112 protein-coding genes, 1 tRNA gene and 2 riboswitches (1 of these 115 cut by a window edge) are annotated in these 110,803 nt (G+C 71.1%); of the genes, 68 read left to right on the top strand and 45 right to left on the bottom strand.

Annotated features, from left to right (window positions below; all coding sequences use genetic code 11):
* The 3 genes in view from larB (CHF16_RS14880) to larE are tightly spaced (each overlapping or abutting the next) and all read right to left on the bottom strand, a layout consistent with a single transcriptional unit that may run on beyond the window.
* Positions 1 to 360: the 5' portion of a nickel pincer cofactor biosynthesis protein LarB gene (larB, locus tag CHF16_RS14880; RefSeq protein WP_089326610.1), read on the bottom strand. The gene continues 240 nt to the left of window position 1, outside the view; the window shows 360 of its 600 coding nt (coding positions 1–360); its start codon is at positions 358 to 360; the stop codon falls past the left edge of the window.
* A complete protein-coding gene (larB, locus tag CHF16_RS14875) occupies positions 357 to 1,028 on the bottom strand; it encodes a nickel pincer cofactor biosynthesis protein LarB (RefSeq protein ID WP_089326609.1) in 672 nt (223 codons plus the stop codon). The genes larB (CHF16_RS14880) and larB (CHF16_RS14875) overlap by 4 nt, the downstream gene beginning before the upstream one ends.
* A complete protein-coding gene (gene larE, locus CHF16_RS14870) occupies positions 1,025 to 1,843 on the bottom strand; it encodes an ATP-dependent sacrificial sulfur transferase LarE (protein WP_179271532.1) in 819 nt (272 codons plus the stop codon). The genes larB (CHF16_RS14875) and larE overlap by 4 nt, the downstream gene beginning before the upstream one ends.
* A 142-nt stretch (positions 1,844 to 1,985) precedes the next feature.
* On the opposite strand from larE, the gene CHF16_RS14865 reads away from it, so the two are divergent.
* A tRNA-Leu gene (locus CHF16_RS14865) sits at positions 1,986 to 2,073 on the top strand.
* A gap of 19 nt (positions 2,074 to 2,092) precedes the next feature.
* On the opposite strand, the gene bcp is transcribed toward CHF16_RS14865, so the two are convergent.
* The gene (bcp, locus tag CHF16_RS14860) at positions 2,093 to 2,560 is read right to left on the bottom strand and encodes a thioredoxin-dependent thiol peroxidase (protein WP_218826673.1); all 468 of its coding nucleotides are present in this window, start codon (positions 2,558 to 2,560) and stop codon (positions 2,093 to 2,095) included.
* Positions 2,561 to 2,739: 179 nt separating this feature from the next.
* On the opposite strand from bcp, the gene CHF16_RS14855 reads away from it, so the two are divergent.
* Complete coding sequence (locus tag CHF16_RS14855; protein WP_089326607.1) at positions 2,740 to 3,051, top strand: DUF3618 domain-containing protein; 312 nt, start codon at positions 2,740 to 2,742, stop codon at positions 3,049 to 3,051.
* Here the strand turns inward: CHF16_RS14855 and CHF16_RS14850 are convergent.
* From CHF16_RS14850 to CHF16_RS14830, 5 genes are all read right to left on the bottom strand, one after another.
* Positions 3,002 to 3,277: a zf-HC2 domain-containing protein gene (locus tag CHF16_RS14850; protein WP_143227990.1), complete on the bottom strand. Its 276-nt coding sequence runs from the start codon at positions 3,275 to 3,277 to the stop codon at positions 3,002 to 3,004. The two genes, CHF16_RS14855 and CHF16_RS14850, sit on opposite strands and share 50 nt — an antisense overlap.
* Positions 3,278 to 3,325: 48 nt before the next feature.
* On the bottom strand, positions 3,326 to 4,597 hold the full coding sequence (locus CHF16_RS14845; protein WP_089326606.1) for a family 4 glycosyl hydrolase: 1,272 nt from the start codon (positions 4,595 to 4,597) through the stop codon (positions 3,326 to 3,328).
* Entirely contained in the window at positions 4,594 to 5,268 is a 675-nt protein-coding gene (locus tag CHF16_RS14840) for an SIMPL domain-containing protein (RefSeq protein ID WP_089326605.1), read from the bottom strand. Before CHF16_RS14840 ends, CHF16_RS14845 begins: the two co-directional genes overlap by 4 nt.
* A gap of 70 nt (positions 5,269 to 5,338) precedes the next feature.
* Positions 5,339 to 6,523: an amino acid deaminase/aldolase gene (locus CHF16_RS14835; RefSeq protein ID WP_089326604.1), complete on the bottom strand. Its 1,185-nt coding sequence runs from the start codon at positions 6,521 to 6,523 to the stop codon at positions 5,339 to 5,341.
* Between the two features lie 59 nt (positions 6,524 to 6,582).
* On the bottom strand, positions 6,583 to 7,512 hold the full coding sequence (locus CHF16_RS14830) for a CE1 family esterase (protein WP_089326603.1): 930 nt from the start codon (positions 7,510 to 7,512) through the stop codon (positions 6,583 to 6,585).
* A gap of 179 nt (positions 7,513 to 7,691) precedes the next feature.
* Here CHF16_RS14830 and purU point away from each other — a divergent pair, with 179 nt between their 5' ends.
* The 8 genes from purU (at position 7,692) to CHF16_RS14795 (ending at position 14,688) form a co-directional block, all read left to right on the top strand.
* Positions 7,692 to 8,540, top strand: coding sequence for a formyltetrahydrofolate deformylase (gene purU, locus CHF16_RS14825; RefSeq protein WP_245868522.1), 849 nt, complete (start codon positions 7,692 to 7,694; stop codon positions 8,538 to 8,540).
* Between the two features lie 175 nt (positions 8,541 to 8,715).
* The gene (locus CHF16_RS14820) at positions 8,716 to 9,330 is read left to right on the top strand and encodes a DUF6286 domain-containing protein (RefSeq protein ID WP_143227989.1); all 615 of its coding nucleotides are present in this window, start codon (positions 8,716 to 8,718) and stop codon (positions 9,328 to 9,330) included.
* Between the two features lie 35 nt (positions 9,331 to 9,365).
* Complete coding sequence (locus CHF16_RS14815; RefSeq protein ID WP_089326600.1) at positions 9,366 to 9,929, top strand: hypothetical protein; 564 nt, start codon at positions 9,366 to 9,368, stop codon at positions 9,927 to 9,929.
* Positions 9,930 to 10,229: 300 nt separating this feature from the next.
* Positions 10,230 to 11,792: a sensor histidine kinase gene (locus CHF16_RS14810; protein WP_245868520.1), complete on the top strand. Its 1,563-nt coding sequence runs from the start codon at positions 10,230 to 10,232 to the stop codon at positions 11,790 to 11,792.
* Positions 11,789 to 12,460, top strand: coding sequence for a response regulator (locus CHF16_RS14805; RefSeq protein WP_089326598.1), 672 nt, complete (start codon positions 11,789 to 11,791; stop codon positions 12,458 to 12,460). The genes CHF16_RS14810 and CHF16_RS14805 overlap by 4 nt, the downstream gene beginning before the upstream one ends.
* 47 nt (positions 12,461 to 12,507) lie before the next feature.
* Entirely contained in the window at positions 12,508 to 12,660 is a 153-nt protein-coding gene (locus tag CHF16_RS40275; protein ID WP_179271531.1) for a hypothetical protein, read from the top strand.
* Positions 12,661 to 13,048: 388 nt separating this feature from the next.
* Positions 13,049 to 14,212, top strand: a complete 1,164-nt coding sequence (locus tag CHF16_RS14800; protein ID WP_089326597.1) for a thiolase family protein — start codon at positions 13,049 to 13,051, stop codon at positions 14,210 to 14,212.
* Between the two features lie 29 nt (positions 14,213 to 14,241).
* On the top strand, positions 14,242 to 14,688 hold the full coding sequence (locus CHF16_RS14795; protein ID WP_089326596.1) for a winged helix-turn-helix transcriptional regulator: 447 nt from the start codon (positions 14,242 to 14,244) through the stop codon (positions 14,686 to 14,688).
* Between the two features lie 16 nt (positions 14,689 to 14,704).
* On the opposite strand, the gene CHF16_RS14790 is transcribed toward CHF16_RS14795, so the two are convergent.
* Complete coding sequence (locus CHF16_RS14790; RefSeq protein WP_089326595.1) at positions 14,705 to 15,277, bottom strand: TetR/AcrR family transcriptional regulator; 573 nt, start codon at positions 15,275 to 15,277, stop codon at positions 14,705 to 14,707.
* An 88-nt stretch (positions 15,278 to 15,365) separates the two neighbouring features.
* Between CHF16_RS14790 and CHF16_RS14785 the strand changes: the two genes are divergently transcribed.
* The gene (locus CHF16_RS14785) at positions 15,366 to 15,827 is read left to right on the top strand and encodes a nuclear transport factor 2 family protein (protein ID WP_089326594.1); all 462 of its coding nucleotides are present in this window, start codon (positions 15,366 to 15,368) and stop codon (positions 15,825 to 15,827) included.
* 53 nt (positions 15,828 to 15,880) lie between these two features.
* Here the strand turns inward: CHF16_RS14785 and CHF16_RS14780 are convergent, their stop codons facing one another.
* The 7 genes from CHF16_RS14780 to CHF16_RS14750 form a co-directional block, all read right to left on the bottom strand.
* Positions 15,881 to 16,240, bottom strand: coding sequence for a MerR family transcriptional regulator (locus tag CHF16_RS14780; RefSeq protein ID WP_089326593.1), 360 nt, complete (start codon positions 16,238 to 16,240; stop codon positions 15,881 to 15,883).
* Between the two features lie 21 nt (positions 16,241 to 16,261).
* Positions 16,262 to 17,026, bottom strand: coding sequence for an SDR family NAD(P)-dependent oxidoreductase (locus CHF16_RS14775; RefSeq protein WP_089326592.1), 765 nt, complete (start codon positions 17,024 to 17,026; stop codon positions 16,262 to 16,264).
* Positions 17,027 to 17,079: 53 nt separating this feature from the next.
* The gene (locus CHF16_RS14770) at positions 17,080 to 18,450 is read right to left on the bottom strand and encodes an L-serine ammonia-lyase (protein ID WP_089326591.1); all 1,371 of its coding nucleotides are present in this window, start codon (positions 18,448 to 18,450) and stop codon (positions 17,080 to 17,082) included.
* Between the two features lie 54 nt (positions 18,451 to 18,504).
* Positions 18,505 to 19,761 carry a serine hydroxymethyltransferase gene (locus tag CHF16_RS14765; RefSeq protein ID WP_089326590.1) on the bottom strand — a complete coding sequence of 419 codons (1,257 nt, stop codon included), beginning with the start codon at positions 19,759 to 19,761 and terminating at the stop codon, positions 18,505 to 18,507.
* Positions 19,758 to 20,147 carry a glycine cleavage system protein GcvH gene (gene gcvH, locus CHF16_RS14760; RefSeq protein WP_089326589.1) on the bottom strand — a complete coding sequence of 130 codons (390 nt, stop codon included), beginning with the start codon at positions 20,145 to 20,147 and terminating at the stop codon, positions 19,758 to 19,760. Before gcvH ends, CHF16_RS14765 begins: the two co-directional genes overlap by 4 nt.
* 15 nt (positions 20,148 to 20,162) lie before the next feature.
* Complete coding sequence (gcvT, locus tag CHF16_RS14755; RefSeq protein WP_089326588.1) at positions 20,163 to 21,266, bottom strand: glycine cleavage system aminomethyltransferase GcvT; 1,104 nt, start codon at positions 21,264 to 21,266, stop codon at positions 20,163 to 20,165.
* A gap of 73 nt (positions 21,267 to 21,339) precedes the next feature.
* A riboswitch (glycine riboswitch) is annotated at positions 21,340 to 21,429 on the bottom strand.
* A gap of 4 nt (positions 21,430 to 21,433) precedes the next feature.
* A riboswitch (glycine riboswitch) is annotated at positions 21,434 to 21,529 on the bottom strand.
* Positions 21,530 to 21,623: 94 nt separating this feature from the next.
* Entirely contained in the window at positions 21,624 to 21,980 is a 357-nt protein-coding gene (locus tag CHF16_RS14750) for a hypothetical protein (RefSeq protein ID WP_143227988.1), read from the bottom strand.
* A 267-nt stretch (positions 21,981 to 22,247) separates the two neighbouring features.
* Between CHF16_RS14750 and CHF16_RS14745 the strand changes: the two genes are divergently transcribed.
* Positions 22,248 to 23,546 (top strand): M50 family metallopeptidase, encoded by a 1,299-nt coding sequence (locus CHF16_RS14745; RefSeq protein ID WP_089326586.1) that lies wholly within the window; start codon positions 22,248 to 22,250, stop codon positions 23,544 to 23,546.
* Positions 23,547 to 23,571: 25 nt separating this feature from the next.
* On the opposite strand, the gene cds1 is transcribed toward CHF16_RS14745, so the two are convergent.
* Positions 23,572 to 24,669: an L-cysteine desulfhydrase Cds1 gene (cds1, locus tag CHF16_RS14740; protein ID WP_089326585.1), complete on the bottom strand. Its 1,098-nt coding sequence runs from the start codon at positions 24,667 to 24,669 to the stop codon at positions 23,572 to 23,574.
* An 89-nt stretch (positions 24,670 to 24,758) separates the two neighbouring features.
* On the opposite strand from cds1, the gene CHF16_RS14735 reads away from it, so the two are divergent.
* Positions 24,759 to 25,892 (top strand): hypothetical protein, encoded by a 1,134-nt coding sequence (locus CHF16_RS14735; RefSeq protein ID WP_218826672.1) that lies wholly within the window; start codon positions 24,759 to 24,761, stop codon positions 25,890 to 25,892.
* A gap of 34 nt (positions 25,893 to 25,926) precedes the next feature.
* Here CHF16_RS14735 and CHF16_RS14725 read toward each other — a convergent pair whose 3' ends face one another.
* On the bottom strand, positions 25,927 to 27,453 hold the full coding sequence (locus CHF16_RS14725; protein ID WP_089326583.1) for an ATP-dependent DNA ligase: 1,527 nt from the start codon (positions 27,451 to 27,453) through the stop codon (positions 25,927 to 25,929).
* A gap of 122 nt (positions 27,454 to 27,575) precedes the next feature.
* Between CHF16_RS14725 and CHF16_RS14720 the strand changes: the two genes are divergently transcribed.
* Positions 27,576 to 28,364, top strand: a complete 789-nt coding sequence (locus CHF16_RS14720; protein WP_089326582.1) for a hypothetical protein — start codon at positions 27,576 to 27,578, stop codon at positions 28,362 to 28,364.
* A 324-nt stretch (positions 28,365 to 28,688) separates the two neighbouring features.
* On the opposite strand, the gene CHF16_RS14715 is transcribed toward CHF16_RS14720, so the two are convergent.
* From CHF16_RS14715 to CHF16_RS14705, 3 genes are read right to left on the bottom strand one after another with little or no spacing between them, the layout of a single operon-like run.
* Positions 28,689 to 29,660, bottom strand: a complete 972-nt coding sequence (locus tag CHF16_RS14715; protein WP_089326581.1) for an AurF N-oxygenase family protein — start codon at positions 29,658 to 29,660, stop codon at positions 28,689 to 28,691.
* Positions 29,661 to 29,715: 55 nt separating this feature from the next.
* Positions 29,716 to 30,570, bottom strand: a complete 855-nt coding sequence (locus CHF16_RS14710) for an SDR family NAD(P)-dependent oxidoreductase (RefSeq protein ID WP_089326580.1) — start codon at positions 30,568 to 30,570, stop codon at positions 29,716 to 29,718.
* 56 nt (positions 30,571 to 30,626) lie between these two features.
* Entirely contained in the window at positions 30,627 to 31,748 is a 1,122-nt protein-coding gene (locus tag CHF16_RS14705) for a ferritin-like domain-containing protein (RefSeq protein WP_089326579.1), read from the bottom strand.
* 104 nt (positions 31,749 to 31,852) lie between these two features.
* Between CHF16_RS14705 and CHF16_RS14700 the strand changes: the two genes are divergently transcribed.
* The gene (locus CHF16_RS14700) at positions 31,853 to 32,557 is read left to right on the top strand and encodes a TetR/AcrR family transcriptional regulator (RefSeq protein ID WP_089326578.1); all 705 of its coding nucleotides are present in this window, start codon (positions 31,853 to 31,855) and stop codon (positions 32,555 to 32,557) included.
* On the opposite strand, the gene CHF16_RS14695 is transcribed toward CHF16_RS14700, so the two are convergent.
* The gene (locus CHF16_RS14695) at positions 32,481 to 33,176 is read right to left on the bottom strand and encodes a TetR/AcrR family transcriptional regulator (protein WP_245868518.1); all 696 of its coding nucleotides are present in this window, start codon (positions 33,174 to 33,176) and stop codon (positions 32,481 to 32,483) included. The genes CHF16_RS14700 and CHF16_RS14695 overlap by 77 nt on opposite strands.
* An 83-nt stretch (positions 33,177 to 33,259) precedes the next feature.
* Between CHF16_RS14695 and CHF16_RS14690 the strand changes: the two genes are divergently transcribed.
* Complete coding sequence (locus CHF16_RS14690; protein ID WP_089326576.1) at positions 33,260 to 34,723, top strand: flavin-containing monooxygenase; 1,464 nt, start codon at positions 33,260 to 33,262, stop codon at positions 34,721 to 34,723.
* A 73-nt stretch (positions 34,724 to 34,796) separates the two neighbouring features.
* Positions 34,797 to 35,177, top strand: a complete 381-nt coding sequence (locus tag CHF16_RS14685) for a nitroreductase family deazaflavin-dependent oxidoreductase (protein WP_218826671.1) — start codon at positions 34,797 to 34,799, stop codon at positions 35,175 to 35,177.
* 73 nt (positions 35,178 to 35,250) lie between these two features.
* Here CHF16_RS14685 and CHF16_RS14680 read toward each other — a convergent pair whose 3' ends face one another.
* Both CHF16_RS14680 and CHF16_RS14675 read right to left on the bottom strand, forming a co-directional pair.
* Complete coding sequence (locus CHF16_RS14680) at positions 35,251 to 35,898, bottom strand: TetR/AcrR family transcriptional regulator (RefSeq protein ID WP_089326575.1); 648 nt, start codon at positions 35,896 to 35,898, stop codon at positions 35,251 to 35,253.
* A 170-nt stretch (positions 35,899 to 36,068) separates the two neighbouring features.
* Complete coding sequence (locus tag CHF16_RS14675; RefSeq protein WP_143227987.1) at positions 36,069 to 37,286, bottom strand: PucR-like N-terminal domain-containing protein; 1,218 nt, start codon at positions 37,284 to 37,286, stop codon at positions 36,069 to 36,071.
* A gap of 459 nt (positions 37,287 to 37,745) precedes the next feature.
* Between CHF16_RS14675 and CHF16_RS14670 the strand changes: the two genes are divergently transcribed.
* The 25 genes from CHF16_RS14670 to CHF16_RS14550 all read left to right on the top strand — a co-directional run bounded on the left by CHF16_RS14670 (position 37,746) and on the right by CHF16_RS14550 (position 64,891).
* Complete coding sequence (locus CHF16_RS14670) at positions 37,746 to 38,738, top strand: ABC transporter ATP-binding protein (RefSeq protein ID WP_089326573.1); 993 nt, start codon at positions 37,746 to 37,748, stop codon at positions 38,736 to 38,738.
* Between the two features lie 128 nt (positions 38,739 to 38,866).
* The gene (locus tag CHF16_RS14665) at positions 38,867 to 39,655 is read left to right on the top strand and encodes an MlaE family ABC transporter permease (RefSeq protein WP_089326572.1); all 789 of its coding nucleotides are present in this window, start codon (positions 38,867 to 38,869) and stop codon (positions 39,653 to 39,655) included.
* 1 nt (position 39,656) lies between these two features.
* The gene (locus CHF16_RS14660) at positions 39,657 to 40,493 is read left to right on the top strand and encodes an MlaE family ABC transporter permease (RefSeq protein ID WP_089326571.1); all 837 of its coding nucleotides are present in this window, start codon (positions 39,657 to 39,659) and stop codon (positions 40,491 to 40,493) included.
* Between the two features lies 1 nt (position 40,494).
* Positions 40,495 to 41,772, top strand: coding sequence for an MCE family protein (locus CHF16_RS14655; protein ID WP_089326570.1), 1,278 nt, complete (start codon positions 40,495 to 40,497; stop codon positions 41,770 to 41,772).
* Positions 41,769 to 42,833, top strand: a complete 1,065-nt coding sequence (locus CHF16_RS14650) for an MCE family protein (RefSeq protein ID WP_218826670.1) — start codon at positions 41,769 to 41,771, stop codon at positions 42,831 to 42,833. Before CHF16_RS14655 ends, CHF16_RS14650 begins: the two co-directional genes overlap by 4 nt.
* Entirely contained in the window at positions 42,830 to 44,029 is a 1,200-nt protein-coding gene (locus CHF16_RS14645; RefSeq protein ID WP_089326687.1) for an MCE family protein, read from the top strand. Before CHF16_RS14650 ends, CHF16_RS14645 begins: the two co-directional genes overlap by 4 nt.
* 1 nt (position 44,030) lies before the next feature.
* The gene (locus CHF16_RS14640) at positions 44,031 to 45,272 is read left to right on the top strand and encodes an MCE family protein (RefSeq protein WP_089326569.1); all 1,242 of its coding nucleotides are present in this window, start codon (positions 44,031 to 44,033) and stop codon (positions 45,270 to 45,272) included.
* Complete coding sequence (locus tag CHF16_RS14635; protein ID WP_089326568.1) at positions 45,272 to 46,570, top strand: MCE family protein; 1,299 nt, start codon at positions 45,272 to 45,274, stop codon at positions 46,568 to 46,570. The genes CHF16_RS14640 and CHF16_RS14635 overlap by 1 nt, the downstream gene beginning before the upstream one ends.
* 1 nt (position 46,571) lies before the next feature.
* Positions 46,572 to 47,822, top strand: coding sequence for an MCE family protein (locus CHF16_RS14630; protein ID WP_089326567.1), 1,251 nt, complete (start codon positions 46,572 to 46,574; stop codon positions 47,820 to 47,822).
* Positions 47,819 to 48,376, top strand: a complete 558-nt coding sequence (locus CHF16_RS14625) for a hypothetical protein (protein ID WP_089326566.1) — start codon at positions 47,819 to 47,821, stop codon at positions 48,374 to 48,376. Before CHF16_RS14630 ends, CHF16_RS14625 begins: the two co-directional genes overlap by 4 nt.
* Positions 48,373 to 48,972, top strand: a complete 600-nt coding sequence (locus CHF16_RS14620; protein WP_089326565.1) for a hypothetical protein — start codon at positions 48,373 to 48,375, stop codon at positions 48,970 to 48,972. Before CHF16_RS14625 ends, CHF16_RS14620 begins: the two co-directional genes overlap by 4 nt.
* A gap of 19 nt (positions 48,973 to 48,991) precedes the next feature.
* Entirely contained in the window at positions 48,992 to 49,720 is a 729-nt protein-coding gene (locus CHF16_RS14615) for a hypothetical protein (protein WP_218826669.1), read from the top strand.
* A gap of 18 nt (positions 49,721 to 49,738) precedes the next feature.
* Positions 49,739 to 50,290, top strand: coding sequence for a hypothetical protein (locus CHF16_RS14610; protein WP_089326564.1), 552 nt, complete (start codon positions 49,739 to 49,741; stop codon positions 50,288 to 50,290).
* Between the two features lie 37 nt (positions 50,291 to 50,327).
* The gene (locus CHF16_RS39460; protein ID WP_143227986.1) at positions 50,328 to 50,882 is read left to right on the top strand and encodes a hypothetical protein; all 555 of its coding nucleotides are present in this window, start codon (positions 50,328 to 50,330) and stop codon (positions 50,880 to 50,882) included.
* Between the two features lie 354 nt (positions 50,883 to 51,236).
* A complete protein-coding gene (locus CHF16_RS39455) occupies positions 51,237 to 51,944 on the top strand; it encodes a hypothetical protein (protein WP_143227985.1) in 708 nt (235 codons plus the stop codon).
* A gap of 80 nt (positions 51,945 to 52,024) precedes the next feature.
* The gene (locus CHF16_RS39450; RefSeq protein ID WP_143227984.1) at positions 52,025 to 54,121 is read left to right on the top strand and encodes a hypothetical protein; all 2,097 of its coding nucleotides are present in this window, start codon (positions 52,025 to 52,027) and stop codon (positions 54,119 to 54,121) included.
* A gap of 535 nt (positions 54,122 to 54,656) precedes the next feature.
* Positions 54,657 to 55,400 carry a hypothetical protein gene (locus tag CHF16_RS14590; RefSeq protein ID WP_089326560.1) on the top strand — a complete coding sequence of 248 codons (744 nt, stop codon included), beginning with the start codon at positions 54,657 to 54,659 and terminating at the stop codon, positions 55,398 to 55,400.
* Positions 55,401 to 55,587: 187 nt separating this feature from the next.
* On the top strand, positions 55,588 to 56,331 hold the full coding sequence (locus CHF16_RS14585; protein ID WP_089326559.1) for a hypothetical protein: 744 nt from the start codon (positions 55,588 to 55,590) through the stop codon (positions 56,329 to 56,331).
* A 244-nt stretch (positions 56,332 to 56,575) separates the two neighbouring features.
* A complete protein-coding gene (locus tag CHF16_RS14580) occupies positions 56,576 to 57,145 on the top strand; it encodes a hypothetical protein (protein WP_143227983.1) in 570 nt (189 codons plus the stop codon).
* Positions 57,142 to 58,692: a hypothetical protein gene (locus CHF16_RS14575; RefSeq protein ID WP_089326557.1), complete on the top strand. Its 1,551-nt coding sequence runs from the start codon at positions 57,142 to 57,144 to the stop codon at positions 58,690 to 58,692. The genes CHF16_RS14580 and CHF16_RS14575 overlap by 4 nt, the downstream gene beginning before the upstream one ends.
* Before the next feature lie 163 nt (positions 58,693 to 58,855).
* Positions 58,856 to 59,725, top strand: a complete 870-nt coding sequence (locus CHF16_RS14570; RefSeq protein WP_245868516.1) for a polyprenyl synthetase family protein — start codon at positions 58,856 to 58,858, stop codon at positions 59,723 to 59,725.
* 5 nt (positions 59,726 to 59,730) lie between these two features.
* The gene (locus tag CHF16_RS14565; protein ID WP_143227982.1) at positions 59,731 to 61,770 is read left to right on the top strand and encodes a hypothetical protein; all 2,040 of its coding nucleotides are present in this window, start codon (positions 59,731 to 59,733) and stop codon (positions 61,768 to 61,770) included.
* 41 nt (positions 61,771 to 61,811) lie between these two features.
* Complete coding sequence (locus CHF16_RS14560) at positions 61,812 to 62,459, top strand: hypothetical protein (protein ID WP_089326555.1); 648 nt, start codon at positions 61,812 to 61,814, stop codon at positions 62,457 to 62,459.
* A gap of 241 nt (positions 62,460 to 62,700) precedes the next feature.
* Entirely contained in the window at positions 62,701 to 63,441 is a 741-nt protein-coding gene (locus tag CHF16_RS14555; RefSeq protein WP_143227981.1) for a hypothetical protein, read from the top strand.
* Positions 63,442 to 63,505: 64 nt separating this feature from the next.
* A complete protein-coding gene (locus CHF16_RS14550) occupies positions 63,506 to 64,891 on the top strand; it encodes a hypothetical protein (protein ID WP_143227980.1) in 1,386 nt (461 codons plus the stop codon).
* Between the two features lie 13 nt (positions 64,892 to 64,904).
* On the opposite strand, the gene CHF16_RS14545 is transcribed toward CHF16_RS14550, so the two are convergent.
* The gene (locus CHF16_RS14545) at positions 64,905 to 65,423 is read right to left on the bottom strand and encodes an ATP-binding protein (protein ID WP_179271530.1); all 519 of its coding nucleotides are present in this window, start codon (positions 65,421 to 65,423) and stop codon (positions 64,905 to 64,907) included.
* Positions 65,420 to 65,701: a hypothetical protein gene (locus CHF16_RS39445; protein WP_143227979.1), complete on the bottom strand. Its 282-nt coding sequence runs from the start codon at positions 65,699 to 65,701 to the stop codon at positions 65,420 to 65,422. The genes CHF16_RS14545 and CHF16_RS39445 overlap by 4 nt, the downstream gene beginning before the upstream one ends.
* 207 nt (positions 65,702 to 65,908) lie before the next feature.
* Here CHF16_RS39445 and CHF16_RS14540 point away from each other — a divergent pair, with 207 nt between their 5' ends.
* The 3 genes from CHF16_RS14540 to CHF16_RS14530 all read left to right on the top strand — a co-directional run bounded on the left by CHF16_RS14540 (position 65,909) and on the right by CHF16_RS14530 (position 67,575).
* The gene (locus tag CHF16_RS14540; protein ID WP_089326551.1) at positions 65,909 to 66,769 is read left to right on the top strand and encodes a helix-turn-helix domain-containing protein; all 861 of its coding nucleotides are present in this window, start codon (positions 65,909 to 65,911) and stop codon (positions 66,767 to 66,769) included.
* 33 nt (positions 66,770 to 66,802) lie between these two features.
* Complete coding sequence (locus tag CHF16_RS14535; RefSeq protein WP_089326550.1) at positions 66,803 to 67,114, top strand: DUF397 domain-containing protein; 312 nt, start codon at positions 66,803 to 66,805, stop codon at positions 67,112 to 67,114.
* Between the two features lie 281 nt (positions 67,115 to 67,395).
* On the top strand, positions 67,396 to 67,575 hold the full coding sequence (locus CHF16_RS14530; protein WP_245868514.1) for a DUF397 domain-containing protein: 180 nt from the start codon (positions 67,396 to 67,398) through the stop codon (positions 67,573 to 67,575).
* 409 nt (positions 67,576 to 67,984) lie between these two features.
* Here CHF16_RS14530 and CHF16_RS14525 read toward each other — a convergent pair whose 3' ends face one another.
* Positions 67,985 to 68,140, bottom strand: a complete 156-nt coding sequence (locus CHF16_RS14525; RefSeq protein ID WP_089326548.1) for a phosphotransferase — start codon at positions 68,138 to 68,140, stop codon at positions 67,985 to 67,987.
* 792 nt (positions 68,141 to 68,932) lie between these two features.
* Between CHF16_RS14525 and CHF16_RS14520 the strand changes: the two genes are divergently transcribed.
* The 4 genes from CHF16_RS14520 (at position 68,933) to CHF16_RS14505 (ending at position 73,525) form a co-directional block, all read left to right on the top strand.
* Positions 68,933 to 70,123: a PucR-like N-terminal domain-containing protein gene (locus CHF16_RS14520; protein ID WP_089326547.1), complete on the top strand. Its 1,191-nt coding sequence runs from the start codon at positions 68,933 to 68,935 to the stop codon at positions 70,121 to 70,123.
* Between the two features lie 255 nt (positions 70,124 to 70,378).
* A complete protein-coding gene (locus CHF16_RS14515; protein WP_089326546.1) occupies positions 70,379 to 71,662 on the top strand; it encodes a PucR-like N-terminal domain-containing protein in 1,284 nt (427 codons plus the stop codon).
* 107 nt (positions 71,663 to 71,769) lie between these two features.
* Positions 71,770 to 72,966, top strand: coding sequence for a hypothetical protein (locus CHF16_RS14510; protein WP_143227978.1), 1,197 nt, complete (start codon positions 71,770 to 71,772; stop codon positions 72,964 to 72,966).
* Positions 72,950 to 73,525 (top strand): hypothetical protein, encoded by a 576-nt coding sequence (locus CHF16_RS14505; RefSeq protein ID WP_089326544.1) that lies wholly within the window; start codon positions 72,950 to 72,952, stop codon positions 73,523 to 73,525. Before CHF16_RS14510 ends, CHF16_RS14505 begins: the two co-directional genes overlap by 17 nt.
* On the opposite strand, the gene CHF16_RS14500 is transcribed toward CHF16_RS14505, so the two are convergent.
* The 3 genes from CHF16_RS14500 to CHF16_RS14490 all read right to left on the bottom strand — a co-directional run bounded on the left by CHF16_RS14500 (position 73,482) and on the right by CHF16_RS14490 (position 75,921).
* Positions 73,482 to 74,195: a TetR/AcrR family transcriptional regulator gene (locus CHF16_RS14500; RefSeq protein WP_089326543.1), complete on the bottom strand. Its 714-nt coding sequence runs from the start codon at positions 74,193 to 74,195 to the stop codon at positions 73,482 to 73,484. The genes CHF16_RS14505 and CHF16_RS14500 overlap by 44 nt on opposite strands.
* Positions 74,196 to 74,333: 138 nt before the next feature.
* A complete protein-coding gene (locus CHF16_RS14495) occupies positions 74,334 to 75,170 on the bottom strand; it encodes an aggregation-promoting factor C-terminal-like domain-containing protein (protein WP_089326542.1) in 837 nt (278 codons plus the stop codon).
* Positions 75,171 to 75,363: 193 nt separating this feature from the next.
* A complete protein-coding gene (locus CHF16_RS14490; protein WP_245868512.1) occupies positions 75,364 to 75,921 on the bottom strand; it encodes a MarR family winged helix-turn-helix transcriptional regulator in 558 nt (185 codons plus the stop codon).
* 286 nt (positions 75,922 to 76,207) lie between these two features.
* Between CHF16_RS14490 and CHF16_RS14485 the strand changes: the two genes are divergently transcribed.
* The 9 genes from CHF16_RS14485 to CHF16_RS14445 all read left to right on the top strand — a co-directional run bounded on the left by CHF16_RS14485 (position 76,208) and on the right by CHF16_RS14445 (position 85,606).
* Entirely contained in the window at positions 76,208 to 77,011 is an 804-nt protein-coding gene (locus CHF16_RS14485; RefSeq protein WP_089326541.1) for an MlaE family ABC transporter permease, read from the top strand.
* The gene (locus CHF16_RS14480; protein WP_089326540.1) at positions 77,011 to 77,865 is read left to right on the top strand and encodes an ABC transporter permease; all 855 of its coding nucleotides are present in this window, start codon (positions 77,011 to 77,013) and stop codon (positions 77,863 to 77,865) included. The genes CHF16_RS14485 and CHF16_RS14480 overlap by 1 nt, the downstream gene beginning before the upstream one ends.
* Positions 77,862 to 78,938, top strand: a complete 1,077-nt coding sequence (locus tag CHF16_RS14475; protein ID WP_089326539.1) for an MlaD family protein — start codon at positions 77,862 to 77,864, stop codon at positions 78,936 to 78,938. Before CHF16_RS14480 ends, CHF16_RS14475 begins: the two co-directional genes overlap by 4 nt.
* Positions 78,935 to 80,014 (top strand): MlaD family protein, encoded by a 1,080-nt coding sequence (locus CHF16_RS14470; protein ID WP_245868510.1) that lies wholly within the window; start codon positions 78,935 to 78,937, stop codon positions 80,012 to 80,014. Before CHF16_RS14475 ends, CHF16_RS14470 begins: the two co-directional genes overlap by 4 nt.
* The gene (locus CHF16_RS14465) at positions 80,014 to 81,033 is read left to right on the top strand and encodes an MCE family protein (protein ID WP_089326538.1); all 1,020 of its coding nucleotides are present in this window, start codon (positions 80,014 to 80,016) and stop codon (positions 81,031 to 81,033) included. Before CHF16_RS14470 ends, CHF16_RS14465 begins: the two co-directional genes overlap by 1 nt.
* A gap of 102 nt (positions 81,034 to 81,135) precedes the next feature.
* Positions 81,136 to 82,152 (top strand): MCE family protein, encoded by a 1,017-nt coding sequence (locus CHF16_RS14460; RefSeq protein ID WP_245868509.1) that lies wholly within the window; start codon positions 81,136 to 81,138, stop codon positions 82,150 to 82,152.
* The gene (locus CHF16_RS14455) at positions 82,152 to 83,255 is read left to right on the top strand and encodes an MlaD family protein (protein ID WP_245868508.1); all 1,104 of its coding nucleotides are present in this window, start codon (positions 82,152 to 82,154) and stop codon (positions 83,253 to 83,255) included. The genes CHF16_RS14460 and CHF16_RS14455 overlap by 1 nt, the downstream gene beginning before the upstream one ends.
* The gene (locus CHF16_RS14450; protein WP_089326535.1) at positions 83,252 to 84,547 is read left to right on the top strand and encodes an MCE family protein; all 1,296 of its coding nucleotides are present in this window, start codon (positions 83,252 to 83,254) and stop codon (positions 84,545 to 84,547) included. Before CHF16_RS14455 ends, CHF16_RS14450 begins: the two co-directional genes overlap by 4 nt.
* A gap of 24 nt (positions 84,548 to 84,571) precedes the next feature.
* A complete protein-coding gene (locus CHF16_RS14445; RefSeq protein WP_089326534.1) occupies positions 84,572 to 85,606 on the top strand; it encodes a hypothetical protein in 1,035 nt (344 codons plus the stop codon).
* 87 nt (positions 85,607 to 85,693) lie between these two features.
* Here CHF16_RS14445 and rpsD read toward each other — a convergent pair whose 3' ends face one another.
* The gene (gene rpsD / locus CHF16_RS14440) at positions 85,694 to 86,299 is read right to left on the bottom strand and encodes a 30S ribosomal protein S4 (RefSeq protein ID WP_089326533.1); all 606 of its coding nucleotides are present in this window, start codon (positions 86,297 to 86,299) and stop codon (positions 85,694 to 85,696) included.
* A gap of 67 nt (positions 86,300 to 86,366) precedes the next feature.
* On the opposite strand from rpsD, the gene CHF16_RS14435 reads away from it, so the two are divergent.
* Together CHF16_RS14435 and CHF16_RS14430 are read left to right on the top strand one after the other, a co-directional pair.
* Positions 86,367 to 87,179, top strand: a complete 813-nt coding sequence (locus CHF16_RS14435) for a DUF2470 domain-containing protein (protein ID WP_245868506.1) — start codon at positions 86,367 to 86,369, stop codon at positions 87,177 to 87,179.
* A gap of 316 nt (positions 87,180 to 87,495) precedes the next feature.
* Positions 87,496 to 88,680 (top strand): trans-sulfuration enzyme family protein, encoded by a 1,185-nt coding sequence (locus tag CHF16_RS14430; RefSeq protein ID WP_089326532.1) that lies wholly within the window; start codon positions 87,496 to 87,498, stop codon positions 88,678 to 88,680.
* 27 nt (positions 88,681 to 88,707) lie between these two features.
* On the opposite strand, the gene CHF16_RS14425 is transcribed toward CHF16_RS14430, so the two are convergent.
* Together CHF16_RS14425 and CHF16_RS14420 are read right to left on the bottom strand one after the other, a co-directional pair.
* Entirely contained in the window at positions 88,708 to 89,871 is a 1,164-nt protein-coding gene (locus CHF16_RS14425) for a DUF5925 domain-containing protein (protein ID WP_245868504.1), read from the bottom strand.
* A 72-nt stretch (positions 89,872 to 89,943) separates the two neighbouring features.
* The gene (locus CHF16_RS14420) at positions 89,944 to 90,720 is read right to left on the bottom strand and encodes a lysophospholipid acyltransferase family protein (RefSeq protein WP_089326680.1); all 777 of its coding nucleotides are present in this window, start codon (positions 90,718 to 90,720) and stop codon (positions 89,944 to 89,946) included.
* A 134-nt stretch (positions 90,721 to 90,854) separates the two neighbouring features.
* On the opposite strand from CHF16_RS14420, the gene CHF16_RS14415 reads away from it, so the two are divergent.
* Positions 90,855 to 91,712 carry a hypothetical protein gene (locus tag CHF16_RS14415; RefSeq protein ID WP_089326531.1) on the top strand — a complete coding sequence of 286 codons (858 nt, stop codon included), beginning with the start codon at positions 90,855 to 90,857 and terminating at the stop codon, positions 91,710 to 91,712.
* 181 nt (positions 91,713 to 91,893) lie between these two features.
* On the opposite strand, the gene CHF16_RS14410 is transcribed toward CHF16_RS14415, so the two are convergent.
* Positions 91,894 to 92,571, bottom strand: coding sequence for a uracil-DNA glycosylase (locus CHF16_RS14410; RefSeq protein WP_089326530.1), 678 nt, complete (start codon positions 92,569 to 92,571; stop codon positions 91,894 to 91,896).
* Between the two features lie 260 nt (positions 92,572 to 92,831).
* Between CHF16_RS14410 and CHF16_RS14405 the strand changes: the two genes are divergently transcribed.
* Entirely contained in the window at positions 92,832 to 94,277 is a 1,446-nt protein-coding gene (locus CHF16_RS14405; protein ID WP_089326529.1) for a WS/DGAT/MGAT family O-acyltransferase, read from the top strand.
* Here the strand turns inward: CHF16_RS14405 and CHF16_RS14400 are convergent.
* Both CHF16_RS14400 and CHF16_RS14395 read right to left on the bottom strand, forming a co-directional pair.
* Positions 94,264 to 95,334, bottom strand: a complete 1,071-nt coding sequence (locus CHF16_RS14400) for a hypothetical protein (protein WP_089326528.1) — start codon at positions 95,332 to 95,334, stop codon at positions 94,264 to 94,266. The two genes, CHF16_RS14405 and CHF16_RS14400, sit on opposite strands and share 14 nt — an antisense overlap.
* Positions 95,335 to 95,397: 63 nt before the next feature.
* The gene (locus CHF16_RS14395; protein ID WP_089326527.1) at positions 95,398 to 96,345 is read right to left on the bottom strand and encodes an NAD(P)/FAD-dependent oxidoreductase; all 948 of its coding nucleotides are present in this window, start codon (positions 96,343 to 96,345) and stop codon (positions 95,398 to 95,400) included.
* Between the two features lie 64 nt (positions 96,346 to 96,409).
* Between CHF16_RS14395 and CHF16_RS14390 the strand changes: the two genes are divergently transcribed.
* Positions 96,410 to 96,982, top strand: coding sequence for a helix-turn-helix domain-containing protein (locus CHF16_RS14390; protein ID WP_089326526.1), 573 nt, complete (start codon positions 96,410 to 96,412; stop codon positions 96,980 to 96,982).
* Between the two features lie 16 nt (positions 96,983 to 96,998).
* Positions 96,999 to 98,285, top strand: a complete 1,287-nt coding sequence (locus CHF16_RS14385; RefSeq protein WP_245868502.1) for an MFS transporter — start codon at positions 96,999 to 97,001, stop codon at positions 98,283 to 98,285.
* Between the two features lie 58 nt (positions 98,286 to 98,343).
* On the opposite strand, the gene ddaH is transcribed toward CHF16_RS14385, so the two are convergent.
* A complete protein-coding gene (gene ddaH / locus CHF16_RS14380; RefSeq protein WP_425427493.1) occupies positions 98,344 to 99,183 on the bottom strand; it encodes a dimethylargininase in 840 nt (279 codons plus the stop codon).
* 116 nt (positions 99,184 to 99,299) lie between these two features.
* Positions 99,300 to 99,788: an ATP-binding protein gene (locus CHF16_RS14375; RefSeq protein ID WP_089326525.1), complete on the bottom strand. Its 489-nt coding sequence runs from the start codon at positions 99,786 to 99,788 to the stop codon at positions 99,300 to 99,302.
* A 119-nt stretch (positions 99,789 to 99,907) separates the two neighbouring features.
* Between CHF16_RS14375 and CHF16_RS14370 the strand changes: the two genes are divergently transcribed.
* The 3 genes from CHF16_RS14370 to CHF16_RS14360 all read left to right on the top strand — a co-directional run bounded on the left by CHF16_RS14370 (position 99,908) and on the right by CHF16_RS14360 (position 103,453).
* The gene (locus CHF16_RS14370; RefSeq protein ID WP_089326524.1) at positions 99,908 to 101,203 is read left to right on the top strand and encodes a DNA-binding protein; all 1,296 of its coding nucleotides are present in this window, start codon (positions 99,908 to 99,910) and stop codon (positions 101,201 to 101,203) included.
* A 211-nt stretch (positions 101,204 to 101,414) separates the two neighbouring features.
* Positions 101,415 to 102,329, top strand: a complete 915-nt coding sequence (locus tag CHF16_RS14365) for an XRE family transcriptional regulator (protein ID WP_245868499.1) — start codon at positions 101,415 to 101,417, stop codon at positions 102,327 to 102,329.
* A 206-nt stretch (positions 102,330 to 102,535) separates the two neighbouring features.
* A complete protein-coding gene (locus CHF16_RS14360; RefSeq protein WP_245868498.1) occupies positions 102,536 to 103,453 on the top strand; it encodes an XRE family transcriptional regulator in 918 nt (305 codons plus the stop codon).
* Between the two features lie 105 nt (positions 103,454 to 103,558).
* Here the strand turns inward: CHF16_RS14360 and CHF16_RS14355 are convergent, their stop codons facing one another.
* The 5 genes from CHF16_RS14355 to CHF16_RS14335 all read right to left on the bottom strand — a co-directional run bounded on the left by CHF16_RS14355 (position 103,559) and on the right by CHF16_RS14335 (position 108,621).
* Positions 103,559 to 103,963 carry a hypothetical protein gene (locus tag CHF16_RS14355; RefSeq protein ID WP_089326521.1) on the bottom strand — a complete coding sequence of 135 codons (405 nt, stop codon included), beginning with the start codon at positions 103,961 to 103,963 and terminating at the stop codon, positions 103,559 to 103,561.
* 587 nt (positions 103,964 to 104,550) lie between these two features.
* Entirely contained in the window at positions 104,551 to 105,795 is a 1,245-nt protein-coding gene (locus tag CHF16_RS14350; protein WP_179271529.1) for an HNH endonuclease signature motif containing protein, read from the bottom strand.
* A 430-nt stretch (positions 105,796 to 106,225) separates the two neighbouring features.
* Positions 106,226 to 107,413, bottom strand: a complete 1,188-nt coding sequence (gene tgmC, locus CHF16_RS14345) for an ATP-grasp peptide maturase system methyltransferase (RefSeq protein ID WP_245868496.1) — start codon at positions 107,411 to 107,413, stop codon at positions 106,226 to 106,228.
* On the bottom strand, positions 107,406 to 108,350 hold the full coding sequence (tgmB, locus tag CHF16_RS14340) for an ATP-grasp ribosomal peptide maturase (RefSeq protein ID WP_089326519.1): 945 nt from the start codon (positions 108,348 to 108,350) through the stop codon (positions 107,406 to 107,408). Before tgmB ends, tgmC begins: the two co-directional genes overlap by 8 nt.
* Positions 108,351 to 108,354: 4 nt before the next feature.
* Positions 108,355 to 108,621 (bottom strand): putative ATP-grasp-modified RiPP, encoded by a 267-nt coding sequence (locus CHF16_RS14335; protein WP_089326518.1) that lies wholly within the window; start codon positions 108,619 to 108,621, stop codon positions 108,355 to 108,357.
* 148 nt (positions 108,622 to 108,769) lie between these two features.
* On the opposite strand from CHF16_RS14335, the gene CHF16_RS14330 reads away from it, so the two are divergent.
* Positions 108,770 to 108,976, top strand: a complete 207-nt coding sequence (locus CHF16_RS14330; RefSeq protein ID WP_089326517.1) for a hypothetical protein — start codon at positions 108,770 to 108,772, stop codon at positions 108,974 to 108,976.
* A 519-nt stretch (positions 108,977 to 109,495) separates the two neighbouring features.
* Here the strand turns inward: CHF16_RS14330 and CHF16_RS14325 are convergent.
* Positions 109,496 to 110,704, bottom strand: coding sequence for an HNH endonuclease signature motif containing protein (locus CHF16_RS14325; protein ID WP_089326516.1), 1,209 nt, complete (start codon positions 110,702 to 110,704; stop codon positions 109,496 to 109,498).
* Positions 110,705 to 110,803: the final 99 nt, after the last annotated feature.

The raw sequence follows: 110,803 nt of genomic DNA, 5'->3' as shown, positions 1-110,803 counted from the left end.
CTCGGCGCGCACGCCGAGCAGGCGGTGCAGTCCCGCGACGCCGACATCGGCGGTCAGCGCCGGGCTGAGCCCGAGGGCCTGGGCGGCGGTCAGCGCCTCCTCCGCGACGGGCAGGTCCGAGGTTCCCGCCGACACGACGGCCACCGGCAGCGGGCGGCGGGGGCGCGGCCGGGTGAGGACGACGAGCCCGGACCGCTCATTGCGGGACGCCTCCGGAGCCACATCGCGGGCCGCCGCGAACTGCTCCGGGGTGGCGCGCCGCAGGAACGCGGTCTCCGGGCCGCGGGCCAGGAGCTCCTTCACGCGCGCGCGGACCTCGTCGGGACGCAGGTCCCGCGCCTCGGCGACGGCGACCGTCATGCGCCCGCCCCCGCGTTGATCAGGTGGGCGGCGTATCCGGCGCCGAACCCGTTGTCGATGTTGACCGCGACGACGCCGGGCGAGCAGGAGTTCAGCGCCGACAACAGCGCCGCGTGACCGGCGAAGTCCCCGCCGGACGACGTCGGCAGCGCGACGACCATCTGCTCCACCAGGCCGGACACGAGCGTGGGGAGGGCACCGCCCGTCCCGTCCGCGACGACGAACACGCGCGGGCGCTCGCGCTCGTCCAGCCAGCCGGGGAGGGCGGCGGGGTCGTCCACGGGCGCCCCGTACCGGCGGGACGCGCGGCTACCCATCGCCTCCGCGACCAGCGTGGCCTCCTCGGCGGCGGGCTCGTCCTCCGGACGCCCGCACACCACCGCGATGTCGCCCGTCCGGGCCCGTCCGTCGGGGTTCAGCACGGCCAGCCGCGCCCGTTCGTGCACCACTGCGTCCGGGAACGCGTCGGCGAGCGCCGCCAGCGCCGCCGTAGATGCGCGCGTGGCGAGCACGTTCGCGGCGCCCGACTCGACCAGGTTCGCCGCGATCGCGACGACCTCCGGCACCGTCTTGCCCTCGCAGAACACCGCCTCCGGGTGCCCGCGCCGCCGCCCCCGGTCGACGTCCACCCGGGCGAAGCCCAAGTCGACGCCCGCGAGGTCGCTCACCGGTTCCGCTCCGGGGTGAGGCCGAGGTTGTGGCTGCCCTGCCGGTAGCCCTCCAGGTCGAGGGTCACGTACCGGAACCCGGCCTCCTTGACCAGCCCGGCCAGCTCCGGCCCCCGTGCGGCGGCGGCCATCACGTCCGCCGGTTCCACCTCGATCCGGGCGAGCCCGCCGCCCTGGTCGCGCACCCGGATCCGCCCGCCGAACCCGGCGCCGCGCAGCGCCTCTTCGGCGTCCTCCACCCGGCGCAGCGCGTCCCGCGTGACCGGCACCCCGTAGGCGAGTCGCGACGACAGGCACGCCGACGCCGGCTTGTCCCACGTGCGCAGCCCCAGCTCGCGCGCCGCCTCCCGCACCGCCGCCTTGCCCAGCCCGGCCTCCACCAGCGGGAACCGGGCACCCATCTCGCGGGCGGCGCGCTGCCCCGGCCGGTGGTCGTCCAGGTCGTCCAGGTTCACGCCGAGCAGCACCGGACGGCCCCCGGCGGCCTCCGCCACCGCGGACAGCACGTGCATCAGGGCCTCTTTGCAGAACCGGCACCGGTCGGCGCCGTTCGCGGCGTACCGGGCGTCCTCAAGCTCCCGCGTCGTCACCACCCGGTGCGGCATCCCGAGCCGCCGGGCCTCCGCCCGCGCCGCCGCCAGCTCCGACCGGGCCAGCGACGGCGAGTCCGCGGTCACCGCGAGCGCGGCGTCGCCGAGTTCCCGGTGCGCCGCGTACGCCAGCAGCGAGCTGTCCACCCCGCCCGAGTAGGCGACCACGGCGCCGGGCAGCTCGGCCAGCACCCCGCGCAGGCGCGAGAGAGCGTCGTCGGCCATGGGCATCTCCTTCCAGCGTCGTCTGCGCAGGACGCTAGAAGGCACGCACCGGCCGCGAATCCGTCAGATGACCGGCCGCGGTTTTCTCGTTGCCCCGCCGGGCGGGGAGGCCGCTAAGCTGAACGCGCCCCATCGGGGCCCGGCGGGCGTGGCGAAATTAGGTATACGCGGCAGGTTTAGGTCCTGTTGGTGGCAACACCGTGGGGGTTCGAATCCCCCCGCCCGCACCAGAGCGCCGCGCTTCCCGCGTCAGACGCCGAGGTCGCGGCGGAGGCGTTCTACGTGGCCCGTTGCCTTCACGTTGTAGTACGCCTTCTCGATCTTGCCCTCGGCGTCGATGACGAACGTCGACCGGATGACGCCGACGACGACCTTGCCGTACAGCTTCTTCTCGCCGTACGCGCCGTACGCCTTGAGGACCTCGGCGTCCGGGTCGGACAGGAGGGGGAACGTCAGCCCCTCCTTCTCGCGGAACTTCGCGAGCTTCGCCGGCTTGTCGGGGGAGATGCCGACCACGGTCACGCCCGCCGCCTCCAGCTCGGCCAGGCTGCCCTCGAAGTCGACCGACTCCTTGGTGCAGCCGGGCGTCATGGCGGCCGGGTAGAAGTAGAGGATCACGCGCTTGCCGCGCAGCGAGGCCAGCGGCACCGCGGTCCCGTCGGCGTCGGGAAGCTCGAAATCGGGGGCGACGTCGCCCGGCTGCAGCCGCTCGGACACCCTGTCCCGCCTTTCGCTCGGATGGTGGGAACCCACGGTACCGGCCGGGGTTGGCCGGACGCGCCCGGCCCGGACCTGCCACACTGTTCGGATCATGCTTCGCCCGCGGTCGCGCTCCGCCGCGCCCGCCGCGCGTTCGCTCGACAGGATGAGTTCGCCCGACATGATGAGGACACGGCATGGCTGACTGGAGCGGCGACGACCCGGAGGAGGTCGAACGCTACATCGAGCGCACCCGCCGGGAGCTGGCGCGCAACGTCGACGAGCTCGCCGACCGGGTCAATCCGCGGAACGTCGCGAACCGCGGCGTCGAGCGGCTGAAGCAGGAGGCCGACACGGTCGCGAAGGCGTTCGGCGCGATGGTGCGGCCGGCGTCCGGTGACGAGGATGGCGAGGGCGGGATCGACAAGCGGGTGCTGATCGCGGGCGTCGGCGCCGCGGTCACCGTGACCGCCCTGGTCCTCTGGCGCCGTAGGCGCAGGCGCCGCTGAGCCCCATCCGGAAGGCGCCGGTCCGCGGTCCGCGGCCGGCGCCTTCGGCTTTGCGGGCGGAGCGCGCGAGCAGCTCGGCGACGTCGCGCAGCTCGGCCAGCTCGGCGCGGCACGGCGGGCAGCCGCGCAGGTGCGCCGACAGCGCGGCGGCCTCGGCGCCGGCGAGCCGCCCGAGGGCGTAGACGCCGAGTCCGAGGCGGTAGGCCCCGCAGTCCGTTCCTCCCACGTCCAGCAGTACGGGACGGCGCCCCCGCACGTTCAGCGGAGCAGGCGCTCAGTGGAACTGCGGCAGGTGGTCGCGGTGGGCGGCGAGGCCCTCGTCCAGGATCTTCTCGGCGGTGTGCTTGCTCCGCACGAACGGGTGCGCCATCAGCGCCTGCAGGGCGGTGCGGCGGTCGCCGGTGACGGCGGCGTCGGCCGCGAGCCGCTCGTAGGCGTGGATCGCCTGGGTGAGGCCGCGCACCGGGCCGGGCAGCGGGCCCATCGTCAGCGGGACGGGCCCTGACCGCCCGACCAGCGCCGGGACCTCCACCACCGCGTCGTCGTCCAGCGAGGAGACGGCCCCGCCGTTGCGGGTGTTGACGATCATCCGGCGGCCCTCGTCGCGGTGCATGGCGCAGATGACGTCCACCGCGAACTCGCCGTGCTCGCCGCCGCCGCGCTCCCGGGACGGGTCGGGGTCCGGCTTGTGCGACTCGGCGGTGACCTGCTCGTAGTAGCCGGGCAGCATGGCGAGGATGTCCTGCGCGCGGGTGGTGCCCTTCGCGCGCAGCTCGTCCACGACCTGGTCGTGGAAGAAGTAGTACTTGGCGTAGGAGTTCGGCAGGAAGCCGAGCGCCTTGGCCAGCTCGGCCATGCGGGACGGGTCGCGCCAGGGCGTCGCGCCGCCGCCGGGGACCTCCAGGTCGTCCAGCAGGAGCGGCAGGTCCAGTTCGCGGCCGTCGAGCCGGAGCCGCTGCGCCCAGGTGGCGTGGTTCAGGCCGATCCAGTCGGCCTCCAAGCCGTCGAACGGCAGGCCCAGGAGCTCGGCCCACATCTCGGTGTCGCCGATGAACTGGTCGCACAGCCCGATGATGCGCGCGCCGGTGTGCCGGGCCACGGCGTCGGTGACGACGTTCGTCGGGTTGGTGTAGTTGACGATCCACGCGCCCGGGTCGGCCTCGGCCGCGATGTCCAGCAGGACGGGCACCGACCGCAGCGCCATCAGGAACCCGCCGGGGCCCGCGGTCTCCTGCCCGACGACGCCGTGCTTCAGCGGGATCGACTCGTCCAGGTGCCGGGCCGCGAGCCCGCCCGGACGGAACGTCGTGAACACGTAGGACGCGCCGTCCAGCGCCGGCTTGAGGTCGGTGTGCGACGACACCGTGAACGCGGCGCCCCGCGCGGCGAACATGGCGCGGGCCAGCCGCGTCATGACCTCCAGGTGCGCGGCGTCGATGTCGTAGCAGGCGAGTTCCGTCCCGGCGAGGTCGTCGGCGCGGTGCAGCAGCCCCCGGATGACGCCCGGCATGTAGCCGCTGCCGGCGCCGACGATCGCGACCTTCACCGCGGCTCCAGGTCGGGCTGCGTGACGGTGAACCGGGCCTCGACGGCGGCGCGGACGATCTGCGTCTCCGGCTCCAGGTCGAGCGGCTCGGGCTCCCCGGCCTCGGCCCCGCCCGCGCGCCCGTACGCGGCGGCGAGCGCGACCGGTGCCTCGTGGGACGTGCGGCCGAGCCCCTCGTCCGACAGCTCGACCAGCCCGGTGAGCCGCGCCCCGAGCGCCTCGGCGTAGCTGCGCGCGCGGGCCACGGCCTCGTGCGCCGCCAGCCGCGCGGCCCGCGGGTAGACCTCGCTGTCGCGCCGCAGCTCCCACTCGGGCCCGCTGACGTACGTCCGCTCCAGGTCGGCGAGCCGGGCGACCAGCTCGCCGAGCACCCCGAAGTCGACCACCGTGATCTTGATCCAGACGGTGCCGCGGTAGGCGCGGATGTCGCCCTCGCGCCGCTTGTACTTCAGCAGCGGCGCGATCGACAGCCCGCCCGTCTCGACCTTCTCCACCGCCTCGCCGTAGGAGGCGACCAGGTCGAGGCAGGCCCGGTTCCGCTCGTTGAGCCGGTCGAGCGCGGTGCGCCGGTCGGACTCCTGCGACTGGACGTGCACCGACAGCCGCGCGATCTCCGGCTCGGCCTCCACCACCGCCTCGCCGCGGACACTGATCAGGGGAGCGTCGCTCATCCCCCCAACCTACGCGCACCGAGGCGTGAGCCTCAGCCCGCCGGCCGCGGCGGGGGTGAAGGGGGCCCCTTCACAAGAACGTCTTGCCCTCGCCCCTATACGTCGGGACGGTACGGACGTACTGGCCGTTCTCGATCAGGTGCAGTGCGTCGAAGCGTTCGCAGAGTTCGCCGGCCTTGGTGTGGCGGAACCACACCCGGTCGCCGACGGACAGCAGGTCGGCGGAGGAGCCGAGCAGCGGGGTCTGGACCTCGCCCGCGCCCTCGTTCGGGTCGTAGGACAGCCCGGCCGGGAGGTACGGCTGCGGGAGCCGGACCGCGTCGGCGGGGCCGGACGCGAGGTAGCCGCCGCCGAGGCAGGTCGCGACGCCGCGTCCGGGGCGCCGCACCACGGGCAGCGCGAACAGCGCGGCGGGCCGCCCGGTGAAGTTGGAGTACTGGTCGAACAGGTGCGGCTGGTAGAGCCCGGAGCCCGCGGCGATCTCGGTGACGGCGCGCTCGGCGGCGGTCTTCTCGACGCTGCCGGTGCCGCCGCCGTTGACGAACTCCAGGTCGGTCAGTTCCCGGACGGCCCGGACGATCGCGGCGCGCCGCCGGGCGAGTTCCAGCCGGGACTGCCGCTGCATGGCGCGGATGACGCGGCCGCGCGCGGGGCGTCCGGGCGGGAGGTCGCCGACGCCGGCGATCTGGGACTCGTAGGCCATCAGCCCGACGAGGTGGAGCGAGGGCCGCTTGAGGATGCGCTCGGCGAACGCGCTCACCTCGCCGGGGGTGCGCAGCGGGGAGCGCAGCGCGCCGATCCGGACCCGGCCGCCGAGCGGCCGGTAGGAGGCGTCGATGTCGACGCAGACCCGGACGCGCCGGTCGCCGGCGGCGTCCTCGATCAGCGCGAGGTGCTCGGGGGAGTCGACCATCAGCGTGATCGCGCGGGCGGCGGCCTCGTCCTCGGCGAGCGCCGCGACGGCGGTGCGGTCGGCGGTCGGGTAGGCGACGAGGATGTCGTCGCTGACGCCCTCGGCCGCGAGCCACAGCGCCTCCGGCAGGGTGAACGCCATGATCCCGGCGAACCCGTCCATCGCGAGGACGTCCTCCAGGAGCGCCCGGCAGCGCACGGACTTGCTCGCCACCCGGATCGGCTTGCCGGCCGCGCGGCGCAGCAGGCCCTCGGCGTTGGCGCGGAAGGCCGCCAGGTCGACGGCGGCGAACGGCGCCTCGAGGCCGGCCGTCGCGGCGTCGTAGCGGTCCCGGAGGTTCATGCTCGTCACACTGCCACACTACCGGCTAATGTGAAAAGCTCTCACGTACCGCTTTCCGGTCAGCCCTCGCGCGGATGGTCGGCGAAGAAGTCCCAGAGCATCGGGCTCGCCCCCTTGGGCCAGCTGTGCGTGCCGCCCTGGATCTTGCAGAACGTCACCGCGACCCCCTTGTCGCCCTTACCGGTGCTCGTGCAGTCGGTGCCCGCACCGCTCGCCTCGACCCGCTCGCCGAGCCGGGGGAGCCCGGCCCGCTCGCGCCAGAAGTCGACCGCCTTGGAGACGGGCGGGAACGGGCGCTTGTCGTTGAAGTCGCGGTCGCCGCCGCCGTTGAACGGGACGTTCCGGTCGGCCGTCCCATGGAAGATCATCGCAGAGACCGGACGGCTCGGGTCGCACTTGGTCACCAGAGCGCCCTCGACCACCCCGATGGCCGCCACCTTGTCCGGCTTCTCGCAGGCCATCCGGTACGCCATGCCCGCGCCGTTGGAGAACCCGGTCACGTAGACGCGCTTCGAGTCGGCCAGCCCCGCGTCCGTCAGCTTGTCGATCATCTTGCTGAGGAACCCGACGTCGTCGATGTTCCCCACCTTCGCGGCGCCGCAGCAGTCGCCCGCGTTCCACGTCGTCATGAACCCGTCCGGGTACGCGACGAGGAAGCCGTGCTCGTCCGACAGCTTGTTGAAGCCGGTCAGGCTCTCCATCTTGTTCATGTTGGCGAGCCCGCCGTGCAGGGCGACGACGAGCGCGGGCGCGTCGGCGGGCTTGCCGTCCTCCCACTTGCCGCCCGCCACCTTGGACGGGACGTGCAGCAGGAACTCGCGGTGCCCGATCGTGCCCACGTCCATCTTCTGCTTGTGCGTGCCCGCCGAGGTGGGGATGCCGTCCACCTTCTGCGGGCGCCGGTCGTCCCCGCCCTTCTCACCGGTCTGCTCGGTGCAGCCGGCGACGACGAGGGCGGTGGCCAGGGCCAGGAGCGCGATGCGACGCATGGAGGTCAAGGTAACCCCAAGGAAGCACCTCAAACTACTCGCCGGTAGACGAGCCGCCGCGGACCGTTCGCGAATCGCCGATGTGCGTCGATGTGCAAGGACGGCGGTGCCGCGGCCGGGGGCCGCGTAAGCTCGTAGGGACCCGTCTGAACTGCCGCTTCGCGATAAGAGTGAGACCGTTGAACGAATTCGTCCTGACCCTCTCCTGCCCGGACCGGCCCGGCATCGTCGCGGCCGTCTCGGGGGTACTGGCCGAGCGCGGATGCAACATCGTGGAGAGCCAGCAGTTCGGTGACGGCGAGTCCGGCACCTTCTTCATGCGGGTCCAGTTCGCGGCCCTGGACGACACCGACCCCGACGAGCTGCGCGGCGCGTTCGGCTCGCTGGTGCCCGAGCTGGGCCTGGAGTGGCGGCTGCACGCCCTCGCCGAGCGCCCGCGCGTGCTGATCATGGTGTCGAAGGGCGGGCACTGCCTGAACGACCTGCTCTACCGGACGCGGTCCGGGCTGCTCGACATCGACATCGTCGCGGTCGCCTCCAACCACCCCGACCTGCGTCCCCTCACCCAGTCCTACGGGATCGACTACCACCACCTGCCCGCCGGGCCCGGCGGCAAGCCCGCGCAGGAGGCCGAGATCCTGACGCTGGTCGAGCACTACCGCGCCGACCTCGTCGTCCTCGCCCGGTACATGCAGATCCTGTCCGACGACTTCTGCGCGAAGCTGCCGGGGCAGATCATTAACATCCACCACTCGTTCCTGCCGAGCTTCAAGGGCGCCCGCCCCTACCACCAGGCGCACGCGCGCGGTGTGAAGCTGATCGGCGCCACCGCGCACTACGTCACCGCCGACCTGGACGAGGGGCCGATCATCGAGCAGGAGGTCGCCCGCGTCGACCACACCCACAGCCCCGAGGAGCTGGTCGCGGTCGGCCGCGACGTCGAGTGCCTCGCGCTGGCGCGGGCGGTCCGCTGGCACGCCGAGCACCGCGTCCTGCTCAACGGGGACCGGACGGTCGTCTTCCGCTGACCCCGCTCCCGCCGACCCCGCTTCCGGCGACCCCGTGCTGATCTTCTGACCTGCGCTTTTCCGTGAGATGTCGGCATGGCGCGTATCACTGCGCGTGATTACGCGTCACCATGGGTGACGTTGCCGGGCGTGCCGATGGCTCAGCCGGGCGTGCCGATGGCTCACGGGGGTGGCGATGGCCGAGGCGCTGGTCAAGGACGTGATCGATGAGGCGCGGGACAGGCGCGGCGCGCACCGGCTCGCCGTCCGCGAGTTCCGGCCCCGCCGCGCGCTCGCGGGGGCCCTCGCCGCGCTGCTGCTGACGGTGGGCGGCGGGGTCGCCGCGATCGAGCTGCTGGCCGCCGCGCTCGGCTCGACCGTCCATCCGGTGCCGGGCGTCGCCGCGCTCGCGGACGCCCTGCACGGCCGCACCTGGGACGACCCGGACGTCCTCGCGGCCGCCGGAGCCGTCGCCGTCCTCGGCGCCGCGTTCCTCGCCGCCGCGCTGCCCGGCCGGCTGCGCGGCATCCCGCTGGACGGCACCGACCCGCGCCAGGCGGGGCTCATCGGCCGGGCCGCGGTGCGCCGCGCGGTCGAGGAGGGGGTCCTGGAGGTCCCCGGCATCGAGCGGGCCCGCGTCCGCGGCCTCGGGATCGTCCGGCGCGGGCTGGTCGTGCGGGCCGCCACCCACTACCGGAACCCGGCGAACCTGCCGGAGCTGGTGCGGGCCGCCGCCGAGGAACGGCTCGACCGGATCGAGCCGATGCACCGGCCGCCGGTCGACGTCCGGCTCCGCTGGCGCAAGGACTGAGACACCGGACACCCAGATGCGGCGGAGGGACTGAGATGCGGATCGCGATCGCGATGACCGGGACGGTGCTGCTGCTGGCCGGCGTGTCGGCCGCCGCGCTCGGGCTGGGCGCGTTCGACGCGTTCGGGCCGGTGTCGGCGGAGCCGCTGCTCCCCGCGGGGGCGGGGCGCCTCGCCGGCGGCACCGGCTGGTTCCTGCCGTCCGCCGCGGCCGTCGCCGAGCTGGTGGCCCTCGCCGGTCAGCTCTGGCTCGTCCTCCAGTTGCGCACCCTCGTCCACCAGCGGTGGCCGGACCTCGACCGAGAGACCCGGGCGCGGGCCCGGGACGCCGCCGCCGAGCTGCGGCGCGCCGCGCGCGGCCTGCCCGGCGTCGCGGACGTCCGGATCCGCCTCACCGGCACGGCCGACCGGCCGCGCCTGCTGCTGGACGTCTCCTGCGGGGGCGACGCGCTCGTCGGCGAGGTGTACGGGGAGCTGGGGGCGGGTCCGGTCGAGCGGTACCGCAGCGCGGTCGGGATGCCGGAGCTGCCGGTGGTGATCCGCTTCCGCACGCCGACCGAGCGTTCCCGGCGCCGCCGAGCACAGCCCGAGCCCGCCTGAGCCAGGGGGCTGGAGCCGGGGGGAGCGGCGCCCGTCCCGATCGAACCGGGACGGGCGCCCGCTACCCGGCGGGGCGCCCATGCGCCTGGACGGTGGGCGCATGCACACGGCGGGCGCACCGCGGTGGGGATGGCCTTGCGGAAGCAGGGTCTGCGGGGGTCCGCGGCGTCGCATCCGTCACTATGCGCGGTCCCGTGGTAACGGTCACGCTTGTGTACATTTCGTTCACGGCGTGTTCCGCGAGGGAGGTGCGATCGTCCGATGCGGCGACCCCGCTGGGCGGCTCCCGGCACATGGAGCGTGGCCCGCCAGCTACTGGTGCTGCAAGCGGCGATCGTCGGGCTGCTCGTCGCGGCCGGGGCCGTGCTCGCCTACCTGGACGCGGGCCGCGCCGCCGACGACGCGGCCGAGCAGACCGTGGCGGCGGTCGCGGCGAGCATCGCCGACGCGCGCAACGTCCGGGAGGCGCTCGCCGCCCCCGACCCGAGCGCGCTGCTCCAGCCGTACGCCGAGCGCGTCCGGCGCGACACCGGTGTGGACTTCATCACGATCATGACTCCGGCGGGGATCCGCTACACGCACCCGAACCCGGCCCGGATCGGCGGGCACTTCGTCGGCAACACCGCGCCCGCCGTCGCGGGCCGCACGTTCACCGAGACCTACACCGGGACGCTCGGGCCGTCCGTGCGGACCGTCGCGCCCGTCTTCGACGACCGGCACCGGGTCGTGGCGCTGGTCGCGGTCGGCATCACCGTCAAGGTGATCAGCGCGGAGCTGCGCGAGCGGCTGCTCGCCCTCGGCGCCGTCGCGGGCATGGTGCTGGCCGCCGGGATGGCGGGCAGCTACCTCGTCTCCGCCCGGCTGCGCCGCCAGACCCGCGGGACCGCGCCCGGCGAGCTGCGCGAGATGTTCGAGTACTACGAGGCGATCCTGCACGCCGTCCGCGAGGGGCTGCTCATCCTCGACCGGTCGGGCCGGGTGGTGCTGTGCAATGACGCGGCCCTCGAACTGCTGGACCTGCCCGAGCACCCGCGCGGCCGGCCGGTCGCCGACCTCGGCCTGCCGGACGAGCTGGTCGCGACGCTGGAGTCCCCGAAGCCCCGCTCGGACGAGATCCACGTCGGCGACACCCGCGTCCTCGTCGTGAACACCTCGCCCGTCCGGTCCCGGGACAAGGCGATGGGCAACGTCGTCACCCTCCGCGACCACACCGAGCTCCAGAGCCTGACCGGTGAGCTCGACACCGTCCGCGGCTTCGCCGAGTCGCTGCGCTCGCAGGCGCACGAGGCCGCGAACCGCCTGCACACGGTGGTGTCGCTCGTCGAGCTGGGCCGTCCGGACCAGGCCGTCGCGTTCGCCACCGCCGAGCTCGCGACCGCGCAGCGCCTCACCGACCGGGTCGTGGGCTCGGTCACCGAGCCCGTGCTGGCGGCCCTGCTGCTCGGCAAGTCCGCCGAGGCCGCCGAGCGCGGCGTCGAGCTGGTCATCAGCGAGGACACCGCGATCGAGGGCACGGTGGAGGCCCGCGACCTCGTCACGATCCTCGGCAACCTGATCGACAACGCGGTGGACGCGGCGATCGAGAACGCGTCCGCCCGGCCGCCGCGCGTCACCGTCAGCGCCCGCGAGGACGACGGCACGCTCCTGCTGGAGGTGTCCGACAGCGGTCCGGGCGTCGACCCGGCGGCGGTGCCGGAGATGTTCCGGCGCGGCTGGACGACCAAGTCGTCCGGCGGGCCGGTCGGGCACGGGCTCGGCCTGGCGCTGGTCGGGCAGGCCGTCCGGCGGCACGGCGGCGACGTCCGGGTGGGGCGCGACGCCGGTGCCGTGTTCACCGTGCGGCTGCCCCTGGAGCCGCGATGATCGAGGTGCTCATCGTCGAGGACGACCCGGTCGCCGCCGAGGCGCACCGCATGTACGTCGAGCGCGTCGCCGGGTTCACCGTCGCCGGGGTCGTCCACTCGGGGGCCGAGGCCCTGCGCTTCTGCGAGCGCACGCGGGTGGACGTCGTCCTCCTCGACTTCTACCTGCCCGACACCCACGGCCTCACCGTCTGCCGCGCGCTGCGCGCCGGGGGCCACGACACCGACGTCATCGCGGTGACCTCCGCCCGGGACCTGGCGGTGATCCGCTCCGCGGTCTCGGTCGGGGTCGTCCAGTACCTGCTGAAGCCGTTCACGTTCGCGTCCCTGCGCGACAAGCTCGACCGGTACGCCCGCTTCCGCGCGCAGGCGGTCGGGACCGGCGAGGTCAGCGGCCAGGCCGACGTGGACGGCATGCTCGCCACCCTCCGCACGCCCGACCACCGGGCGCTGCCGAAGGGCATGAGCGGCGAGACGCTCCAGGCCGTCACCGAGGTGCTGTCCCAGGCGCCGGACGGGCTGTCCGCCGCCGCCGCGGCCGACCTGACCGGCGTCTCCCGCGTCACCGCGCGCCGCTATCTGGAGTATCTGGCGAAGAACGGCCTGGCCTACCGCAAACCCCACTACGGGCAGGTGGGGCGTCCCGAGGTGCGCTTCTACCCGGGGTAAGCGGGGTACCTATGGGACGACAGTGCAGCGACATCGGGGGAGTTGTCGTGACGGACAAGCCTGCCAAGCCCAAGGGCACGGAGAACGAGCGCGAGAGCGAGAAGGAGCCGCCTCGCTCGGAGGAGGCGAAGGCCGCGCCCCAGAAGAAGAAGCCGGGCGACGCGGCACGCAAGATGCGCGCCATGTTCAAGGGCGGCTAGCTTTGACGACACCTTTGAGCCTCATTGAAAGGCTATGTCGGGATATGGGGCTAATGTCCGTAGTGAACGTAAACGTCGAGGGGATGAAGGAGGAATGCTTGTCCGACCGTAATGTTTCGGGCGGCTCCACCACGGGGCCCTTCGACGCATGGAGGGAACGGACGTACCACGGCATGGGCCCCTCCCGCTGAGCGGCCCGACGGCCCGGGGACCGCGTTTCGCGGCCCCCGGGCTCGTTCGTGTGCGCCGGGCACCGTCCATCCGCGCGGGTCGCACCGGCTGAGGCGGCGGTGTGAGGCGCCGCACACGAGGTAGTGGGTTGTGTTTTCCAACTCGGTGCGCGGATACTACTTGTGAGTTGGAAAAGGTAACTGAGGAGGAGGTCGACGTGCGGGACGCGGTGATCGTGGAGGCGGTGCGGACTCCGGTCGGCAAGGGCAAGCCGAACGGGGCGCTGCACGGCGACCACCCGGCCGACCTGCTGGCGCGGACGCTCAAGGCGCTCGTCGAGCGGGCCGGGATCGACCCCGGCGAGGTGGACGACGTCATCGGCGGCGTCGTCTCGCAGGTCGGGGACCAGGCGCTCAACCTCACCCGGACGGCCGTGCTCGCCGCCGGGTTCCCCGAGAGCGTCCCGGCGATGACCGTCGACCGGCAGTGCGGGTCCTCGCAGCAGGCGCTGCACCTGGCGGCGCAGGGCGTGCAGAGCGGCGCCTACGACATCGCGATCGCGTGCGGTGTCGAGTCGATGTCGCGCGTCCCGATGGGGTCGAACGTGCTGCCCGGCAGCGACCCCTTCGGGCAGGGCATCCGCGAGCGGTACCCGGACGGGCTCGTCGGGCAGGGCATCAGCGCCGAGCTGATCGCCGCCCGGTGGGACCTGCCGCGGGAGGAGCTGGACGCCTTCGCCTACGAGTCGCACCGCCGCGCCGCCGAGGCGTGGAAGAACGGCGAGTTCGACCGCGAGGTGGTCTGGACGGGCCAGTGGGACGAGACCGTCCGCCCCGGCACGTCCCCGGAGATCCTCGCCGGGCTCAAGCCGGCCTACTACGACGAGCGGACCGCCGAGCGGTTCCCGCAGATCGGCTGGAAGGTCACCGCGGGCAACGCCTCGCCGGTCAACGACGGCGCAGCGGCCGTCCTGGTCATGGGGGCGGACGTCGCCGAGCGGCTCGGGCTGCGGCCCCGGGCGCGGTTCCACGCGCTCACGGTCACCGGCGACGACCCGCTGCTGATGCTCACGGCGATCATCCCGGCGACGGAGAAGGTGCTCGGGCGGGCCGGGCTGCGGCTGGACGACATCGACCTGTTCGAGGTGAACGAGGCGTTCGCGCCGGTCGTCCTCGCGTGGCAGCGGGAGACGGGCGCCGACCTGGCCAAGGTCAACGTGCGGGGCGGCGCGATCGCGATCGGGCACCCGCTGGGGGCCAGCGGCGCGCGGATCATGACGACCCTGCTGCACGCCCTGGAGGACCGCGGCGGGCGCTTCGGGTTGCAGACCATGTGCGAGGGCGGCGGGCAGGCCAACGCCGCCGTCATCGAGCGGCTCTGAGGGCCCGCGCCCTGGCATAGGCTGCGTCCATGCCGAAGGACGCCGCCCCGCGCGAGTGCTCGGTCGCCGACACCCTGGACCTGGTCGGCGAGCGCTGGAGCCTGCTGGTGATCAGGGAGCTGTCCTACGGGGTGCGGCGGTTCGACCAGATCGTCCGCAACACCGGGGCGCCCCGGGACATCCTGACCTCGCGGCTCCGCAAGCTGGAGGCGAACGGGATCGTCCGGCGCGAGCGCTACAGCGACCGCCCGGCCCGCTTCGAGTACCACCTGACGCCGGCGGGCTGGGAGCTGTGCGACGTCCTGCTCGTGCTCATGGCGTGGGGCGACCGGCACCTGAACCAGGACGACCCGCCCGTCCGGTGGCGGCACTCGTGCGGCGAGACGCTCAGCCCAATGGTCGTGTGCCGGCACTGCGGCGAGGAGGCCCGCCCCGGCGCGCACTCACCGACCGGCCGCGGCGCCCTGACGTCCTAGCACGTCCTAGCAGGTCCTAGCCGGGCCCGCGCCCTAGCAGCGCTTCGGCGCCGGCCCGCGCCCGCGCGGCGGCCGACGGGTCGCCCTGGACGCCCGCCACCACGATCGCGCCCTCGGCGAGCAGGTAGACCGCCTCGGCGACGGACGCGTCCACCGCCGAGACCAGCTCGACCACCTGGTCATGGAAGGCCCGCTTGTGTGCGCGCGCCACGGCCGTGATGGCGGGCGCGGCCGGGCCGAGTTCCCCATGGGCGTTCACCCACGCGCACCCGCGGAACCCCGGCTCGGCGAACCACGCGCCGAGCCAGTCGAACATCGCCAGGACGCGCTCGCGCGGGTCGGGCACCGCGTCCACATGGGCGGCCAGATTCCCGCGCCAGCGCCGGTCGCGGCGTTCCAGCATCGCGACGACCAGGGCCTCCTTGGTGGGGAACAGCCGGTACATGCGCTTGAGGGGAAGCGCGGAGGCGGCGCGCAGCTCGTCCATGCCGACCGCCTGGACGCCCCGCCGGTAGAAGAGGTCCTCGGCGACGTCCAGCAGCCGGCGGCGGTCGCGCTCCTGCTGCTCCTCGGTGATCGCGGCCGGCATCGGGGCTCCTGCCTTGACGTTGAGAACGGTCGTTCCCTAGGTTAGTGGACATCGCTAGAGAACGTGCGTTCTCAAACAGGAGGATCCGATGGCCGAAGACCGCCCGCCCTACCCGCCGTTCACAGAGGAGACCGCGCTGCAGAAGGTGCAGGCGGCGGAGGACGCCTGGAACACCCGCGACCCCCACCGGGTCGCCGCCGCCTACACGCCCGACTCGGTCTGGCGGAACCGGGACCGGTTCGTCACCGGCCGGGACGAGATCATCGCCTTCCTCACCGAGAAGTGGGAGCGCGAGCTCGACTACGCGCTCCGCAAGAGCCTGTGGGGGTTTCGCGGCAACCGGATCGCCGTCCGGTTCCAGTACGAGTGGCACGACGCCGCCGGGCAGTGGTGGCGCAGCTACGGCAACGAGCTGTGGGAGTTCGACGACCGCGGCCTGATGCGGCGCCGCGAGGCCAGCATCAACGACGTGGCGATCACCGAGGCCGACCGCCGCATCCGCGGCCCCCGCCCCGCCGCCGAGCACGGCCTGGACATCCCGCTCCGGTAGCGGTGCGGGGCCCGCGACCGGTGGCGGTGCGGGGCGACCCGCTCCGGTGGCGGTCAGACGCGCCGCCCGGTCGCCTCCCGCAGGACGGCGGCCAGGCGCTCGCGCACCTCGACCTGGGCGGCGATGCGCTCGTCCAGCGCCGCGAGCCGCTCGAACGCGATCCGCAGGTTCCTCTCCGCCGGGGGCGCGGCGGTCACGTCGCCGTCCAGGCACGCGGAGAACGCCCGGACGTCGTCGAGGGTGAGCCCCGCCGCCAGCAGGTGCCGGATGTTGCGCACCCGGACCACCGCGCCCTCGTCGTAGATCCGGTAGCCGTTGGACGCCCGCCGCGACGAGAGCAGCCCCGCCTCCTCGTAGTGCCGCAGGGCGCGCGGCGTGGTCCCCGACAACCGGGCCAGCTCACCGATGCGCATGCCACGATCATCACACGGCGGTCATGCCACGACGGCACCGCCGTCCACCGGGACCACGGCGCCCGTCACGAACGACGCGTCCGGCGCCGCCAGGCGCGTGATCGCCCACGCCACCTCCTCCGGACGGCCGATCCGGCCGAGCGGCGTGTGCTCGATCTGCCACTTTCGGAGGGCGGCGAGCCGCTCGTCCGACAGCCCCTGGTGCCTGCCGATCGGGGTGCCGATCGCGCCCGGCGCCACCGCCACCACGCGGACGCCGCGCGGCGCCAGCTCCACCGCCCAGCTCCGGGTGAGGGTCTCCAGGGCGGCCTTCGTCGCCGCGTAGAAGGCGTTCCCCGGCCACGCCCGCTGCCCGACGGACGTGCTGACGTTGACGATGACCCCGCCGTCGCCCAGCGCGGGCAGCGCCGCCTTCACCAGCAGGACGGGCGCGACGAGGTTCGTCGCGAGCTGCGCGTCCATCGCCTCGGGCGTGGTCGCGTCCAGCGTGGCGCTCTGCACGATCGCCGCGTTGTTGACCAGGACGTCCAGGCGCCCGTGGGTCTGCACGACGTGCCGCACGATCTCCTCGGCGGCGCCCTCCCCGGTGATGTCGGCGGGCAGCGGGTGGATGAGGTCGTGCCCCGCGGCCGTCTCCGCGAGCGGCTCGGCCCGCCGGCCGACGACCACCACCCGCGTCCCCTCGGCGGCGAACATGCGCGCCGTCGCGCGCCCGATGCCCGTCCCGGCTCCGGTGACGACGGCGACTCTCTCCTGTGCGGCTCTGTCCTGTGAACGCGTCTCCATGCGTCCAACCCTCGAACCCTGCCGCCTGCGTCAAGGTCAAGCCGGGGGCGGCGTCAGCATTCGATGACGTTGACGGCGAGGCCGCCGCGGCTCGTCTCCTTGTACTTGTCGAGCATGTCGCGGCCGGTGTCGCGCATCGTCTTGATGGCCTTGTCGAGGGAGACGAAGTGGCGGCCGTCCCCGCGCAGGGAGATGCGGGCGGCGCTGATCGCCTTGATCGCGCCGACCGCGTTGCGCTCGATGCACGGGACCTGGACGAGGCCGCCCACCGGGTCGCACGTCAGGCCCAGGTTGTGCTCGATGCCGATCTCGGCGGCGTTCTCCACCTGCTCCGGGGTGCCGCCGAGCACCTCGGTGAGGCCCGCCGCGGCCATCGAGCAGGCGGAGCCGACCTCGCCCTGGCAGCCGACCTCGGCGCCGGAGATGGACGCGTTCTGCTTGAACAGCACGCCGATCGCGCCCGCCGTCAGCAGGAACCGGACCACGCCCTCGCCGTCGCTCGGCAGGAACCGGTCGTAGTAGTGCAGGACGGCCGGGATGATGCCGGCGGCGCCGTTGGTCGGGGCGGTGACGATGCGGCCCCCGGCGGCGTTCTCCTCGTTGACGGCGAGGGCGAACAGCGTGACCCAGTCCATCGCGTGCAGGGGGTCGGCCGGTTCCTCGGTGGAGAGCTGCCGGTAGAGCTGGGGCGCGCGGCGCCGCACCTTCAGGCCGCCGGGCAGCAGGCCCTCGCGGGTGCGGCCGCGGTCGACGCAGGCCCGCATGACGTCCCACAGGTCGAGCAGGCCCGCCCGGATCTCGGCGGGCGTGCGGCCGAAGGCCGTCTCGTTCTCCAGCATCAGCGCGGAGATCGACAGGCCCGTCTCGCGGCACCGGTCGAGCAGCTCGGCGGCCGTGTCGAACGGGTGGGGCAGGACGGTGTCGTCCGGTTTGATGCGGTCGGCGCCGGCGGCGGTCTCGTCCAGGATGAACCCGCCGCCGACCGAGTAGTAGACCTTCGCGCGCAGTTCCCCGCCGGTCTCGTCGAAGGCCGTGAAGCGCATGCCGTTCGGGTGGCCGGGCAGCGACTCCTTGCGCTCGAAGTGCAGGTGCTCGTTGACGGCGAACGGGATGTCGTGGTCGCCGAACAGGCGCAGGGCGCCGCGCTCGCGGATGGACGCCAGGCGCCCGTCCACCGTGTCGACGTCCACCAGTTCCGGCTTGTCGCCCTCCAGGCCCAGGATGACGGCCTTGTCACTCCCGTGGCCCTTGCCGGTGAGGCCGAGCGAACCGTAGAGGACGACCTGGACGGACGCGGTCTTCTCCAGGAGCCCGTCGCGTTCCAGCCCGCGGGCGAAGCGGTGCGCGGCGGCCATCGGCCCGCCGGTGTGCGACGACGACGGGCCGATGCCGATTTTGAACAGGTCGAACACGCTGATGGCCATCGCTACCTCGTTGTAGCTGCCGCGCCCCCTCCCGGGGGAGGGGGCGCCGGTGCGTCACAGGTCCGGATACAGGGGGTGCTTCTCGGCGAGGGCCCGCACCCGCGCCGACAGGGCGTCCTTGTCGAAGGACGGCTGGAGGGCCAGCGCGATCACGTCGGCGACCTCGGCGAAGTCCGCCGCGGTGAAGCCGCGGGTGGCGAGCGCCGGGGTACCGATCCGCAGGCCGGAGGTGACCATCGGCGGGCGCGGGTCGTTCGGCACCGCGTTCCGGTTCACCGTGATGCCGATGTCGTGCAGCCGGTCCTCGGCGTCGCGCCCGGTGAGCTCGGAGTCGACCAGGTCGACCAGCACCAGGTGGACGTCCGTGCCGCCGGTCAGCACCTTCACGCCCGCCTTGGCGGAGTCCTCGGCGAGGAGGCGGTCGGCGAGCAGCTTCGCGCCCTCGACGGTGGCCGCCTGCCGGGCCCGGAACTCCTCCGACGCGGCGATCTTCAGCGCGACCGCCTTGGCGGCGATCACGTGCTCCAGCGGGCCGCCCTGCATGCCCGGGAACACCGCCGAGTTGATCTTCTTGCCGAACTCCTCGCGGGCGAGGATCAGCCCGCCGCGCGGCCCGCCGAGCGTCTTGTGCGTGGTCGTGGTGACGATGTCGGCGTGCGGGACGGGCGAGGGGTGCAGCCCCGCCGCCACCAGCCCCGCGAAGTGCGCCATGTCGACCATGAGCAGCGCGCCCACCGAGTCGGCGATCTTGCGGAACTCGGGGAAGTCGAGCTGCCGCGGGTACGCCGACCAGCCTGCGACGATCATCTTCGGCCGGTGCTCGGCGGCGAGCGCGGCGACCTCGTCCATGTCGACCAGGCCGTCCTCGGCGCGGACGTGGTACGGCACGACGTTCAGCGTCTTGCCGGAGTAGTTCAGCCGCATCCCGTGCGTGAGGTGGCCGCCGTGCGCGAGGTCCAGCCCGAGGATGGTGTCGCCGTGCTGGAGCAGCGCGAAGTACACCGCCGTGTTGGCCTGCGCCCCGCTGTGCGGCTGGACGTTCGCGTGCTCGGCGCCGAACAGCTCCTTCGCCCGGTCGATCGCGAGCTGCTCGGTGACGTCGACGAACTCGCAGCCGCCGTAGTAGCGGCGCCCGGGGTAGCCCTCGGCGTACTTGTTGGTCAGGACGGAGCCCTGCGCCTCCAGCACCGAGACGGGCGCGAAGTTCTCCGACGCGATCATCTCCAGGGTGGACTGCTGGCGGCGCAGCTCGGCGGCGACGGCCGCGGCGACCTCGGGGTCGGCTTCCGTCAGCGGTTCGTAGAGGCTCATGACTCCTCGATCAGCTTCGCGTAGGCGGCGGAGTCGAGCAGGTCGCCGGGCTCGTCGCTGATCCGGACCTTGAAGATCCAGCCCTCGCCGTACGGGTCGTCGTTGATGACCTTCGGCTCGTCCACCACGGCGGTGTTGACCGCGGTGATCTCGCCGCTGACCGGAGAGTAGATGTCGCTGACCGACTTGGTGGACTCGATCTCCCCGCAGGGCTCGCCCGCCTCGACGGTGTCGCCCTCGGACGGCTGCAGCTCGAGGTAGACGATCTCCCCGAGGGCGTCGGCGGCGTGCGCCGTGATGCCGACGGTGACGATGCCGTCCTCGCCGCCGAGGCCGGACACCCACTCGTGCTCTTCGCTGTAGCGGAGCTGCTCCGGAACGCTCACAGTCTCTTCTCTCTTTCAGGAACGCTTGTAGAAGGGCAAGGGAACCACGTCCACCGGCTCGGGCCGGCCGCGGACGTCCACGGCCAGGTCCGCCTCCTCGACGCCGCTGTCGAGGTACGCCATGGCGATCGGCTTGCCCAGTGTGGGGGACGGGGCCCCGCTCGTCACGACACCGCACGGCGTGCCGCCGGACGTGACGACCTGGTACCCCTTCCGTGGCGCGCGACGCCCGCGCGCGACCAGTCCCACGAGCCTACGGCCAGGAGGCGTCGCGGCCTGCGCCGCCAGGGTGGTCTTGCCCACGAAATCGACCGTCTTGTCCAGCTTCACGACGCGGCCGAGACCGGCCTCGAACGGCGTCGTCTCGGCGGTCAGCTCGTTGCCGTACAGCGGCATGCCCGCTTCGAGGCGCAGCGAGTCGCGCGCGGCGAGGCCCGCCGGGACGACCCCGTCGACGGCGGCGAGCGCCCGCCACAGCGCGACGGCGTCGGCGGCGTCCACGAACAGCTCGAACCCGTCCTCGCCGGTGTAGCCGGTGCGGGCGATCAGCGCGTCCACGCCCGCGACCCGGCCGGCGAGGACCGCGTAGTACTTGAGGTCGCCCACCGGCGCCTCGGTGAACCCTTCGAGGATCGCCTGCGAACGCGGGCCCTGCAGGGCGACCAGCGCGTACGCGTCGGAGCGGTCGTCGACGGCCGCCTCGAAACCGGCGGCGCGCTCGGCCAGGGCGTCCCGCACGACGTCGGCGTTCGCCGCGTTCGCGACGACCATCCAGGTGGTGTCGGCGAGCCGGTAGACGATCAGGTCGTCGAGGACGCCGCCGTCCGGCGCGCAGATCATCGTGTAGCGGGCCTTGCCGACCGGCATCGGCGACAGGTTCCCGACCAGCGCGTAGTCGAGCGCGGCGCCCGCGTCCGGCCCGGACAGGAAGATCTCTCCCATGTGCGACAGGTCGAACAGGCCGGCGCCGGTGCGGACGGCCTGGTGCTCGGCGGTCTCGCTCTTGTAGCGCAGCGGCATCAGGTAGCCGGCGAAGTCGACGAGGTTCGCGCCGAGGTCGCGGTGGACGTCGTGCAGCGGCGTGGTCTTCGGCTCGGCGGGCGTGGGCTCGGCGGGCATGGGTTCGGCTCCTTCGTCGCGGGCGCGCGTGGTCCATCGTCCCACTCGCGCACCGGGCGTCTCGGTGCCTCCCCCTCTGTCATCGGCGCCTGAGAGCTTCACCCGCCGCCGGACGGCGGGTTTTCACCTTCGGCGGGGGACCGGGGTCCCCGCTTTCCAGAGGTCGCCTGGCCCGTGCGGTCCGTGGGCCTGAGAGGTTCCGGGGAGGATTTGCTCCTTCGGCGTCCCACACCGGCTGCGTGGGACTCTCCCGCACGGGGTCAACGGCTCCGCCAAATCTAGCAGCGGCCCCGTCCCGCGACCACTCGGCGACCACCCGCCTCCGGCCGCGCCCTCACTCCGCCGGCGGCGGCGCCTTCACTCCGCCGGCGGCGGGGACGCCGACATCGACTTCACGCAGGTCCGCAGGGCCGCCTTGATCTTCTCCAGGTCCTTCTTCGCGGGGGTGGACGTGGGGTTCGGCGTCGGCAGCTCCACGCCCTGCTTGTGCATGCAGTCGTTGAACGCCTGCGTCGCCTTCGACACGCCGGGCGGGACCGGCGTGACCGTGGTGCCCGCAGGCGCGGACGCCGCTCCGGACGGCGCTGACGCGGGAGCGGAGGCGGCCGGGGCGGGCGGCGCCGACGCCCCGGCGTCCCCGCCGCCGTCGCCGGAACCCCCGCACCCGCTGAGCGCGAGACCCAGCACCAGCACCGCAACAAGACCGCGCTTCAAGGCGAACTACCTCCAACGACCGGGGTGGACCGCTCATCATGCGCGCGCCCGCCGTCGCGCCGCTACCAAGGCGGATGCCAATGCCGCCGCGCTTACTTAGCACCTCTCCTCAAATCCGGCCCGTGCCGCCCGCCGGACAAGGTGCCTGCGCACGAGTGCCGGTTCCCCGATTGACTTAAACCGGTACACGGCCGATCACGTACTCTGAGTTGGTTGCTGGAGATCACCCGCGGTGGGCGCGGGGGGACGAGCTGAGGGGCATGCCGGATGGTCTACCTGGCGGGGATGCTGATCCTGTTCTTCGGCCTGCTGGTGTCCATCGCGCTGCACGAGCTCGGGCACTTCTCGTTCGCCAAGCTGTTCCGGGTGCGGACCACCCAGTTCATGGTCGGGTTCGGCCCGACGATGTGGTCGAAGCGCAAGGGCGAGACCGAGTACGGGGTGAAGTGGATCCCGCTCGGCGGCTACATCCGCATGATCGGGATGCTGCCGCCGCGCAAGGGCGACGCCCCCGGGCAGGTGCGGCGGGTCAGCACCGGGCCGTGGCAGGGCCTCATCGAGTCGGCGCGCGGCGCCGCGCTGGAGGAGATCCGCCCCGGCGACGAGGACCGCGTGTTCTACGCCAAGAAGTGGTGGCAGAAGCTGCTCATCATGTTCGGCGGGCCCGCGATGAACCTGCTGCTGTCGGTGATGTTCTTCGCCATCCTGCTGATGGGCATCGGCACCAAGCAGGCGCAGCCGGTGATCGGCGAGGTCCTCGAGTGCATGGTGCCCGCCAGCCAGTCGCAGACGACGGAGTGCCCGGCGAACGCCGCGCCGACCCCGGCCGCGCAGGCGGGCCTGAAGCCCGGTGACCGGATCGTCGCGTTCGGCGGCAAGAAGATCGACGACTACGAGAAGCTGCGGGTGCTGATCCGCGACAGCGGCGGCAGGACGGTGCCGATGACCGTCGAGCGGGACGGGCGGGACGTCCAGCTGAGCGTGCCGGTCACCCGCAACCAGATGTACGACCTGGACGACCAGGACAAGATCGTCAACGTCGGGTTCCTCGGCATCACCCCGACCAGCGCGATCGAGCGGCAGGGCCCCGGCGCGGTCGCGAGCACGATGGGCGACCTCACCGCCCGCACCGCCGGAGCGCTGGTCCGGATGCCGGAGAAGATGGTGGGCGTCTGGAACGCCGCCTTCAGCGACGAGAAGCGCGACCCGAACGGCCCGGTCGGCGTCGTCGGCGTCAGCCGGATCGGCGGCGAGGTCGCCGCGTCCAGCGACTACACCAACGCCGAGAAGGTGTCGTTCTTCGTGATGCTGCTCGGCTCGCTGAACCTCGCGGTCGGGCTGTTCAACCTCGTCCCGCTGCTGCCGCTGGACGGCGGCCACATCGCCGGGGCGCTGCTGGAGGCCGTGAAGAAGGCGTTCGCGAAGATCTTCCGCCGCCCCGACCCCGGTTACGTGGACGTCGCCAAGGCGCTGCCGGTGACGTACGTGATGGCGGTCGTGCTGATCGTCATGGGCGGCCTGCTGATCTACGCCGACCTGGTGAACCCTGTCACCGTCACCGGATAGCGGGCCGTCGCGGGACGGCGCGCCGTCACGGGACGGCGGGCAGCTCGCCGGTCTTCAGGAACGCGTCCAGCGCGGCCAGGTAGGGCGCGATGTCGAGGCCCTGCTCGGCGAGCCACGCGTCCGAGCCGTAGGTGCCCGCGTAGCGCTCGCCGCCGTCGCAGATCAGCGTGACGACGCTGCCGCGCTCGCCGCGCGCCCGCATCTGCGCGATCAGCTCCGCCGCGCCCCACATGTTCGTGCCGGTCGAGCCGCCGACGCTGCGTCCGCTGACCTCGGCCGTCCAGCGCATCGCCGCGACGGACGCGGCGTCCGGCACCTGGATCATCCGGTCGATGACCGTCGGCAGGAACGACGGCTCGACGCGCGGCCGGCCGATGCCCTCGATCCGCGAGCCCGCCGCCGTCCGCTCCGGGTCGCCGTCGGCGAACGAGCCGTGGAACGCCGAGCCCTCCGGGTCGACGACCGCGAGCCGCGTCTGGAACATCCGGTACCGAGCGTAGCGGCCGATCGTCGCGGACGTCCCGCCGGTGCCCGCGCCGACCACGATCCAGGACGGCTCCGGGAACCGCTCCAGCCGCATCTGCTCGAAGATCGACTCGGCGATGTTGTTGTTGCCGCGCCAGTCCGTCGCGCGCTCGGCGTAGGTGAACTGGTCCATGAAGTGGCCGTTGCACTCGGCGGCGAGCCGCCGCGACTCGTCGTAGATGGCGGACGGGTCGTCCACCAGGTGGCAGCGGCCGCCCTGGAACTCGATCAGCTGGATCTTCTCCGGGCTGGTCGAGGCGGGCATCACCGCGATGAACGGCAGCCCGAGCAGCCGCGCGAAGTACGCCTCCGACACCGCGGTGGACCCGCTGGACGCCTCGATGATCGTCGTGTCCTGGCGGATCCAGCCGTTCGCGAGCCCGTACAGGAACAGCGAGCGGGCGAGCCGGTGCTTCAGCGAACCGGTCGGGTGGACGGACTCGTCCTTCAGGTAGAGGTCGATGCCCCACTCCGGCGGCAGCGGGAACACGTGCAGGTGCGTGTCGGCGCTGCGGTTGGCGTCGGCGTCGACGAGCCGGATCGCCTCGGCGATCCAGGCCCGGTACCCCGGATCGCAGCGGTCCACGGTGCGGCTCATGCCGGCCTTCCCCCTCGATCGTCGCTGATCGGCCGGGTCCCACGATATCCGCGCATGTCGCGGTGCATGATGGAGGCTGCGGGGGGCAGATGATCGAGATGTTCGACGAGCGGGTGATGGCGGCCGGGCGGCTTCCGCTGCTCGGCTTCTTCGTCGCGTTCCTCGTCACGTTCGTGCTGACGCGGGTGAACGTCCGGCTCATCCGCTCGGACGTGCGCTGGTGGTTCCGCAACGTGAAGGCGGGCGACCTCCACATCCACCATGTGGTGTTCGGCGTGGTGCTGATGCTGGCGGGCGGCGTGGGGAGCCTCGCCGTCCCGGACGCCTACACCGGCCTCAACGTGGCGGCCGCCGTGGTGTTCGGCATGGGGTCCGCCCTCGTGCTGGACGAGTTCGCGCTGATCCTGCACCTCAGCGACGTGTACTGGACGGAGAAGGGCCGCGCGTCCGTCGACGCCGTGTTCGTCGCGATCGCGGTGACGGGCCTGCTGCTGCTCGGCATCCGGCCGCTCGGCTACGAGGGCATCGCGCCCGACCCCGGCACCGGCATCCTCACCCGCGTCTACGTGGCGTCGCTGGTGGTGAACCTCGTGTTCGCGGTGATCACCCTGCTCAAGGGCAAGATCTGGACCGGGCTCATCGGCCTGTTCATGCCCGCCCTGCTGATCGTCGGCGCGATCCGGGTGGCGCGGCCGGGCTCGCCGTGGGCGCGCTGGCGGTACGCGCCCGACTCGCGCCGCTACCAGCGGGCCGTCCGGCGGGAGCGGCAGTTCCGCCAGCCGCTGATCCGCGGCAAGATCTGGGTGCAGGAGTTCATCGCGGGGCGGCACGACCTCATCCCGCCGGACCTGCGCCAGCGCGGCGCCGACGCCGCCGAGCGCGCCCGGCTGCGCCGTCTCGAACGGGCTGAGCGCCGCGCCGCCGCCCGCGTCCAGCGCAAGGCCAGGGCCCGCGCGGAACGCCGGGCCGAGCGCCGCGCCGCGCGCCGCGCGGCCCGCGGTGTGCGCCGCCGCCTGGCCCCGCGCGGCGGGGCCGCCTCCCGGGGCGAGACGACCCGCACCCTGCCCAGGGCGGCGTCCCGCATGCGCGCCCGCGCCGCCGCGCGCCGCCCGCGCCGCGCCCGCGACGACTTCGCGGGACGGCTGCGCCCCGGCGGCCGCGTCCGGCAACCCCCGGAAGAACCCGCCGCCCCGACCGCCGGGCAACGCGACGCGGGCCCGTGAGGCGCTAGTTCAGTACGGGCTAATCCAGCACGCGCTAGTCCATCACTGGGGCGACGGCGCGGACGGTGTCGATCGTGTCGGCCTCGGCGGCCGTCTTGTCGGGGCGGTAGCGCAGCACCCGCGCGAACCGCAGCGCGATGCCGCCCGGGTAGCGGGGGCTGTGCTGGACGCCGTCGAACGCGATCTCCACGACCAGTTCCGGCCGGACGTGCACGACCCAGCCGTCCTCGCGCACGGCCAGCTCGCGGAGCTTCTTCGTCTGCCAGGCCAGCAGCTCGTCGGTGAGGCCCTTGAACGTCTTGCCGAGCATGACGAACCCGCCGGTCTCGGGGTCGCGGGCGCCGAGGTGCAGGTTCGACAGCAGCCCCTCCCGCCGCCCGTGCCCCCACTCGACGGCGAGGACGACGAGGTCGAGCGTGTGCCGCGGCTTCACCTTGATCCACCCGGCGCCGCGCCGCCCGGCCGTGTAGGGCGTGTCGAGCGACTTGATGACGACGCCCTCGTGCCCCCGCGCGACGGCTTCGTCGAAGACGTCCTTGGCCCGCGCCGCGTCGCCGGTGACGACCCGGGGCATCCGCAGCTCGTCCGGCACGACGCGCGCCAGGGCGGCGTTCCGCTCGGCGCCGGGCGCGTCGAGCAGGTCGGCGCCGTCCAGGTGGAGGACGTCGAAGAGGAAGGCGCTCAGCGGCACCTGCTCGGTCGTCCTGGTGGTGCGGGTGGCGGTGCGCGCGGCGGTCACCTGGAAGGGATGCGGGTGGCCGTCCGGGCGCAGGGCGATCAGCTCGCCGTCGAAGACGGCCGTGCGGATGGGCAGCGCCCGCACCGCCTCGACCACCTCGGGGAGGCGGGAGGTGATCTCGTCGAGCGTCCGGGTGAAGACGCGGACGTCGCCGCCGGCGATGTGGATCTGCGCGCGGATGCCGTCGAGCTTCCATTCGACCGCCGCCTCGGCCTTGAGCTTGGCGAAGGCTTCGTCGGTGGACGGCGCGGACGCGGCCAGCATCGGCTTGACCGGGCGGCCCACCTCCAGGGTGAAGGCGCGCAGGGCGTCGACGCCGCCGGACAGGGCGGCGGTGGCGACCGGGCCGAGGGAGCCTCGCAGCATGACCGCGCGCCGCACCTCGGCGGACGGCACCTCGGCCGCCGCCGCGATCGCCTCGGCCATCACCCCGTCGAGCGCGCCCTGGCGCAGCTCGCCCGCCAGGAGGCGGACGAGGAAGCCCTGCTCGGCGCGGGTGGCGCGGGCGAACAGCGCGGCGACCAGGTCGCGGCGGCGGGCGACGGAGCCGGGGCCGGAGACGCCGCCGATCTCGGTGAAGGCCGCGTCGACCTCCGGGACGGTCAGCGACGGCCCGGCGGCGGGCGGCGGGAGATCCCGCAGGGCGGCGTAGCCGACGCCGATCTGGCGTTGCGGCAGCTCACCCGACAGGTAGGCGACCACGGTGGCGGCCTCGCCGGCGTCGGCCCGGCGCAGGCACCCGGCGAGCGCGGTTACCTTGGCCTTGCGGCCCGAGGTGCCCGCCACCGCCTCCGACGTCCGGGCGATCTCCGCTAGCAGCACCCCTCCAGTGTGACTCCGGGGTCTGACGTTCGGCACCGCCGGGGGGCCTGGTCAGCGGCGGCGCGCCTGACTACGTTGACGGGAGGCGGGCCATGACGCGACGGGGGAGTGAGGAGCGGGACGTGGGGCTGCACCCTCCGGCCGAGCCGTTCCACCGGCCGTACGCCGGGCCGGAGCCGCCGTCTCCGGACCGCCGGCCGAAGCGGCTGATCGTGCTGCTGGTCGCGGCGGTCGCGTTCGCGGGTGCGGCGGTGGCGGTGTTCCTGGTCGCGCCCGGCGGCGGCAAGGGGACGGACCGGGCCGCGGTGACGCCGAGCACCGCCGGGCCCACGCCCTCCGAACCCACGCCCTCCGGGCCCGCGCCTTCGGAACCCGCACCCTCCGAGCCCACGGCGTCCGAACCGGCGCAGCCGATCGTGCGGGCGCTGCCGCCGCCGTGCGGGACGGTGCGGGCGGGCACCGTGGCGAAGGCGGTCCCGAAGGCGTCCGAGAAGAAGAGCGCCAACTCGACGCTCACCACGTGCACGTACACCTCGAAGGAGTCGGCGTTCCGCTGGCTGCGGGTGGAGGCGCGGCTGTACGCGCCCGCGCACACCGCGACGCCCGTGCGGGACGCCGAGAGCTACTACGACGCGCAGTGGACGCAGGCGCACGACGCCCCGCTCGTCCGGACGATCGCGCTGGAGCGCGAGCACGGCGTCGGCGACGAGGCGTACCGCTGGTTCATGGCCGACCAGGGGCAGCCGACCCTCGTGGGGCTGGTGACGGCGAGGGTCGGCAACGCGGTCGTCACGGTGAGCTACAGCGAGGAGGCGCCGCGCGGCGGCGGCCAGGCGGCGCGGGAGCGGCCGATGCTCGGCACGGCCACGGCCGTCGCCCGCGAAGTGCTCACCGCGCTAAAGGATTTCTGACCTCATTTGGCCGATCATGCCATATTTACTGTCAGCACCTTCTAAGGTGATTCGGTAATGGGGAGGCAGTATGCCGATCATGCTCCCGCGCCAGGCATGTGATCGGGGTGCTGAGACGCCTGGGAGGAGGAGGTCGACGACGTGAACGCGCGATCGGACGGAGTGTCCTGGGTGAGATAACCCCAGGCAGATGGCCGTGTTCGTCGATGGGCCGCGGAGTGGACCCCGCTCCGCGGCCCTTTCTGTGCGGCAGCCCGGACCATTGGCCGACATTGGCGAACCGATTTCTAATAAGCGTTTCGACGTCAAGATAAATGCGCCGGGTCAGCCGTGCAGCAGGCCCGCCTTGATCCACACCTCGCGGGCCCGGCCGTCCAGGAACCCGACCTCGTCGAAGAAAGCGGTGCATTTCCGGAGCGACCACGCCAGCGTGGCCCGGCGGTGCGGGCTGCGCGCCGCCACCCGCCGCGCGAGCTTCGGGTCCAGTCCCACGGCGGTGTAGCAGGACGGGTGGATCATCTGCCCGGCGAGCAGCCGGGTCCCCTGCGCCAGCGAGAAGGCCGCCGCCCGCCGCTGGATCGCCGGGGCCCTGGCGACCAGCCGCTTCAGCTCCTCCCGCGCGTACTTGATGTGCCGCGCCTCCTCGATCACATGGATCCGGGTGACCTGCCGGACCAGCGGCTGCATGTCCTCGTCCGGGAACGTCAGCCGCTGGAACGCGTCGGTCAGCTCCTCCACGACGAGCGTCCCACCGAACATCGGCATCGGGTCGTACACGACCCCCAGCAGCTTCGCGGCGTGGTACTCGAAGGCGCGCGGGCGGTGCGTGCGCAGGCCGCAGGTGCGCACCATCCGGCCGAACATCTTCGAGTGCCGGCACTCGTCGGCGACCTCCGTCAGCGCGTACGCGAAGTGGTCGCTGTCGTAGCGGTGCCGGTAGGCGTGCATGAGCAGCGCCTGCATCAGCATCATCTCCGACCAGATGCCGAACGAGGCGATGCTGCACATCTCCCGCTTGCTGAGCTCCACCCGCTGCCGGTGCGTGAGCCCGTCCCACAGCGGCGTCTCGTAGATGGACACGAGCTGCGGCGGGAGGTAGAAGACGTCCGGGTCCTGGGGCGCGTCCCAGTCGACGTCCGCGTCCGGGTCGAACGAATGCTTGCGGGACGTCCGCAGCAGCCGCTGAGCGACCACCTCGCGGTCGGTCAGCTCCAGCGTGTGGTCGCCGTCCTTGCACCGGATCTGGGCCGTCCACGTGCGCGGACGGCCGTCGAGCAGCGACGCTTCGGGGGGCATGGATCCTTCTCCTCTTACGGCGTTGAGGGTCGGGGCCGCCGCCCGGCGCGGGACGTCAGCCCTGGGGAGTGGGGATTCTGGCCAGCAGGCGCAGGGACGCGGGGGACACCCGGGACAGGGTGTGCAGGAGGTGGCCCTCGAAGTTGACCGGGACCACGGCCTTGTTCTTGATGATGGCGTTGACGACCCGCTCGGCGACCTTCTCCGGCGGGTAGTTGCGGAGCTGGATGGCCTTCTGACCGCGCTGCCGCAGCTTCTCGGGGGACTTGTCGACGTAGGTGCCGTTCTTGACCAGGTCGGTGCTGACGAAGCCGGGGCAGACGGCGGTGACGCCGATGCGCGACCCGGCCAGTTCGGCGCGCAGCGACTCGCTGAGCATCAGCACGGCCGCCTTCGTCGTGCAGTAGGCGGGCATGCCGCGCCACGGCGCGAACGCGGACGCGGACGCGATGTTGACGATGTGGCCGCCGAGGTTCGGCTTGTCGGGCTTGTTGGGCAGGGCGTTCACGCGGTCGCGCATCTGCCGCCCGAACAGCCGGCAGCCGTGGATGACGCCCCACAGGTTGACGCCGAGGATGCGGTTCCAGTCGTCCGGCTCGGTGTCCAGGAACGGCCCGGCCAGCGCGATGCCCGCGTTGTTGACCACGATGTCGGGGACGCGGTGCGCCTCCTTCACCTCGGCCGCGAACGCCTCCATCGCGGCGGCGTCGGAGACGTCCACCCGGTAGGCGGTGCCGCCCGCGCCGACCGCCTTCGCGCGGGCGGCGGTCCGCTCCGCGGCGGCCAGGTCGATGTCGGCCGCGATGACGCTCGCGCCGCTCTCGGCGAGGGCGAGGGCGGTGGCCGCGCCGATGCCGCTGCCGGCTCCGGTGACGACGGCGAGCGCTCCATCGAAGTGCGCGAGTGGCATCCTGACCTCCGGGACGTGCGGACGGGCGGCTACGGGAACGAGTGATCCAAACGTACTCAGCCCGTACCCGTCCCGGCGATCAGCTCCCCCGCGATGACCGCGTCGACCTCGGCCTTGCGGGCGGCCTCCTCGGCGGCGAACCGCTCGCCGTCGAGCTTGTCGGCGATCTCCTCGTCCTGCTTCATGAGCGCCTCCAGGTCGGCCTTGGACATGTCGAGGACGCCCATGTCGTCGTAGGCCCGCTGGACGCGCTCGCTCCACAGCCCGATGTCCTTCACGCAGGGGACGATCCGGCTGAACAGCAGGCTCTGGAACATCCGCATGTAGGGCGAGTTCTCCACCAGCTCGTCGACCTCGGCGGGGTCGATCCCGAAGTTGGTGTAGATCTCCCGGCCGCGGATGCGGTCGCGCATCAGGTAGCAGCCCTCGATGACGAAGTCCTCGCGCTCGCGCAGCTCGGCCTCGGAGAGCTGCTTGTAGTAGTCGCGCAGCGCGAGGCGGCCGAACGCGACGTGGCGCGCCTCGTCCTGCATGACGTAGGCGAGGATCTGCTTGGGCAGCGGCTTGGTGGTGATGTCGCGGATGACGCCGAACGCGGCGAGCGCGAGGCCCTCGATGAGCACCTGCATGCCGAGGTAGGGCATGTCCCAGCGGGAGTCGCCGAGGGTCTCGTTCAGCAGGTCCTGGAGCTGGGTGTTGATCGGGTAGACCATCCCGACCTTGTCGTGCAGGAACCGGGTGAACAGCTCGACGTGCCGCGCCTCGTCCATGGTCTGGGTGGCGGAGTAGAACTTGGAGTCGAGGTCGGGCACCGACTCCACGATGCGGGCGGCGGTGACCATCGCGCCCTGCTCGCCGTGCATGAACTGGGAGAACTGCCAGGACGTGTAGTGCTGGCGCAGCTCGCCGCGCTGCTTGACCGAGAGCTTGTCCCAGTGCTTCGTCCCGTAGATGGCGAGGGACTGGTCCGGGACGCCGAGGACGTTGTACGGGTCGACCTCAAGGTCCCAGTCGATGCGCTTGACGGAGTCCCACTGCTTGTCCTTGCCCTTCTGGTACAGGGCGAGGAGGCGGTCGCGCCCGTCGTCGTACTCCCAGGTGAACCGGGCGTCGCCGGCCAGGGGCACGGTCCACTTCCCGGTGGGGGCGGGGTCGGTATAGAGGTCGTGGGTCGGCATGGGCACTCCTCCCCGATCGCGGACGTACGCTGTACGTACGTACGATGTACGTACCGTGTCATGGGACACTTACCGGTGTCAACGGCGGGAAAGGGGCGGGTGGCATGGGCGATGGCGTGACCTCCGACACACCGCGTCCCGCGCTGACCCGCGACCGCATCGTCCGGGCCGCGGTGGCGCTGATCGAGCGGGAGGGCGCGGACGCGCTGTCGATGCGCCGCGTCGCCGCCGAGCTGGACGTCGCCGTCATGTCCCTCTACAACCACGTCCCGAACAAGACCGCGCTGCTGGAGGGCGTCGCCGAGCAGGTCGTCTCGGGCATGGAGCTGATCGACGACCCCGACGAGCCCTGGCAGCAGCGGGCGCGCGCGCTCGTCCGCGCGTTCCGGAAGGTCGCGCACGACAACCCGCGCTGCATGACGATCGTCTTCACCCACAAGGTCGACTCGGCGGCGGGGCTGCGGCCGATGGAGCGGGCGCTCGCGCTGGCGGACGCGGCCGGGTTCGACGGCGGCACCGCCGTGCGGATCATGCGGGCGCTGCTGGCCTACGCGATCGGCGCGCAGATGCGCGAGATCGGCATGGAGAAGATGCTCGGGCATCTCGCCGAGACGGGCGCCGAGTCGTGGAAGCACCTCGACCCGGAGGAGTTCCGGCACGTCATCGCCTACGGCCCCGAGCTGGCGATGCACGACCCCGAGAGCGACTTCGAGTTCGGCCTCGACCTGCTCATCACGGCGCTGGAGGCGCTTCCGCGCCGCCGTCCTCCCCGGGGGCCGGCTCCGGGCGCGGGGTCAGGTACGGGCTGAGGCCCTGCCGGCAGAAGTCGGTCATGTAGCGGGCCGCGTCCTCCGCCGACACGTCGGGACGGGTCGCCTGCCACAGCGCGACCCGCTCGCTCGCGCCCATGATGATCTGCGTGTACGCCTCGATCGCGGCGTCCGGCGCGCCGGGCGCGAACATCGCCAGCACGCCCGCGATGAGCGTGCTCTGCTGCCGCCGGGTCGCCTCGACGGCCTCGGCGGTCTCCGGGGACGGGGCGACCGGCTCGCGCAGCAGCATCGCGAACGAGCCGCTGTGCGCGTCGACGAAGGAGAAGTAGGCGAGCATGCCGCGCCGCAGGATGTCCTCGGGGTCGCTGGCGCCCGCCATGGCCTTCTGGGTGACGTCGAGCAGCTCGGCCTTGGACCGGCTCACGCACGCCACGAGCAGGCCGTCCTTGGAGCCGAAGTACTCGTAGAGCATCGGCTTGGAGACCCCGCAGCGCTCGGCGATCTCGTCCATGGAGGTGCCCTGGTAGCCGCGCTCGCCGAACACCCGCTCCGCGACGTCCAGCATCTGCCGCTCCCGGTCGGCCCGCGACATCCGCCGCCGGCGGCGGACCGGGGGCTTCCCCTCCGAGGGGGGCTGCGGTGTGGCGCCACTCACAGGAGAATCCTATCCGCCGGACCTACCGGCAGTAACCTACTCGCGGTAACTTACCGGCAGTAGGTTACCCGAGAGGAGGGGTCATGAGCGAGCGCGCCCCCGCGATCGTGATCATCGGCTCCGGCTTCGCCGGCCTCGGCATGGCGATCCGGCTCAAGCAGTCCGGCTTCCACGACTTCACGGTCCTGGAGAAGAGCGACGCGCTCGGCGGGACGTGGCACGACAACACCTATCCCGGGTGCGCCTGCGACGTGCCCTCGCACATGTACTCCTTCTCCTTCGAGCTGAACCCCGGCTGGTCGCGCATGTTCGCGCCGCAGCCGGAGATCCGCGCCTACATGGAGCGGACGGCCGACAAGTACCGGGTGCGCGACCACATCCGCTTCGGCGCGCGGGTCGAGTCCATGGAGTACGACGACGAGGCCCGGCGCTGGGACGTCACCCTCGCGGACGGGTCGGTCCTCACCCCGCGCGCCATCGTGTCCGGCATCGGCGCGCTGCACGTCCCGTCCTCCCCGGACCTGCCGGGCATGGAGCGGTTCCAGGGCACCGCGTTCCACTCCGCCGAGTGGGACCACGGCTACGACCTCACCGGCAAGCGCGTCGCCGTCATCGGGACGGGCGCGTCCGCGATCCAGTTCGTCCCGAAGGTCGCCAAGCGCGCCGGTGACCTGGTCGTCTTCCAGCGGACGCCGCCGTGGATCCAGCCGAAGCCGGACGTGACGATCCCCGCGCCGGTCCGCAAGGTGTTCGAGAAGGTGCCAGGCACCGCCCGCGCGTTCCGCAACGGCATCTACTGGGCGCTGGAGGCACGCGCGGTCGGCTTCACCGTCGACCCGCGCCTGTCCGGCCCGCAGGAGCGCATCGCCCGCAAGCACATCGAGCGGCAGATCGCCGACCCGGAGCTGCGCGCCAAGGTGACGCCCGACTACACGATCGGGTGCAAGCGGATCCTGCTGTCCAACGACTACTATCCGGCGCTCGCCCGCCCGAACGTGCACGTGGAGACCTCCGCCGTCGCCGAGGTGCGGGAGAACTCGATCGTCACCGCGGACGGCCGCGAGTACGAGGTCGACTGCATCATCTACGGCACCGGCTTCAAGGTGGTCGACGCCCTCAACGACCTGCGCGTCACCGGCCGGGGCGGCACCAAGCTCCAGGAGATCTGGGCGGACGGCATCGAGGCGCACCGCGGCACCACGATCCCCGGCATGCCGAACTTCTTCATGCTGCTCGGCCCGAACACCGGCCTCGGGCACAACTCGGTCGTCTTCATGATCGAGGTGCAGATCCAGCACGTGCTGAGCTGCCTGCGCCTGCTCCAGGACGCCGGCGCCGACGTCATCGAGCCGAAGCCGGAGGCGGCGCGCCGGTTCAACGACCGGTTGCAGAAGCGGCTGCGCCGGGCCGTGTGGAACGAGGGCGGGTGCAGCAGCTGGTACCTGGACGACCAGGGCGTGAACCGCACCCTGTGGCCGGGCTTCACGTTCGAGTTCTGGGCGAGCTCGCGCAAGGCCGATCCGGCGGAGTACATCCTCAGCCGCTGACCGTCCCCGGACGGCGCGGCCGGGTCCGGGCGCCCACCGTGCGGCGGGCGCCCGGACGTGTTACTCATGGGGCATGCCGAAGCCGCTGATGCCGAGCTGGCTCCCCAGCTTCAACAAGAAGGTCACGAACCGGATCCAGGGCGTCTACGCGCCCTACCTCCCGCCGCTCGCGGTCGTCGTGCACCGGGGGCGCCGGTCGGGCCGGGAGTACCGGACGCCGGTCACCGCGTTCCGCAGCGGCTCCCGCCTGATCATCGGGCTGCCGTACGGGCGGGACGCCGACTGGGTCCGCAACCTGCTGGCCGAGGGGCGCGGCGGCGTGGAGCGCCTCGGCCGCGCCCGGCGCATCGCGAACCCGCGCGTGGTGACCGCCGCCGAGGCCGACGCCCTGCCGCGCCCGGCCCGCTCCGCGGCGCGCTACATGGACGTCCTAGTGGCCGACATCGAGGACTGACACGCCCGCTCGAAGGCGCCCGCGTCCCTCCGCCGGAGGCGCCGGCTCGAAGGCGTCTCCGGGCCGCTCAGCGCTACTTCTCGGGCGCGAACATGGGCCGGAACCCCGCGAGCAGCTGCCGGATCACGGGCCGCTGCTCGGCCGGGCCGCGGCCCCGCAGCTCGTGGACCGGGTCGAGGCCGTCGTAGTACGGCGCCAGCGCGAGGAACGGCAGCAGGGTCATCAGCCAGGTGGCGAGGACGTCGAGGTCGGCGTCCTCGCGGATGGCGCCCTCGGCCTTCCACAGCTCCAGCGTCGGGTGGATGACCTGGAGGTAGTGCTGGTTCGCGGTGTCGCGGACGACGGACCGCACGCTGTTGTCGAGCTCGAAGTTGGTGGCCGCCGTGACGCCGCGCTCCAGCGGGTGGTCGGCCATGTACTCGGTCCAGTCGCAGAGGACGTCGAAGAGCCACTCGTCGAAGGACTGGTCGAAGGAGACCCGCTCGATGCGGCGCTCCATCTCCTCGCGGATGCGGCGGGACGTCTCGTCGCACACGAACGCGAAGAACTCCAGCTTGTCGCTGAAGTACTGGAACAGCGAGCCCTTGGCGATCCCGGCCTCGCGGGCGATGGTGTTGAGGCTGCCGGTGGAGTACCCGTGCTCCCCGAACTCGCGCATGGCCACCTCGAGGACGCGCTCGCGCTTGGCGACGTTGAGGCGGAACCAGGTCGAGGTCGGCATGGACTCCTTCGACTTCCCGTCAGGAGGCGGTAACCAGAAGGTCAGGATAACCGCCCCTGCCGTCCCGTGTGACCCAAAACGTCACCGGCGTTCGCGGAAAGTCACCGTGGGCGGGGAGCCGGCCCGCGTCACGCCTTCCGGCGGCGCCGTCACGCCTTCCGGGGCCGCCGTCACGCCTTCCGGCGGCCGACCCGGCGGCGCCGGTACAGGCTCGCGGCGCGCAGCGTGGCGTCGAGGGAGAACCGGGTGTCGGCGTCGTCCAGGCTGTCGCCGAGGTAGCCCTCCAGCTGGCGGAGCCGGTACCGGACGGTCTGCGGGTGGATCTTGAGCCGCTCGCCGATGTCGACCGCGGTGGCGCGGGTGGTGACGGACTCGGCGAGGGTCTCGACGAGGCGCTTGCGCTGCCCGTCGGAGACGTCCTGCAGCGGCTCCAGGTGCCGCCGGGTGAGCTCCTCGATCAGCGGCGGGTCCGACAGCAGCCACATGGTCATCAGGTGGTTCTGGCACGGGATGAGGGAGCCGTCGGGGATGATCCCGTCCTCGGCGAGCGCGAGGACGCGGCGCGCCCACCGCAGCGAGTGGGTGGCCCGTTCCAGCGGCAGGGTGAGGCCGAGGACGCAGCTGGCGTCCGACAGCGCGGCGCGCAGCATGCTCATGCGGTCGGCGGTGAGCGGCCCCGGGACGAGTAAGCAGGGCTCCGCCGAGTCGAAGTCGGTGAGGACGTCGGTGTCGAGCGCGGAGCGCGTGCAGGGCGCCTCGGGGTGGACGGCGATGAGCGTGGCCTCGGCGGGCAGCGGCCACCAGCCGGTGGACTTGGCGAGGTCCTCGATGGCCTCGGGGACGACGGCGGGCCGCTGCAGGATGAGGTGCAGCAGCCGGCGCCGCTCCTCGCGGCGGCGCATGTCGGCGTGCCCGGTGGCCTGCTGGTAGCCGAGGCGGGCCTGGGCGACCGACTCCTCCAGGTAGACGAGCATGGCGTCGACGGCGGCGGCGACGACGGAGGTGGGGACCTGCTCGCGCTCGGCGAGCACGGCCGTCCGGCGCCAGGCGACGTGGAAGGCGATCCGGGCGGCGGCCTGCAGGTGGTCCAGCGACCGCCCCTCGATGGCCTCGAACCGGCCGAGGGTGCGGCAGGTCTCGTCGCGCTGGGCGGTGGAGGCGTTCGGGTCGGAGACCCGCTCCAGGAAGGTGGGCAGCAGCATGTCCGCGCACAGCCGGAGCGTCTGGTCATAAGACGGGTCGGGCCGGTCGTACTCGGGGATGTTCTGCTTGATCTCCGCGACGATCTCGCTCGTCACACCGGACAGTTCGGCCCGCAGCAGGTCGAGGAAATCCCGGAAGGCGATCTGACTCCTGCCGTGTTCGGACAATTCCAATGCCTGCGACATGGAAAGGAAACCTCCGCATCGAGCCGGCCGCAGCGGGGGTCGCCGTCCGGGGGACGGCGGCTCCGTGCGGGGGTGTGCCGAGCTGGAAGCGAGCACCGTGGGCGAGTTCGAGAACACCGTGAACATAAAGTCGCCAGTCTCGGCTGGCAAGGGGCTCCGGCAGGTTCGGCCCCCCGGTGGCCCCGCTTTGCGCGCGATGTGACAAGAACGACGTTCGGTTGCTGGATCGATGACAACCGCTGCGGGCGCCTGTGCGTCGGGGTGCGGCCCGCCGGCGTCATGTTACTCGATGGTAGTCACTCGCGACGAATCCCGGGAGATCGAACACTAAGCCGGTGACAATTTCCGCGGGCCATTTACCGAATTGTGTCGAAGATACCGCGAGTCCCTATTGAATTACCCGTCTACTCGGCCGTAACGTCCTCGCAACCTCCTGCCCTATCGCGAGTGGTGGTGTCGTTGGGAATTGAAGTCGTCGTCGAGGGGCTGACCAAAGTGTTCGGCCGGCAGACGATCTGGCGGGATGTCACCCTCACCCTCCCGCCGGGAGAGGTCAGCGTGCTGCTGGGGCCCTCGGGCACCGGCAAGACGGTGTTCCTCAAGTCGCTCGTCGGCCTGCTCAAGCCCGAAGAGGGCCGGGTCATGATCGACGGTGTCGACATGGTCAACGACCGCGACCGCGACGTCTTCGAGGCCCGCAAGCGGTTCGGCCTGATGTTCCAGGACGGCGCCCTGTTCGGCTCGCTGCCCCTGTACGACAACATCGCGTTCCCGCTCCGCGAGCACACCCGCAAGAGCGAGTCGGAGATCCGGCGGATCGTGCTGGAGCGCATGGAGATGGTCGGCCTCGCCGGCGAGGAGCGCAAGCTGCCCGGCCAGATCTCCGGCGGCATGCGCAAGCGCGCCGGCCTGGCCCGCGCGCTCGTCCTCGACCCGGAGATCATCCTGTGCGACGAGCCGGACTCCGGCCTCGACCCGGTCCGCACCGCGCACATCTCGCAGCTGCTCATCGACGTCAACGCGCGGATCGACGCGACGATGCTGATCGTCACGCACAACATCGACATCGCCGCGACCGTCCCCGACAACATCGGCATGCTGTACCGCCGCGACCTCGTCGCGTTCGGGCCCCGCGAGGCGCTGCTGACCAGCGAGGAGCCGGCCGTCCTGCAGTTCCTGCACGGCGACACCCACGGCCCGATCGGGATGTCGGAGGAGAAGGACGCGGCGCTGCTCGCCGCCGAGGCCGCCGCTCCGGCGCGCACCCACCGCACCCTGGAGATCCCGCCGCAGCTCCGGCCCTCGCCGGGCCTGCCGCCGCGGCAGGGGGAGCAGCGGCACGCGAGGGCGGTGGACGCGATGATGCCGCGGCTGTCCTACGCGGCGCAGCAGGCGATCCGCCACAACCGCGCCCACCAGCAGCGGGAGGGCGGCTTCCATGGCGCGAACTGACAGACCGCCGACCGGCAGGCCGCGAACTGACGGGCCGCCGGCCGGCCTACCGCCGGCCGGTATCGGCCGAACCGAGCATGTGACCGCACGGCGCGGCGACGCGCACGTGCCCGTGGAAGGAGACGCGCGTGGCCGCACCTGACGCCGCGGTCCCCGGCGCCGGCGCGCTGCGCCAGACCGGGCGGCTGTTCGCGCTCGCCGGGACCGTGCTGGCGCTGTCGTTCCGGCGCCCGTTCCAGCTCCGCGAGCTGGTCCAGCAGTTCTGGTTCATCGCCTCGGTGTCGATCCTGCCGACCGCGCTGGTGTCGATCCCGTTCGGCGCCGTGATCTCGCTGCAGGTCGGGTCGCTGGCCAAGCAGCTCGGCGCGCAGTCGCTCACCGGCGGCGCGAGCGTCCTCGCGGTCGTGCAGCAGGCGAGCCCGCTGATCGTGGCGCTGCTGATCTCCGGCGCGGCCGGGTCGGCGATCTGCGCCGACCTCGGCTCCCGGACGATCCGCGAGGAGATGGACGCGATGGAGGTGATGGGCGTCTCGCCCATCCAGCGCCTCGTCGTCCCCCGGGTGCTCGCCTGCATGGCGGTGGCGGTGCTGCTGAACGGCCTGGTCTCGGTCGTCGGCGTCGCGGGCGGCTACTTCTTCAACGTGCTGCTGCAGGACGGGACGCCCGGCGCCTACCTCGCCTCGTTCTCCGCGCTCGCGCAGCTCCCCGACCTCTACATCGGCGAGTTCAAGGCGCTGATCTTCGGGTTCATCGCCGGGGTCGTGGCCGCCTACCGCGGCCTGAACCCGAGCCCCGGCCCGAAGGGCGTCGGGGACGCGGTCAACCAGTCGGTCGTCATCACGTTCCTGATGCTGTTCTTCGTCAACCTCGTGCTGACCGCCATCTACCTGCAGGTCGTCCCCCCGAAGGGAGCGTGACATGGCGGTTCCCGGGGCTCGCCGCCTCAAGCCGGTGAAGCTGGTCTCCTGGCTGGACCAGCCCGGCGACCAGCTCGGCTTCTACGTGCGGGCGCTGCTGTGGACGCCGCGCGCGATCCGCCGCTACATGCGCGAGTCGCTGCGGCTGCTCGGCGAGGTCGCGTTCGGCAGCGGAGCGCTCGCCGTCATCGGCGGCACCGTCGGCGTCATGATCGGCATGACGGTGTTCACCGGCGTGGTCGTCGGCCTGTCCGGGTACGCCGCGCTCGACCAGATCGGGTCGGCGGCGTTCACCGGGTTCGTGTCGGCGTACTTCAACACCCGCGAGATCGCGCCGCTGGTGTCGGGCCTGGCGCTGTCGGCCACGGTCGGCGCCGGGTTCACCGCGCAGCTCGGCGCGATGCGGATCAACGACGAGATCGACGCGCTGGAGGGCATGGGCATCCAGTCGGTGCCCTACCTCGTCACGACCCGGATCATCGCCGGCACGGTCGCGATCATCCCGCTGTACGGCATCGGGCTGCTCAGCTCGTACCTGGCGTCCAGACAGGTGACGCTCTGGTTCAACGGGCAGTCGGCCGGTACCTACGACCACTACTTCAACCTCTTCCTCGCGCCCGAGGACGTGCTGCTCTCGTTCGCGAAAGTGCTGATCTTCAGCGTGATGGTGGTGCTGGCGCACTGCTACTACGGCTACCGCGCGGTCGGCGGCCCCGCCGGCGTGGGCGTCGCCGTCGGCCGCGCGGTCCGCACCGCGATCGTGCTGATCAGCGTGACGGACTTCTTCGCCAGCCTCGCCATCTGGGGCGCCACGACGACGGTGAAGGTGACGGGCTGACATGGCGAGACGAACGACCCGGCACGTGGTCGGGCAGCGCCTCACCGGGGTGGTGTTCCTGCTCGTCCCGGCGCTGCTGATCTGGCTGTCGATCGCGATCTACGACAAGCAGTTCACCGAGGCGACGAAGGTGACGCTGCGCACCTCGACGGCCGGGCACGAGATGCACCCGATGGCGGACGTGAAGGTCCGCGGCGTGGTCGTCGGCGAGGTCCGCTCCATCAAGGCGGACGGCGCGGGCGCGAAGCTGGAGCTGGCGCTGAAACCGGGGATGACGGACCGGATCCCGGCGGACGTCCAGGCGCGGCTGCTGCCGACGACGGTGTTCGGCGCCCGGTTCGTCTCGCTCGTCCCGCCGCCCGGGTCGGCGGGCCGGCCGATCGCCGACGGCGACGTCATCTCCGAGGACCGCAGCAAGAACGCGGTGGAGCTGTCGGAGGTCCTGAACCACACGATGGACCTGCTCAACACGCTCCAGCCCGCGAAGCTGTCGGCGACGCTGAACGCCATGTCGCGGGCGCTGGAGGGGCGCGGCGACCAGATCGGCCGCAACTTCGAGCAGCTCGACGCGTTCCTGACCAAGATGAACCCGGAGGTGCCGGCGCTCACCCGCAACCTCCAGGAGCTGGCGGAGTTCACCCAGCACGCCTCGGACGCGGCACCCGACCTGCTCCAGGCGCTCACCGACTTCACGGTGACGAGCCGGACGATCGCCGAGCAGCGCACCGCGCTCGCGACCCTGTACGACGCGGTGTCGGGGTCGTCGGCCGACCTCCAGGACTTCCTGGACGCCAACTCCGGCAACATCATCGCGCTGGCGACCGAGAGCCGGGGGAGCCTGGAGCTGATGCGCCGCTACGCCCCGGCCGCGCCCTGCACGTTCCGCACCCTCGCCGACTTCATCCCGACGATGAACAAGGTCCTCGGCAAGGGCACCGACAAGCACGGCGTGCACGGCGTGGTGGTGCCGCTCAAGAGCAAGGGCCGCTACGTGCCGGGCAAGGACGCGCCGCGCTACGACGGCGGCAACGGGCCGCACTGCCCGAGCGTCCCGTACCTGGCGACCGGGAACGGCGTGCGGGTGCTCCCCGCCGGCGGCGCCCCCGGCAAGGCGGGTGCGGCCGGCAGCGGCCTCGGCCCGGCGAACTCGGCGTCGGAGAACGACCTGGTCAACGAGCTCGCCGGCCCGCCGCTGGACGAGGTCCCCGAGGAACTGCCGGACTGGTCGAGCGTGCTGGTCGGGCCGATCTACCGGGGCACGGAGGTGACGGTCAAGTGAGGCTCACCGGCCAGGGGATCAAGGGCATGGGCTTCCCGCTCGTCAGCTCGCTGATCTTCATCGTGGTGACGGTGCTGGCGACGGCGCTGCTGGCGTCCAGCATCACCGGCGCCACCAGCGGCGACCGCGTCACCTACTACGCCAAGTTCACCGACGTCGCCGGGCTGCACCCGGGGCACGGGGTGCGGATCGCGGGCGTCGAGGTCGGCCAGGTCGAGGAGATCAAGGTCAGCGACCGGCGGCTCGCCCGGGTGAAGATCTCCGTCGACCGGGACCGGCAGATCCCGGCGTCGGCGACCGCCGCCGTGAAGTACCTGAACCTGGTCGGCGGGCGGTACATCGCGCTCGGCCAGGGCACCGGCTCGCCCGGCCAGGCGCTGAAGCCCGGCGGGACGATCCCCGTCGAGCACACCGCCGGGACGCTCAACCTCACGCAGCTGTTCCAGGGCTTCCAGCCGCTGATGCAGGCGCTGTCGCCCGGCGAGGCGAACAAGCTGTCGGAGTCGATCGTCAAGGTGCTCCAGGGCGAGAGCGGGACCGTCGAGAGCCTGCTGCGCACCGTCGGGCAGCTCACGAGCACGCTGGCCGCCAAGGACAAGGTGATCGGCCAGCTCATCACCAACCTGGACAGCGTCGTCCGCACCATCAACGGCCGGGACCGGCAGCTCGTCGACCTGGTCACCACGCTGCGCCGGTTCACCTCCGGCCTCGCCACCGACCGCAAGCCGATCGGTGAGGCGCTCGGGTCGATCGCCGACCTGACCACCGCCACCGCCGGGCTGCTCCAGGTCACGCGGGACCCGCTGAAGGACGACATCGTCCAGCTCGGCCGGCTCAGCGACAACCTCAACCGCGACGAGCCGCTGCTGACGCGCTTCCTCCAGCGCTCGCCCGGGAAGATGGCGGCCTTCGGGCGCCTGGCCTCCTACGGCTCGTGGGTGAACTTCTACCAGTGCGAGGTGAAGTTGATCGGCGTCAGCTACGCGGGCTCCGACCTGTCGAACCAGCCGCCGCCGACCGGCCTCCCCATCAAGAAGGATGACTCGAGGTGCCGCGGATGACGCCCCCGACCCCGCCGCCAGGCGGTCCGCCCTCCCTCCCCCCGGTGGGCGGGCCGCCTCCCGGCGGTCCTCCCGCAGGCGGCCCCCCGGCCGGTGGGCCGCCCGCGGGCGGGCCGCCGCCCCGGCCGCTGCCGCGCGCCCTGCCGCGCCCGGCGAAGGGCCGGCCGCGGCTGAAGCCGCTGCGCGAGCGCAACCCGATCGTGGTCGCCGTCGTCGGCATCGTGATCCTGCTCGTCCTCGGCACCCTCGCCTACCGCGCCGACCGGCTGCCGGTCATCGGCGGCGGGACGACCTACAGCGCCTACTTCTCCGAGGCCGCCGGGCTGAAGGAGGGCCAGGAGGTCCGCGTCGCCGGGGTGAAGGTCGGGAAGGTCACCGACGTCTCGCTCAAGGGCGACAAGGTCGAGGTGACGTTCCGGGTCAAGGACACCTGGGTCGGGAACGCCACCCGCGCCACCATCATGATCAAGACGCTGCTGGGGTCGAAGTACCTCCAGCTCGACCCGCTCGGCTACCGGAAGCAGAACCCGGAGCGGCCGATCCCGCTCGACCGGACCGTGGCCCCCTACGACGTCACGACGGCGTTCCAGGACCTCGGCCGGACGTTCCAGGACCTCGACACCGCCAAGCTCGCGCAGAGCCTGGAGACGATCTCCACGACGTTCGAGGACACGCCGCCGAGCGTCCGGGTCGCGCTGCACGGCCTGTCGTCGCTGTCCACCACGATCGCATCGCGGGACGCCGAGCTGTCCCGGCTGCTCGCCGGGACCAAGCAGCTGTCGGGCACGATCGCAGCGCAGAACTCCCAGTTCGAGACGCTGTTCAAGGACGGCAACCTGCTGCTCGGTGAGCTGCGCCGGCGCCGCGACGCCATCCACGCGCTGCTCGTCGGCACCAACCGCCTCTCGAACGAGCTGGTCGGCCTGGTGAACGACAACCGCCGCACCCTCGGGCCGACGCTGGCGTCCCTGGAGCGGGTCACCACCACCCTCGAACGCAACCAGAAGAACCTGGAGCGCGTGCTGGAGACCGCGGCGCCCTACGTCCGCGTCCTCGGCAACGCGACCGGCAACGGCCGCTGGGTGGACGGCTACCTGTGCGGCACCGTCCCCGACGAGTACCTGGAGAACGGCAGGTGGACCAACCGGCCGCCCAAGGGCCAGTGCAAGCCGCCGCACCTGACGGGAGGCCGGTGACATGGCGTCCTCCACGACGCGCACGGTGAAGCTGCCGAAGCTCGGCTCACCGATCCGCGACCACCGGACACGGGTGGTGCAGGCGCTGATCGCGGTGTTCGTGCTGCTGGTCGCGATCGCGCTCGTCCCGCTGCTGAGCGGCGGGCCCACGCACAAGATCACCGCGTACTTCGCGACCGCGATCGGCGTCTACCCGGGCTCCGACGTCCGCGTCCTCGGCGTGAAGGTCGGGGCGATCGACTCGATCGAACCGCTCGGCGACAAGGTCAAGGTCGAGATGCGGGTGGACGACGAGATCGACGTCCCCGCCGCCGCCCGCGCCGTCGTCATCGCGCCGAACCTGGTGTCCGACCGGTACGTCCAGCTCGACCCGGCCTACAGCGGCGGCCCGAAGATGGCCGACGGCGCCTCGATCGACGTGAACAACACCGCGACGCCGCTGGAACTCGACCAGCTCTACACCGCCGTCCGGAAGATCTCCGGCGACCTCGGCCCGCAGGGGCTGAACGCCCAGGGCGCCCTGTCGGACGTCATCCGGGTCGGCGCCGCCAACCTCGGCGGCAACGGCCAGGCGCTCAACACGATGATCTCCGACCTCGGCAAGGCGTCGCAGACGCTCGCCGACAACAGCGGCGACCTGTACGCCACCCTCGCCAACCTCAACAAGTTCAGCAAGATGCTCCGCGCCAACGACGGGCAGATCCGGCTGGCCGAGAACCAGCTCGCCGAGGTGAGCCGGTTCCTCGCCGCCGACCGCGACGAACTGGGCGCGGCGCTGCGCACCCTCGCCCGGGCGCTCGCCGAGGTGAAGGGGTTCGTCCAGGACAACCGGGCGGCGCTGAAGACGAACGTCGGCAAGCTCGCCAAGGTCACCCAGGTCCTGGTGGACGAGCGGGCGTCCCTCGCCGAGCTCGTCGACACCGCGCCGCTGGTGACGCAGAACGCGCTGAACGCCTACGACCCGAAGACCCGCACGCTGATGGCGCGCGGCAACCTCCTGGAGATCACCAAGGCGTTCGGCAGCCTGGACCAGCCGGGCGTCGACCCGGTCGCCGCCGACCAGCGGCCGCTGTGCGCCGCGGCGGCGTCCGCGACCGCGACGCTCCGCGAGCAGTGCGACCGGCTGAACAAGGGCGGGCTGGTCGCCGTGGCGCCCACCCAGCAGACCGGACTCCCGGCCCTGCCGCTGCCGCCCGCGGGCAAGATCTACGCCGGCTCCACCGGGAAGAAGGGGGACCGCTGATGCGCGTGCCCAAGCTCGTCGCGGCCCTCACCGCCGGCGCCGTGCTGGCCGCGGGCTGCTCGGTGCAGCTGGAGGACGTCCCGCTGCCCGGCGGCGCCGACGTCGGCGACCACCCGTACACGGTCAAGGTGCAGTTCGAGGACGTGCTGAACCTCGTCCCGCAGGCGGCCGTCCGCGTCAACGACGTTCCGGTCGGCCGGGTGAAGAAGGTGTCGCTGCCGAAGGGCGCGTGGCAGGCCGAGGTGACGCTGATCATCAACGGCGACGTGCACCTGCCCTCGAACGCCACCGCGAACCTGGAGCAGTCGAGCCTGCTGGGGGAGAAGTACGTCAAGCTGGCGGCGCCCACGACGGCGCCGTCCCCGCAGCGGCTCACCGACGGCGCCGTGATCCCGGCGTCGCGCACGACGCGCAACGCCGACACCGAAGAGGTGTTCGGCGCGCTGTCGCTGCTGCTGTCGGGCGGCGGGCTCCCGCAGATCCGCACGATCAACCGGGAGCTGAACCAGGCGCTCAACGGGCGCGAGGACAAGGTCCGCTCCGCGCTGGAGAACCTCAACACCTTCACCTCGACGCTGAACCGCAACCGGCAGTCGATCGTGAACGCGCTCGACGGGCTGAACCGGCTGTCGTCCACGGTCGCGTCCCGCAACGGGCAGGTCTCGACCGTGCTGACCGACCTGTCGCCCGGCCTGAAGGTGCTGGAGGAGCAGCGCGGCCGGCTCGTGGAGATGCTGCGCCGGCTGGAGAAGCTGTCGGACGTCGCCGTCAAGACGATCAACGCCAGCAAGGACGACACGGCCGCGAACCTGCGGGCGCTGTCGGTCATCCTCCGCAAGCTCGCCGACTCCGGCCGCGACCTGCCGAAGTCGCTGGAGATCCTGCTGACGTATCCGTTCACCGACGAGGCGCTCAAGGCCATCAAGGGCGACTACCTCAACGCCTACGCCACCGTCATCGCGGCGAAGGACTTCGACTGCGTCGTGCCACCGGTGAAGGAGGAGGGCCCCTTCGACGGCATCGAGGACGAGGCGGCCGCGAAGACGAAGGCACAGGAGGAGGCGCAGGCCCGCGCCCTCGCCGGAGCGTCCACGGTGGTCGGTCCGCAACCGGCGCCCTGCCCAGACACGGCAACCCGGCCCGGCACCAAGGCCGCGGTCCCCGGCGCGGGCACCCCCACCACCCAGGCTCCCGCCTCGCGGGCGCCGCAACCGGTCGCGCCGAGCCGGGCGCCCCGGAACGAAGGACCGAGCAGCGAGCCCGCCCTTCCGCTGCCGACGCTCGGGGAGGGGAACTGACATGCTGACCGCGGTCACCCGCATCAAGATCGCCGTGTTCGCCGTCCTCGCGGTGCTGGTCATCGCCTACATCGGTGTCAACTACGCCGATGTCGGACGTTACGTCGGGCTGCGCGGCTACTACACGGTCCGGCTCGACCTGCCCAGCACCGGCGGCCTCTTCGAGGGGTCGGCGGTTTCGTACCGGGGCGTCAGCGTCGGCAAGGTCGGCAAGCTCGACCTGACCTCGGACGGCGTCGTCGCCGAACTCCACATCGACAACTCCTCACCCGACATCCCGCGCAGCCTTGAGGCGGTCGTGGCGAACCGCTCCGCCGTCGGCGAGCAGTACGTCGACCTGCGGCCCCGCGCCGACACCGGGCCCTATCTCGCGCAGGGCGCCACGATCCCGCGCAGCGTCACCACCGTGCCGGCACCGGTGAACGAGACGCTCAAGAGCGTCAACGACTTCACCGCCTCGCTGCCGCTGAACGACACCAAGACGCTCATCGACGAGCTGGGGCTGGCCTTCGCCGGGCAGGGCCCGCACCTCCAGCAGCTCCTCGACACCAGCGCCCGGTTCGTCTCGGCGTCCGACGCGGCGTTCCCCGACACCCGCGCGCTGATCCACAACGGGCAGGTGGTGTTGCAGACGCAGAACGAGATGTCGGGGGCGTTCAAGTCGTTCGCGTCCGACTCCCGGCTGCTCGCGCGCCAGTTCCGCGACTCCGACACCGACCTGCGCAAGCTCATCGCGGCCGGGCCCGGAGCGGCGAACGAGATGTCGGCCCTGCTCCGCGACCTGGACCCGAGCCTCAGCGTGCTGCTGGCGAACCTGCTCACCACCGCCCGGATCGGCTCTCCGCGCCAGGCCGCGATCGAGGAGATGCTCGACAACCTCCCGAAGGTCGCGGGCATCGGCCCCAGCATCGTCGACGACGGTCTGCTCCGCATGGGCCTGGTGACCACGTTCTTCAACCCGCAGCCCTGCACGCGCGGCTACGGCAAGACCCGCTACCGCGAGGGGCATGACGAGTCGCCCGCGCCGCCGTTCAACACCGACGCCCACTGCGCGGAGAGCCCGAGCACCGGCATCAACGTGCGCGGCTCCGCCAACGCGCCGCACAAGGGCGTCCCGGCACCGGCCAAGCCGGGCACGCTGAGCGGCACGCGATCGACCGGTCTGATCGACTCGTTGGGGCTGTCCGCCGGCGCGAGGCCGCCGACGTCCGGTGACCTCGCCACGCTCCTCGGGCTCGGAGGCACGCGATGACCGAGGCGGCGGCGGTGCCGCGCGGATTCGTCCGGTTGATCCGGTGGATCCGTCCGGCCGGCTACGTCCTCGTGGCCGCCGCCACCGTCCTCCTCGGCCTGTCGTTCTGGTCGCTGATCCAATCCGGCCGGGGCGCCGACCACGACCTCGCCTCTGCGCGGGACGACGTGACGCGGACCGCCGTCCGCGACCTCGCGCTGGTCAACAGCATCGACCCCAAGGTGGCCGACCTGGACATGACGCACTGGATGGACGTCGCCACCGGCCCGTTCGCCGATGCCCTGAAGCGCGACATGCCCAACGCGCGCGCGAAGTTCGCCAAGCAGAAGACCCCGTCGCACGGCCGGGTCACCGCGCTCGCTGTCACCGCGCTTGACCGGTCGGCGGGCGAGGCCACCGTCCTCGCCTCGGTGCGGATCTTCACCGAGCCCGCCGGCGGCGCCCCGCAGGGGACCGAGCAGCGCAAGCGCTACGAGGTCGGGATGCAGCGGGTGGGCGGTGTCTGGAAGATCAGCTCGCTGAAACCGCTGGCACCCGGGGGGAGCGGGCCATGAGCATCACCGAGGAGCGCCCCGCTCGCCGCGACCCGGCCTCGCGGAAGAAGCGCAAGAAGAAGACCGCCCGGCGCCCGCTTGTCTCCCGACTCAAGCGGGCCGCCGGGCTGGGGTGGCCGGTGGCCCTCGCGGTGGCGCTGTGCCTGTCCGCCTTCGCCGTCGACAGCTGGGCCGACAGGAGAAGCGAGCGGTCACCGGCCGCCAACCGCGCACTCGTCGACAAGACCCAGACCACAAAGGTCGTCGCCGACGTCTCGGCGAAGGTCGCGCGGATCTTCACCTACACCTACACCGACCCGGCGGCCACGGAACGGGCGGCGAACGACGTCCTCACCGGCCGCGCCGTCGGCGACTACCGCAAGCTGTTCGGCCTGGTGAAGCAGAACGCACCGGTCATGAAGCTCGCCCTCACCACGAAGGTGACGAAGGCCGGGCTGATCAAACTCAGCCGTGACGGGACGGCGGTCCTGCTGGTCATGCTCGACCAGCGGACCACTCGGGCCGGGAAGGCGACCGGCCCGCCGGTCGCCGCCCAGCTCATCGTCACGGCCCGCGACGACCACGGCTGGCGCATCAGCGACCTCCGGGCCGCCTGAAGGAAAGGGGTGGATTCAGGTGTCCAAGACGAAGACCGCCGAAACGGCGGCCGAGGAGCCCGAGGTTCAGGCCGAGGAGCATGAGGAGCCCGAGGCCCGGGACGGCGGCGAGCCTGCCGAGCCGGAACCGGTCGAGGACGAGAGCGGCGAGACTTCAGAGTCGGCTGGGAAGAAGGCCGACGAGACGTCGAAGCCGAAGCCGTCCGAGAAGGACGCGGACGAGAAGCCCCGGCGCAGGCTCTCCAAGGACCCGCTCATCCGGATCGCGTCGCTCGTGACGCTGATCGCGGCGGGGGCCGCCGCCTGGTTCGGCTGGTCGTACCACGCGGCGTCCGGCGACGACTCGCTGGCCTACGCCGCCGAACGGGACCGGGTGCTCGCCGTCGCAGGGCAGGAGATCGTCAACCTCAACACCCTCGACTACCGCCAGGTGGACGCGGGCCTCAAGGTGTGGCAGGACTCGGCGACCGCGCAGCTCTACGACCAGATCGTGCAGGGCCGGGAGCGGCTGAAGACCGAGGTGCAGAAGGCGAAGACCACCAGCACCGCGAAGATCCTCGAATCCGGGCTCACCGAACTCGACACCCGTGCGGGCAAGGCGGCCGTGATCGCCGCCGTCCGCATCACCATCACCGGCGCCGATGGCAAGCCGGTCGACAACACCCGGCGCATGGCCGGCCAGCTCACCCGGACCTCGGACGGCTGGAAACTGTCGGCGCTCGGCCAGGCCCCGACCGGAACGCCCTGAGCGGGGAGGAGAAAGCGAATGGCAGCGATCACTTCAGCCGGCCGGTTCGTCCCGGGCACCGCGCGCACCCGCCTGGTCGTCCTCCTCGGCGCGCTGACAATAGCGCTCGGCGGAGTCGCCGCCTGGTCGAACGCCCAGGAGCGCGACCTGACCAGCGCGGCCTCCGCGCAGAACGACGCCCTTAGCGACAACGGCCGCACCGCCGAGGTCAAAGGCCAGGTGACCACGGTCGTGAACACGGTGTTCTCCTACAACTACGCGGACACGGCGAAAACCGAGAGGGCGGCGCAGGAGCTCCTCACCGGAAAGGCCGTCCAGCAGTACAACCAGCTTTTCGCCCTGGTGCGCAAGCAAGCCCCCCAGCAGAAGCAGGTCCTCACCACCACGGTCACCGACTCGGCGGTGAAGTCGCTGACCGGCGACCGTGCCCGCCTCCTCGTCTTCGCCGACCAGCGCAACACCCGCACCGACAAGAACAAGACGAGCTACTCCGCGGCCGTCTTCGCCGTGGACGCCCTGTATGCCAACGGCAAATGGAAGATATCCGCCATCGACACCCTCGGTGCCTGATCGCACAGGGCCGACCACGGAACGGAGGAAGACCGACATGCGAAAGCTTGCCCGAAGGGCCTTAACCGCCGCCGCAGCCGTGTCGGCAACCATTGCCCTCACCGCTGTGCCGGCGTTCGCCGCCTCCTTCACAGCGGCGAACAACGGGAACGTGGTGCTTGCTGACTCAAGCACTGGTGCGGTCGTGGTCTGTACATCCTCGGCACTCACCGGTGACGCGCGGATCGGCCCGGTCCCCATCGGAACTTCCCTGCTCGATATCGCTTCTGCGGGCTTCCCTTCATGCACGATGGGGGGAAACCCCGCCATCGTGACGTCCCAGAATCTGCCGTGGTCCTTCATCGTCGATTCCTACTCCTCGGGCGGAGTGACCAACGCGCACCTCACGGGCACCAAACTCCACTTGGAGATACCCTCCATTGGGTGCACGGTGGAGATCAGTTCACCGGGAGACGTCTCAGGAACGTACTCGAACGTTTCGAGCATCCTGCACCTGGAGGACTACGACCTTGAGGTACAGAGTGCCATGTGCCTCACAAACTACTTTAATGTGGGCGACTCTGTCGCCTTGATAGCCGAGTACCAGCTCTAGTAGATGAGCACAGGATGGCATGCGCATATGCTGCCGCTCGGCTTACAGGCGGCCGGCCTCGGTCGACTGTAAGCCGGTGACAAATGAATAAAGATCGAATGCTCAGCGATTGACAATCAGAGCTGGCGATTCTTATGGAGTCGAGAAGAATTTTCTATCGACTCTTGAGAAGTGCGCTACTGACGGGTACATTCCTGGTATGAGAACGGCAGGACTGGGTGGTCTTGTGATGGAGCCGGCTAGTTCGGCTTCCTGGGTTCTGCTCCCGTCGGACCCGGAGGAGTTGCTTCTGTAAAACGCAGTCAGTGTCCCTACCAGTTGAAGACACCCCCCGAGAAGGGAAGCAGGACTGACATGCGAAAGATCACCAGGAAGGCCCTGACCACCACCGCGGTCGCGGCCTCTGCCATCGCCCTCACGGCCCTCCCCGCCATGGCGGACCCGGGCAACATCGGCATCACGCTCCCCGGCGTGACCACTTCCCCCCAGCCCATCACTGGAGTGAACAACGGTATCGTCGCGGCGGCCGCCGAAAGCGGTGGGGTCATGACCTGCTCCGACACGGCGCTCGCCAAGGCCCTGGTGGCCACGGGCACGGTGAAGGTCGGCAGCACCGTCACGAACCCCGTCGGTTCGGTGACGGACGTGGAGTTCAACAACTGCGTGGTCAACAACATCCCGGCCGAGGCGGTCGCCAATGTGTCGACGCCGTGGAGCCTCAAGGTCACGGACGTGAGTTCATCGGGAGTCACACCCGGAGCGCTCGTCGGCGTGGACGTCACCGTGACCATCCCCAGCCTTTCGTGCACCGCGAGGTTCGCGGGGAATGGCGCGCCGGGACAGATCACCGGAGAGCACACCGACCCTGCGAACCCGGGGGACCCCAGCCAGCTCTCGCTGCCGTTCGGGTCCACCAACAACCTCGTCGCGTCCGGCGTCACCGCTGGGTGCCCCTCCAACATCGTCCAGAACGGCGACACGGCCATCATCGCCGGTGTGATCGACCTCACGGGGGACAACGCCACCGCCAACGAGGGTCCGACCGTCCTTGCCACGCCATGACGTGACGGCACGGCCCTGAACGAAGCCGCACCCGGGCGCTCGCCGTCCGGGTGCGGTTCCCCGTCGATCAAGGATGTGAAATGCACCAGGTGTTCCGAGGCGCCGCGCGGATCGCGGCGGTCGTTGGCCTTGCCGTGAGTGGTGGCGCGCTGGTGGCCGTCCCGTCGGCGATCGCGGACATCGGTTCCGAGATGGGGCTCGTCTGCTCCAGTAAGGCCGGAACACATGAAGTGACGTTGCGGATCGAAACGACTGCTCCGTCGACCGGGACTGTCGGCCAGCCGATCCAGCTGGGCACCATCAAGGTCGACGTTGCCCTTCCTTCCGAGTTGGTGAAGAAAGTCTCGGCGACTTCCCCGAGCGGGACCCTTCCGGTGACGAGTGTCACTCCATCGTCCGCGCCTTCCCTCGGGATCGAGGGGGTCGCGGAGATTCAGACCGCCGTCCGCGAGCCGGGCGGCGACCGGCGCGCTGGATGGCCGGCCTTCGCTCTGGCTGCCGCTGTTCCGTCGCGTAGTGCTGAAGTTGTGCATCTCACGGGCAGCGGTGTGGCGCCGCCGGTCGTTCCGGCGTCACCGGGCGGGCTCTCATGGTCTGCCGACGGAATGGGCTTGTCCCTGGTGCCGGGCGATACGACGGGGAAGGACAGGCCGGAACTGGCGTTGCAGTGCGCGGCGGAGAAGGAGACGGTGCTCGGGACCGTACGGGTGAGACCCGGGAGCGAGACAACTGCCCCCGGCATGCCGAGCGTGTCACCCCGCCAGGCCGCCGCCTCCCAGGGGGGGTTGTGCCAGGTAATCCCCGGCCGCGGGGAAGATCCTCGGTACGCCGTCAACGAGAATGATCCCAAACTGATGGAAATCTATCATTCTCCGGATACTCCGAAGAGCTTGCGGCCCGTCCCCGCCGAGGGGGAGATGTATTGTGTTAAAGCCACGGGTTTCTTCAATGTCAAGAAAGCCGGCAACGCCGTCCCGGTTGCTTTCGAGAACAATGTGCGGGCCCTGACCACAGTTGCAATGGGAAATGGGCTTTTCGGGCCTAACTGGCAAGATGCTCGCGGGTATTTCATCAACCGTACCTACCGGACGCCCGCCACGGTGCTCGGCTTCGGTTTCATGCCGACACGCGCGGTGGCGGAAGCTGTTCAGGTCGGTGCTCCCGGGGACGAGGGAAACGGCCCGATTACCGGCAATCTACGGATTCTCCAGCGACTCAGCCTCGAACTCGCCCTCCCGGACCCGACTGTCGACAGACAACAGATCCGAGCCAGTGCCTATATTCGGGTAAAAGCGGGCCAGGCCGACGTGAATGGCGTCCCTCTCGATCTCGGCGATAAGTGCATGACAAGTCCGACCGCGCTTTCCGCAACTGGATTCATGGGGAATGTGCAGACTGGGATGACTCAATACGATAGCGGGCAGACGCTCATCGCGAAGGAAGTCAATATCCCCTCCTTCTCCGGATGTGGAGTGACCGAAGATCTCAGCCCGATCCTCACCGCCAGCGTGTCCGGGTCGGGAAACTATGCGAATCTAGAATCGGGAATCTGGTGCGTAGTCACCGATGGTACCGGCTGCGTAAATGACGAAGGGGCCTTTCCTCAGACCTTCAGTGTCGATACTGATGGGGTTGTCACCGCAGTGGCGAAACCATTTACCCTCGGTCGAGGAAAGGCGGAATTCAGATGCGAGTCGGCGACCATGCGGCTCAAGATGGAACGTGGGCATTGGCAATCGCGCTTCCGGCTGGCCAAGGGCGGTATGTCGCTTGCCGGCTGTACGGTGAAGGCGTCGGATGACACCGTCTATCAAATAGGGGATGAAGTTACTCAGGACGGCTCATTGTGGCTGAACATGACCGTGGATCCAAAGAGCGGTAAGCCCGTGATGAACTTCAACGGAGTGCTGCTCAACATCCCCATGGATGTCGCCGGAAAGAAGTGCGCTCTGCGGATAGGCAACACCCTGCAGAGGTACATCCCTCCGGGGTACGTGGAACGCCCTGGAATGCTCATGGGCTCCTACGAAAACGGGACCTTCGCCATGAGTGACCATACGTTGAGGCCGTCGCCGGGAACTACGTGCAGGATTCCGGGGTACACGGTCAACTCAGTCTTTACTTCATTCAAGGGCGATTTCGCCTTCGAGCCGGCCCCGCGCATCACCACACCCTGACCCAGCCTGGCGTCGCCATGGGTCCCTTCGTCCTCGTTCAGCTGGTTCCACACCGGAGATCCCAGCCCTAGGACTGGCCCCACCGTTTGCCCGCACCACCCCGGGCGACGGTGGGGGCAGGCCGGCTCGCCGCAGGCGTCAACCGCCTGCGGCGAGTACGGTGTCTCCCCTCTCGTGCGATACGGCGAGCACGTGCCGGCCGATTCTGGGCTAGCTCACCCACACCCCGGCCATATGCGGTCGGTGACAATATCGGCCGCATCGCGGGTGTCCATCATTGATTCCCGCTAACAAAGCGAAAAAATCTTCACATTCGTACGTTGCGGCGTATTGAACCGACATTGCTTCGGTATTACTCTCCGGTTAGGAATCAAGGATCTTTCTCGTTGAGGATCCGCTTCACGGTTCCGCGCCGGTGGGGATCACGTTGTGGCCGTCCGGTGCTCTGTGCCCGTTTCTTCCGGCAAGAAGAAAGGACGGACTGGTGAAGTCCATTCGTTTCCGGAGACGCAGTTTCCGGCTGGCGGTTCCCGCCGTGGCCGCTGCTGCGCTGCTCACCCTCGGCCTGGCCTCGCCCGCTTCGGCGGCCAACCCGGACCCGATCCCGTCGAGCTTCGACTTCTCCGACTGCCCGCCTCTCCCGGACGGTGCGTCGCCGAACTACTCGCAGTGCTGGGTGGGCGTGGTCACCAGCGGCACCTTCAAGATCGGCAACTTCGACCAGGCGATCGATGAGCCGATCAGGATCACGTGGGCGACCACGTTCAACACCAGCACGTTCGAGACCAAGAACGTCTTCGGCGCCATCGATGCCCCGAAGATGCTCGTCCAGCCCGGTCTGTTCGGTGACCCCTTCCTGTCGGCCGTGTACGCCAAGGTCGAGTACGCCGGCGCGTTCGAGATGCCGGTCAGCAGCGAAATGAAGATCAACCTCGGGGTGAAGGTCCGGCTCATCAACCCGATCCTCGGAAGCCACTGCACGGTCGGGACGAATAGCAACCCGATCATGCTGAACCTCACCACCGGTACCACCAGTCCGCCGGCGCCCAACACGCCCATCACCGGCGAGCCCGCCACGATCGCCCAAGCGGATCCGCCGGTGCTGCAGGCCAAGCACGTCGGCAACTCCTTCGCGGTCCCCGGCGCCAAGGGCTGCCTGTTCGGCGGCGGCGTCGCCGACTGGCTGGTGAACCAGATCGGCGGATTCCCCTCGCCGGCCGGGACCAACAGCATGGTCCAGAACGAGTACATCGTGTCGAAGAACTACAGCCAGCTCTGATTTCTGAGCCCGTGGCGACCGGTCCGTGCCCGCGGCGACCCCGCGGGCACGGACCGACCGCGAGGAACGACGGCTCCTTTCGCAGGGTCGCGGCGCTCTGTGTCCGTTTCTCCCGGCAAGAAGAAAGGACGGACTGGTGAAGTCCATTCGTTTCCGGAGACGCAGTTTCCGGCTGGCGGTTCCCGCCGTGGCCGCTGCTGCGCTGCTCACCCTCGGCCTGGCCTCGCCCGCTTCGGCGGCCAACCCGGACCCGATCCCGTCGAGCTTCGACTTCTCCGACTGCCCGCCTCTCCCGGACGGTGCGTCGCCGAACTACTCGCAGTGCTGGGTAGGTGTGGTCACCAGCGGCACCTTCAAGGTCGGCAACTTCGACCAGGCGATCGAGGAGCCGATCAGGATCACGTGGGCGACCACGTTCAACACCAGCACGTTCGAGACCAAGAACGTCTTCGGCGCCATCGATGCTCCGAAGATGCTCGTCCAGCCCGGTCTGTTCGGTGATCCGCTGCTGTCGGCCGTGTACGCCAAGGTCGAGTATGCCGGCGGCTTCGAGATGCCGGTCAGCAGTGACATGGAGATCAACCTTGGGCTGAAGGTCCGGCTCATCAACCCGTTCCTCGGGAACAACTGCACGGTCGGGACGAATGACAACCCGATCGCGGTGAACCTCACCACCGGTACCACCAGTCCGCCGGCGCCCAACACGCCCATCACCGGCGAGCCCGCCACGATCGCCCAAGCGGATCCGCCGGTGCTGCAGGCCAAGCACGTCGGCAACTCCTTCGCGGTGCCCGGCGCCAAGGGCTGCGTGTTCGGCGGCGGCGTCGCCGACTGGCTGGTGAACCAGGTCGGCGGATTCCCCTCGCCGGCCGGCGAGAACACGATGATTCAGAACGAGTACATCGTGTCGAAGAACTACAGCCAGCTCTGATTTCTGAGCCCGTGGCGACCGGTCCGTGCCCGCGGCGACCCCGCGGGCACGGACCGCGCTGCCGGAGGCGGACGCAAACGGTCGGAATCGAGAACGATGACCCGGTGATGAAGACGTAAGAACAGTTGCCCACCGGGAACGGCGATTCGGAGCATGGCGTCCGCAACCGCCCCCGGGCAGAAACAGCCCTCAGATTCGCGGCCTCACCCATCGCCTGACACCCCGCAGGAAGGAAACGGCCGACGTGTCGGAACAGGAAGTAACGCGATATCCGGTTCTCTCCCGTAGGAGGGCCATCGGTGCTGCGGGTGCCGGCGTGGTGCTCGGCGGGGCACTCGCCCCTTCGGCCGCCGCGAGCCCGAGCGCGAGTCCACTGGCGGGGCTGACCGCTCGGCAGCGGGCCGTGGTGTTGCGAGTGGCCAGGGCCGGAGCGAACGTGCCGGTCAGGTTCCCCAGCTTCGGCGAGCCGGGAACCGCGGAGGCCCGGGCCACGGCGGCCCGGCTGGACGCGGCCCTTGGACGGTTGGACACAGGGCGTCTCGACCAGATCGCCGCGGCGGCGGACGCGCTCGGCGGACGTGGCGCGGCGCAGCGAGGACGGGCACGGCTGCTCGCCGCCCTGGGGCGTCTCGCCGACGACAAAGAGCACGCCGACGGTGCACGCATGCTCGCCGCGCTCGCCATCGCGACCGTTTCGCGGCATTTCGACCCGAACAGCGACTATCCCGCTTCACTGTGGGTCGGCGGCCTGCGCCACCTCAGCCGGCGGGGCAGGCCGGCCCTGCCGATCCCGCATGTGGAGGCCCGCCGATGAAGTTCAGGCAGGACACGCAGGCGGCTCTCGAACGCGGCCGGGACGAGATCATCGAGCGTTACCTGCGGAGCGGCGACCCGAACATCGTCGGCGTCGGGATCAGCTTCCGGGTACGCGGCGGCAAGCGCACCGACGAACCGGTCGTCATGGTCCTCGTAGAGAAGAAGCGCCCGGCGGCGCTGGTCTCCCTGCGGCGGCTGCTCCCCGAGAACGTCGAGATCGATGGCGTCCGATGGGGCATCGACGTGGTGGAGGCAGGTCCCGCGCCATCTGTCGGCGTCGCCCAGAGTCCCGTTGCGCCGACGCTGGCGGCCGGGCCGATCAGCGAGGAGATGCGGCCGCCCCGGCAGGGATGCAGCATCTCCAACCAGGTCGCGGGGGACGGCACCGGCACCTACGGCGCGACTGTCGTCGACCTCACCGACAACACCAACGGCCTGCTGACCTGCAACCATGTGATCGGACGGATGAACGCGGGCCAGCCCGGCGAGGCCATCATCCAGCCCGGCTTCGCCGACACCTCCAACCGCAAGGCGATCGCGACGCTGAAGCGGCTGATCCCGATCGACCCGGTGACCGGCACCGATACCGACGCCGCCCTCGCCCAGCTCACGAGTGGCGTCGGGGCGACCGACCTGGTCGCCCGCGACCTGATGACGCCGATCGGGCCGAGCCACCCGGCGGTCGGCCTCATCGTCGCCGGCAACCAGACCGGCGGCTGCTACATGACGGTCATGGACACCGTCCTGACCGGGCTGAACGCCAAGCTACTCGGGGCCACCTCCAGTTCAACCGCGACCAAGGCACCACAGGTCGGCATGCACCTGGAGAAGGTCGGACGCACGACCGCCTACTCGTCCTCCACCGTCATGAGCATCGGCAACACGGTGCGCGTCGACACCCAGAGCTCACTCGGGGTCGTCGAGTACCGGAACCTGATCTATGCGCCGAGGTTCTGCCTCGGTGGAGACTCGGGCTCGGTCGCGTGCGAGGGCGGCGACGGGAAGACGTTCGTCGAAGTCCCGTCCCCGCCCTGCCCCTTCCTCGCCAACATCGGGACGTACTACGGCCTGGACCTCGTCAGCGAGAACGACCTGGCGGACCATGCCAGGGACGAGTTCTTCGCCCAGAGCGTCACCGGGAACCTGCTGATCCAGGCGACCTACCTCAACGCCCAGGTCATCAAGGACCGGGTCGACAACAGGACCGCGACCGAGGACGAGCTCTACTACGCGCAGGAGTTCCATCAGCGCAGCCGCGATTTCGTCGCCGAGGTCATCGCCGACCCGACTTCGACGGCGACGGTCACGCAAACCCAACTGGACGACACGACGTTCATCGTCGACGGCCTGACGCAGACGCTGATGACTCCCGAGGAGGCCGATGCCGCCTGGGTGCTGAACGATGAGGTGCTGTCCCAGACCCTCGGGATGAACCGCACCCAGATGATCGCCCACATGAACGATCAGGTCGTCGCGCAGAAGGTGTACGACACGGTCGCGGCTGTCCCCACCCTGGAACTGCATCCGCAGATCCCGCTCGACTGAGCGAGACACCGTGAGTTCCCTCGGTGAACCCGGAAGGAAGGGCGCGTCGACCATCGGGCATGAGGTCAGCGCGCTCCTCCGGCCGGGGTCCAACGATCTCGTCAACTATCCGGAGCGGGTGACCGGCAGGCTCGCGGAAGTCGCTCGGAGCCTTCCACAGGCTGTGCGTCCTTCGGCCCTGGAGCTCGTCCAGCGGCCAGGGAAACGCCTCCGGTCGAACCTGCTGGCCGCGAGTGCCGCGTTCGGCGCCCCCGACCCGGTTCGGCTCGTCCGGCTGGGCGCGGTCGTCGAGCTGCTGCACACGGCGTCGCTCCTGCACGACGACGTGATCGACCGGGCCGCAGAGCGGCGCGGCGCTCCGGCGGCCCACACGGTGATCGGCGCGGAGTCGGCCTCGCTCGCGGGGCTGGCCTGTTTCGCGCTAGCGGGTACCGAGGCCGCCGCTCTCGGCGACGGCGTCAGCCGGGCCGTGGCCGACACCGCGGCGGCGCTCGCCGCGGGCGAGATGCTCGACGTCGAGCGGGCCTTCGACGTCGAACTGCCGCTCGCCGACTACCTCGAACTCGTCCAGCGCAAGACCGGCGACCTGTTCCGGCTGACCTGCCTGCTCGGGGCCGCCGAAGCGGGCGTGTCCGCGGAGCACTCCGGACATCTGGCGCGGATCGGCGCCGCCCACGGCGCGGCGTTCCAGATCCTGGACGACTGCCTCGACTTCGACCCGGCTGCCGGCGCCGCCGGGAAGCCGACCGGCAACGACCACCTGCTCGGGTTGTTCGGCGCCCCGATCGTCCTGGCTCTCCCGCAGGACGAGACCGGCGACCTCGCCCGCCTGCTGCTCCGCCCCGCGCTCGACGCCGCCGACCTGGCGCGGATCCGCGCCCTGGTCATCGACCTCGGTGGGCTCGCCGCCGCGAAGGAGACCGCCCGCGACCTTCACGGGCAGACCATGGACGCCCTCGCGGAACTGCCCGCCGGGAGCGCCAGAGACCGGCTGGCGGACGTCGTCCGGCTCCCCCGGTGGGCCGAGTCGTGAGCGGCATGAGCGCGGTGGACGTGCTGGTCGTCGGCGCGGGCGTGGCGGGAGCCGTCACGGCGACCGCGCTGCGACGCAGGGGCGTCGGCACGCTCCTCGTCGGCCCGAACCGTGCCGCCGACGAGCCGGAGTACGACGTCCTGCTGAGTGGCCCAGCCATCGCGGGCCTGTCCTCCATCGGCGCGCTCGACCTCATCGCCCTCGAAGAGATCGGCGGAGTCGTGCTCCAGTGTGGGGAGGGCAGGCCACGCCCGTTCCCGGCGATGGGCAGTGCGGTCTGCACCGCCGAAAGGCTTCGCCTGGGCCTCATCGATGCGGTAGTGGAGGCGGGCGCCACGCACGTGCGCGGGCGGGTCCTGCGGATCGACCGCACAGATGATGGGCGGCACCGGGCGGTCGTCCAGCCGGACGACGGCGCCCCGCGGGACGTCACCGCCCGGCACGTCGTCATCGCACACGGCGTCACCGGCGACGCGACCGGTGTCGCCGCCGTCCGGCGGTACTCAGGCGTCTCGCTGCGGTCGAAGGCCGTCACCATGCTCGCCGCGCCCTCGACCATCGACCCGCGCGAGCATCCGACGTACATCTGGGCCCTGCCGAGTGCCGCCGGTGATGCCGGGACGTGCACGGTCGGTGCCGCACGGCTGGGCGAGATCCGTCCCGAGGACGCGGGAGAGTTCCTCGACCGGGCGTGGCGAGAACTCTCCGGTGCAGACTCCACGCTATGGGGCGGGACGCCGTGCGGCTCGACCGTCTCCGGCCCGCTCAACAGCGGATTCACCCCGGACAACGCGGTCGTCGACGGGCGCCTCCGGGTGGGCGACGCGGCCGGCCTGGTCAACCCGTTCACCGGCGAGGGCCTCGGATACGCGGTCGAGAGCGGAGTGGCCGCCGCGCGCTGCATCACCGCCAATCTCCACGACCCCGAGCGTGCCGGGAAGGACTACCGGCGGCGCCTCGCCGCCTCCTACGTCGGCTACTTCGAGACGGCGCGGCACGCGGCCCGCCGCTACCACCTGACGTGGCGGGTCCTCGCGTCCACCGCTGACAGCGACCGTCCGTTCTTCGCGAAGGCGCGCCGAGCAGTGCTCTTCCCCGACGGCCTCGCCGGGCTGACGGCGGCCGAGCGGATGCTGCTGCCGGACGCGGAGGCGGCATCCCTGAAACCGTTCCTGGTCGCCTGCGACGAGGTCGCGGTGAGCGCGGTGCGCCGCGACTGGCCGTTTCTCGCCCGGCTGGTCGTCACGGCGGAGACGGCGTCCCACCAGCGGCTCCGCCCGGCCGTGCCGTTCTTCGCCGCGCTCGGGGCGGGAGGCCGCCCGCCCGACGTCGCGCGGGCGACCGTCGGCGCGGCGATCGAACTCGCCACGCTCGGCGCGCTCGCCTTCCTCGGTCCGTCCGCGGCCGTCCGGCGGGACGGCGGCCGGGCGGTCGACTGGGGGACCACCTCGGTGATCCTCGCCGGGGACTTCCTGCTCGCCCAGGCCGCACGGCTCGTCGCCACGTACGCCCCGGAGATCTCGTGGTCGTTCGCCGACTGGCTCTCCGAGCTGACGGCGCTGCGCCTCGAACGCGTCACCGGACCTCCGGGCGCGGTGGACGTACCGGCGACCGCGCTGTTCGCCGCCCTGCTGGAGTTCCCCGCCCGGATCGGCGGCCAACTCGGCGGGGCCGCGCCACCGGTGGTGGACGCCTTGCGTGATTACGGGCGGCAATGCGGGCACGCGTTCCTGCACACCGAGGACGTGCTGGCACTCAGCGGCCGGACCGGACGGCTCGACTCAACCCTGGCGGCCATGCTCGAAGGCCGGATCTCAGCGATCAGGGACCACCTCGCCGCCGACCAGGAGATCACGGCCGACCTGCTGAACCGCGACACCGGGCTACGACTCCGCGCGATGAAGTCGGCGACCGCGGAGAGCGAGGCGGCGGAGCAGCGCGCCCTCACCGCCGCGGAGGCGGTGCCCGATCCCCGCGCGGCACGGATGCTCCGGGAGTTCGTCACCACCCTCACTCGGACGGATGGAGGTGAAGAGACCGGCTGACCTCATCACCCGCATACTCGGCCACCTGCAAAGGAGTTGTCATGCGTACTCTCTCGAACCGAGTTCTCCTGCTCTTCGCCTCCGCCATTCTCGCGCTCTTCCAATTCGGCGTGGCCGCCGCGTCGGCTGACGAGTCCACCTGGACTGTCATAGACGGCGGGCGTACCAATGCCCATGGGAGCAGTATCTATTTCTTTGATGCGACGACCGGGTCAACCGCAGGCTGTAGCGATTCCGATCTGATCGTTCGCTTCCGTGACGGGACAGGGCTCAGTGGGGCCGGCCTCGTCATGATCACCTACGGAACCCTCAACTACTGCCAGGCGAATGGCGGACCACCGATCGAGATCCACCCACGCGGTCTGCCATGGAAGATGAACGCCACCTCCTACGATGCGCAGACCGGGACGACAACGGGCACGCTGACCAGTGACGATGCCGCCGGTATCAGCGTGGTGGCGAGCATCGACTCTGTGCCCTGTGAATTGACGGCCGGCGGGCCGGGGACCGATAAAGGCGAGATCCAGACCACCTACAACAACGAGACCGGGGAGCTCGGATTCACCGACACCAATCTGGTCATCAAATCCGCCAGCTCGTCCTGTGGTGGATTGGTCGAAGCCGGTGACCCGATAATGATTTCCGCTCAGTACTATGTCTGGCCCACGCCGACCATCACGAACCCGTAGGGACGAATCCCGCTGCTCGTCTCTCTGTGGGCGCACGATGTGCCCGCATGCTGGTTCGTGCCTGCCGATGCCGACACATCGGCGGCCGCTTTCATCGCACCTTGACCGGACGCAGAGGGGGCGGGATGGTGTTGCGGGGGAGCGTGGGCACAGGCATCGTCCGGGACACGGCGGAGCCGGCCGTGGCCGCCGGTCCTCGATGCTGCTGCAACCGACGTGGCCGGCCCGGGGAGTGCTGCTCATGAGTCCCGATGACAGCCCCGACGGATTCGCCGAGGGCGCTTATATCGCCAGGGAGACCTGGTGGGGCAATCTGCCGATCTTGGTGGGCTTCGGCGCCGTGGACGCGTTCCTGCTCTATCAGACCATTCGGAATCCCGGGCCCGGCATCGCCCTCGGACTGACGATGTTCACCGGAGCGACCGCGATACTCGCCGTGCTTGTCACGAGGCCGGTACGCCGCGGGGAGGTGTCGTTCGCGGTGGACGCGCGCGGCGTCTACTTCGGCTACACCGGCGAAGACGCTGAGCCGGAGCTGCTCCCATGGTCATGGATCGACTGCATCGTGACCTTCGACCGGATCGTGCGTAGCGGCAGGCAGAGAACGCGCCATCACTACGTGGGGGTCGAACTCAACGCCGCCGGCGTCACCGCCCGGATGAGCCGTTTGCCCAGGCCGCCGGAACTTCCTCCGCCGACCGTCGCGGAGGAGCAGTTCAAGGAGGCCGTCTTCGGTCCCTGGCTGCGCCGCATGGGCGCCGAGCCGTCGCTGGCATCGCAAAGGATCCAGGGCTGGCGGATGGACGGGGAAAGGCTGGCCGAGGCGGTCATGCGCTACTCGCCCGATACGCCCATCGCGGAGCGGCCCACGCGCCGGGATCCCGGCATCGCGGGCATGGCGGCCGCGGCCTGGGAGATGGGCAAGAACCTCAAACGGCTCTCTGAACAGGACGACTACAGGAACGACGACGACCACCAGTGACGATGCCGCCGGAGCCGACAACTCAACCGCGCCCAGCGGACGATGAGGAACCCGTAGGAGTGCCATGGCAACCGCAGCCTTGAGTAACCGGATTCCGTTCGAGACCAGCCGTCCATGGGTGATCGGTGCCGTCTTGCTGTGCGCGATCGGGACGCTCGGGGCGGTCGCCAACTCTGCGCGGCCCAGAGGCCACGTCGGGCGCGCGGCCGGGTTCGCGGACGTCCTGCGCATCAACCCGGGTGTGGTGCAGGCCGAGCAGGCCGCCGTGGTCGCGGTGGTGACGGTCGCCGGCTTGGCGGCGATGTGGTGGTCGCTGCGCCGGAGTTGGCCGTGGCTCCTGGTCGCCGGGGTTGTGCTGACGCTCCCCACCGAGCTCGTGTACGTCGTGGCGCGGAACGAGTTTTACAGCGGCGCGGCCTGGTTCTACTTCGGCTCGGTCACCGCCGGGGCGCAGCTGGTGTTGTTAGGGACGCTGGCCGCTGGGCTCCGGCTCGTCCACATCGGGGCTCCCGGCGCGGGGGCGGTGCTGATCGGGGCGGGAGTGGGCGCCCAGGTCTTCGGCGCTTCCACGGACATGTTGATAGCGCACATCGAGATCGCGCGGCCTGGTGGTTACCCGTGGGACTTCGCCGAGGTCGTCCAGATCCTGCTCCGCCTCTTTTTCCTGGCCACGTCGATCGGCGGGGCCTTCCTGGCGCTGGGCCTGTACTACCGCTATCACGGGCGTCCCGAGCTGGCCGCACCGTCCGGCGACGCCGAGCCCGCGATGGGCGTCCGGACGGCGATCGCGGGCGCGGTGGCGGTCATCGCTTTCATCCCGGCCGCCGGCATGGAAACGGTCAAGGGCGGCTTCGGCGTCGGCGCGTGCTGGCTGCTGCTGGCGGCCGGTCTGGTGGCAGCCGCCATTGCGGGGCTTCGCGCGGCGGTCGGCACCGTCGTCGCCTCGGCCGCCGTCATCGGCTTCTCTGGCCCGGCGAGCGCGGTCATACAAGGGCAGTATTCGAGCTTCATCGGCATGTGGTTCCTGGTGGCGCTCGGCGTGGTGGCGGGGGCCGCCGCCGCGTTCCCACCCTGGCGCCACTGGGCCGCCCTCACCGCATGCGCCGCGTGTGCCGCCGTCCTCGCCTTGACAATGGTGATCCGCCCGGACCGCATGACGGTCGTCCTGCTTCTCCTTCTCGCCGCCACCATCACGCTCACGATCGCTTCGCTCGGTGTCTGGCTGACCCAGGACGGACTTTCCCCTGCCGTCCTGGGCCCGCTGATGTTCGCGACCGTCATCGGTGCCTGCGGCCTGCTCGGCGACTGGCAGGGAACCGGCCGGCGAGGACCGAACGCGGAGCTGTTCCGCGAACCCGGCCACCTCTGGCTCTACACCGCCCTCTTGCTCCTGGTGGGCCTCGCCGTCGTCGCCCTCGACCGCTGGCGACCACGTCCCACCGAAGACTGACGCGCCTTCGCCGTCAGCGATCGCCGGTATGCGCGGAGGTGTTCGCCCTGAGCGACGTCCCGTCGTGCGTGCCGTCTCGCGGACGCGGCGGTGTCGGAGCGCCCTCGAACGCCTTGGCGCGGCCGTCCTCGCGGTTCTCTGGACGTGCCGTATGCGGCACCTCGAACCACACACGCAGCCGACCGTCATCGAGCTGCTCGAACCCCCATGACTTGGCGAGCATCGACAGGATGGGCAGGCCGCGCCCGTGCTCGCCGTGCGGATCGTCCCGGTGATGCGGGACGGTGTTGCCGCCCTCGTCCGTGACCTCGATCCGGATGTTGGCCGTGTCCACGTAGGCGTCCACCTCCACGAGGTGGCCCGTTCCGTGGACGATCGCGTTCGTCAGCGTCTCCGACAGCAGCAGGACGCTGTCATCGCAGGCGCTGTGCGTCGCGCCGAGCAGCGGTTCGAGCCGCCCGAGCAGCCACCGCCGTCCGTTGGCCACGTTCTTTCGCGCGGACGGGATGACGCACGTCCCCAAGTGCTTCATCGGGCCCGCACCGCCCACGCGACCCGGGCCGCGGCCTCGGCCACGTCCCCGGTGATGCTCCACTGGTCGCCGAAGGCGTAGAGCCATCGTCCCCGGTGGTCGACCGCCGCGACCCCGAGCCACTTGCGCGGCCAGGCCCGCTCCGGCACCCACAGCACCGCCTCACCCCGCGACGGGTGGACGAGCATCGAGGTGCACTGCTGACGTTCTCCCAGCTTGAGACAGAGATCAGCCAGGAGGCCGAACCGCACCACGTGCGGTCGCTGATCCGCTGACATCGTCGGACGCCCCTTCTCCAGGCACGCGAACGACCACGATTCACCCGACTTTCTTGTGTGATCGCCCATCTACCGTGCGTAATTTTCGCTACGGTCAGAGTGTGCGCAGATGACGTGCGTTCCGCAATAGAAACGAACTGAACTAACGCAGTTTGTTTCTTTGATCTTGATCTCAAGGCACCATAAAACGGATACAGGGAGGACAAAGTGACCGCTCGTCGCAGCCCCACGGTCCGCAAGCGTCGCCTGGCCGCCGAACTCCGGCGCCTCCGGAAGGAGCGCGGGCTGACCCGTGAGCAGGTGGCCGAGCGCATCGGATGCGCGCCCGTGACGATCACCCGCATCGAGACGGGCCAGAGCGGCGCCCGTCTCGGCGAGGTCTCTCTGATGCTGGAGGTCTACGGCGTCACCGGCGACGAGCGCGAGGCCCTCCTCCAGGTAGCGAAGGACGCCCGCAAGCGCGGCTGGTGGCACCAGTACAGCGGCACGATCCCGACGTGGTTCCAGGTCTACGTCGGGTTGGAGGAGGAGACAGCCTCCATGCAGGACTACCAGTCTGAGGTTGTTCCGGGCATCCTCCAGACAGAGGCGTATGCGAGAGCGACATACCTGGCAGAGGCCGCGGTGCCGGCCGACGAAGAGGTGAGCAGGCAGATACAACTGCGTCTGGAGCGGCAGAAGCGGCTGCTTGAAGCTGAGAGCTCGCCAGACATGTGGTTCGTACTCAACGAAACCGCGATACGTCGGCAGGTAGGCGGTGCATCTACCATGCGCGAACAGCTTGACAAACTGGTGCAGTTGTCTCGCCGCCCCAACATCACCCTTCAAGTTCTGCCGTTCGCCGTCGGAGCGCATCCTGCGATGCAGGGCAGCTTCAGAATTCTCACCTTCCCCGAGCCGGCAGACCCAGCGGTCGTGTACGTCGAGTACTGGCGAGGAAGCCTGTACCTGGAGAAACCCGACGAGGTTGACGGTTACAGGATGGTGTTTAACCATCTACGTGCGCAGGCTCTTAGTCGGGATGACTCAAGGACCCTGCTCGCCTCGGCGATTCGCGATATAGCTTGACAACTCCAATTTGAAAAGGTACGGGCAACCTCCATGGACACCTCCCGAGTCAGGTGGCGCAAGAGCACCCACAGCACCGGCAACGGTGGTGAGTGCGTTGAGATCGGGGCTTGGCGGAAGAGCAGCCACAGCGCCCAGGAAGGCAACTGCGTCGAGGTCGGGGGCCTTTGGAGGGCGAGCAGCTACAGTGCCAACAACGGCGCCTGCGTCGAGGTTGGTGCGGGCCGGGCATTGGTGTTGGCGCGGGACTCCAAGGATCCGGAAGGGTCGGTACTCGGCTTTGGCGCTGACGCCTGGGCTGCGTTCCTCAACACCGTGAAGAGCGGGCACCTCGACCTCGCCTGACACCTTCCCGCGTCCTGCCCAAACCAGCCAGTAGCCACTGGCCACTACAGCCGCTCCCAGCGCCATCCCGGACGTCACCACGACGTCCAGCCAACCTCACCTCCCGCACAAGTCGCCGCCGCCCGGCCGCCGACGGGCCCGATACCTTCGTTGACTTGCGGCGTGTTGCCCTTATGAGCAGCCGCTAAAGGGCAACACGCCGCAAGTCAACGAAGCAGGTAGGCGGCTGCGCGGAGAGGGCGTCAGCCGCCATGGACGGCCGCTAAGTCGCCTGGCGCCTGGTGCAAGGGCGGCTGCAGCACAGCAACGGTGGCGGGCGTGTGGACGTGTCGGTGGACGTGGCGGCGGTGGTGTTGGCGCGGGACTCCAAGGATCCGGACGGGCCCGTGCTGGGGTTCGGGGCCGGCGCTTGGGCCGCGTTCCTCGACGTCGTCAAGAGCGGGCGCCTCGACCTGTACTGACGTGCGCCGCGCGCGTCGCCCTCTCGGCAGACCGGCCTTGGCCGCTGCCGCCGCCCGCGAGCACCGTCCCGGACATGATCACGAGCTAGGCGACGCCTCTCCCCGCACCCAGCGCGCTGTCGCAGGCCCGCCGACGGGGCCGGTGGTTCGTTGACTTGCGGCGTGTTGTCCTTATGGGCGGCCGTTTAAGGGCAACACGCCGCAAGTCAACGATGCGGTGTGGGGGGATGTGCGCTTCTGGGGCGCGGGCGCTTGTTCATGGGGCACGTCTTGTTGTTCGCGGCTCGGTTGGTTCCCCATTTCTCGGCGAAGACGCGGGCGAACAGGTCGATGGTGGTGGGGGTGGTGGACGTCCAGGCGGGGAACTGTGAGGCCCGGAGTTTTGCTTCGGTCGGGGTGTGTCCGGCTTTCAGTAGCCAGGGATGAGCAGGGCCACTTCGAGGAATGCGGCGCCGTGTCCGGTGAGCGTCCAGTCCACGACGTAGGCGGTGTTGTTGTCGTCGAGCAGGACGTTGGCGGGGGTCGGGTCGGTGTGCAGCAGTGTGTGGCTGGCCAGTGCGGACATGTTCGCCCAGCTACTCCCAGCGGTGCTTGACCCGCTTGCGTTCCAGGTCGTGGGGGAGCGTGAGCACGGTCAGTCTGGTGGGCCGGGGCGTAGTCGGCGTTCCGGGCTTGGGCGTGCTCGAAGGGCAAGGTGGGCCAGCCGTTCGCCTCTGCCGTCCAGGGGAGGCTAGGGGCGTCGTCGGTGGCGTGGGGGTTGATCGTGGCCTTCCAGTGCAGCGACTGGACCTCCGGGCCGTCGTCGGTGTCGGGGTGCGGGCTTGGGGGCGGGCTCGATGAGTAACCGGTCGTCCGGAGTGTGGACGGTCGCGGTGATGGCGGCGTGGTTGCCTGCGGGTGCGGGCTCGACCGATGGACGGGGCTGGTGTGCGGCTCGATCGAGCGGCCGTGGCGGTGTCAGGTGTGGCGGGACTCGCGTCCGTCCGCCATTCCAGCTCGCGGACGGCTGTCCGGTGCGGAGGTTCTCCTCCATGATCGGCAGGTCTGCGTGAACCCGGTTCTTGATCATGTCGCACGCCGGTAGCCGTTACGTGGCGTAATGACGGAATTGTGCCTAAAGATCCCTCTGGGGTGGGGGTGGGGTCGTCCGCCGGGATGGGGTCGCGGGGGCGCCGGGGCCGTGCGGGCGCCCTTCGGATTGTCTCCGGGTGATCAATGAATAGGGTCGTTTTTGTTGCCGGGTGAGTGTTCCCGGCATTCGGGGCCTGAAGATCTTTCTGTAATGGTGTGCGGCGGGCGCGGGGTGGGTTACCTTTTAATTGGGGCAATTAGTTTGACCTCGCGAAGGGGAGAGCGGATGACGAAGACCCTCGTTGGGGGAGGGGGTCGTCCTGGGGCTCTGCCGCCCCAGGTCATCGCGATTCTGAGCGCCGAGCTGCCCACGCTCGCCGGGGAGATCATCGAGGAGATCCGGCGGTCGGTCCCGGAGTACTCGCGGCAGGACGGGCCGACGACTCCGGCCGGATTCCGGGTCACCGTCGAGCAGGCCATGACCGCCTTTCTCGACCAGGTCTCCGGCGGCAGCGGCGCCCACGAGCGCCGCGACGAGCTGTGCCGGGAACTCGGCCGCGGCGTGGCCTACCAGGGGCGCACGCTCGACTCGCTCCAGGCCGCCTACCGGGTCGGTGTGCAGGTCGCGTGGCGGCGGGTCGCGGCCGTCGCGCGGGAGCGGCGGCTGCCCGCCGAGGTCATGTCCCGGCTGGCCGAGGCCCTCTTCGCCTACATCGACGAGCTGGCCTCCCTGTCGGTCGAGGGCTATCTGGAAGTGCGTTCGTCCGCTGATGAACCGCCCGGCGACCACCGGCTGCTGCGGATGGTGCTCGGGCCGGGAGCCGCGACCGGTGCGCTCGCCGGGGCCGCCGCCGCGTCCGGCTGGGACGTCCCCGACACCGTGGCGATGGTCGCGCTGCCGGCCGGGGCGCGGTGCTTCCGGGAGGCGATGGACGCCGACGTCCTGGTGAACCTCGCGGACGCCGAACCCCACCTGCTGATCCCCGGCGGATACGGGCCCGAGCGCGGGGCGATGCTCGGCCGCGCGCTGCCCGAACGCCGGTTCGCGGTGGGCCTCACCGTCCCGCTGGGGGAGGCCGCCGACTCGCTGCGGTGGGCGCGGCGGGCCCTCGCCCTCGTGGACGCGGGACTGCTGGAGGACGGCGGGCCGACGTTGTGCGAACGTCATCTGCTGGAGCTGTGGCTGCTGTCGGACGGCCCGCTGCTCGACCAGCTTGCCCGACGCGAATTGGCCGCGTTGTCCGGACTCCCGCGGACGCGGCGTATGCGCATGACCGAAACCCTCGGAGCATGGCTGGAGGCACAGGGGAACGCGGTGGAGGCGGCCCGCCGGCTCCGGCTGCACCCGCAGACCGTCCGGTACCGGATGCGCCAGATCAGTGCGACATTCGACCGGCAGCTCGCCGATCCCGCGGCGCGATTCGTCCTCGACGCCGTGCTGCGCGCCCACCGGCTACGAGAGCGGGGCGCCCGGTGAATTGAGTGCGTCCCAATTGGACGCTGAATGTGGCGGAGAGGCCACACACTGCTGATTTTACTCTTCATTTACCTTGACGCGCCTTATTTGATCTAAGTTCAATGTGCTTCAGCTCACTGATTGCGGGGGGTGTGCAGGGGTCCCCCGCTCGGCGCGCCCTCGGTGTTACGCCATACGGCCGACCGTCCGGACGGCCGGGTGCCCCCGCCCGGTGCCATCCCCGGTCCGCGACGTCGGCGACTTGGAGGTGTGCCCATGGCACAGCAGACGTTGACGCGGGGGACGGTGAAGCGCCGGACCCGGCTGCCTCGCCGGCTCGCCCTGCTGATGCGCCCGGAATTGCCCAGCCTCGCCCAAGAGATCATCGACGAGGTGCGCCGGTCCATTCCCGAGTACGGGCGCCCGCTGAAGGGCCCCTACGTGGAGGCCCTGCGGATCGGCGTCGAACGCGCCCTGACCGACTTCGTCGACCGGGTCGCCAACCCCCTCGCCCCGCGCGAGCGCCACTACGAGACCTACCGCCGCCTCGGCCGCTTCGAGGCGCAGGAGGGCCGGACGCTCGACACCCTGCAGGCGGCGCTGCGCATCGGCGCCCAGGTCGCCTGGCGCCGCATCATGAAGGTCGGGCCGCGCCGCCGGGTGTCGCCCGAGGTCATGGCCCAGCTCGCCGACGCCCTGTTCGCCTACATCGACGAACTCGCCGCGCTCGCCCTGGAGGGCTACCTGGACGCCCGCCCGGACGGCGAGGCCGAGGCGCACCGGCGGCGCTTAATGGAGCTGCTGCTGCAACCCACCACGTCGCCGCGCGTCCTCGCCGAGGCCGCCGAGCGGGCCGGGTGGACGGTCCCCGACGAGGTGACCGCCGTCGTGGCGCCGCCCGGCGCCCGGTACGTGCGGGCCGCCCTCGACGAGGACGTCCTCGCCGACCTCACCGCCACCCAGCCGTTCCTCGTCGTCCCCGGACGGATCACCCCTGAGCGGCGCCGCTCCCTGCTGCGCGTCCTGCCGGACGGGCAGCTCGTCATCGGCCTGGCGGTGCCGCCCGCGGGCGTCGTCGACTCCCTGCGGTGGGCGCGGTGCGCCCTCCGCCTGGTGGATGAGGGCGTCCTCGGCGACTCGCCCGTCACCGACTGCGAGGAGCACCTCATCACCCTGTGGCTGTTGTCCGACCAGGCCCTCATCGACCAGCTCGCGCGGCGGCACCTCGGCGTCATGGACGACTTCACCCCCCGGCAGCGCGAGCGCCTGCTGGAGACCCTGCGGGCCTGGCTGACGACGCGCGGCAGCGCCGCCGACATCGCCGCCGAGCTCGGCGTCCACCCGCAGACCGTCCGCTACCGGATGCGGCAGGTCGAGAGCACGCTCGGCGACCGGCTCACCGACTCCGACGCGCGGTTCGCGATCGAGGCGGTGCTGCGCGCCATGCGGCTGCGCGAGCGCGCCGCCGCGCCCGCCGGACCGGCCCGCGGGCGCGCCCCGGCGAAGTCCTCACCCGGTGATAAACGGCCAATTGCGGAAGGGCGTGATATGAGCAGCTGACACGGACCTTCGCGTTCGGGGTTGATTAGCCGAATCAGCACATGCTTCCATCCAATTTCAGCGCCATTTCGGCGGGATGGTCGCGACGCGGTGGAGGTGCGTTCGGGGTGCGTTCACGATCGGCTGCTTCGGTCCTGGCCGGGCTCGGCGCGGTGACGCTCATCGGGACGGTGGGCGTCCACCCCGTGTACGCGGACGAGAGCCCGTCGCCCGAGACGACGATGAGCGACACGCCGTCCGACCCGCCCGAGACCGAGACGCCGTCGGACCCGCCCACGTCGGACCCGCCGACCGATCCGCCGACCTCGGATCCGCCCACGGATCCGCCGACGTCCGATCCGCCCACGGATCCGCCCACGTCGGACCCGCCCACGGATCCGCCGACATCCGACCCCCCGACGGATCCGCCGACCGATCCGACGACCCCGCCTCCGACGTCGACGCCCACCGACCCGACGACCCCGCCGCCCGGGTCGGGCACGCCGAAGACGCCGGTGCTGTCGCTCGGGCTGACGGTGTCGCAGGCGACGATGAAGCCCGGCGGCTCCATCACCGCGACCGTGCGGATCTCGTCGGCGTACGCGACCGCGACCGGTGTCGCGCTGCGGATGTCGGCGTCGGGCGCGTCGGTCAGCCCCGGCGCGCAGTCCCTCGGCGCCGTCGGCTCCGGCGGGGCGTCCGCCATCGCGACCGTGAAGGCCCCGGCCTCCGCCAAGCCCGGCGTCATCACGCTGCGGGCGTCGGTGTCGGCGGCCAAGGCGCGCAGCGTGTCCCGCACCTACAAGCTGATCATCACCTCGGCGTCCGGCGCGCTGCCGCCGGGGATCAGCGCGGGGACCCTGCCGCCCGGCGTGCCGCCGCTGACGCCGTCCGGTTTCAACCCGCTCGCCGGGATGAAGGGGCCGCAGGTGGCGCTGCCGCCGATCGTGCCCGCGAACGCCCCGCAGATCGCGCCGGCGTCCGGGCCGCTCGTCCCGGTGTCGAACCTGCGCACGATCCCCGCCGAGCCGTTCACCGTCGAGGACCTCGCGGCGTTCCAGGCGGGCTTCCTCGCCGCGCTCGGAGCCGGGGTGACGCTGCTGCTGATGCGGCTCCGGCTGATCCGCCGCGCCGACACCCGCGCCGAGCGGGTGACGCGCCGCAGGCTCCGCGCCGCCCGCCGCCGCCTCGCGGGCAAGCGGCCCACCGCGGCGCGGCTCCGCACCCTCCCGCCGCAGCCCGCCCGCGCGCGGCCGCTCCGCCCGCTCCAGCCGGTCCCGCCGATCCGGCTGTCGGTCGGGCAGATCCGTGCCGTCCGCCCCTGACCGCGGCGGCCTCCGGGACGCAGCCCCCGAACGTCCCGGCGGGCCGCCGCTCCAGGCTCAGCGGTGGGAGCAGTCCCACCTCGCCGTCGCGGCGGTGGCGCTGCTGTGCGCGGCCTGGGCGGCGTCGGCCGTCCTCGTCATCGGCGTCCTCGCCAGCACCGGGTCCCGCGTCTGGCTCCTGCGGCTCCTGGACGCCCTCGTACCGGGCCCCGCGGGCCCGCACGCGGCCGGGCCCGGCGTCGGCACCGGCATGGCCCTGTGCGCGCTCCTCCTCGCCGCGGGCGCCCTGCTGACCCACACGGCGCCGGAACTGCTGAACGGGTCCCGGACGGCGCGGCTGACCGTCTGGGCCGCCGTGCCGCTCCTCATCGCCGAACCGGTGCGCCGCGCCGCCCTCGCCCTCCCGGAACCGGGCGCGGACGTCACCGTGGCCGCCTGCACCCTGGCCGTCGGCGCGGCGGCGCTGTGCGGGGCGGCGCTGCTCGCGCTGCCCGCCGCCGGGTTCCGGCCCGGCGTCAGCGCGCCAGCCGGATCAGGATCCGGCACACCTCGTCGATGATCTCGGCGGCCTCGTCCTCGCTCTCGGCCGTGGCGATCTCCCGTCCGGCCTCGCCGATGACCGTCGTCAGCACCAGGCTCAGCACCTGGTCGGCGCGCCCCGCGGGCTCACCGGACGCGGGGCCGCGCAGCAGCTTGGTGTTCTGCGCGATCCAGTGCTGGGCGCGGCTGCGGCGCATCAGCGACGACCCCGACGGGCCCTCCCCGGCGAGGAACAGCCGGGCCGCCTCCCGCCGCTCCCAGCACACTCGCAGGTAGGCGCGCGCGCCCGCGGTGAACAGCGCGATCGGGTCGGACTCGCCGTCCTTGCGCGCGGCGGACACGGCCTGCGCGGCGCTCGCCTCCTGCTCGGCGCTGAGGTCCTCCCACAGCGCCACGTACAGCCCGGCCTTGCCGCCGTAGTGGTGGTAGAGGCTGCCGACGCTGATGCCGGACCGCTCCACGATCTCGGCGATGCCCGCGTCGGCGTAGCCGCGGTCGGCGAAGACCTGCTGCGCCGCGCTCAGCAGCGCGTGCCGGGTGGCGTCGGCGCGGGCCCACTGCCGCCCGCCACCGGACGACCCTCCGCCCGGCGAACCACCCGGCGAGCCGCCCGGCCCGCCGCCGAGCCCTCCGCCCGGCCCGTCGCCGTTGCCCGTGTCGCCGCCGTGGCGCGTCCTGCTCGTCCGCATCCCTTCATGGTGCCAGCTCGCGCACGCGCGGGCGGGGACGAAACGTCGACCGGCCGCAGGCGGTTGGCGCCGAACAGTACCGCCGACCAGTACCGCCGACTAGCACCGCCGGCCGGTACCGCCGGCCGGTACCGCCGGTCAGTACCAGTTGTGCGACTGCCAGAACGACCAGGCGCCGCACGGGTCCTTGTAGCGGGCCTTGATGTAGCCGAGCCCCCACGCGATCTGGGTGGGGGAGCTGGTGCGCCAGTCGGCGCCCGCGCTCGCCAGCTTCGAGCCCGGTAGCGCCTGCGGGATGCCGTAGGCGCCGCTGGACGGGTTGACGGCCCGCTCGTTCCAGCCGCTCTCGTGGTTCCACAGCGTCAGCAGGGACGGCCAGCAGCGGCCCCAGCCCTTCATGGCGTTCATCTTCTTGCCGTACGCCTTGTTCTGCGCGGCGCTCGGGTTCATCTTGGCGAGCCGCTCGCGCTCCTGCTGCGCCTTGAGCTTCGCCCGCGCCGCCGCGTCCCGCTTGGCCTTCTCCTTGAGCCGCTTCAGCTCGGCCTGGTGCAGCTTGTACGCGCGCTCCTTGGCGTGGGCGATCGCGTCGGCGGCGACCGCGTCCATGTCGGACGCGGACGTCAGCGCGGCGAGCATGTCGTTGGTCGACAGCCCGGCCGCGGCGGCCTTCGGCGGCTTGGTGTCGTCGCCGGTGAAGGCGTTGAGGTCGACCACCGTGACCGCGGTGCCGAGCGCGGCGATCGCCGCGACGGTGATGGTGACGTTGCTGGTGAGCACCTTCCGCAGGCGCCGCTTCTTCTCCGGCGGGACGGAGGGCGGCATCGCCCCGGACCCGCCGCCCGGCCCGCCGCCGTAGCCGCCGTACGCGTCGTAGTCGTCGTACGCGTCCGGCGCCGGACGCGGTGCGGGGACCCGCCCGGAGCGGGCGCGCCTGCCCTCGGGGGGACGTCTGCGGGTGCCGTGACTCTGGGGCATGGGATGAAGACTGCCTTATCGCCCGGGGTCGTGTGGTCGAACTGAGGGTCGTCGAACTGAGGGTCGTCGGACTGAAGGTACGTCGAATAGAAGGTACGCGGGCCGCATCGTACGCGGTTCACCCGTCCCGCGTCTTCCCCCGCGTCCCTCCGGCACCTCCCCGCGCGGCCGCCCCGGGCGTCGCCGTACCGGCTCAGCTCCGGGCGCCGCCGGGGTTCAGCAGCTCCACGTCGCCGGCCGCGAGCCGGGCCGGCTGGAGCGCCTCGAACACCTCGCGGTGCGTGCCCGCGAACGGCGCGAACGCGCCGCCGGGCGACTCCAGCGCCAGGCTCGCCGCGTTGGCCCGCTCCCGTCCCGCCGCGGTGATCTCCACCAGCGTCGCGCGCCGGTCGCGGGGATGCCGGGTGCGGGTGACGAGGCCCGCCGCCTCAAGCTGCTCGACCGTCAGCGTCACCGTCGTCGGGTGCACCATGAGGATCCGGCCGAGCGTGCTCAGCCGCGCGCTGCCGCGGGTGGTGAGGGCCAGCGTCGTCAGCAGCAGGTAGCCGCTGCGGGTCAGGCCGAGGCCCTTCAGCTCCGCTTCGAGGGCCTTCTTGAAGAGCTGATCGAGCCGTCCCACCGCGCAGATCGCCATGAACGGCCAGGGGCCGCCCTGGAGCCCCTGCTCGGCCCAGCGATCCCGGACGCCCATGACCAGCGGGTCGATGCCGCCGTCCATGTCGTCTTCCATCTCACGCCCCGTCTCGATCATCGTGCGCCCGATCGTAGCTTCGGACAAATCCATATGTAAGTACTCGCTTCTTAGACCTTCTTCCAATAGAGTGCCTCAGATCACAGCGGTGGTACCCGAGTGCTTGCTTGGGTCATGCTGTGATCCCGGTCTCTGCCGAGACCACGGTGGCGCGCGACGACGAAGAGGACGCGGGCGCCGCCTGTGACCCGGCGGGAGCCGGCGTATCGGATGGGCGCCGACGTCCGAGAACGAAGGAGGCTGGTATGTACCTTCACCCCACCCCCCAGGGGGAGGTCGCCGGCTGATGGCCCTGAGCCTCTCGAAGGCCCCGGACCAGGCCCGCAGACGCGTCGGGCGAGCGCTCGACGAGACAGGACTGCTGTGCGTGACCCTGCTCGAAGGGCTGCGCCGCTCCTGGGACCTGCGTCAGTGGTGGGGCGAGTTCATCGAGCAGTGCTGGTTCCTGGCACGCGTGACGAGCGTCCCGGTCATGCTCATCGCGGTGCCGCTCGGCGCGACGATCTCGCTCCAGGTGGGCGACATCGCCCGCCAGCTCGGCGCGCAGTCGGGCACCGGCGCCCTGCTCACCGCCGCGATGATCCAGCAGGTGGCGCCGCTGGCCGCGGCGCTGCTGGTCTCCGGCGTGGGCGGCTCGGCGATCACCGCCGACATGGGCGCCCGCAACATCCGCGACGAACTCGCGGCGATGGAGGTCATGGGCATCAACCCGATCCACCGCCTGGTCACCCCCAGGCTGTGGGCGGCGAGCATGGTGTCCGGGCTGCTGTGCTCGGTGGTGATCCTGGCGGGCGTCATCGGCGGCTACTACTTCAACGTCATCCAGCAGGGCGTCAGCCCGGGCGCGTTCTTCGACGGATCGACCACCCTGCTGCAGTTCTCAGACCTGGTGATCACCCTGTTCAAGGCGTGGGTGTTCGGCTTCATCGCCGCCGCCGTCGCCTGCTACATGGGCATGAACTGCGACTACGGCCCCGTCGGCGTCGGCCGCGCGGTGAACAAGGCCGTCGTCGTCACCTCGATCGTGGTGTTCGCGACGAACTACATCCTCACCATGATCTACCAGGTCCTGTTCCCCCCGAGGTTCTGATGGTCGCCATATCCCCCGTGCGCAAACTGGGCCGCGCCGTCCGCGGCCGGACCGCGGGCCTCGCCGCGTCCGCCGACCTCCCGGTCTTCCTCGGCCGGGTCCTCTACCACCTGTTCGTCGACATCATCATCAAGCGCAAGTACGGCAAGACCCTCGCCAAGCAGGTCAGCGACATCACCGTCGGCGTCGGTGCGCTCGTCATCGGCGGCGGCATGATCTTCGTGATCGCCACGATGTCGCTCGCCACCGGCGCGATGGTCGGCCTCCAGGGCTACCCCGGGCTGGAGCGCATCGGCGCGGAGGCGTTCACCGGGCTCGTCGCCAGCTACTCCAACGTCCGCGAGGTCACCCCGATCATCGCGGGCGTCGCGCTGGTCGCGCAGGTCGGCACCGGGTTCACCGCCGAGATCGGCGCGATGCGGATCTCCGAGGAGATCGACGCGCTGGAGGTCATGGGCATCAACTCGCTGGCCTACCTGGTCTGCACCCGGGTCGCCGCCGGCGTCATCGCCCTCGTGCCGCTGTACCTGGTGTCGCTGTTCATGGCGTTCTTCGCGACCCGCTTCATCACGATCCAGTACTTCGGGCTCTCACCCGGCATCTACGACTACTACTTCCACCTCTACCTGCCGCCTATCGACGTGTTCTACAGCGTCATCAAGGTGGCGGTGTTCGCGTTCATCATCATGTTCATCCACTGCTACCGCGGCTACTACGCGGCGGGCGGGCCGGTCGGCGTCGGCGTCGCCGCGGGCCGCGCGATCAGAGAGTCGACCATCCTGATGATCCTCATGAACCTGGTCCTGTCCTACATCTTCTGGGGCCACGGCAGCACAGTGAAGTTGACCGGATGAGCGAAGAGACCATCTCCCAGCGCTCCCGGGCGGTGTTCGGGCTGGTCGGCGCCGGCGTCATCGCGGCCGCGGCCGCGTTCGTCGCGATCGGCTCCACCCCGGACCACTCGGGCTCCACGTACTACAACGCCACGTTCGGCCGCGCCGGGCAGGGCCTCGACCCGGAGAAGTCCGAGGTGAAGGTCCGCGGGATCTCGGTCGGCGCCGTCGACCGCGTCGCGCTCGACCACCAGGGCCGCGTCAAGGTCCGCTTCCGGGTCGACGAGGGCGTCCGGGTCGCCGACACGGCGGTCGCGACGGTCGAGCCGGTCTCGGTGTTCGGCCCGAAGGACCTCAGCCTCGACCTCGGCGCGCACGAGCTGACCGGCCCCTACCTGAAGGACGGCGGGACGGTCGCGCAGACCAACGACCCGAAGGAGCTGTCCGACACCGCCTGGCTCGCCTCCGACCTCACCAAGGCGATCAACCCCGACGACGTGGCCGCGCTGCTGCACACGTTCGGCTCGGGGCTGTCCGGGCAGGGGCCCGCGCTCCGCCGGACGATCGACAACGGCGCGATCGTCGTCGACGCCACCCACAAGGACCGGGCCGCGATCAACGCGCTGCTGCGCAACATCAACGGGCTGTCGGGCACGCTGGCCTCCCGCGGCGACACCCTCACCGCGTTCACCGGCGACTTCAACAAGCTGTCGCAGACGATCAGCGCGAAGCCCGACAAGGTCTCGCAGCTGCTGGACGAGTCGAGCAAGCTCGGCGACACCCTCGGCCGCAACCTGGAGCAGCACGGCCGCAACCTCGGCAGGCTCGTCGACAACGGCGGCCAGATCGTCGCGGTGTTCGACAACCAGCGCCGCAACATCCCGGTGCTGCTCGACAGCCTGAACGGGTTCTTCAACCTGCTGGCGCAGATCATCCGCATCCCCGGGCCGGAGGGCACCGTCATCGCGCAGGCGCGCGACGACCTCCCCCTCGACATCTGCCAGATCTTCATCGACGCCTGCACGACCAAGCCGCAGAAGACGGCGTTCGAGATGACGCTCCCGGGCCAGAGCAAGACCGGGGGGCGGCCTTGAGCCCGCGGCAGCGCCGCAAGGCGGCGCGCGGACCCGACTACGCCACGATGCTGAAGACGCTCGTCTTCGTCCTCGTGACCGGGCTGCTCACGTTCTACATCGGCCAGCAGATCCTCGGCACCAGCTTCGCCTCCCGCTACAAGCTGACCGCCACGTTCGACGACGTCACCGGGCTGCTGGAGGGCGACGGCGTGAAGGTCGCCGGCACGCCCGTCGGCCAGGTCAAGAGCATCAAGGTGGTGCGCGGCAAGGCCGTCGTCGTGATGGCCGTCGACAAGGACGTCCGGCTGCCGTCCGACTCCACCGCCGCGATCCGCTGGCGCAACGTCATGGGGCAGCGGGTCGTCTACCTGGAGCCGGGGTCGAGCGGCGCCATGCTGGGCGACGGCGACCGCGTCCCGCACACCCGGTCCGTGGTCGACCTCGGCGAGGTCGTCAACGCGCTCGGCCCGCTGACCCGCAACCTGGACCCGAACCAGCTCAACAAGATCCTCTTCTCGTTCTCGCAGGCGCTGGACGGCAACGAGCAGAACATCTCGCTGCTGACCGACAACCTCGACCTGCTGCTGCGGACCTTCGCGGCCCGCAAGAAGACGATCGAGGGGATGATCGACAACTACGAGACGGTGAGCGGCGCGGTCGCCACCCGCGACAAGCAGATCGCGGCGAGCATCGACAACCTGGAGTCGCTCACCAAGGTCTTCGCCAACAACCGCAAGCTGCTCGACGACGCCATCGTCGAGATCGGCGGCGTCACCACCAACCTCAACCAGGTGCTCGGCGGCAACGACGCGCAGCTCGCGCGCATCATCGACAACCTCGGCAAGTTCGCCACCACGTTCCGGCTGAACGTGGACCAGCTCGAGAAGATGGTGCAGCAGCTCCCGCTGACGCTGCGGCAGCTCTTCTCCACCGCGAACGGCGGCCACTTCCTGCGCACCAACGCGCTCTGCCTGAACGTGATGCAGGGGCCGTGCCCGTTCCCGATGGAGCTGCCGAGGGCGCCGGGCACCGGCCAGCCGACCAAGGACGACCTCGCCAAGCTGAGGACCATGCTGCAAGGAGGTGGCGGCTGATGGCGCTGAAGTCGCTGCGCGACGTCAACCAGAAGGCCGTCGCGATCGTCACGCTCACCGCGCTCGGCGCCGGCTGCGTGTTCGCGTTCGCGATCGGCCAGCTCCACCTGTTCGACCGCGGCTACACGATGAGCGGCGAGTTCAGCGACACGGCCGGGCTGAAGAAGGGCCAGGACGTGCGGGTCGCCGGCGTGAAGTCGGGCCGCATCACCTCCGTGGAGCCCGACTTCCGGCACGGCAAGATCATCGTGACGTGGCACGTGAACGCCGGGATCGACCTCGGGCCGAAGACCCGCGCGGAGATCCAGACGACCACGCTGCTCGGCGGCCGCTACCTGCGGCTGTCCGGGCCGGTGTCCAAGCCGTACATGGCGGACGTCCCCGAGTCGAGGCGGCGCATCCCGCTGGACCGCACCAGCGTGCCGTTCACCGTCCCGGACGCGCTGGAGGGCGCGCAGAACATCGTCGGCAAGCTCGACCAGAAGAGCATCGACAAGCTGCTCACCGAGGTCAACAAGATCAGGTCGCCGGGCGCGGCGAAGCTGAACCGGGTCCTCACCAACGTCCAGGACCTGTCCCGGATGCTGAACGACTCCTACCCGCAGATCCAGCGGCTGATCGAGAGCAGCAAGACGATCACCGGCACGCTTGCCAGTAAGGACGAGCAGCTCCGCGAGATCATCAACTCCAGCCAGGTGCTGCTCCAGGCGCTCGTCCGGCGCCGCAACGAGCTGGCCGCGACGATCGGGCAGGGCAACCGGACCGTCCAGACGCTGTCCAACGTGATCTCCAAGAACCAGAAGCAGCTCGACGCGCTCCTGGACAACCTGCACCTGCTGACCACCCGGCTCGCGCCCAACATGGACGCGCTGAACACCGACTTCTCGCTGCTCGGGCCGACGTTCCAGCAGGTCGCCAACCTCAAGGGCAACGGCCCCTGGATCGAGGGCGTCCTCACCGGCCTCGGCCCGCTGCAGCCGCCGGGCCCGATCTCCACCCGGCGCCAGGGAGGGAACTAGATGGGGCGCATCACTGTGGGGGGACGACCCCCCACACCCCCCGGCAAGGGCAGGGTGATCACCGTGGGGGGACGACCCCCCACACCCCCCGGCAAGGGAAGAGTGAAGGGCATCGCCATCGCCCTGGGCCTCACCCTGACGGCGTCCCTGGGCGGGTGCTCGCTCACCCCCTCGGCCGGCGGTGAGCGCACGATGGTCGTCTACGTGCCGAAGGCCCGCTCCTTCTACCCCGAGTCGAAGGTCAAGGTCATGGGCGCCGACGTCGGCCTCGTCGACAAGGTCGAGAACCAGGGCGACAAGGTCAAGGTCACCTTCCACGTGCGGAGCGACGTCCCGCTGCCGAAGGGCGTGCAGGCGTCGATCGTGCCGCTGAACCTCATCGGCGAGCGCAACCTCGTCCTGCACCCCGCGTGGCGGCCGGGGCAGGCGAAGGAGACCGCGAACGTCATCCCGATCGAGCGCACCCACGTGCCGGTCGAGGTCGACGACGCGCTCAGCTCCTTCACCAACCTGGCGAACGCGCTCGACCCCACCAAGATGCAGACCGCGCTCGGCACCGCCGCCGACACGGTGAAGGGCAACGGCAGGGAGTTCAACGCCACCCTCGAACAGAGCGCCCGCCTCATCGAGAACGTCGCCGGGCAGGACAAGGAACTGATCGAGGTCGCCGAGAACCTCGACCGGCTCGCCGGAGTCGTGCGGAACCGCGAGCAGGTCCTCGGCACCATCATCCGGGACTTCGGCACCGCCAGCCAGGTGCTGAGCTCCGAGCGCGGCGAGCTCCAGCAGCTCATCGGCGGCATCCTCGAACTGGCCAAGAACGGCGACCGGCTCGTCCAGAAGTACAAGGGCAACCTGCCCTACGACCTCGCCGTCCTCACCCGGGCCGCGCTCGTCCTCAAGGGCAACGCCAAGCAGATCGGGCAGCTCCTGCACGTCCTGCCCGGCATCGGCGACGCCCTCATCGGCGGCTACAACCCGAAGAACAAGTCGGTGCAGATCCGGTTCGCCACCGACGCGTTCCTGCGGACGTGGCTGAAGGGCCTGATGAACAGCGACGACGTCGGCTGCCCGCTGCCCAAGCCGCACTCCAACTGCCCCTGGGACGGAGGCAACTGATGGGCCGAGTCATGGCGGGGGGACGACCCCCCGCGCCGCCCGGCAAGGGCAGGAAGTTCCTCCTCGTCCTCGTGGCCGCGACCCTCGCGGTCTCCGGCTGCTCCTACAAGACGGCCGGCGCGCCGAAGGGCGACCTCACGCTGACCGCCACGTTCGACGACGCCCAGGGCCTCGTCGCCGGGCACAGCGTGCAGATGTCCGACATCAAGATCGGCACCGTCACCAAGGTCGAGCTGGTCCGCTACAAGGCGCGGGCGACGCTGTCCATCGAGGACGGCATCAAGATCCCCCAGGGCACCCGGGCCGAGATCAAGGTGACCTCGCTGCTCGGCGAGAACTACGTGGAACTGCGGCTGCCGCCCGGCGGCAGCATGACCCGCGGCCCCTACCTCGCCTCCGGCGCCGCGATCACCGACACCCGCGTCCAGCCCGCGTTCGAGCAGGTCATCGGGCAGGCCGGGCCGCTGATCCAGGCGCTGGCCGGCGACGACGTCGCCACCGTCGTCAACGCGGGCGCGACCGCGCTGGACGGCAACGGGCAGAAGCTCAACAAGACGATCGCCCAGGCGAGCGACCTGATGAAGATGTTCGCCGCGCAGCGGATCGAGCTGGGCGAGACCGTCGACCGGTTCGCCAAGCTCGGCCGGTCGCTCGCCAACGGCAGCGACGCCCTCGCCCAGGCGCCCGGCCAGCTCGAGCGCACCACCCGGATGCTGAACGACGACAAAGACAAGATCATTAAAACCGTCGACCGGCTCACCACGATGGCCCGCGAGCTGAACGACAAGGTCCTGGAAGGCCGCATCCGCCGGTTCCGGCAACTGCTGAACGACCTCGACCCCGTCCTGCAGCAGCTCGGCAACAACCGCAAGCGGCTCAGCGCCGTCGTCGACGGCATCGTGGCGTTCTCGTACAAGATCCCGCTGGCCAGCTACGACGGCCAGCTGCTGCTCTACCCGATCCTGCGCGTCACCTGGCCGGACGGGCGGCCGATCTTCCCCGGCCTCAGCGAGCCGCAGAAGAAGCAGTCCGCACCGAAGATCCCGCCGAAGCTCGGGGACGCGCTGCCGGACCTGGAGAGGCTCCTGGAGGGACGCGGATGACCCGCCGGCTGACGATCAACCTGGTGGCCTTCGGCGTCCTCGCCGCGGTCATGGTGGTGTGGGCGTTCAACAACGTCGTCCGGTTCGACTTCATCGACCGGCCGTACCACATCACGGTGGAGTTCCAGTCCTCACCGGGCCTGCACCCGAACTTCGAGGTCGACTACCTCGGACTGCGGATCGGCAAGATCGACTCGGTGGCGCTGGAGAAGGACAAGGTCGTCGTCCGGCTGGACATCGACCGCGGCGTGAAGATCCCGCAGGGCGTGACCGCCGCCGCGGCCCGCAAGTCCGCGGTCGGCGAGCCGGTCGTCGAGCTGACCCCCGGCCCCGGCCGGGCGGGCGCGCCGCCGATGAAGCCCGGCACCGTCATCCCGGTGTCGCAGACGACCGTGCCGCCCAAGTACGGCGACCTGTTCGGCGCGGTCATCGACTCGCTGAAGGCGATCAACCCCGCCGACGCCAAGGTCCTCACCAGCGAGCTCGCCGCCGGCTGGTCCGGCCGCGCGGAGTCGCTCCGCCAGATCATCAACGGCGGGGACGACCTGACCAAGACGTTCGCGGAGAACACCGAACTGCTCGACGGCCTCACCAAGGACCTCGGCCGGATCACCGACGTGCTGAACCGCAACCGCGGCTTGCTCGGCTCCGGCGTCGACAACCTCGCCGCGCTGACCGCCGCGCTCAGCCAGGTCCGCGGGCGGATCGCCGAGCTGCGCGACCGCGGCCCCGGCCTGCTGTCCACCGTGAACGGGCTGCTCGACAAGACCGAGGGCGACTTCGGCTGCACCGTCGACATGCTCGGCAACTGGGGCGTCGGGAAGTACAACCCCGGCTACCTCACCGACCTGAACAGGACGCTCTCGTCGGCGCCCGCGCTGAAGAACGTCCTCGACAACGTGATCGGGATGGACCAGGGCAAGCCCGTCCTGAACGTCGTTTTCCAGGTCACGCTGAACGCGCCCGCGACGCTGGAGTACAAGTACCCGCTCCCGCAGCCGCCGGTGGCCAAGGTGCCGAGCTGCCCCGGCGGACGGGAGCCGGGCGTCACCAAGCAGAAGCCCTACCGGGCCAAGAACCCGGGCGACACGATCCCGACCCACGATCCCGCCCTCGACCAGCAGAACGTCCAGGCCAGGAAGGCCGCGAACAACGAGGACTCTTCCGGCGGACCGCCGCTGTGGCTAATCTACGTTCCCCCGGTCATCGCCCTGCTGGTACTGATCAGGGTCATGATGGGCTCGGTGCCCGTGGTGTCCCGCTTGGGCCGGTTGCGCCGGCGCAAGGACTGACCCAACTTCCGAGGAGTTCCCCAAGTGACAGCCAAGACCGGCAAGGACCGGGCCGACGAGGTCGACGAGGTCGAGGCGGTCCCGGCCGAGGAGCGGGCGGAGGCCGGCGAGGCCGCCGAGCCCGCGGCCGCTCCGGCGCGTCCCGCCGCCAAGCGCAAGCGCCGCGTGCGGGTCATCGAGGTCATCGACGACGAGGACCTGGACGAGGTGCTGGAGGCCCTCGACGCCGAGGACGCGCAGGCGGAGGAGGCCGGGGAGGAGGCCCCGGCCCGTCCGGCTCGTCCGGCCCGTCCGGCTCGTCCGGCCAAGGCCAAGGCCAAGGCCGAGGTCGAGGCCGAGCCCGAGGCCGTGTCGGTGGAGAAGCCCGCCGCGAAGGCCGCGCCGAAGCCGAAGCCGAAGCCGCGTCCGGCCCAGCCGGCGGAGGACGCGGAGGACGCGGCGGCCGGGGCGGCGCCGCGGCCGGGGCTGTTCGGGCTGCCGCTCCTGCCGACCGTGGTGTTCGTGGTCCTCGTCGCGCTGCTGGCGAGCGTGGCGATCTGGAAGTGGACGAGCGCGAGCTCGCTGTCGTCCGAGCAGGACGAGCGGGACGCCATCGGCGACGTCGCGTCCGCCTACGGGAACGTCGCCTACAACTACAACCCAACGAACTACCAGACGCAGACCGACAAGGCGCTCAAGCTGCTGGCCGGCGACATGCTGGACGACTACAAGAAGAACACGGTCCCGACCGTGGCCAGCGCGTTCCAGGCCGACCCGCAGGTGGCGCTGACGTCCAAGACGAACCAGGTCTTCGTCGGCAGCGTCAACGGCAAGTTCGCCACCGCCGTGCTCATGATGGACATGGCGCTGAAGACCAAGGACGGCACGATCAACCAGCCCGCGACCCTGCTGCGGCTCTCCCTCAGCAAGATCGACGGCAAGTGGAAGATCACCCAGCAGTACCCGTCCGGCATCAACGACCAGAACCGGAACCAGCAGCAGGGGCAGATCCCCGGCGTGCCCAACGGCGGGGCGACGCAGTCGCCGAAGCCGGGCAAGACCGAGAAGCCGAAGAACTGACGCCGGCCGCAGGCGCCCCGCACGGAAGCGTGCGGGGCGCTTTCATGTCGTCCGTCCCGTGGTCGGTCGGCGGCCCGCGCCGGCCGCTCAGCGCGAGTAGTGCTCGACGACGAGCTGCTCGTCGCAGATGACGGGGATCTCGGCGCGCTCGGGGCGGCGGACGAGCCGCGCGGCGAGCGCGTCGTGCCGGACGTCCAGGTAGGGCGGGACGGTCTCGGCGTGGCCGCCCGCGGCGGCGATCTGGAACGCGTCCATGCTCCGGCTGCGCTCGGCGATCGTGATGACGTCGCCGGGCCGGAGCCGGTAGGACGGGCGGTCGACGCGGCGGCCGTTCACCAGCACGTGCCGGTGCACGACGAACTGCCGCGCCTGGTAGATGGTGCGGGCGAACCCGGAACGCAGGACGAGCGCGTCGAGGCGGCATTCGAGGTCGGCGAGGAGGGCCTCACCGGTCTTGGTGCCCGCCGAGGCGGCCTTGTCGAAGGCGTTGCGGAGCTGGGCCTCGCGGATGTTGTACTGCGCCCGGAGCCGCTGCTTCTCGCGGAGCCGCACCTTGTAGTCGGTCTCCTGCTTGCGCGCGCGGCCGTGGACGCCGGGCGGGTAGGGGCGGGCCTCGAAGTACTTCACGCTCTTCGGCGTCAGCGGGATCCCGAGGGCCCGCGAGAGCCGCACCTTCGGTCGGGGGTTGTTCATCACGCTCCTTAGTGGTTAGGTACACCTAAGTTAGGTAAGCCTAACCTGAGACGTCAAGGAGGTTGCGGTGCTGCGAGCGGAGACCACTGCCGACGGGCCGGCCGACGGGCCGGCACCCGCGGAACGGGCCCGGACCCTCGCCTACGGCATCGCGGGCGGCGTCCTCGCGATGCCGCAGGTCCCGGACACGCCCGTCCCCGCGCACGCCACCGACCGCGGCGGGCGGCCGCTGCTGCTCGTCCCCGCCGGCTCGCCGGTCGTCGCCGCGCTCGCCGCCGACCCCGACGACGTGCCCGCCACCCTGCGGATCAGCGATGTCGCGCCGGTCGCGTTCGCCGACCGGGTGCGCGGCCGGGCCTGGCTGCACGGCTGGCTGAGCGAGCTCCCGGCCGCCGAGCGGCGCGCCGCCGCGCTGCGGCTCTCGCACGTCCACCCGCGTCCCGAACTGCTCGACCTCGGCGGCGATGGCCGGGAGTGGACGGTCCTCGCGCTCGACGTCGCGCAGGTCGAGATCGAGGACGCGTGGGGGAGCGCCGTCCTGGAGCCCGAGGAGTACGCCGCCGCCGCGCCGGACCCGCTCGTCGCGATCGAGGCCGGCGTCCTCACCCATCTGGACTCCGCGCACCGGGACGAGCTGGCCGGGCTGCTGCCGGACTCCGTCCCGTCCGGGCAGGTCCGGCCGCTGGCGCTGGACCGGTACGGCATGTGGGTGCGCTGCTCCCCGCGACCGCCGCACACGCCTCCGCACACGCGTCCGCACCTGCCGCCGCACGTACTGCCGTCGTTCGACGTGCGGCTCGCGTTCGCCGAGCCTGTCAGTGATATCCACGGCCTCCGCCGCGTCTACCGGCGGCTCTTCGCCCGCGCGGCCCGGGGCTGACCCGCATTACGTAGGTGCCGGACGCCGCGAAGTGGCGGTGATCTCCCGGATGGCGCCGGGGTCCCTCGCCGGGTGATGCTCGGGACTCCGGCCGGGAGACGCCCCAAAAGGCACCTTTGTCCGGGACGATCCCGATCGCCGGCCGGCCCTCGCGGGGTGGGCGGGCCCGGCGGCGGGAACCGTACCGGCAGGGGCGCCGGGGCGTCCCCGGCCGGGCCGGTGGTCCGGCACCGCGGAGCACGCCGGGGGGCGTGGTCCGGGCCACTGGTCGCAATTGGCCGTTCCGGCAGGCCGGATCCCGCCGCAGGCTGGAAGCATGACCGGACACGACCCGCAGACCCGCGCCGTCCACCCGACCGTGATCACGCCGGAGGGCAGCCGCCCCCTCGCCGTCCCGATCTACCAGGGCCACCTGTTCTCCTTCGACTCCGCCGGCGACCTGGCCGCCGCCTTCGCCGGGCCGGACGAGGCGTTCTTCTACGCCCGCATGGGCAACCCCACCGTCCGCTCCCTCGAACGCGCCGTCGCCGAACTCGAAGGCGGCTCCGGGGCGCTCGCCACCGCGTCCGGCATGGGCGCCGTCAACGCGGTCCTGATGGGCCTGCTGCGCAGCGGCGACCACGTCATCGCCCAGACCGCCCTCTACGGCGGCACCTACGCGCTCCTGCACGACCTCGCCGAACGCTGGGGCGTGGACGTCACCTTCATCCCCGGCGACGACCCCGCCGAAGTGCGCGACGCCCTGCGCCCCGAGACCCGGCTCCTCTACCTGGAGACGGTCGCCAACCCCACCACCCACGTCACGGACGTGCCCGCCTTCGCCGCCGCCGTCGACGGCACCGACGTGCTGACCGTCGTCGACAACACCTTCGCACCGCTGCTGTGCAAGCCCATCGCGCACGGCGCCGACATCGTCATCCACTCGGCGACCAAGTACCTGGGCGGGCACGGCGACATCATCGGGGGCGTCGCCGTGTTCGCCGAGCCGTCCGTCCACCAGCGGGTCTGGAACCACGCCATCGAGATCGGCTCCACCGCCGACGCGCACTCGGCCTGGCTGACCATCCGCGGCATCGCCACCATGCCGATGCGCGTCGCGCGGCAGAGCGCGTCCGCGCTCGACCTCGCGGGCCGCCTGGCCGCGCACCCGGCCGTCACCCGCGTCCACTACCCGGGGCTGCCGGACCACCCGCAGCACGAGGTGGCCCGGCGCCTGCTCCCGGACGGCGCCGGCGGCGTCCTGTCCTTCGAACTCGCCGGCGGGCGCGACGCGGGCCGCGTGTTCTCCGAGGCCGTCGAGCTGATCTCGCTCGGCCCGTCCCTCGGCAACATCGCGACGCTGGTGATGCACCCGGCGAGCACGTCCCACCGCCAGATGGACGCCCCGTCCCTGGCGGCCGCCGGCATCGCCGAGGGACTGGTGCGCCTCGCCGTCGGCCTGGAGCACCCCGACGACCTGTGGGCCGACATCACCCAGGCCCTGGAGAAGGCCGGAAGCTGAGGGGCGGGGCCGGCGCTTCGAGGGCGGCTAGAGGTAGAAGCCGGTGGCGGTGCCCGGGGCCTGCTGGTTCTCCGGGCGCTTCTCGCCCTTGCGGAGCGCGGCCAGCTCGGCGAGCGTCGCGCCTTCCGCGCCGATCTCGGCGGGGTCGGCCTCCGAGCCGTCCAGCCAGGTGAGGGCCTCGCTCCGGGTGAGGCGGCCCACCTCGATCTGGGCGAGGCAGCGGCCCGGCCGGACGACGGCCGGGTGCAGCATGGCGAGGTCCTCGTTGGTGGTGATCGCGACGAGGACGTCCCGGCCCTGGCCGAGCATGCCGTCGGTGAGGTTGAGCAGGCGCGACAGGCCCTGGCCCGTCGACTGCTTGGCCTCGCCGCGGATCAGCTCGTCGCAGTCCTCCAGGATGAGCAGCCGCCAGCGGCGGTTGTCGTCCTCGTCGTCGCCGACCGCGACCTCCATCAGGTAGCTCGGCGTGCCGAACAGGGCCTCCGGGTCGAGGACGCAGTCGGCCTGGCACCAGTCGGTCCAGGCGCGGGCGAGCGCCCGCAGCGCCGTCGTCTTGCCGGTGCCGGGCGGGCCGTGCAGGAGCAGCAGGCGGCCCGCGACCTCGTCGCGGGTGAGCTTCATCACCTCGTCGAGCGCCTCGGCGACGGGCGCGGTGTAGTTGCCGCGGATGTCGGCCCACGCGTCGGCGGTGATCGTGCGCTCGCTGCGGACCGGGCCGTGCGGCCCCATGTGCCAGAAGCCCATCTCGACGCTGGTCTCGTCGGCCTTCGGCGGCTCGGTCGCGTCCTTCACCGACGCGTCGAGGATCTCCTCGGCCAGCTCGTCGGTGACCGCGGAGACCGCCACGTACGCGACGCCGGTCTTCCAGCGGTTCGTCAGCAGCGTCCAGCCGTCGCCCTCGGCGAGGACCGACTCCTTGCCCTTCTCGGTGGCGACCCGGACGAGCCGGGCGCCGTCCGGGCGCAGCGGAGCGTCCGCCTTGACGTGCTCCAGCCGCGTCGACCGCGACCACGGCTGCTCGCCGGACGCGAACGGGCGCAGCGACAGCACGTCCATCACATCGGCCGGGGAGTTGTTGTCGGAGAGGTTGAAGACGACGGGCAGCGCGGAGTCCGCCCCGAGGTCGGTGGTGTTCTCCAGGGGTTCGATCAGGTGCAGGACCTCCTGCGGCCTCTCCTGCGACATGGTCATGCAGAGATGATCAGGCCGCGCGGCATGCCGCGTCCAACGAATTAGGGCCGGGGGTGAAGGGGGGCCGGGGGGTCAGGAGCCGCCGGACTCCTCGGCGTCGCGGGCGGCCTTGCGCGCCTCGGCCTCCTCGAGGTCGAGCTTCTCGGCCTCCTCGGGGGTCGGCGCCGTGCCGCCGAGGTAGGCGGGCTGCCACCAGGTCTCGTCCGAGCGCGGGACGTCGGGGTACTCGCGCTGCGCCTTCTCCAGCAGCTCCGACATGCGGCGGTGCAGCTCCTCGGTGACCGCGTCGTAGTCGTCGCCGCGCTTGGGGTACATCGGCTCGCCGACGAGGATCGTCACCGGGATGTTGCGCTGGAACAGGCGGCGCTTGCGGCCCTTCGTCCACATGCGCTGCGGGCCCCACAGCGCGACGGGGATGAGCGGGACCTTCGCCGCGACCGCCATCCGCACGGCGCCGCTCTTGATCTCCTTCACGGTGAACGACCGGCTGATGGTCGCCTCCGCGAAGACGCCGACGATCTCGCCGCTCTTCAGGGCCTTGAGCGCGGCGGCGTACGACGACGCCCCCGCGTTCCGGTCGACCGGGATGTGGTGCATGCCGCGCATCAGCGGCCCGGCGACGCGGTTGTCGAAGATCTCCTTCTTCGCCATGAACCGCACGAGGCGCCTGGCGGGGTGGGCGGCGAGGCCGGCGAAGATGAAGTCGAGGTAGCTCACGTGGTTGCTGACGAGCACGGCGCCGCCGGTGCCGGGGATCCGGTCGGTCCCCTCCAGACGGAACTTGATGTTCAGGGCTTTGAACACACCGACAGCCGTCTTGATCACCGGTGGGTAGACGAGTTCGCGCATGTAGGCACCGTACTTGAGCATCTCATGATCAGCGAGTGTGCGGCGGTCATCGCGATGGATCACACAACGGGCCCGAACTCTGAGAAGGTTGGGGGAGACGTGTTCCGCCGACGGCTGAGGGAGGATGAGCTTTCATGGAACCGTTGGACGCGGCGGCGGACGTGCACGCGCTCATCCGCGACGTGCTGCCCGCCCTGGCGCCCAGCGCCTGGTTCGACCCCGGCACGTCCGAGGTGGTGCTGCCCGTAGGCCGCTCCGAGGCGCGGGCCTCCAGCTGGACGGTCCTGGAGCGGTGCGCCCGCGCGCCGCGCTCGGCATGGCCCCGCGTGGTGGACGAGTGGGTCCGCGAGGTCGGCGACCGCGCGTTCCTCGCGGTCGGCGAGATGGAGCTGTTCGGCGACGTCCGCGAGCTGCTGCGGCTGCGCATCGTGCCGAAGCTCGCGCCGAGCGACCGGGAGGGCCTCGTCGTCGTCCCCGCCGGCGACCACTTCGACGCCGTCGTGATGATCGAGCACCCGCGCTACGGCGGCCCGCTCACCAAGGCCCGCGCCGGGCTGCTCGGCCTGCACAAGCTCGGCTACGTGATGACGAACACCCATGACCGGGAGCTGGCGGACGTCTCCGTGCACGACCAGCCGCTCCTGCCGGGACGCGACGTCCGCGTGGTCACCAAGCCCGGCAGCCGCTACGTGTCGGCGCTGCTCAGCGAGGTCGACCAGTTCCTGCCGTGGCCGAACGAGCACGGCGCCCTGGTGGGCGTCCCGTGCCACAGCACGCTGCTGCTGTACCCGATCACGTCCACGGCCGTCCGCGAGGTGCTCCCGGTGTTCGCGGACGTCGTCCGCGAGATGCACCAGGGGGCCGACGACCCGTGCGCGCCCGGCGTCTACTGGAGCCACGGCGAACGCCGCCTGACGCCCCTCGCCGCCGACGCTCCCACGGAGGGCACCGGCGAGTTCGCCACCCTCCTCCGCCACCTCCCCGACGAGTAGCCCTGCCGCCACCTGCGGGCAGGCACGCGGAGCGAGCGCTGGCGAGCGCAGCGGGCATGCCCGCCGAGCCGGGCGACCGCAGCGACACGGTCGCCGACCCGCACGGTCACGGCAGGCCGCACCGTGGCGTGAGGATCGACCGGCTCGTGACGGGGGTTCCAGGGGGTCGCCCCCCTGGGAGTTAGGGCAGTTTCCAGTCGATCGGGGGCGCTCCTTGTTGTTCCAGGAGCTGGTTCGCCCTTGAGAACGGGCGGGAGCCGAAGAAGCCGCGGTCGGCCGAGTAGGGGCTCGGGTGCGGTGACTCGATGCAGGGGACGTTGCCGAGCATCGGCTTGAGGTTGCGGGCGTCGCGGCCCCACAGGATGGCGACGAGGGGCCGGTCGCGGGCGGCGAGGGCGCGGATGGCCTGCTCGGTGACCTGCTCCCAGCCCTTGTCGCGGTGCGAGCCGGGCTTGCGGGGCATGACGGTCAGCGCCCTGTTGAGCAGGCAGACGCCGCGCTCGGCCCACGGGCTGAGGTCGCCGGTGGACGGCTCCGGGTGGCCGAGGTCGTCGCAGTACTCGCGGAAGATGTTGACCAGGCTGGCGGGCAGCGGCCGGACGTCCGGTGCGACCGAGAAGCTCAGCCCGACCGGGTGGCCGGGCGTCGGGTAGGGGTCCTGCCCGACGATGAGGACGCGGACGTCGTCGAACGGCTGGGTGAAGGCGCGCAGGATGAGGTCGCCCGCGGGGAGGTACCGGCGGCCCGCGGCGACCTCGGCGCGCAGCCAGTCGCCGGCCGCGGCGATCGTCCCGGCGACCGGTTGCAGCGCGGTCGCCCACCCCGCTTCGACGATCTCCGAGAGTGGTCGTGCCGTCATGGCGGTCCAGCCTAGTGCGCTGATCATCGGGACGTTGCCCGATCACCTGGTCAGCGAAGTTTGTGAAGTTTTCTGACCGATTGAGGTCGGGGGCGGTGAAAATCTTGTCCAGCCCACCCCAAAAATGTCCGATGAACTGGGTGAAACGCCCCGTTAAATCCCCGTTGCTTCCTTCCGACCCACGTTGACCTGGCGTCTGGGAGCGCATAACTCTCAGAGAGGCAGGGCAGGCGCACGACGACCGGACGGGACCCCGAGCAATGAGCCAGTTGACCACCGTGGACGCCACCTTCCTCCACGCCGAGAACGACACCACGCACGCGCACATCGCCGGGCTGGGCATCGTCGACCCCGCGGCGTGCCCCGGCGGCCGGCTCGGCGTCCCGCTCGTCGCGGAGCTGATCCGGAACCGCGCGCACCTCGCGGCCCGGCCGCTGCGGCAGCGGCTCGTCCAGGTCCCGTTCGGCCTCGACCACCCGTACTGGGAGGACGATCCCGACTTCGACCCCGAGCGGCACATCACCGAGATCGGTCTCCCGGCGCCCGGCACCGCCCGGCAGCTCGCCGACATCGTCGGGATGCTCCACGAGCAGCCCCTCGACCGCACCCGCCCGCTGTGGGAGATGGTGCTGATCCAGGGGCTCCAGGGCGGGCTCACCGCCGTCTACGTGAAGGTCCACCACGCCGCGATCGACGGCGTGATGGCCGCCGAGACGCTCGCCGCACTGCTCGACCTGTCGCCGGAGCCGCGCGACGTCCCCGCCGACGAGGCCGCGCCAACCCGCGCCCCCGGCATGCTCGACATGGTCGGGACCGGGCTGCTGAAGACCGCGCTGCACCCCGTCCGGGCTGCGGTGTCGATGGCGCGGACCGCGCCCCACATCGACGACGTCCCGGGCCTGTCGTCCGTCCCGGGGGTGGGGCTGGTGGCGTCCGCGCTCCAGGGCGCGCTGCGCCGCCCCGAGATGCCGGACGCCCCGCGGATGAGCGCGCCGCCGACCCCGTTCAACCGGCCGATCGGGCGCCGCCGCTCCGTCGCCTGCGGCATCCTCCCGCTGGACGAGATCAAGGAGGTCCGGCGCGGGCTCGGCGGCAGCGTCAACGACGTGGTGATGGCGCTGTGCGCGACCGCGCTGCGGCAGTGGCTCGACAAGCACGGCGACCTGCCGGACCGCCCGCTCGTCGCCGCCGTCCCGGTGTCGCTGCGCCGCCGCGGGGCGGTCGCCGAACCGGGCAACCAGGTGTCGCTGATGACGGCGCCGCTCGCCACCCACATCCCGGACCCGGCGGAGCGGTACACCGCCGTCCGGCAGGACATGGACGTCGCCAAGCGGCGGTTCACCCGCACGTCCGGCGGCTGGGTGCAGGAGATGAGCGGGCTGGTGCCCGCGCCGCTCGCCGGCGCCGCGACCCGGCTCGCGCTCCAGGCCGCGCCCGCGCTGTCGCTGCGCCCGGTCAACCTGATGATCTCCAACGTGCCGGGCCCGCAGTTCCCGCTGTACCTGTGCGGGGCGAAGGTGCTCGGCTACTACCCGATCTCCGTCGTCACCGATGTCAGCGGCGGCCTGAACATCACCGTCTTCTCCTACGACGGCAAGGTCAACGTGGGCATTGTCGCCTGCCGCGACCTCGTCCCGGACCCGTCCGAGATCGTGGACCACCTGGTGGACGCGCTGGACGAGCTGAAGGCCCTCAGCCGCGAGTGAGGCCGAGCGCCTCCCGGTGCCGCCAGGCGAGCGCCACCGCGGCGGCACCGGCGGGCTGCATCGGGCGCGGGACGGTCCCGTCGAACGGCGCGAGCGACACCGTGCCCTCCGCGTTGACGTTGACCAGCCCGCCGAAGAGGTCGTCGAAGAGATCGGTGTCGATGACGACGACCGTGAGCAGGTCGAGCGCGAACGTCAGCGGGTCGACGCCGAGGCCGAGGAAGTACGGCCGCAGCCGCCCCGCGTCGCGGGCGCCGGTCATCGCCCGGTGGAAGGGCCACTCGTCCTGGACGAAGCCGTCGCCGTAGTCCTCGGCCGTCCAGAGGAGTTCTTCGGCGTACTCGCGGACCATGCACGCCCACAGATCGGGCGGCTCGTCGCGGAGCGGCTGGAAGACCCCGACCGGCATCACCTGGTGCAGCCCGCCCGCGTGCGCCACCTTCGCCGGATCCCGCCAGTGCAGGACGTACGAGCCGGACGTCGTCACGGTCAGGGTGGTGATCGCGCAGAGGGCGGGGCGGCGGGCGAGGTCGCGGGGGTCGCCGACGCGGGCCCGGAGCGGGAGGCCGCCCGTCCCGGCGACCGGCTCGTGCGCGACCGGCTCGTGCGCGACTGGCTCGTGCGCGACTGGCTCGCGTGCGGCCAGTTCGTGCGCGACTAGCTCGTGCGCGACGGATTCGCCCACGTCGACGCCGTCGAAGTAGCGGGCGGGGCCGAAGCGCAGCACCGGGAGGCGGACGTCGAGCAGCCGGTAGGACGGGCGGTCCTCGAAGACCCTCGGCGGGGCGAGGGCCGCCATGGCCTCGGAGTACGTCCGGTAGCCGTCGGGCAGCCCGTCCGGCGGGGCGGCGACGGCCGGCGGGGCGGGCCGCTCCTCCCACTCCAGCCGGACGTCGCCCAGCGGGACCGGAGAGCCGGGGATCCAGCCGTCCGAGCAGAGCAGCGGCGTCCCGGCGACGCGCGGCAGGTCCGGGTAGAGGCCGCTCGCGACCTCCCCGAACCGGGCGCGGCCGCCGTTCAGCGCGGCCCGCTGCTCGCGCCAGACTCGCTCGTCCATCCCGCTCACCCTAAGCCGCCCCCGCCGTCCGGAGGCTCGGGCGGCTCGGGCGGTTCGGGCGGCTCAGGCGGCGAGCTTGTGCTCCACCTCGGCCTCGATGAGGTCGGCGTTGATCATCGCGGCGGCCATCGAGCCCGCGGACGCCGCGATGATGACCTGCCCCGCCGGGGCCACGACGTTGCCCGCCGCCCACACGCCGGGGACGCTGGTCCGGCCGGTGGCGTCCACCTTCACGAAGCCGTCGTCGCCGGTCTCGCAGCCGAGGTCGGCCAGCGGGCCGTCCTTGGCGACCCACGTCGGCGCGAGGAACACCGCGTCGGCGCCGAGCACGGAGCCGTCCGCCAGCTCGAACCCGGTCACCCGGTCGTTCTCGACGACGAGCCGCCGCGGCTCGCCCCGCACGACGCGGACGCCGCGCGCGGCGAGCCGGGCCGCGTCGTCGCCCGCCGGGGCCTCGGCCGCGAGGAACGTCACGTCCGGCGACCACTGCCGCAGCAGCGACGCCTGGTGGACGGAGTTCGGGGACGTCGCCAGCACCACGATGCGCCGGTCGCGGACCTCCCAGCCGTGGCAGTACGGGCACATCTGCACCTCGCGGCCCCACCGCTCCTGGAGGCCGGGGACGTCCGGCAGGACGTCGGCGACGCCGGTGGTGACCAGCAGGCGGCGTCCCCGCAGGCGCGTCCCGTCCGCCAGGGTGAGGACGAACCCGTCGGCCGCGTTCCCCTCGGCGTGGACGACCTTCCCCGGCATGATCTCGCCGCCGTAGCCGCGCACCTCGGTGCGGCCGATCTCCAGCAGTTGCGCGGGCGGCATGCCGTCGCGGGTGAAGAACCCCTGCATGTGCTGCGCCTGCGCGTTGCGCGGCTCGCCCGCGTCGACCACGGTGACGCCGCGGCGCGCGCGGGACAGCACGAGCGCGGCGCTCAGCCCCGCCGGACCGCCCCCGACGACGAGTACTTCCCGCTCTTCTCGCTCTTCCCGCTCTTCTCGTTCTCTGTTCTCAGCCATGCCGCGAGCATGCGCGGCAGACCCCCGGATTGACAAACTTCTTTGCCGATTCTGCAATAGTCCCATGGAGACGACCGAGGACGTCCTCGCCGGAGTCGGGCCGCGGCTGCGCAGGCTGCGGCAGGAGCGCGACATCACGCTGACCGCCCTCGCCGAGGCCACCGGCATCTCGGTGAGCACGCTGTCGCGGCTGGAGTCGGGCAAGCGGCGGCCGAGCCTGGAACTGCTGCTGCCGCTCGCGCAGGCGCACGGCGTCCCGCTGGACGAGCTGGTCGGCGCGCCCGCCGTCGGCGACCCGCGGATCCGGCCGCGCCCGAAGAAGATGGGCGACATGACCGTGCTGCCGCTGACCCGGCGGCCCGGCGGCTTGCAGGCGTTCAAGATGATCGTCCCGGAGCGCCGGTGGACGAACGAGCCGCAGACCCACGAGGGCTACGACTGGCTGTACGTGCTCAACGGGCGCCTGCGCCTCTACCTCGCGGGCCGGGACATGGTCCTGGAGCCGGGCGAGGCGGCCGAGTTCGACACCCGGCTGCCGCACTGGTTCGGCGGCGAGGGCGGGCCCGCCGAGGTGCTCAGCCTGTTCGGGCCGCAGGGCGAGCGCATGCACCTGCGGGCCAGACCTCGACAGACGTGACATAAGTTGGTATTCCGTGCAGACCGCCCAGCCTCCCCAGGAATGCCCGGAACGCCGGAAAGCCGCCCCCATCGCGTGGGTGCTGTGGAGCATCGGCGTCGTCGCCTACGCGGTCGCGGTCCTGCACCGCACATCGTTCGGGGTCGTCGGGCTGGACGCGGTCCACCGATTCGACGCGTCCGCCGGGATCCTCGCGTCCTTCACCGTCCTGCAACTGCTCGTCTACGCGGGCCTCCAGATCCCCGTCGGCCTGCTGCTCGACCGCGTCGGCCCGCGCCGGATGGTCGCCGGCGGCGCGCTGCTCATGGCGGCCGGGCAGGCGCTCATGGCGGTGTCCACCGGCATCGGCACGGCCGTCGCCGCCCGCGTCATGGTCGGCGCGGGCGACGCGATGACGTTCATCAGCGTCCTCGGCATCGTCGCGACCTGGTTCCCCGGGCGGTACGTCCCCGTCGTGACGCAGCTCACCGGGCAGCTCGGGCAGCTCGGCCAGGTGCTCAGCGCCATCCCGCTCGTCGCGCTCCTGCACGGCCCCGGCTGGGGCACCGCCTTCGGATCGGCCGCCGCCCTCGGCGTCCTCATGGCCGTCCTGTCGATCGCCTTCCTGCGGGACGGGCCGGCCCGCGCCGACGTCCCCACCCTCCGCGAGACCGGCACCAACCTCGTCGAGGCGTTCCGCCACCCCGGCACCCGCCTCGGCCTGTGGTCGCACTTCGTGACGCAGTTCTCGTCCAACACCTTCGCCCTCATGTGGGGCTACCCGTACCTGGTGTCGGGGCAGGGCATGAAACCGGCCGCCGCGTCCACGCTCCTGACGCTGTTCGTGCTGGTCAACGTCGTCTCCGGGCCGTTCATCGGACGGCTCGTCGCCCGCTACCCGCTGCGCCGCTCCTGGCTCGTCCTCGGCATCGTCGGACTGAACGCCGCGGCGTGGGCGGCGGTCCTCGCGTGGCCGCCGCCCGCCCCCGCCTGGCTGCTCGTCCTGCTGGTCCTGTGCGTCGCGCCCGGCGGCCCCGGCTCGATGATCGGCTTCGACTACGCCCGCACGTTCAACCCGCCCGGACGGCAGGGCACCGCGACCGGCATCGTCAACGTCGGCGGCTTCGTCGCGTCCCTCGTCACGATCCTGCTGATCGGCGTCGTCCTGGACGCCCTGTCGCCGGACGGCGAGTTCACGCCCGAGGCGTTCCGGGCCGCGTGGACCGTCCAGATCGGCATCTGGGCGATCGGCGTCGCCGGCGTCCTGCGGACCCGCGCCCTGGCCCGCCGCCACCTCGGCCTGGCCCGGCGGCCCCGGAGCTGACCTCCGGCCCCGGAGCTGGCCTCCGGGGGCCAGAGCTGACCCCCCGGGGCCGGACGGCTCAGCCGCGCAGCTCCAGCGTGCAGCACTTCGGGCCGCCGCCCGCCTTGCGCAGCTCGGACAGATCGACCGGGACGGGCTCGTACCCGTGCGCCCGCAGCGTCCGGATCAGCCCGGTGGCCTCGGCGTTGATGACGACGTTGCGCCCGTCGCACACCGCGTTGAGGCCCAGCACGGCCGCGTCGTCCTCACCCGCGATGATCGCGTCCGGGAACAGCCGCTCCAGCACCGCCCGGCTGCCCGGCGAGAACGCGCCGGGGTAGTAGGCGACGTTGCGTCCGCCGAGCGGGAACAGCGCCGTGTCCAGGTGGTAGAAGCGCGGGTCGACGAGCCGCAGCGTCACCACCGGCCGCCCGAGGAACTCCTGCGCCTCCTGGTGGGCGGCGATGTCGGTCCGGAAGCCCGTCCCGGCCAGGATCACGTCGTCGAGCGTGAGAAAGTCGCCCTCGCCCTCGTTGGTGTGCCGGGCCTCCAGCACCTCGGAGAACCCGTTCTCCCGCATCCACTTCGCGTACGCGGGGCCCTCAGCGTGCCGCTCCGGATGCGTGAACTTCGCCCCGTACACCCGGCCCCCGACGACCAGCGCGCCGTTCGCCGCGAACACCATGTCGGGCAGCCCCTCGATCGGATCGATCAGGCTCACCTCGTGCCCGAGCGCGAGATACGCGGCCCGCAGCCCCTCCCACTGCGCGACGGCCCGGCCCGCGTCGGCCCCGGCCGCCGGATCCATCCAGGGGTTGATCGCGTAGGTCACGGCGAAGTGCTCGGGACGGCACATCAGGAAGTGCCGCCGCAGCGCGGTCCGGACGGTGCCCGGCTCCATTGCCGGCATGACGGTCATACGTGTCTCCAAGAACGTCCGAAGGGGGATCACTCAACCGGAAGCCTAGGAAGCAACGCCGCCCGATCCAATGCGCCAACATTGCGATGACCTGCTACTTCGTTGCGTCTTTCCGCTCAGCGGCGGCGCTTCGTTGCACGCCCGTCGCCGGTTGCCTCCAGCACCTGCGTCCACCACACGGTCTTGCCGCCCGCCGCCGGATGCCACCCCCACGCGTCCGCGCACGCCGCGACGATCGCCATGCCCCGGTACCCCTCATCGGTGTCGGACGCGGCCACCACCCGGGGCATCCCCGGCTCGGGATCGGTCACGTCCACGCGCAGCCGCCCGTCCATGACCCGGACCCGCACTTTCACCACCCCGCTCACCCGCCCATGCCGGACGGCGTTCGTGACGACCTCCGACGTCAGCAACTCCGCCGAGTCGATGTCGCCCTCCGCGACGCCCCACCCGGCGAGCACCGCCCGCACCGCCCGCCGTGCGTCCCCGGGTGCCCGCTCCCCGAGGGGCCAGACGTACGTCCGCGACCCCTGACTCGCCCGCGTGATCCCGCCCCGCCGCAGGGCGGCGCCCAAACGCTCGTACATCGCCTCGACCTCCCTCATTTCGGGGACGCGAATGTCCCGCTAACTCAGTGAAACCGTGCGCGCACGGACCGAGAAAGGCGACAATGGAGGCGTTGGAGGGACACAAGTCCGCCCGCTCCCCGAAGGGTGCCCGTCCCATGACCGACCAGCAGCGCCCCCCATGGGCGGTACGCCTGGAAGCCGAACGCCGCGCCCGCGGCTGGGGCCCGTTCAAGGCGGCCCGCCGCCTGTACGCCGCCGCCGGCATCGACCACCCGGACCCGAGCCAGGTGAAGAACCTCTCCCGGCAGATCAACCGCCACGAGAAAGGCGAGGTCTTCCCGTCCGACTGGGGATCCGCCTACGCCACGGCGTTCGGAATGGACGAAAGGGACCTGTTCGGCCAGGAATCGACTGATCAGCCGATGGGTACCGTAAACCCGAGCCCTCTTCCCGACGATGGGGACGAAGACGTGAAACGTCGCGCCGCACTCCAGTTGATCGCCGCACTCGGCGCCGGAGCCGCCGTCCCCCCGGGAGCCCTGGAAGAAATCCTCTCCGCCATCGACCGCACCCTGGATCGGCCGGTCGACATCGATGACTGGGAGAGCGCGGTACGGGAGTACGGCTTCCTGATCAACCGGCAGCCGGTCGGCTCGCTGATCAACGATCTGACCGCCGACATCATCGGCGTCGGGGAACTGCTCAAGCGCGACGACGCGCAGCGGGTGGATCTGCTCAGGATCAGCGCCGGTCTCTCCGCGCTCCTGGCCATCGAGTTCGGCGACATCGGTGACCGGAGGGCCGCCCGCCTGACCTGGGGGACGGCCCGCCGAGCCGCCGACGCGTCCGGCGACCGCGACCTGAAGGTGTGGGTGCGGGCCAGAGAAGCCGAAGAGGCGTTCTGGTTCGGCCTCTCACCGCAGGAGATCAGCGCTCGCACCACGGAGGCCATACGGATCTCCGGCGGTACGGCCAACGGCGGGCTCCCGAGGGCCTACGCCGTGCGCGCCAGCCTCGCCGCGGAGCACGGAGACAAAGCCACCGCCCGCCGGACGATGCACGAGCTTTCGGAGGTCTTCGAGAAGCTGCCGAACTCGGTGACGAGCGACCCGGCCACCTTCGGCTGGAGCGAAGCCCGTTTCCGCTGGAACGAGGCGTACGTCTACACACTGCTTGGAGACACCCGCGCAAAGAAGGCGGTGGACGACGCCCTGGCGCTCTACCCGCCCGGCACTCTCGGCCCGGTCGCCAACCTCAAGGTGATCGACGCGATGGGCATGATCACGAGCCGCGAGGTAGACACGGGCCTCGACCGAACGCTGGCGACCCTGCACGAACTACCGCTGAGCCCCGCCCGGCGGCGCATGACCGGCCAGATCCTCCGCACCCTCCCCGCCGAGGCACAAGCCCTGCCCGCAGCGCGCGAACTGCGCGCCCTCACGTCCGCCTGACGGGAACCGACCTGGACGGCCCGAGCGGCTACCGGTAGGTGGCCGCGGAGCCGCATGACAGAGGCGTTGCTGAGAGAAGCCTCCTGTCGCCCAAGTGGGTATCTGTTGATCGGAGCTTCTTTCGAACGACGGGACCGGAGTCGTGAAACGTCGCGCCGCACTCCAGTTGATCGCCGCCCTAGGCGCCGGAGCCGCCGTCCCCCCGGGAGCCTTGGAAGAGATCCTCTCCGCCATCGACCGCGCCACCGATCACGCCGTGGACGTGGACGAGTGGGAGCAAGCCGTCTACGAGTACGGCCAGAAAGTCGTGACACGGCCCACGGGATCATTGGTCGGCGACCTCACGGCCGACATCATCGCCGTGGGACGGCTGCTCGACCGGGCGCGCACCTCGCAAGAGGAGACCGGCCTCCTGCGGGTCAGTGCGGGCCTCTCCGGTCTCCTGGCCATCGTGCTGGGCGACGCCGGTGAGGAGCGTTGTGCGCGAATCACCTGGGGCACCGCCCGCCGCGCCGCCGACAAGTCCGGCGACCGTGATCTGCAGGTATGGACGCGCGGGAGAGCGGCCCAGGACGCGTTCTGGGCGGGCAGGCCCCACAAGGTCGTCGTCGGTCTGATCGACGAGGCCATAAGCCTGGCGGACGGGACGTCCTCAGCCGGGCTGGCCAGGGCCTATGCCGCCCGCGCCTATCTGGCGGCCGACCAGAGGGACGATCGTGTCGCGCTCGCCTCCCTGCACAAGGTCAAGGAAATGGCCGGGCAACTGCCCGATGGTATCCAGACCGTCCTGGCGTTCCGCGAAAGCCAGGTGCGCTGGACGGAATCGTACGTCCTGACCCGCACCGGGAACTCCCAGGCCACGGATGCGCTCGAACGGGCCATCGGCTGCTACCCGCCCCGCTCCGTCGTCCCGATCAAGAACCTGTCGCTGATGCGAGCCGAGGCTCTCGTCCGCGCCCGGGAAGTGGACACTGGCCTGCAAGAAGCCATATCGGCACTCCAAGAACACCCTGACTACCTGGCCGCTGGTACGAGCACGCTCGCGGCCCACGTCCTCGCCGCCCTTCCCGACCAAGCCCGCGCACTATCCGCAGCCCAAGAACTCCGCACCCTGACGCCCGCCTGAACCCCGGAGATCGTCCTTGAGCGCGGTAAGGAGAGTGCAACCGCAGGTTCCTGTTCCTAGCCCCGCAACCAGAGCCTCCGGTCACCCGCGTGGGTATTCGTAAGTCGGAGCCCTCTTCCGAACGACGGGACCGACTCGTGAAGCGTCGCGCCGCACTCCAGTTGATCGCCGCCCTCGGCGCCGGAGCCGCCGTCCCCCCGGGAGCCTTGGAGGAGATCCTCTCCGCCATCGACCGCGCCACCGATCACGCCGTGGACGTGGACGAGTGGGAGCAAGTCGTCTACGAGTACGGTCAGCAGCTCATGGTCCGGCCGACGGGTGCGCTGATCGGCGACCTGACGGCCGAGATCATCGCCGTCGGACGGCTGCTCGATCGGACTGAATCCGCGCATGAGCGGACCGGTCTTCTGCGAGTGAGCGCGGGCTTGTCCGGCATATTGGCGATCGAGCTCGGAGACGCGGGCGAGGAGCGCTCCGCACGAATCGCGTGGGGCACCGCCCGCCGCGCAGCCGACGCGTCCGGGGACCGTGACCTCCAGGTCTGGACGCGCGGGAGAGCGGCTCAGGATGCGTTCTGGGCGGGACGGTCGCGGCATGCTGTCGCCGCCATGATCGCTGAAGCCGTCGCGGTAGCGGACGGCGCACCGTCCGCCGGATTGGCCCGCGCCCACGCCGCAGCCGCTTACATGGCGGCCGACCAGGAACAGAAAGCACAGGCACTCGGTGCTCTAAACAAGATCAAGAGCACCTTCGAGCGCCTGCCGGACGGAACGGAGCAGACCGTCCTGGGATTCCGTGAGAGCCAGTTGGTCTGGGCCGAGGCATACGTCTACACCCAGTTGGGAGAGGCCCGCGTCCACACGGCACTTGCGCGAGCGTCGGCCCTGTATCCGCCTGGTGCTCAGGGTCCACTCGTGAACCTGAACATGATGAAGGCGACGGCCGTCGTCCGGTCCAGGGAAGTCGACACTGGCCTCCTGGAAGCCGTCTCGGCTGTTCAGGATCGGCCGGACGCCGTGACGGCCGGCACGAGACACCTGGCAAAGCGGATAGTGGCAACCCTCCCCGAACGCGCGAGAGAGCTACCGGCGGCCCGACACCTACAAGCCTTGACGTCCGCCTGAGCCTGTCCAAGCGCTGCACCGCCGAGCCGAGCCCGGATGACAGGCCAGGCGGCTACAGCGATACCGGTTCGGGCGCTCTAGCGCTCCATGCGAGTGCGCACCGGCTCACGAATGGTCAGGATCGATCTTCTCCCGGCATTCTTTCGGCATCCCGGTTTGCTCGGTGCACTCCTCGATCTGTTCTTCCTTGGAGGGCACCTCCTCGTCGCTTTGAGTCGGCTCCGGCTCCTCCGCCGGTTCCTCCGGTTCCTCGTCCTCGGGCGGCTCCGGCTCCTCCACGGAGTCGTCGATGCCGTCGTTGTCCCGATCCCGCTCCGGCGGGACCGGGGCCACCGTGCCTACACCGTCCGGCCCGTACTCTTCGATGCAACTCTGCCTGACGCTCCCGCCCGCGGGATGCTTGCACTCTTCCGGGAGTGGCCGGTCATCGGTGTCCTGCGGCGTAGGGGGAGGCTCCTGGGTCGTCGGCTTCTGTGACTTCGGCGTGTCCGGCTTCGCCGAACTCTTCACGGGCGTCCTGGACGGCTTGGACGGGGCATCGGGGTCCTCCGACCCGCACGCCCCTGCACCGCTCGCGATAAGTGCGACGGTCACAGCGATCGCCGCAAACCGATTACTTCTCATCTCGCCCCCCGAACGATCGTGGGGCCCGCCCGACGCTGCCGGGCGGGACGTGCGGTCACGGACGCTCGACCCGCCCGACAGCAGTACCGAAGCCTGCGGTCGTCTAGCGGCTCCGGTTCAGGCACGCAAGGTGCACGCTGGCCGCGTCTGGCCTGGTCGAAGGCCCATCTGCCAGGGGGAACTACCCAATAATGGGGCCTTGCTAGGGCCGTAGCAGAGCTTGGTGGTTGGGGTGGCCGGGTGCGGGCGCGGGGGCTTGTTGGTGACTTGGGCCGCTGTGGTGCCGACCGGGTTCGGGGACCAGGGATGGGTCTGGCACGTGCGGTGGCGGATGCGTTCGGACATGGGTGTGCTCGCTGAAGCACGTGGTCATGGGCCGTCAGGTAGTGGGCTGGTGGAAGGTCACCGAGTGTGGGCAGCCGGGCCCTGCTCATGCCGCTGGGGGCGGGCGGGCGTGGGCGCCGGTTTGTCGGTCATGCGGCCTCGGCCCATGTGGGTGGTGGTCTTCGCTGGTGGAGGGCTCTGGTCCCGGGTGGGTGGAGGCGGTAGGTGTAGCGGCCGTCCTCGGCTTTGGTGATGTGGAGTCGGTCGGGGTGGGTGTGTTTGTAGCGGTTGTGCCACCCGCAGCACAGGGTGAGTTTGTCGATGTCGGTGGGGCTGTTGCCGAGGGCCCAGCCGTGGACGTGGTCCACCTCGCACAGCGTCCCGGGCACCTCGCACCCCTGCACCGCGCAGGTGTCGTACAGCGTTTCCAGGACTTGGCGTTGGGAGGCGTTGGCGAACCTGACCCGATGGCCGAGGTAGAGCGGCGTGTTGCCGGTGCCGAGCAGGAGGGGCGAGACCCCCGCCGTGAGCGCGATCCTGCGGGCCTGGGCTGCCGGGATGGGGGTGCCGTCGGTGAGTCTGGCTGGGGTGGTGCCGCCGGTGAGGGTGTCCAGGTCGCAGATGACGGTGACCTTGGTGGCCGTGTGCCCACCCGACAGCACACTCGTCAACGCCGCCGCCGTCCGCTCCGACAGATCACGCCGGTCGTCGGTTCCGGCGGGCTTGGCCAGCGGTGCCAGGGTGCCGTCCCAGATCGCGGCGTCCTCGGCGTTCAACCAGCCCTTGATGTAGCGGCCACCGTCCAACGACCGGGTCGAGTCGATCCACGACCGCTCATAACCACGCTTCACATCCTCGGGGGCCTGCTCACGCCCGTCGCGCTCGGCGATGACGTCGCGGATCCGCTTACCGAACGAGGCAACCTTCCCGGCTGAAAAGCCCTGGTCGACCATGCCGAGCAGGGTGGTCTCGGCAGTGGCGCAGTCATCGTCGTCCAGGCGGGCGATGGCCTCGGCGATCGTGGCGGCGTACCCGGTCGACAACTCACCGGCGGTCCACCGCTCGGTAACCTCCGTAAGCCGCTGGCGCTGGCGGGCCAGGGTCAGTCGCTCTTTGGCGCGGGATTCGCGCATGCCCATACGGGACCGCAGCCACGACCTCGTGGAGGGGAAGCCCCACCGCTGCACCTCCCGGGCCCCGTCCACCACACCGACGAAACCGGCTAGCGCGGCCTCTTGTAGATCGTTGGCGGCGGCGAGTTCCTCGGCCAACTCCAGGCACGCGGCCGGCGAGTCGGGGGCGGTGCGGGAAGCGAGCTCGGCGGCGATCACCGATACCGCGTGCACCAATTCCATGGTGGACGCGGCGTCAGGATCACCCGCAATCAAACTCATGCAACTATCATATCTGGCCGGACGCTGTGTTGCGCTTTCGAGGCGAAATTCGACCATGATTCTTTCTGGATTCAGTGATCGCCATCGACTGTTCTCGCACATGCCTCATTTCGGGCATTTATCTTCTCTGTCTTGTGGGCTGCGGATCTCCGGTTGTGCATTCCCCTATGGGCTGATCGAGCGAAGGAGTCGGCGCAGGCGGTGTGAACGACGCCCAGTTGCTCGCAGGTCAGGCTCCGCGTAGGCGGCGAATGCGCGAACGCCCAACTCGAGAACGCACGATAACTGGCGAATCTCCCGCAACCCTGCGGCGGCCACAGCCAGCCCGGCGGATTCGTCCAAGGCCATCGCCGTCTAACAGGACTACGGAGCCACCCCCTGACGATATGCAGCCCCACTGATCTTCGACTTTTCAAGCGCTCGCCGGCGGTCAGGTCGGCAAGGCGAACGACAAGGCGGGGGTCGTGGGGTGGTAAATCCGTTGGGCTCCGCCGGCGATGCTGAGGCGGAAGGTGTCCAGGGCGGGGCGGTCGACTTGGTCCCAGGCGTCCCAGGTCTTCTCGATGGCGTCCCAAAGGCGAAGCGGGCCCGTCTGTCGGACGCCATCAGGGGTGAAGACGGCGGTGGAGCCGGTGGTGACGTCGATGAGGTGGGTGGCACCGTTCAGCGTTGCGATTTGGGCGTTGGGTGCGGCGAGTTGGGCGAGGAATCGTCTGGAGAAGCCGTCTTCGGTGGCTTCATCGAGCCGTTCCGGGGCATGGCGGACGGTTCGGGTCTCGGCTTCGGGGTTGAGTGACGCCCAGTGTGCGGGGTTGCCGGGCTCTGGGCGCTCTTGCACGCGTGCGGCCATGAAGGAGATCGTGCCGGGCAGCAGCGGGCCCTCGGCGGTTCCGTCGTCCTGGACGGTCAGTAGCACCCGCGCGTACCCGTACAGCCACCCGGACAAGGTGGTGAGGATCTTTCCGCCGGGACGTGTCTGGGCGAGCCAGGCGCGCGGGATGGTGCGCACCGAGCATGCGGCGACGATCCGGTCATAGGGTGCGCATGGCCAGTAGCCGTACAGGCCGTCCGCTACCGCGAGGTCCGGTGCGTAGCCGCAGTCGTAGAGCGCGGCTGCGGCGTGGTTCAGGCGGCGGTTGTCGACTTCGACGGAGGTGACGTCCCCGTTGTCGCCGAGCCTCTCGCACGCGAGCGCGGTCGAGTACCCGGTGCCGGTGCCGATTTCTAGGACGTTGTGACCGTCCTGGAGTTCCGCGTCAGCCCACATGCGTACGACCAGGGAGGGCAATGTGGACGAGGATGTCGGCGTTCCGCCTGTCCGGGGGAGGGGGCGGCTCCAGTCGGTCTCGTCGCCGTCGAACTGCGTGATGAGCGTGGTGTCGGAGTAGACGGCCGCCAGCCATCGCGCTCGGTCGATGGTCTCGGTGACCGGCTCCCAGACGGTCAGCCCGTCCTCGGAACGCTCGCCGGAGTCGGCGTAGAAGCCCGGAACGAACCGGTGCCGGGGAACGACCTCCACCGCCTTGCGCCAAGCCGGGTCGTCGACCGCGAGGCGTGCGGCGAGCTCGGCTCGCAGCCGCGCGGGATCTGGGGCCGAAGGCGTCATGACCTCACCCATTCTGCAGAAGTTCGGCGAAGGCGTCCGCGATGGAGTCGGACTCGGGGAGGAAACCCCACTGGCCGTTGGGATTGCATTCGATGAAGACCAGATCCTCGGTGTCGTCCACCGCGAAATCGAAGCACCCGAACGCCAGGCAGAAGCGATCGAGGTAGGCGTGAAGGCGGGCCGTGAACCGCGTGGGCAGGTCGATCGGCGAGTACTCCAGGCGGTCCCAGTCGCCGGACCGCCAGTCGAGAGGTGAGCCCGGCGCCTGAATGTGAGACGCGAAGACGCGTCGGCCGACCACGGTGATCCGCACGTCGCCGGTCTTCTCCACCTCCGCCTGGAAAAGGTGGGCGGTGACCGAGACCGACTCGTCTATCTCCGCAGTCTTCACCCGTTGCGTCCAGATGGCGCCGGTCTCGCCGTCCGCAGGCAGGACTCCGCGAAAGGATTTGTAGATGACGCTGCGGTGTTCGCCCGCGAACCGGCGGGCCGCGGCCGGATCGTTGGTGACCAGCGTCGGCGGGACGGTGAAGCCCAGTTCGGCGGTGGCCCGCAGTTGGGACGGCTTGTACTCCGCGCGGGCGTTCGCCAAGGGGGCGTTCACCTGCGGCACGGGCAGGTCGTTGAGAAGACCGCACAGGCCGTGCCGCGCCTCGGCGGAGGCGAAGCGACGGGCGCGGCGCTCCAGATGGTCGAATCGCCATGGCCCAGGACGGCGGTGATACACCGAGCGGACGTGACCGAGATCGAGGTCGCGGCTCTCTGTGCGCAGCCGCCCGCTCCATCCCCGGTCACCCCCACCGATGCGTCCGGCGAAGGCGAGCCCGTCGCCGATGTCCGCCGGGTCGAGACGGACGACGGGGATACCGCGCCGGTTCAGCGCCGCGATGACGAGGTCCGCCGTCACGTCTTCAAGGCTGGTGACGACCAGCACCGGCCCGTTCGCCATCCGCTCAGTCCGATTCGTAGTCGGCGGTCGAGTCGTCGACAGCCTGGATCTGGGGGCTGCTGCCGTCCCCGCCGCCGGACTTGGTGGCCGTGCTCGTCTGCCGGTTCGTCCCGTGCTTGCCCATCTCGATCACCTTGCCGTGATGGTCGAGGTAGCGGCCGGTTTGCGTGGCCGCGTCCAGGGCCACCGACGCGTAGGAAGGAGCCATCTCCGGGAGACGGGCGGTCATTCGCGTCCATCCCCATGGAGCTCGGCTTTGGATTTGTGTCATCTGTCCTCCGTGTGCCGGCTTGTCGTTGCTACTCATCGAAGCCAAGCTGTTACGGAGTGAGCAAGATGACAATGGGGACACGCGCGGGGGCGGGTCGGTCTGAGCGAGCCGAGCGTCCAGGGCGTGGAGGTCGCGTACCCGGGCGGCGGTGCTGCTCCTCCTGATCACGCTCGCGACTTTCGGTGGGCATGCGGTGGTCCGCGGCGTGGTGCTCCCGGACCGGCTGCGCGCCGCCCGGCAGATCGCGCTGGCCATGGCGCCGGCGGAGCTCGCGCTGACCGCCAGGGCGCTGGTCGGGGTCCTGTCGACGGAGGTCGCCGCGAACGAGACACCCCGGCGTGACACCCCGGCGTGACGCCGCTGTACCTGACGGCCGGCGTCCCCGCGCTGGTCTACGCGTTCTGGCTGTTCCGCCGAGCCGGGGACGGCGGGTGGCGAGAACGTCCAGCCCTGGGCGACGTGGAGCGCGGCGGACGGTACGTGGCGTTCGCGGTGGTCACCCTGGGCCTGGGAGCCGCTGAGGGACGCGCCGCCCGAAACCCGGCACGCCAACCTCGGCGAATCGGTGACCTACCGCCACCGCTACCAGAAACCTGCGGCTTCTGCTCGCCTCGGGCGGGCGCCTGTTCCTCGTCCCGCTGACCTGGAGGCCCGACGATCGCACGGCACGGAACTCAACGTTCGTCCTCGCATACGACGGCAACATCCGCCTGCAACCCATCCCACAGAAGACCACTGACCGCACGGCCTTGAAGTCGAACACGGCGAGCCGGACGGCCCGTGCAGACAGCAGCGCGGCCGGTCACGGGGTGTGGGCAGCCGGGTCCGGGCCCGCGCCGCTGGGGGCAGGCGGGCTCGGGCGGTGGTCTGTTGGTCAGGCGGCTTGGGGCCATGTGGGTGGTGGGTGTCTTCGCTGGTGCAGGGCGTCGGTGTCGGGTGGGTGGAGGCGGTAGGTGTAGCGGCCGTCGGGTGTTTTGGTGATGTGGAGTCGGTCGGGGTGGGTGTGTTTGTAGCGGTTGTGCCAGCCGCAGCACAGGGTGAGTTTGTCGATGTCGGTGGGGCTGTTGCCGAGGGCCCAGCCGTGGACGTGGTCGACCTCGCACAGCGTCCCGGGCACTTCGCACCCCTGTACCGCACACGTCGAGTACAGCGTTTCCAGGACTTGACGTTGGGAGGCGTTGGCGAACCTGACCCGATGGCCGAGGTAGAGCGGCGTGTTGCCGGTGCCGAGCAGGAGGGGCGAGACCCCCGCCGTGAGCGCGATCCTGCGGGCCTGGGCTGCCGGTATGGGGGTGCCGTCGGTGAGGCGGGCGGGGGTGGTGCCGCCGGTGAGGGTGTCCAGGTCGCAGATGACGGTGACCTTGGTGGCCGTGTGCCCACCCGACAACACACCGGTAAGTGCGGCCGCGGTTCGCTCCGACAGATCACGATGGTCGTCGGTTCCGGTGGGCTTGGCCAGCGGTGCGAGGGTGCCGTCCCAGATCGCGGCGTCCTCGGCGTTGAGCCAGCCCTTGATGTAGCGGCCACCGTCCAGCGAGCGGGTCGAGTCGATCCACGACCGCTCGTACCCGCGTGCCACATCCTGCGGGGCTTGCTCGCGTCCGTCGCGTTCGGCGATGACGTCGCGGATCCGCTTACCGAAGCTGGCGACCTTCCCCGCGGAGAAGCCCTTGTCGACCATGTCCAGCAGGATGTCCTCAGCGGCCGGGCAGTCGTCATCGTCTAGGCGGGCGGTGGCTTCGGCGATGGTCGCGGCGTACCCGGTCGACAGTTCACCGGTGGTCCACCGCTCGGTGACCCCCGTCAGGCGGTGCCGCTGCCGCGCCAGGGTCAACCGCTCTTTGGCGCGGGATTCGCGCATGCCCATGCGGGACCGCAGCCAGGAACGGGTGGAGGGAAATCCCCACCGCTGCACCTCCCGGGCGCTGTCCACTACACCGACGAGTCCGGCCAGTGCGGCCTCTTGTAGATCGTTGGCGGAGGCGAGTTCTTCGGCGAGTTCCAGGCAGGCGGTTGGGGAGTCGGGGGCAGTGCGGGAGGCGAGTGCTGCGGCGATCACCGAGGCCGCGTTCACCAATTCCATGGTGCAATGCCGTTAAATTAAGCTGCTGGGCAGATCAATCGGATCGTGGCCGGCGAGTCGTGGGTGATGTTCTCGTCCGTCTCACGTTTAACTCGGTAT

Source organism: Actinomadura meyerae (assembly GCF_900188445.1).
Classification (GTDB): Bacteria; Actinomycetota; Actinomycetes; order Streptosporangiales; family Streptosporangiaceae; genus Spirillospora; species Spirillospora meyerae.
Note: the sequence above shows the minus strand (reverse complement) of the source record. Positions and strands in the feature narration are given on the sequence as shown.

Excerpts from the sequence above, each read along its gene's own strand:
- ddaH (WP_425427493.1), bottom strand. The coding sequence starts at position 99,183 with ATGACCGTCATGCCGGCAATGGAGCCGGGCACCGTCCGGACCGCGCTG.
- CHF16_RS14805 (WP_089326598.1), top strand. The coding sequence starts at position 11,789 with ATGATCGAGGTGCTCATCGTCGAGGACGACCCGGTCGCCGCCGAGGCG.
- CHF16_RS14610 (WP_089326564.1), top strand. The coding sequence starts at position 49,739 with ATGGCAGCGATCACTTCAGCCGGCCGGTTCGTCCCGGGCACCGCGCGC.
- CHF16_RS14520 (WP_089326547.1), top strand. The coding sequence starts at position 68,933 with ATGACGAAGACCCTCGTTGGGGGAGGGGGTCGTCCTGGGGCTCTGCCG.
- CHF16_RS14455 (WP_245868508.1), top strand. The coding sequence starts at position 82,152 with ATGGGCCGAGTCATGGCGGGGGGACGACCCCCCGCGCCGCCCGGCAAG.
- CHF16_RS14655 (WP_089326570.1), top strand. The coding sequence starts at position 40,495 with ATGGCGAGACGAACGACCCGGCACGTGGTCGGGCAGCGCCTCACCGGG.
- tgmB (WP_089326519.1), bottom strand. The coding sequence starts at position 108,350 with ATGGCGAACGGGCCGGTGCTGGTCGTCACCAGCCTTGAAGACGTGACG.
- CHF16_RS14815 (WP_089326600.1), top strand. The coding sequence starts at position 9,366 with ATGCGGATCGCGATCGCGATGACCGGGACGGTGCTGCTGCTGGCCGGC.
- CHF16_RS14830 (WP_089326603.1), bottom strand. The coding sequence starts at position 7,512 with ATGCGTCGCATCGCGCTCCTGGCCCTGGCCACCGCCCTCGTCGTCGCC.
- CHF16_RS14375 (WP_089326525.1), bottom strand. The coding sequence starts at position 99,788 with ATGAGGGAGGTCGAGGCGATGTACGAGCGTTTGGGCGCCGCCCTGCGG.
- CHF16_RS14370 (WP_089326524.1), top strand. The coding sequence starts at position 99,908 with ATGACCGACCAGCAGCGCCCCCCATGGGCGGTACGCCTGGAAGCCGAA.
- CHF16_RS14625 (WP_089326566.1), top strand. The coding sequence starts at position 47,819 with ATGACCGAGGCGGCGGCGGTGCCGCGCGGATTCGTCCGGTTGATCCGG.
- CHF16_RS14700 (WP_089326578.1), top strand. The coding sequence starts at position 31,853 with ATGGGCGATGGCGTGACCTCCGACACACCGCGTCCCGCGCTGACCCGC.
- CHF16_RS14395 (WP_089326527.1), bottom strand. The coding sequence starts at position 96,345 with ATGGCTGAGAACAGAGAACGAGAAGAGCGGGAAGAGCGAGAAGAGCGG.
- CHF16_RS14620 (WP_089326565.1), top strand. The coding sequence starts at position 48,373 with ATGAGCATCACCGAGGAGCGCCCCGCTCGCCGCGACCCGGCCTCGCGG.
- CHF16_RS14785 (WP_089326594.1), top strand. The coding sequence starts at position 15,366 with ATGGCCGAAGACCGCCCGCCCTACCCGCCGTTCACAGAGGAGACCGCG.
- larE (WP_179271532.1), bottom strand. The coding sequence starts at position 1,843 with ATGGCCGACGACGCTCTCTCGCGCCTGCGCGGGGTGCTGGCCGAGCTG.
- CHF16_RS14840 (WP_089326605.1), bottom strand. The coding sequence starts at position 5,268 with ATGAGCGACGCTCCCCTGATCAGTGTCCGCGGCGAGGCGGTGGTGGAG.
- gcvT (WP_089326588.1), bottom strand. The coding sequence starts at position 21,266 with ATGCCCGCCGAGCCCACGCCCGCCGAGCCGAAGACCACGCCGCTGCAC.
- cds1 (WP_089326585.1), bottom strand. The coding sequence starts at position 24,669 with ATGAGCCGCACCGTGGACCGCTGCGATCCGGGGTACCGGGCCTGGATC.
- tgmC (WP_245868496.1), bottom strand. The coding sequence starts at position 107,413 with ATGGGTGAGGTCATGACGCCTTCGGCCCCAGATCCCGCGCGGCTGCGA.
- CHF16_RS39460 (WP_143227986.1), top strand. The coding sequence starts at position 50,328 with ATGCGAAAGCTTGCCCGAAGGGCCTTAACCGCCGCCGCAGCCGTGTCG.
- CHF16_RS14715 (WP_089326581.1), bottom strand. The coding sequence starts at position 29,660 with ATGCCCCCCGAAGCGTCGCTGCTCGACGGCCGTCCGCGCACGTGGACG.
- CHF16_RS39445 (WP_143227979.1), bottom strand. The coding sequence starts at position 65,701 with ATGTCAGCGGATCAGCGACCGCACGTGGTGCGGTTCGGCCTCCTGGCT.
- CHF16_RS14780 (WP_089326593.1), bottom strand. The coding sequence starts at position 16,240 with ATGCGCATCGGTGAGCTGGCCCGGTTGTCGGGGACCACGCCGCGCGCC.
- CHF16_RS14500 (WP_089326543.1), bottom strand. The coding sequence starts at position 74,195 with ATGCGGACGAGCAGGACGCGCCACGGCGGCGACACGGGCAACGGCGAC.
- CHF16_RS14660 (WP_089326571.1), top strand. The coding sequence starts at position 39,657 with ATGGCGGTTCCCGGGGCTCGCCGCCTCAAGCCGGTGAAGCTGGTCTCC.
- CHF16_RS14515 (WP_089326546.1), top strand. The coding sequence starts at position 70,379 with ATGGCACAGCAGACGTTGACGCGGGGGACGGTGAAGCGCCGGACCCGG.
- CHF16_RS14735 (WP_218826672.1), top strand. The coding sequence starts at position 24,759 with ATGATCGAGATGTTCGACGAGCGGGTGATGGCGGCCGGGCGGCTTCCG.
- CHF16_RS14765 (WP_089326590.1), bottom strand. The coding sequence starts at position 19,761 with ATGAGCCTCTACGAACCGCTGACGGAAGCCGACCCCGAGGTCGCCGCG.
- CHF16_RS14485 (WP_089326541.1), top strand. The coding sequence starts at position 76,208 with ATGGCCCTGAGCCTCTCGAAGGCCCCGGACCAGGCCCGCAGACGCGTC.
- CHF16_RS14685 (WP_218826671.1), top strand. The coding sequence starts at position 34,797 with ATGCCGAAGCCGCTGATGCCGAGCTGGCTCCCCAGCTTCAACAAGAAG.
- CHF16_RS14545 (WP_179271530.1), bottom strand. The coding sequence starts at position 65,423 with ATGAAGCACTTGGGGACGTGCGTCATCCCGTCCGCGCGAAAGAACGTG.
- CHF16_RS14675 (WP_143227987.1), bottom strand. The coding sequence starts at position 37,286 with ATGTCGCAGGCATTGGAATTGTCCGAACACGGCAGGAGTCAGATCGCC.
- CHF16_RS14450 (WP_089326535.1), top strand. The coding sequence starts at position 83,252 with ATGACCCGCCGGCTGACGATCAACCTGGTGGCCTTCGGCGTCCTCGCC.
- CHF16_RS14645 (WP_089326687.1), top strand. The coding sequence starts at position 42,830 with ATGACGCCCCCGACCCCGCCGCCAGGCGGTCCGCCCTCCCTCCCCCCG.
- CHF16_RS14790 (WP_089326595.1), bottom strand. The coding sequence starts at position 15,277 with ATGCCGGCCGCGATCACCGAGGAGCAGCAGGAGCGCGACCGCCGCCGG.
- CHF16_RS14415 (WP_089326531.1), top strand. The coding sequence starts at position 90,855 with ATGGAACCGTTGGACGCGGCGGCGGACGTGCACGCGCTCATCCGCGAC.
- CHF16_RS14630 (WP_089326567.1), top strand. The coding sequence starts at position 46,572 with ATGCTGACCGCGGTCACCCGCATCAAGATCGCCGTGTTCGCCGTCCTC.
- CHF16_RS14430 (WP_089326532.1), top strand. The coding sequence starts at position 87,496 with ATGACCGGACACGACCCGCAGACCCGCGCCGTCCACCCGACCGTGATC.
- CHF16_RS14710 (WP_089326580.1), bottom strand. The coding sequence starts at position 30,570 with ATGCCACTCGCGCACTTCGATGGAGCGCTCGCCGTCGTCACCGGAGCC.
- CHF16_RS14680 (WP_089326575.1), bottom strand. The coding sequence starts at position 35,898 with ATGCCGACCTCGACCTGGTTCCGCCTCAACGTCGCCAAGCGCGAGCGC.
- CHF16_RS14325 (WP_089326516.1), bottom strand. The coding sequence starts at position 110,704 with ATGGAATTGGTGAACGCGGCCTCGGTGATCGCCGCAGCACTCGCCTCC.
- CHF16_RS39450 (WP_143227984.1), top strand. The coding sequence starts at position 52,025 with ATGCACCAGGTGTTCCGAGGCGCCGCGCGGATCGCGGCGGTCGTTGGC.
- CHF16_RS14795 (WP_089326596.1), top strand. The coding sequence starts at position 14,242 with ATGCCGAAGGACGCCGCCCCGCGCGAGTGCTCGGTCGCCGACACCCTG.
- CHF16_RS14405 (WP_089326529.1), top strand. The coding sequence starts at position 92,832 with ATGAGCCAGTTGACCACCGTGGACGCCACCTTCCTCCACGCCGAGAAC.
- CHF16_RS14465 (WP_089326538.1), top strand. The coding sequence starts at position 80,014 with ATGGCGCTGAAGTCGCTGCGCGACGTCAACCAGAAGGCCGTCGCGATC.
- CHF16_RS14705 (WP_089326579.1), bottom strand. The coding sequence starts at position 31,748 with ATGCCGACCCACGACCTCTATACCGACCCCGCCCCCACCGGGAAGTGG.
- CHF16_RS14835 (WP_089326604.1), bottom strand. The coding sequence starts at position 6,523 with ATGAACCTCCGGGACCGCTACGACGCCGCGACGGCCGGCCTCGAGGCG.
- CHF16_RS14575 (WP_089326557.1), top strand. The coding sequence starts at position 57,142 with ATGAAGTTCAGGCAGGACACGCAGGCGGCTCTCGAACGCGGCCGGGAC.
- CHF16_RS14635 (WP_089326568.1), top strand. The coding sequence starts at position 45,272 with ATGCGCGTGCCCAAGCTCGTCGCGGCCCTCACCGCCGGCGCCGTGCTG.
- rpsD (WP_089326533.1), bottom strand. The coding sequence starts at position 86,299 with ATGAACAACCCCCGACCGAAGGTGCGGCTCTCGCGGGCCCTCGGGATC.
- CHF16_RS14775 (WP_089326592.1), bottom strand. The coding sequence starts at position 17,026 with ATGGAGACGCGTTCACAGGACAGAGCCGCACAGGAGAGAGTCGCCGTC.
- CHF16_RS14425 (WP_245868504.1), bottom strand. The coding sequence starts at position 89,871 with ATGACCATGTCGCAGGAGAGGCCGCAGGAGGTCCTGCACCTGATCGAA.
- CHF16_RS14640 (WP_089326569.1), top strand. The coding sequence starts at position 44,031 with ATGGCGTCCTCCACGACGCGCACGGTGAAGCTGCCGAAGCTCGGCTCA.
- CHF16_RS14400 (WP_089326528.1), bottom strand. The coding sequence starts at position 95,334 with ATGGACGAGCGAGTCTGGCGCGAGCAGCGGGCCGCGCTGAACGGCGGC.
- CHF16_RS14475 (WP_089326539.1), top strand. The coding sequence starts at position 77,862 with ATGAGCGAAGAGACCATCTCCCAGCGCTCCCGGGCGGTGTTCGGGCTG.
- CHF16_RS14350 (WP_179271529.1), bottom strand. The coding sequence starts at position 105,795 with ATGAGTTTGATTGCGGGTGATCCTGACGCCGCGTCCACCATGGAATTG.
- CHF16_RS14770 (WP_089326591.1), bottom strand. The coding sequence starts at position 18,450 with ATGGCCATCAGCGTGTTCGACCTGTTCAAAATCGGCATCGGCCCGTCG.
- CHF16_RS14565 (WP_143227982.1), top strand. The coding sequence starts at position 59,731 with ATGAGCGCGGTGGACGTGCTGGTCGTCGGCGCGGGCGTGGCGGGAGCC.
- CHF16_RS14420 (WP_089326680.1), bottom strand. The coding sequence starts at position 90,720 with ATGCGCGAACTCGTCTACCCACCGGTGATCAAGACGGCTGTCGGTGTG.
- CHF16_RS14490 (WP_245868512.1), bottom strand. The coding sequence starts at position 75,921 with ATGATCGAGACGGGGCGTGAGATGGAAGACGACATGGACGGCGGCATC.
- CHF16_RS14855 (WP_089326607.1), top strand. The coding sequence starts at position 2,740 with ATGGCTGACTGGAGCGGCGACGACCCGGAGGAGGTCGAACGCTACATC.
- CHF16_RS14335 (WP_089326518.1), bottom strand. The coding sequence starts at position 108,621 with ATGACACAAATCCAAAGCCGAGCTCCATGGGGATGGACGCGAATGACC.
- CHF16_RS14690 (WP_089326576.1), top strand. The coding sequence starts at position 33,260 with ATGAGCGAGCGCGCCCCCGCGATCGTGATCATCGGCTCCGGCTTCGCC.
- CHF16_RS39455 (WP_143227985.1), top strand. The coding sequence starts at position 51,237 with ATGCGAAAGATCACCAGGAAGGCCCTGACCACCACCGCGGTCGCGGCC.
- CHF16_RS14525 (WP_089326548.1), bottom strand. The coding sequence starts at position 68,140 with ATGTCCGCACTGGCCAGCCACACACTGCTGCACACCGACCCGACCCCC.
- CHF16_RS14390 (WP_089326526.1), top strand. The coding sequence starts at position 96,410 with ATGGAGACGACCGAGGACGTCCTCGCCGGAGTCGGGCCGCGGCTGCGC.
- CHF16_RS14535 (WP_089326550.1), top strand. The coding sequence starts at position 66,803 with ATGGACACCTCCCGAGTCAGGTGGCGCAAGAGCACCCACAGCACCGGC.
- CHF16_RS14410 (WP_089326530.1), bottom strand. The coding sequence starts at position 92,571 with ATGACGGCACGACCACTCTCGGAGATCGTCGAAGCGGGGTGGGCGACC.
- CHF16_RS14745 (WP_089326586.1), top strand. The coding sequence starts at position 22,248 with ATGGTCTACCTGGCGGGGATGCTGATCCTGTTCTTCGGCCTGCTGGTG.
- CHF16_RS14555 (WP_143227981.1), top strand. The coding sequence starts at position 62,701 with ATGAGTCCCGATGACAGCCCCGACGGATTCGCCGAGGGCGCTTATATC.
- CHF16_RS14495 (WP_089326542.1), bottom strand. The coding sequence starts at position 75,170 with ATGCCCCAGAGTCACGGCACCCGCAGACGTCCCCCCGAGGGCAGGCGC.
- CHF16_RS14560 (WP_089326555.1), top strand. The coding sequence starts at position 61,812 with ATGCGTACTCTCTCGAACCGAGTTCTCCTGCTCTTCGCCTCCGCCATT.
- CHF16_RS14480 (WP_089326540.1), top strand. The coding sequence starts at position 77,011 with ATGGTCGCCATATCCCCCGTGCGCAAACTGGGCCGCGCCGTCCGCGGC.
- CHF16_RS14550 (WP_143227980.1), top strand. The coding sequence starts at position 63,506 with ATGGCAACCGCAGCCTTGAGTAACCGGATTCCGTTCGAGACCAGCCGT.
- CHF16_RS14820 (WP_143227989.1), top strand. The coding sequence starts at position 8,716 with ATGGCCGAGGCGCTGGTCAAGGACGTGATCGATGAGGCGCGGGACAGG.